At 67.5% G+C, this 111,618-nt stretch carries 114 protein-coding genes, 3 tRNA genes, 3 pseudogenes and 2 riboswitches (1 of these 122 only partly in view); of the genes and pseudogenes, 54 read left to right on the forward strand and 66 right to left on the reverse strand.

Annotated features, from left to right (window positions below):
* The first annotated feature begins 94 nt into the window (after positions 1-94).
* The gene (locus TBIF_RS00140; RefSeq protein WP_024792863.1) at positions 95-550 is read left to right on the forward strand and encodes a nitroreductase family deazaflavin-dependent oxidoreductase; all 456 of its coding nucleotides are present in this window, start codon (positions 95-97) and stop codon (positions 548-550) included.
* An 18-nt stretch (positions 551-568) separates the two neighbouring features.
* Positions 569-1,153: a maleylpyruvate isomerase family mycothiol-dependent enzyme gene (locus TBIF_RS00145; protein ID WP_024792864.1), complete on the forward strand. Its 585-nt coding sequence runs from the start codon at positions 569-571 to the stop codon at positions 1,151-1,153.
* A 202-nt stretch (positions 1,154-1,355) separates the two neighbouring features.
* Here TBIF_RS00145 and TBIF_RS00155 read toward each other — a convergent pair whose 3' ends face one another.
* The 3 genes from TBIF_RS00155 to TBIF_RS00165 are packed head-to-tail and all read right to left on the reverse strand — an operon-like array spanning position 1,356 to position 4,220.
* Positions 1,356-2,150, reverse strand: coding sequence for an ABC transporter ATP-binding protein (locus TBIF_RS00155; protein WP_024792865.1), 795 nt, complete (start codon positions 2,148-2,150; stop codon positions 1,356-1,358).
* On the reverse strand, positions 2,150-3,229 hold the full coding sequence (locus TBIF_RS00160; protein WP_024792866.1) for a FecCD family ABC transporter permease: 1,080 nt from the start codon (positions 3,227-3,229) through the stop codon (positions 2,150-2,152). Before TBIF_RS00160 ends, TBIF_RS00155 begins: the two co-directional genes overlap by 1 nt.
* A gap of 10 nt (positions 3,230-3,239) precedes the next feature.
* On the reverse strand, positions 3,240-4,220 hold the full coding sequence (locus tag TBIF_RS00165) for an ABC transporter substrate-binding protein (RefSeq protein ID WP_024792867.1): 981 nt from the start codon (positions 4,218-4,220) through the stop codon (positions 3,240-3,242).
* A gap of 31 nt (positions 4,221-4,251) precedes the next feature.
* A riboswitch (cobalamin riboswitch) is annotated at positions 4,252-4,422 on the reverse strand.
* Between the two features lie 155 nt (positions 4,423-4,577).
* Here TBIF_RS00165 and TBIF_RS00170 point away from each other — a divergent pair.
* The gene (locus TBIF_RS00170) at positions 4,578-5,357 is read left to right on the forward strand and encodes an IclR family transcriptional regulator (RefSeq protein ID WP_024792868.1); all 780 of its coding nucleotides are present in this window, start codon (positions 4,578-4,580) and stop codon (positions 5,355-5,357) included.
* 35 nt (positions 5,358-5,392) lie between these two features.
* Here TBIF_RS00170 and TBIF_RS00175 read toward each other — a convergent pair whose 3' ends face one another.
* The 3 genes from TBIF_RS00175 to TBIF_RS00185 all read right to left on the reverse strand — a co-directional run bounded on the left by TBIF_RS00175 (position 5,393) and on the right by TBIF_RS00185 (position 8,690).
* Positions 5,393-6,562, reverse strand: coding sequence for a 3-ketosteroid-9-alpha-monooxygenase, oxygenase component (locus TBIF_RS00175; protein WP_024792869.1), 1,170 nt, complete (start codon positions 6,560-6,562; stop codon positions 5,393-5,395).
* 57 nt (positions 6,563-6,619) lie between these two features.
* Positions 6,620-7,807: an NADH:flavin oxidoreductase gene (locus TBIF_RS00180; RefSeq protein ID WP_024792870.1), complete on the reverse strand. Its 1,188-nt coding sequence runs from the start codon at positions 7,805-7,807 to the stop codon at positions 6,620-6,622.
* Positions 7,808-7,934: 127 nt separating this feature from the next.
* The gene (locus TBIF_RS00185; protein ID WP_024792871.1) at positions 7,935-8,690 is read right to left on the reverse strand and encodes an SDR family NAD(P)-dependent oxidoreductase; all 756 of its coding nucleotides are present in this window, start codon (positions 8,688-8,690) and stop codon (positions 7,935-7,937) included.
* A 187-nt stretch (positions 8,691-8,877) separates the two neighbouring features.
* On the opposite strand from TBIF_RS00185, the gene TBIF_RS00190 reads away from it, so the two are divergent.
* Positions 8,878-9,462: a TetR/AcrR family transcriptional regulator gene (locus TBIF_RS00190; protein ID WP_024792872.1), complete on the forward strand. Its 585-nt coding sequence runs from the start codon at positions 8,878-8,880 to the stop codon at positions 9,460-9,462.
* 370 nt (positions 9,463-9,832) lie between these two features.
* Here TBIF_RS00190 and TBIF_RS24260 read toward each other — a convergent pair whose 3' ends face one another.
* On the reverse strand, positions 9,833-10,390 hold the full coding sequence (locus TBIF_RS24260) for a RelA/SpoT-related domain-containing protein (protein WP_084611455.1): 558 nt from the start codon (positions 10,388-10,390) through the stop codon (positions 9,833-9,835).
* Between the two features lie 68 nt (positions 10,391-10,458).
* Here TBIF_RS24260 and TBIF_RS00210 point away from each other — a divergent pair, with 68 nt between their 5' ends.
* Positions 10,459-10,950, forward strand: a complete 492-nt coding sequence (locus TBIF_RS00210) for a pyridoxamine 5'-phosphate oxidase family protein (RefSeq protein ID WP_024792874.1) — start codon at positions 10,459-10,461, stop codon at positions 10,948-10,950.
* 16 nt (positions 10,951-10,966) lie between these two features.
* Here the strand turns inward: TBIF_RS00210 and TBIF_RS25935 are convergent.
* From TBIF_RS25935 to TBIF_RS00255, 9 genes and pseudogenes are all read right to left on the reverse strand, one after another.
* Positions 10,967-11,281, reverse strand: a pseudogene (locus TBIF_RS25935) (DUF4389 domain-containing protein); the annotation flags it as partial.
* 380 nt (positions 11,282-11,661) lie between these two features.
* On the reverse strand, positions 11,662-12,492 hold the full coding sequence (locus TBIF_RS00220) for an HpcH/HpaI aldolase/citrate lyase family protein (protein WP_024792876.1): 831 nt from the start codon (positions 12,490-12,492) through the stop codon (positions 11,662-11,664).
* Positions 12,489-13,733 (reverse strand): NAD(P)/FAD-dependent oxidoreductase, encoded by a 1,245-nt coding sequence (locus TBIF_RS00225; RefSeq protein WP_024792877.1) that lies wholly within the window; start codon positions 13,731-13,733, stop codon positions 12,489-12,491. The genes TBIF_RS00220 and TBIF_RS00225 overlap by 4 nt, the downstream gene beginning before the upstream one ends.
* A 51-nt stretch (positions 13,734-13,784) precedes the next feature.
* The gene (locus TBIF_RS00230) at positions 13,785-14,507 is read right to left on the reverse strand and encodes a maleylpyruvate isomerase family mycothiol-dependent enzyme (RefSeq protein ID WP_051461281.1); all 723 of its coding nucleotides are present in this window, start codon (positions 14,505-14,507) and stop codon (positions 13,785-13,787) included.
* Between the two features lie 18 nt (positions 14,508-14,525).
* Positions 14,526-15,128 carry a TetR/AcrR family transcriptional regulator gene (locus tag TBIF_RS00235; RefSeq protein WP_038169230.1) on the reverse strand — a complete coding sequence of 201 codons (603 nt, stop codon included), beginning with the start codon at positions 15,126-15,128 and terminating at the stop codon, positions 14,526-14,528.
* 42 nt (positions 15,129-15,170) lie between these two features.
* A complete protein-coding gene (locus tag TBIF_RS25185) occupies positions 15,171-15,506 on the reverse strand; it encodes a hypothetical protein (protein WP_148302107.1) in 336 nt (111 codons plus the stop codon).
* A gap of 37 nt (positions 15,507-15,543) precedes the next feature.
* Complete coding sequence (locus TBIF_RS00245) at positions 15,544-16,731, reverse strand: acid phosphatase (RefSeq protein WP_084611456.1); 1,188 nt, start codon at positions 16,729-16,731, stop codon at positions 15,544-15,546.
* A 42-nt stretch (positions 16,732-16,773) separates the two neighbouring features.
* Positions 16,774-18,435, reverse strand: a complete 1,662-nt coding sequence (locus TBIF_RS22475; RefSeq protein ID WP_051461282.1) for an alkaline phosphatase D family protein — start codon at positions 18,433-18,435, stop codon at positions 16,774-16,776.
* Positions 18,436-18,645: 210 nt separating this feature from the next.
* Positions 18,646-19,164 (reverse strand): LpqN/LpqT family lipoprotein, encoded by a 519-nt coding sequence (locus tag TBIF_RS00255; RefSeq protein ID WP_024792882.1) that lies wholly within the window; start codon positions 19,162-19,164, stop codon positions 18,646-18,648.
* Between the two features lie 217 nt (positions 19,165-19,381).
* On the opposite strand from TBIF_RS00255, the gene TBIF_RS24265 reads away from it, so the two are divergent.
* Positions 19,382-21,100 carry an exonuclease domain-containing protein gene (locus TBIF_RS24265; RefSeq protein WP_158506295.1) on the forward strand — a complete coding sequence of 573 codons (1,719 nt, stop codon included), beginning with the start codon at positions 19,382-19,384 and terminating at the stop codon, positions 21,098-21,100.
* A 37-nt stretch (positions 21,101-21,137) separates the two neighbouring features.
* On the opposite strand, the gene TBIF_RS00265 is transcribed toward TBIF_RS24265, so the two are convergent.
* The 3 genes from TBIF_RS00265 to TBIF_RS00275 form a co-directional block, all read right to left on the reverse strand.
* Complete coding sequence (locus TBIF_RS00265; protein WP_024792884.1) at positions 21,138-21,710, reverse strand: HhH-GPD-type base excision DNA repair protein; 573 nt, start codon at positions 21,708-21,710, stop codon at positions 21,138-21,140.
* Between the two features lie 166 nt (positions 21,711-21,876).
* On the reverse strand, positions 21,877-22,716 hold the full coding sequence (locus tag TBIF_RS00270) for a cytochrome c biogenesis CcdA family protein (RefSeq protein WP_024792885.1): 840 nt from the start codon (positions 22,714-22,716) through the stop codon (positions 21,877-21,879).
* Positions 22,716-23,405: a DsbA family protein gene (locus tag TBIF_RS00275; protein WP_024792886.1), complete on the reverse strand. Its 690-nt coding sequence runs from the start codon at positions 23,403-23,405 to the stop codon at positions 22,716-22,718. The genes TBIF_RS00270 and TBIF_RS00275 overlap by 1 nt, the downstream gene beginning before the upstream one ends.
* 176 nt (positions 23,406-23,581) lie before the next feature.
* Here TBIF_RS00275 and TBIF_RS00280 point away from each other — a divergent pair, with 176 nt between their 5' ends.
* Positions 23,582-24,085: a hypothetical protein gene (locus TBIF_RS00280; protein ID WP_024792887.1), complete on the forward strand. Its 504-nt coding sequence runs from the start codon at positions 23,582-23,584 to the stop codon at positions 24,083-24,085.
* Here TBIF_RS00280 and TBIF_RS00285 read toward each other — a convergent pair.
* The 6 genes from TBIF_RS00285 to TBIF_RS00310 all read right to left on the reverse strand — a co-directional run bounded on the left by TBIF_RS00285 (position 24,036) and on the right by TBIF_RS00310 (position 27,959).
* Positions 24,036-24,998 (reverse strand): M56 family metallopeptidase, encoded by a 963-nt coding sequence (locus TBIF_RS00285; protein WP_024792888.1) that lies wholly within the window; start codon positions 24,996-24,998, stop codon positions 24,036-24,038. The two genes, TBIF_RS00280 and TBIF_RS00285, sit on opposite strands and share 50 nt — an antisense overlap.
* Entirely contained in the window at positions 24,995-25,351 is a 357-nt protein-coding gene (locus TBIF_RS00290; protein ID WP_024792889.1) for a BlaI/MecI/CopY family transcriptional regulator, read from the reverse strand. The genes TBIF_RS00285 and TBIF_RS00290 overlap by 4 nt, the downstream gene beginning before the upstream one ends.
* Positions 25,352-25,442: 91 nt before the next feature.
* The gene (locus TBIF_RS25190) at positions 25,443-25,955 is read right to left on the reverse strand and encodes a hypothetical protein (RefSeq protein WP_024792890.1); all 513 of its coding nucleotides are present in this window, start codon (positions 25,953-25,955) and stop codon (positions 25,443-25,445) included.
* 73 nt (positions 25,956-26,028) lie between these two features.
* Positions 26,029-26,220 (reverse strand): hypothetical protein, encoded by a 192-nt coding sequence (locus TBIF_RS00300; protein ID WP_024792891.1) that lies wholly within the window; start codon positions 26,218-26,220, stop codon positions 26,029-26,031.
* A gap of 21 nt (positions 26,221-26,241) precedes the next feature.
* Entirely contained in the window at positions 26,242-27,006 is a 765-nt protein-coding gene (locus TBIF_RS00305) for an ABC transporter permease (RefSeq protein ID WP_024792892.1), read from the reverse strand.
* On the reverse strand, positions 27,003-27,959 hold the full coding sequence (locus TBIF_RS00310; RefSeq protein WP_024792893.1) for an ATP-binding cassette domain-containing protein: 957 nt from the start codon (positions 27,957-27,959) through the stop codon (positions 27,003-27,005). Before TBIF_RS00310 ends, TBIF_RS00305 begins: the two co-directional genes overlap by 4 nt.
* 84 nt (positions 27,960-28,043) lie before the next feature.
* On the opposite strand from TBIF_RS00310, the gene TBIF_RS00315 reads away from it, so the two are divergent.
* The gene (locus TBIF_RS00315) at positions 28,044-28,775 is read left to right on the forward strand and encodes a TetR/AcrR family transcriptional regulator C-terminal domain-containing protein (RefSeq protein WP_024792894.1); all 732 of its coding nucleotides are present in this window, start codon (positions 28,044-28,046) and stop codon (positions 28,773-28,775) included.
* A 9-nt stretch (positions 28,776-28,784) separates the two neighbouring features.
* Here TBIF_RS00315 and TBIF_RS00320 read toward each other — a convergent pair whose 3' ends face one another.
* Positions 28,785-29,603 (reverse strand): amidohydrolase family protein, encoded by an 819-nt coding sequence (locus tag TBIF_RS00320; RefSeq protein ID WP_024792895.1) that lies wholly within the window; start codon positions 29,601-29,603, stop codon positions 28,785-28,787.
* 117 nt (positions 29,604-29,720) lie between these two features.
* Between TBIF_RS00320 and TBIF_RS25195 the strand changes: the two are divergent.
* Positions 29,721-29,831, forward strand: a pseudogene (locus TBIF_RS25195) (DNA-binding response regulator); the annotation flags it as partial.
* An 84-nt stretch (positions 29,832-29,915) separates the two neighbouring features.
* Here TBIF_RS25195 and TBIF_RS22485 read toward each other — a convergent pair.
* From TBIF_RS22485 to TBIF_RS26400, 3 genes are all read right to left on the reverse strand, one after another.
* Positions 29,916-30,275, reverse strand: a complete 360-nt coding sequence (locus TBIF_RS22485) for a helix-turn-helix domain-containing protein (protein ID WP_024792897.1) — start codon at positions 30,273-30,275, stop codon at positions 29,916-29,918.
* A 122-nt stretch (positions 30,276-30,397) separates the two neighbouring features.
* Entirely contained in the window at positions 30,398-30,829 is a 432-nt protein-coding gene (locus TBIF_RS00335; RefSeq protein WP_439654205.1) for a DUF7373 family lipoprotein, read from the reverse strand.
* A gap of 9 nt (positions 30,830-30,838) precedes the next feature.
* A complete protein-coding gene (locus tag TBIF_RS26400) occupies positions 30,839-30,970 on the reverse strand; it encodes a hypothetical protein (RefSeq protein WP_268746886.1) in 132 nt (43 codons plus the stop codon).
* 117 nt (positions 30,971-31,087) lie between these two features.
* On the opposite strand from TBIF_RS26400, the gene TBIF_RS00345 reads away from it, so the two are divergent.
* Together TBIF_RS00345 and TBIF_RS00350 are read left to right on the forward strand one after the other, a co-directional pair.
* Positions 31,088-31,846 (forward strand): DUF427 domain-containing protein, encoded by a 759-nt coding sequence (locus tag TBIF_RS00345; RefSeq protein ID WP_038169237.1) that lies wholly within the window; start codon positions 31,088-31,090, stop codon positions 31,844-31,846.
* Positions 31,843-32,115, forward strand: coding sequence for a hypothetical protein (locus TBIF_RS00350; protein ID WP_024792900.1), 273 nt, complete (start codon positions 31,843-31,845; stop codon positions 32,113-32,115). Before TBIF_RS00345 ends, TBIF_RS00350 begins: the two co-directional genes overlap by 4 nt.
* On the opposite strand, the gene TBIF_RS00355 is transcribed toward TBIF_RS00350, so the two are convergent.
* A complete protein-coding gene (locus TBIF_RS00355) occupies positions 32,112-32,810 on the reverse strand; it encodes a sulfite exporter TauE/SafE family protein (protein WP_207165458.1) in 699 nt (232 codons plus the stop codon). The genes TBIF_RS00350 and TBIF_RS00355 overlap by 4 nt on opposite strands.
* Before the next feature lie 132 nt (positions 32,811-32,942).
* On the opposite strand from TBIF_RS00355, the gene TBIF_RS00360 reads away from it, so the two are divergent.
* Entirely contained in the window at positions 32,943-33,995 is a 1,053-nt protein-coding gene (locus TBIF_RS00360; protein ID WP_024792902.1) for a pirin family protein, read from the forward strand.
* On the opposite strand, the gene TBIF_RS00365 is transcribed toward TBIF_RS00360, so the two are convergent.
* From TBIF_RS00365 to TBIF_RS00375, 3 genes are all read right to left on the reverse strand, one after another.
* Positions 33,992-35,110, reverse strand: a complete 1,119-nt coding sequence (locus TBIF_RS00365) for an NDMA-dependent alcohol dehydrogenase (protein ID WP_024792903.1) — start codon at positions 35,108-35,110, stop codon at positions 33,992-33,994. The two genes, TBIF_RS00360 and TBIF_RS00365, sit on opposite strands and share 4 nt — an antisense overlap.
* 37 nt (positions 35,111-35,147) lie before the next feature.
* Positions 35,148-36,578, reverse strand: a complete 1,431-nt coding sequence (locus TBIF_RS00370) for an aldehyde dehydrogenase family protein (protein ID WP_024792904.1) — start codon at positions 36,576-36,578, stop codon at positions 35,148-35,150.
* Between the two features lie 91 nt (positions 36,579-36,669).
* On the reverse strand, positions 36,670-37,620 hold the full coding sequence (locus TBIF_RS00375) for a TauD/TfdA family dioxygenase (RefSeq protein WP_024792905.1): 951 nt from the start codon (positions 37,618-37,620) through the stop codon (positions 36,670-36,672).
* Positions 37,621-37,764: 144 nt separating this feature from the next.
* On the opposite strand from TBIF_RS00375, the gene TBIF_RS00380 reads away from it, so the two are divergent.
* Complete coding sequence (locus tag TBIF_RS00380; protein ID WP_024792906.1) at positions 37,765-39,189, forward strand: MFS transporter; 1,425 nt, start codon at positions 37,765-37,767, stop codon at positions 39,187-39,189.
* Positions 39,190-39,264: 75 nt separating this feature from the next.
* On the forward strand, positions 39,265-40,014 hold the full coding sequence (locus TBIF_RS00385) for an enoyl-CoA hydratase-related protein (protein ID WP_024792907.1): 750 nt from the start codon (positions 39,265-39,267) through the stop codon (positions 40,012-40,014).
* 141 nt (positions 40,015-40,155) lie between these two features.
* On the opposite strand, the gene TBIF_RS00390 is transcribed toward TBIF_RS00385, so the two are convergent.
* Positions 40,156-40,662 (reverse strand): DinB family protein, encoded by a 507-nt coding sequence (locus tag TBIF_RS00390; protein ID WP_024792908.1) that lies wholly within the window; start codon positions 40,660-40,662, stop codon positions 40,156-40,158.
* Between the two features lie 48 nt (positions 40,663-40,710).
* Between TBIF_RS00390 and TBIF_RS00395 the strand changes: the two genes are divergently transcribed.
* Entirely contained in the window at positions 40,711-41,775 is a 1,065-nt protein-coding gene (locus TBIF_RS00395) for an isocitrate/isopropylmalate dehydrogenase family protein (protein WP_024792909.1), read from the forward strand.
* A 5-nt stretch (positions 41,776-41,780) separates the two neighbouring features.
* On the opposite strand, the gene TBIF_RS22490 is transcribed toward TBIF_RS00395, so the two are convergent.
* Positions 41,781-42,224, reverse strand: coding sequence for a MarR family winged helix-turn-helix transcriptional regulator (locus TBIF_RS22490; protein WP_024792910.1), 444 nt, complete (start codon positions 42,222-42,224; stop codon positions 41,781-41,783).
* On the reverse strand, positions 42,221-43,906 hold the full coding sequence (locus TBIF_RS00405) for an MDR family MFS transporter (RefSeq protein ID WP_024792911.1): 1,686 nt from the start codon (positions 43,904-43,906) through the stop codon (positions 42,221-42,223). Before TBIF_RS00405 ends, TBIF_RS22490 begins: the two co-directional genes overlap by 4 nt.
* Positions 43,907-44,080: 174 nt before the next feature.
* On the opposite strand from TBIF_RS00405, the gene TBIF_RS00410 reads away from it, so the two are divergent.
* On the forward strand, positions 44,081-45,352 hold the full coding sequence (locus TBIF_RS00410) for an NAD(P)/FAD-dependent oxidoreductase (protein WP_200182800.1): 1,272 nt from the start codon (positions 44,081-44,083) through the stop codon (positions 45,350-45,352).
* Between the two features lie 76 nt (positions 45,353-45,428).
* Positions 45,429-45,526, forward strand: a riboswitch (TPP riboswitch).
* Positions 45,519-46,283: a 3-oxoacyl-ACP reductase gene (locus TBIF_RS00415; protein ID WP_024792913.1), complete on the forward strand. Its 765-nt coding sequence runs from the start codon at positions 45,519-45,521 to the stop codon at positions 46,281-46,283. It overlaps the preceding riboswitch by 8 nt.
* 75 nt (positions 46,284-46,358) lie before the next feature.
* Here the strand turns inward: TBIF_RS00415 and TBIF_RS25550 are convergent, their stop codons facing one another.
* Together TBIF_RS25550 and TBIF_RS25555 are read right to left on the reverse strand one after the other, a co-directional pair.
* Entirely contained in the window at positions 46,359-46,961 is a 603-nt protein-coding gene (locus TBIF_RS25550) for a hypothetical protein (RefSeq protein WP_024792914.1), read from the reverse strand.
* Positions 46,962-47,185: 224 nt separating this feature from the next.
* Positions 47,186-49,174: a hypothetical protein gene (locus TBIF_RS25555; RefSeq protein ID WP_038169240.1), complete on the reverse strand. Its 1,989-nt coding sequence runs from the start codon at positions 49,172-49,174 to the stop codon at positions 47,186-47,188.
* 447 nt (positions 49,175-49,621) lie between these two features.
* Here TBIF_RS25555 and TBIF_RS00430 point away from each other — a divergent pair, with 447 nt between their 5' ends.
* Positions 49,622-51,226 (forward strand): ABC transporter substrate-binding protein, encoded by a 1,605-nt coding sequence (locus tag TBIF_RS00430; RefSeq protein WP_024792916.1) that lies wholly within the window; start codon positions 49,622-49,624, stop codon positions 51,224-51,226.
* Positions 51,227-51,246: 20 nt separating this feature from the next.
* On the opposite strand, the gene TBIF_RS22495 is transcribed toward TBIF_RS00430, so the two are convergent.
* Positions 51,247-52,212: an adenosine deaminase gene (locus TBIF_RS22495; RefSeq protein ID WP_038169242.1), complete on the reverse strand. Its 966-nt coding sequence runs from the start codon at positions 52,210-52,212 to the stop codon at positions 51,247-51,249.
* A gap of 166 nt (positions 52,213-52,378) precedes the next feature.
* A tRNA-Leu gene (locus TBIF_RS00440) sits at positions 52,379-52,461 on the reverse strand.
* A 194-nt stretch (positions 52,462-52,655) separates the two neighbouring features.
* Between TBIF_RS00440 and TBIF_RS26405 the strand changes: the two genes are divergently transcribed.
* The 7 genes from TBIF_RS26405 to pknB all read left to right on the forward strand — a co-directional run bounded on the left by TBIF_RS26405 (position 52,656) and on the right by pknB (position 62,379).
* Positions 52,656-54,011: an FHA domain-containing protein gene (locus TBIF_RS26405; RefSeq protein WP_024792917.1), complete on the forward strand. Its 1,356-nt coding sequence runs from the start codon at positions 52,656-52,658 to the stop codon at positions 54,009-54,011.
* A gap of 151 nt (positions 54,012-54,162) precedes the next feature.
* Positions 54,163-54,627 carry an FHA domain-containing protein FhaB/FipA gene (locus tag TBIF_RS00450; protein ID WP_024792918.1) on the forward strand — a complete coding sequence of 155 codons (465 nt, stop codon included), beginning with the start codon at positions 54,163-54,165 and terminating at the stop codon, positions 54,625-54,627.
* Positions 54,624-56,060, forward strand: a complete 1,437-nt coding sequence (locus TBIF_RS00455) for a PP2C family protein-serine/threonine phosphatase (protein ID WP_024792919.1) — start codon at positions 54,624-54,626, stop codon at positions 56,058-56,060. The genes TBIF_RS00450 and TBIF_RS00455 overlap by 4 nt, the downstream gene beginning before the upstream one ends.
* The gene (locus TBIF_RS00460) at positions 56,060-57,544 is read left to right on the forward strand and encodes an FtsW/RodA/SpoVE family cell cycle protein (protein WP_024792920.1); all 1,485 of its coding nucleotides are present in this window, start codon (positions 56,060-56,062) and stop codon (positions 57,542-57,544) included. Before TBIF_RS00455 ends, TBIF_RS00460 begins: the two co-directional genes overlap by 1 nt.
* Entirely contained in the window at positions 57,541-59,019 is a 1,479-nt protein-coding gene (locus tag TBIF_RS00465; RefSeq protein ID WP_024792921.1) for a peptidoglycan D,D-transpeptidase FtsI family protein, read from the forward strand. Before TBIF_RS00460 ends, TBIF_RS00465 begins: the two co-directional genes overlap by 4 nt.
* A gap of 1 nt (position 59,020) precedes the next feature.
* Positions 59,021-60,475, forward strand: a complete 1,455-nt coding sequence (locus tag TBIF_RS00470) for a serine/threonine-protein kinase (RefSeq protein ID WP_024792922.1) — start codon at positions 59,021-59,023, stop codon at positions 60,473-60,475.
* Positions 60,476-60,477: 2 nt separating this feature from the next.
* Positions 60,478-62,379, forward strand: coding sequence for a Stk1 family PASTA domain-containing Ser/Thr kinase (pknB, locus tag TBIF_RS00475; RefSeq protein WP_024792923.1), 1,902 nt, complete (start codon positions 60,478-60,480; stop codon positions 62,377-62,379).
* Between the two features lie 128 nt (positions 62,380-62,507).
* Here the strand turns inward: pknB and TBIF_RS00480 are convergent, their stop codons facing one another.
* Together TBIF_RS00480 and TBIF_RS00485 are read right to left on the reverse strand one after the other, a co-directional pair.
* Entirely contained in the window at positions 62,508-63,161 is a 654-nt protein-coding gene (locus TBIF_RS00480) for an aminodeoxychorismate/anthranilate synthase component II (protein WP_024792924.1), read from the reverse strand.
* Between the two features lie 50 nt (positions 63,162-63,211).
* The gene (locus TBIF_RS00485) at positions 63,212-63,895 is read right to left on the reverse strand and encodes a DUF881 domain-containing protein (RefSeq protein ID WP_084611461.1); all 684 of its coding nucleotides are present in this window, start codon (positions 63,893-63,895) and stop codon (positions 63,212-63,214) included.
* A 230-nt stretch (positions 63,896-64,125) separates the two neighbouring features.
* Between TBIF_RS00485 and crgA the strand changes: the two genes are divergently transcribed.
* From crgA to TBIF_RS00515, 6 genes are all read left to right on the forward strand, one after another.
* Positions 64,126-64,398, forward strand: coding sequence for a cell division protein CrgA (gene crgA, locus TBIF_RS00490; protein WP_024792926.1), 273 nt, complete (start codon positions 64,126-64,128; stop codon positions 64,396-64,398).
* A gap of 105 nt (positions 64,399-64,503) precedes the next feature.
* Positions 64,504-64,971, forward strand: coding sequence for a PH domain-containing protein (locus TBIF_RS00495; RefSeq protein WP_024792927.1), 468 nt, complete (start codon positions 64,504-64,506; stop codon positions 64,969-64,971).
* Between the two features lie 282 nt (positions 64,972-65,253).
* Complete coding sequence (locus tag TBIF_RS00500) at positions 65,254-66,411, forward strand: TRAP transporter substrate-binding protein (protein ID WP_024792928.1); 1,158 nt, start codon at positions 65,254-65,256, stop codon at positions 66,409-66,411.
* Positions 66,408-67,040, forward strand: coding sequence for a TRAP transporter small permease (locus TBIF_RS00505; RefSeq protein WP_024792929.1), 633 nt, complete (start codon positions 66,408-66,410; stop codon positions 67,038-67,040). Before TBIF_RS00500 ends, TBIF_RS00505 begins: the two co-directional genes overlap by 4 nt.
* 1 nt (position 67,041) lies before the next feature.
* Entirely contained in the window at positions 67,042-68,325 is a 1,284-nt protein-coding gene (locus tag TBIF_RS00510; RefSeq protein WP_024792930.1) for a TRAP transporter large permease, read from the forward strand.
* Positions 68,326-68,388: 63 nt separating this feature from the next.
* The gene (locus TBIF_RS00515) at positions 68,389-69,195 is read left to right on the forward strand and encodes a crotonase/enoyl-CoA hydratase family protein (protein ID WP_024792931.1); all 807 of its coding nucleotides are present in this window, start codon (positions 68,389-68,391) and stop codon (positions 69,193-69,195) included.
* Between the two features lie 57 nt (positions 69,196-69,252).
* Here TBIF_RS00515 and TBIF_RS00520 read toward each other — a convergent pair whose 3' ends face one another.
* On the reverse strand, positions 69,253-69,951 hold the full coding sequence (locus TBIF_RS00520) for an IclR family transcriptional regulator domain-containing protein (protein ID WP_024792932.1): 699 nt from the start codon (positions 69,949-69,951) through the stop codon (positions 69,253-69,255).
* 235 nt (positions 69,952-70,186) lie between these two features.
* Between TBIF_RS00520 and TBIF_RS00525 the strand changes: the two genes are divergently transcribed.
* The 4 genes from TBIF_RS00525 (at position 70,187) to TBIF_RS00540 (ending at position 74,971) form a co-directional block, all read left to right on the forward strand.
* Positions 70,187-71,356, forward strand: a complete 1,170-nt coding sequence (locus TBIF_RS00525) for an acyl-CoA dehydrogenase family protein (RefSeq protein ID WP_024792933.1) — start codon at positions 70,187-70,189, stop codon at positions 71,354-71,356.
* On the forward strand, positions 71,356-72,438 hold the full coding sequence (locus tag TBIF_RS00530; protein ID WP_024792934.1) for an acyl-CoA dehydrogenase family protein: 1,083 nt from the start codon (positions 71,356-71,358) through the stop codon (positions 72,436-72,438). The genes TBIF_RS00525 and TBIF_RS00530 overlap by 1 nt, the downstream gene beginning before the upstream one ends.
* A 37-nt stretch (positions 72,439-72,475) precedes the next feature.
* Positions 72,476-73,681, forward strand: a complete 1,206-nt coding sequence (locus tag TBIF_RS00535; RefSeq protein WP_024792935.1) for an MFS transporter — start codon at positions 72,476-72,478, stop codon at positions 73,679-73,681.
* Between the two features lie 63 nt (positions 73,682-73,744).
* Positions 73,745-74,971, forward strand: a complete 1,227-nt coding sequence (locus TBIF_RS00540) for a CaiB/BaiF CoA transferase family protein (RefSeq protein WP_024792936.1) — start codon at positions 73,745-73,747, stop codon at positions 74,969-74,971.
* A gap of 15 nt (positions 74,972-74,986) precedes the next feature.
* Here the strand turns inward: TBIF_RS00540 and TBIF_RS22500 are convergent, their stop codons facing one another.
* Together TBIF_RS22500 and TBIF_RS00550 are read right to left on the reverse strand one after the other, a co-directional pair.
* On the reverse strand, positions 74,987-75,943 hold the full coding sequence (locus tag TBIF_RS22500) for a rhomboid family intramembrane serine protease (RefSeq protein ID WP_038169245.1): 957 nt from the start codon (positions 75,941-75,943) through the stop codon (positions 74,987-74,989).
* Between the two features lie 3 nt (positions 75,944-75,946).
* Positions 75,947-76,480 carry a peptidylprolyl isomerase gene (locus TBIF_RS00550; protein WP_024792938.1) on the reverse strand — a complete coding sequence of 178 codons (534 nt, stop codon included), beginning with the start codon at positions 76,478-76,480 and terminating at the stop codon, positions 75,947-75,949.
* Positions 76,481-76,553: 73 nt separating this feature from the next.
* On the opposite strand from TBIF_RS00550, the gene TBIF_RS25560 reads away from it, so the two are divergent.
* Together TBIF_RS25560 and TBIF_RS00560 are read left to right on the forward strand one after the other, a co-directional pair.
* Positions 76,554-76,730 (forward strand): hypothetical protein, encoded by a 177-nt coding sequence (locus TBIF_RS25560; protein WP_158506298.1) that lies wholly within the window; start codon positions 76,554-76,556, stop codon positions 76,728-76,730.
* A gap of 44 nt (positions 76,731-76,774) precedes the next feature.
* Positions 76,775-76,975 carry a hypothetical protein gene (locus TBIF_RS00560; protein ID WP_024792939.1) on the forward strand — a complete coding sequence of 67 codons (201 nt, stop codon included), beginning with the start codon at positions 76,775-76,777 and terminating at the stop codon, positions 76,973-76,975.
* A 69-nt stretch (positions 76,976-77,044) separates the two neighbouring features.
* Here the strand turns inward: TBIF_RS00560 and TBIF_RS00565 are convergent, their stop codons facing one another.
* The 4 genes from TBIF_RS00565 to TBIF_RS00580 form a co-directional block, all read right to left on the reverse strand.
* On the reverse strand, positions 77,045-77,467 hold the full coding sequence (locus tag TBIF_RS00565; RefSeq protein WP_024792940.1) for a large conductance mechanosensitive channel protein MscL: 423 nt from the start codon (positions 77,465-77,467) through the stop codon (positions 77,045-77,047).
* Between the two features lie 65 nt (positions 77,468-77,532).
* The gene (locus tag TBIF_RS00570) at positions 77,533-78,309 is read right to left on the reverse strand and encodes an ABC transporter permease (protein WP_024792941.1); all 777 of its coding nucleotides are present in this window, start codon (positions 78,307-78,309) and stop codon (positions 77,533-77,535) included.
* Positions 78,309-79,298: a daunorubicin resistance protein DrrA family ABC transporter ATP-binding protein gene (locus TBIF_RS00575; protein ID WP_024792942.1), complete on the reverse strand. Its 990-nt coding sequence runs from the start codon at positions 79,296-79,298 to the stop codon at positions 78,309-78,311. Before TBIF_RS00575 ends, TBIF_RS00570 begins: the two co-directional genes overlap by 1 nt.
* Positions 79,299-79,309: 11 nt before the next feature.
* The gene (locus TBIF_RS00580) at positions 79,310-80,071 is read right to left on the reverse strand and encodes an acetoacetate decarboxylase family protein (protein ID WP_024792943.1); all 762 of its coding nucleotides are present in this window, start codon (positions 80,069-80,071) and stop codon (positions 79,310-79,312) included.
* A 170-nt stretch (positions 80,072-80,241) separates the two neighbouring features.
* On the opposite strand from TBIF_RS00580, the gene TBIF_RS00585 reads away from it, so the two are divergent.
* The 10 genes from TBIF_RS00585 (at position 80,242) to TBIF_RS00630 (ending at position 87,548) form a co-directional block, all read left to right on the forward strand.
* Positions 80,242-80,973, forward strand: coding sequence for a DUF2189 domain-containing protein (locus TBIF_RS00585; RefSeq protein WP_024792944.1), 732 nt, complete (start codon positions 80,242-80,244; stop codon positions 80,971-80,973).
* A gap of 130 nt (positions 80,974-81,103) precedes the next feature.
* Positions 81,104-81,547: a hypothetical protein gene (locus TBIF_RS00590; protein WP_024792945.1), complete on the forward strand. Its 444-nt coding sequence runs from the start codon at positions 81,104-81,106 to the stop codon at positions 81,545-81,547.
* Between the two features lie 20 nt (positions 81,548-81,567).
* Complete coding sequence (locus tag TBIF_RS00595; RefSeq protein ID WP_235174405.1) at positions 81,568-82,044, forward strand: methylated-DNA--[protein]-cysteine S-methyltransferase; 477 nt, start codon at positions 81,568-81,570, stop codon at positions 82,042-82,044.
* Between the two features lie 64 nt (positions 82,045-82,108).
* Complete coding sequence (locus TBIF_RS00600) at positions 82,109-82,645, forward strand: RNA polymerase sigma factor (RefSeq protein WP_024792947.1); 537 nt, start codon at positions 82,109-82,111, stop codon at positions 82,643-82,645.
* The gene (locus tag TBIF_RS00605; RefSeq protein ID WP_024792948.1) at positions 82,642-83,283 is read left to right on the forward strand and encodes a methylated-DNA--[protein]-cysteine S-methyltransferase; all 642 of its coding nucleotides are present in this window, start codon (positions 82,642-82,644) and stop codon (positions 83,281-83,283) included. Before TBIF_RS00600 ends, TBIF_RS00605 begins: the two co-directional genes overlap by 4 nt.
* A complete protein-coding gene (locus TBIF_RS22505) occupies positions 83,276-83,875 on the forward strand; it encodes a DNA-3-methyladenine glycosylase I (RefSeq protein WP_038169248.1) in 600 nt (199 codons plus the stop codon). Before TBIF_RS00605 ends, TBIF_RS22505 begins: the two co-directional genes overlap by 8 nt.
* A gap of 78 nt (positions 83,876-83,953) precedes the next feature.
* Positions 83,954-85,498 carry a phytoene desaturase family protein gene (locus TBIF_RS00615; protein WP_024792949.1) on the forward strand — a complete coding sequence of 515 codons (1,545 nt, stop codon included), beginning with the start codon at positions 83,954-83,956 and terminating at the stop codon, positions 85,496-85,498.
* Positions 85,499-85,990: a DUF6328 family protein gene (locus TBIF_RS00620; protein WP_024792950.1), complete on the forward strand. Its 492-nt coding sequence runs from the start codon at positions 85,499-85,501 to the stop codon at positions 85,988-85,990.
* 101 nt (positions 85,991-86,091) lie between these two features.
* Positions 86,092-86,637 carry a hypothetical protein gene (locus TBIF_RS00625; RefSeq protein WP_024792951.1) on the forward strand — a complete coding sequence of 182 codons (546 nt, stop codon included), beginning with the start codon at positions 86,092-86,094 and terminating at the stop codon, positions 86,635-86,637.
* 128 nt (positions 86,638-86,765) lie between these two features.
* Complete coding sequence (locus tag TBIF_RS00630) at positions 86,766-87,548, forward strand: ArsR/SmtB family transcription factor (RefSeq protein WP_200182804.1); 783 nt, start codon at positions 86,766-86,768, stop codon at positions 87,546-87,548.
* 8 nt (positions 87,549-87,556) lie between these two features.
* On the opposite strand, the gene bluB is transcribed toward TBIF_RS00630, so the two are convergent.
* The 12 genes from bluB to boxC form a co-directional block, all read right to left on the reverse strand.
* On the reverse strand, positions 87,557-88,180 hold the full coding sequence (gene bluB, locus TBIF_RS00635; RefSeq protein WP_024792953.1) for a 5,6-dimethylbenzimidazole synthase: 624 nt from the start codon (positions 88,178-88,180) through the stop codon (positions 87,557-87,559).
* Positions 88,181-88,352: 172 nt separating this feature from the next.
* Positions 88,353-88,425, reverse strand: a tRNA-Ala gene (locus tag TBIF_RS00640).
* 143 nt (positions 88,426-88,568) lie between these two features.
* A tRNA-Ile gene (locus tag TBIF_RS00645) sits at positions 88,569-88,642 on the reverse strand.
* 87 nt (positions 88,643-88,729) lie between these two features.
* Positions 88,730-89,656 carry a DUF3566 domain-containing protein gene (locus TBIF_RS24700; RefSeq protein ID WP_148302110.1) on the reverse strand — a complete coding sequence of 309 codons (927 nt, stop codon included), beginning with the start codon at positions 89,654-89,656 and terminating at the stop codon, positions 88,730-88,732.
* Positions 89,656-93,450: an intein-containing DNA gyrase subunit A gene (gyrA, locus tag TBIF_RS00655; RefSeq protein WP_024792955.1), complete on the reverse strand. Its 3,795-nt coding sequence runs from the start codon at positions 93,448-93,450 to the stop codon at positions 89,656-89,658. Before gyrA ends, TBIF_RS24700 begins: the two co-directional genes overlap by 1 nt.
* Before the next feature lie 188 nt (positions 93,451-93,638).
* Positions 93,639-94,427 carry a VOC family protein gene (locus TBIF_RS00660; protein WP_024792956.1) on the reverse strand — a complete coding sequence of 263 codons (789 nt, stop codon included), beginning with the start codon at positions 94,425-94,427 and terminating at the stop codon, positions 93,639-93,641.
* A gap of 184 nt (positions 94,428-94,611) precedes the next feature.
* A complete protein-coding gene (locus TBIF_RS00665; RefSeq protein ID WP_024792957.1) occupies positions 94,612-95,226 on the reverse strand; it encodes an acetate uptake transporter family protein in 615 nt (204 codons plus the stop codon).
* Positions 95,227-95,403: 177 nt separating this feature from the next.
* The gene (locus TBIF_RS25940) at positions 95,404-95,934 is read right to left on the reverse strand and encodes a DUF6158 family protein (protein WP_024792958.1); all 531 of its coding nucleotides are present in this window, start codon (positions 95,932-95,934) and stop codon (positions 95,404-95,406) included.
* Complete coding sequence (gene fdxA, locus TBIF_RS00675; protein ID WP_024792959.1) at positions 95,931-96,260, reverse strand: ferredoxin; 330 nt, start codon at positions 96,258-96,260, stop codon at positions 95,931-95,933. The genes TBIF_RS25940 and fdxA overlap by 4 nt, the downstream gene beginning before the upstream one ends.
* Before the next feature lie 14 nt (positions 96,261-96,274).
* Entirely contained in the window at positions 96,275-97,303 is a 1,029-nt protein-coding gene (locus TBIF_RS00680) for an NAD(P)/FAD-dependent oxidoreductase (protein WP_024792960.1), read from the reverse strand.
* Positions 97,300-98,889, reverse strand: a complete 1,590-nt coding sequence (locus TBIF_RS00685; protein WP_024792961.1) for a benzoate-CoA ligase family protein — start codon at positions 98,887-98,889, stop codon at positions 97,300-97,302. The genes TBIF_RS00680 and TBIF_RS00685 overlap by 4 nt, the downstream gene beginning before the upstream one ends.
* Before the next feature lie 4 nt (positions 98,890-98,893).
* Positions 98,894-100,585, reverse strand: a complete 1,692-nt coding sequence (boxC, locus tag TBIF_RS00690) for a 2,3-epoxybenzoyl-CoA dihydrolase (protein WP_024792962.1) — start codon at positions 100,583-100,585, stop codon at positions 98,894-98,896.
* Between the two features lie 194 nt (positions 100,586-100,779).
* On the opposite strand from boxC, the gene TBIF_RS00695 reads away from it, so the two are divergent.
* Positions 100,780-101,655, forward strand: a complete 876-nt coding sequence (locus TBIF_RS00695) for a PaaX family transcriptional regulator (RefSeq protein WP_200182801.1) — start codon at positions 100,780-100,782, stop codon at positions 101,653-101,655.
* Between the two features lie 44 nt (positions 101,656-101,699).
* Here TBIF_RS00695 and TBIF_RS00700 read toward each other — a convergent pair whose 3' ends face one another.
* Positions 101,700-102,809 (reverse strand): NDMA-dependent alcohol dehydrogenase, encoded by a 1,110-nt coding sequence (locus tag TBIF_RS00700; RefSeq protein WP_024792964.1) that lies wholly within the window; start codon positions 102,807-102,809, stop codon positions 101,700-101,702.
* 422 nt (positions 102,810-103,231) lie between these two features.
* Here TBIF_RS00700 and TBIF_RS00705 point away from each other — a divergent pair, with 422 nt between their 5' ends.
* The 5 genes and pseudogenes from TBIF_RS00705 to TBIF_RS00725 all read left to right on the forward strand — a co-directional run bounded on the left by TBIF_RS00705 (position 103,232) and on the right by TBIF_RS00725 (position 107,244).
* Positions 103,232-104,317, forward strand: a complete 1,086-nt coding sequence (locus tag TBIF_RS00705) for a Zn-dependent alcohol dehydrogenase (protein ID WP_024792965.1) — start codon at positions 103,232-103,234, stop codon at positions 104,315-104,317.
* Positions 104,298-106,001 carry a PHA/PHB synthase family protein gene (locus TBIF_RS00710; RefSeq protein ID WP_158506299.1) on the forward strand — a complete coding sequence of 568 codons (1,704 nt, stop codon included), beginning with the start codon at positions 104,298-104,300 and terminating at the stop codon, positions 105,999-106,001. Before TBIF_RS00705 ends, TBIF_RS00710 begins: the two co-directional genes overlap by 20 nt.
* A 108-nt stretch (positions 106,002-106,109) precedes the next feature.
* Positions 106,110-106,496, forward strand: coding sequence for a helix-turn-helix domain-containing protein (locus TBIF_RS00715; protein WP_024792967.1), 387 nt, complete (start codon positions 106,110-106,112; stop codon positions 106,494-106,496).
* Positions 106,497-106,714: 218 nt separating this feature from the next.
* Positions 106,715-107,056, forward strand: a pseudogene (locus TBIF_RS26545) (prevent-host-death protein).
* Positions 107,057-107,058: 2 nt separating this feature from the next.
* A complete protein-coding gene (locus TBIF_RS00725; protein ID WP_024792968.1) occupies positions 107,059-107,244 on the forward strand; it encodes a hypothetical protein in 186 nt (61 codons plus the stop codon).
* 293 nt (positions 107,245-107,537) lie between these two features.
* Here TBIF_RS00725 and TBIF_RS00730 read toward each other — a convergent pair whose 3' ends face one another.
* The 4 genes from TBIF_RS00730 to boxB form a co-directional block, all read right to left on the reverse strand.
* Complete coding sequence (locus TBIF_RS00730) at positions 107,538-107,810, reverse strand: hypothetical protein (protein ID WP_024792969.1); 273 nt, start codon at positions 107,808-107,810, stop codon at positions 107,538-107,540.
* 80 nt (positions 107,811-107,890) lie between these two features.
* Entirely contained in the window at positions 107,891-108,805 is a 915-nt protein-coding gene (locus tag TBIF_RS00735) for an LLM class F420-dependent oxidoreductase (RefSeq protein WP_024792970.1), read from the reverse strand.
* 159 nt (positions 108,806-108,964) lie between these two features.
* A complete protein-coding gene (locus TBIF_RS00740) occupies positions 108,965-109,495 on the reverse strand; it encodes a GNAT family N-acetyltransferase (protein WP_024792971.1) in 531 nt (176 codons plus the stop codon).
* Positions 109,496-109,530: 35 nt separating this feature from the next.
* Entirely contained in the window at positions 109,531-111,009 is a 1,479-nt protein-coding gene (gene boxB / locus TBIF_RS00745) for a benzoyl-CoA 2,3-epoxidase subunit BoxB (RefSeq protein WP_024792972.1), read from the reverse strand.
* Positions 111,010-111,466: 457 nt separating this feature from the next.
* On the opposite strand from boxB, the gene TBIF_RS25565 reads away from it, so the two are divergent.
* A protein-coding gene (locus tag TBIF_RS25565) for a cupin domain-containing protein (RefSeq protein ID WP_024792973.1) crosses the window boundary here: on the forward strand, positions 111,467-111,618 show its 5' end (the start). 163 nt of this gene lie beyond the right edge of the window; only the first 152 of its 315 coding nucleotides appear in the window; its start codon is at positions 111,467-111,469; the stop codon falls past the right edge of the window.

Raw genomic sequence — 111,618 nt, forward strand, 5'->3', positions numbered from 1 at the left:
CTGACATGGAAACATCCTTCCAGCAGGACCTATGATCCCGCTATCTCGATGTCCACCAACCCTGGGGAACCTCACCTCGCACTATTGTGGATCTATGTCCGCTAAAAAGCCGCCCCTCGTCGTGTCTGCGCTGGTCCCACGCATGCTCCGCATGGTGTCTCAGGCCAACGTGCAGCTGTTCCAGGCCACCGGCGGACGCCTGGGCGGGAAGATCGGGGGACGCGAGCTCTGCCTGCTCACGACCACCGGCCGCAAGAGCGGCCTCGAGCGAACGCTCCCGCTGCTGTTCATGCGGGATGGGGAGGACGTCGTGCTCGTCGGCGCGCAGGGCGGGCTGCCCCAGCATCCCGCCTGGTACTGGAATATCCGCGCGAACCCGCGCGTGCACGTGCGGACCGCGGGCCGAACGGTCGAGATGATCGCGCGGATCGCCGGCGACGAGGAGCGCACCGCGCTGTGGCCCCGGCTGATCGCGACCTATCCAGGTTGGGCCAAATACCAATCCTGGACCGACCGCGTCATTCCCGTGATCGTGTGCGAGCCCGCCTAAGCACACTAGGTTGAGGGGATGCGATTCCCCCACGAGGACGACCTGCGTCGCGAACGCTCCCGGTTTATGGACACTGTCGAGACGCTGACCGACGACGAGTTCGCCCACGGCCGGACTCTCTGCGAGGGGTGGACGCCCCGCGACGTCCTGGCGCACCTGATCGGCATCGACGACACCGCAGGCTATTTCGGCCTCAACGCGCTGACGATCAACCGCGGCAACGCGCGGGCCGTCAAGACCGCCCGCGCGCTCAGCCGCGAGGAGCTCACCGCCCGCGGCCAGGCGACGGCTGAGAACCCCGTCGCCGCCTCTCGAGCCTGCAGCTGGCTGTTCGCCGGCGATGTCGCGGTGCACCACCTCGATGTGCTGCGCGGTCTGGGCCGGATGGACAACCTGCCGGAGAACTCCGCCCGCCTGGCCTTTCGGGAGGGCACGGTCTGGAGTTGGCGGTGGGGCGCGAAGCTGCTGAGCCACCGCGTCGTCCCCACCACGCCCGGCGGCAAGGAGCGTGGACGGGGACGCGTCGTGCGCGGCTCCACCGAGAATCTGGCGTTATGGCTCGCGGGCCGCGAATCCATCGCGAGCGAGCTGGAGTTCAGCTGACGCTATGCCGTCAGGGGCGGTAGGCCAGTTCCGTCGCGAGCTGTACGGCGACGTCCTCGGGGACGCCCTGGCTGAGCAAGAACTGGTAGACAACGTGCGACATAGTGCTCCATTCATCGGAATTCTCGGTCTCACCACACGTACCGAAGAACCCCGTCGCGCACCACCGTCCCTGGTGAGGACCGCGCGAGGCCGCGGCGCGTCAGGCCGAGCCCACGCTCGGCCCGCACAGAATCACCAGCGGACGGCCGGTGCGCGGATGGGCCTGAACGAGGGCCTCGACGCCGTACACCCGGTCCAACAGCTCCGGGGTGAGCACGTCCACCGGCGCGCCCTCAGCCTCCACCCGACCACGGCGCAGCACCACCAGATGGTCGCAGTACATCGCGGCCAGCTGCAGATCATGCATCGCGGCCACCGTCGTGCGGCCCAACTCCCGGGCCAGCGCCATCAGCTCGAGCCCGGCGGCCACGTCGAGGTGGTTGGTGGGCTCGTCGAGCAGGAGCACGGCCGGCTGCTGCGCCAGCGAGCGCGCCAGCTGCGTCTTCTGCTTCTCCCCACCCGAGAGCGTCTGCCACACACGCTCCCGCAGCCCGGTGATGCCGGCCATCTCCAGGCACCAATCGACCAGCTCCTGCTCGACCGAGGCCAACGAGCGCGCCCAGCCGCCCTGCCGCGGGATCGCGCCCAGCTCCACGATCTGCGCCACCGTCAGCTCCAACTCCGTCACCGAGTGCTGCTCCACCACCGCGACGGCCTGGGCGAACGCGCGCCGCGGCACCGACGAGACCGGCATGGAGCCAAGCAGCGCCTGGCCCGCGTCGGGACGCTCGAGCCGCGCGAGCATCGACAGCAGTGAGGTCTTCCCGGAGCCATTCGGCCCGATCAGCCCGGTCAGCTTCCCGGCGGGGGCAGTGCAGGAGACGGCGTCGAGGATCGTCCGTCCGCCACGCGTCCACGTGATCCGATCGGCCCGCACCTCCGGCGCCTGCCCCATCACCCCTGCCCGCCCTGTCTGCGCAGCAACCAGACAAAGGCCGGCACGCCAACGATGGCGGTGACCAGGCCCAGCGGCAGCTCCCGGCCGGCCAGCATGCTGCGGGCGGCGATGTCGGCCCACACCAGCAGCACCGCGCCGACGAGCGCGACCACCGGCAGGAGCCGCGCGTGCAGCGGGCCCACCAGCATCCGCACCGCGTGCGGCACCACCAGTCCGACGAAGCCGACGACCCCTACCTGCGCGACCAGCACCGCGGTGCACAGTGAGACCGTCGAATAGAGCACCCACCGGGACCTGGTGACGCCCACGCCCAGGCTCGCCGCCGCCCGCTCCCCAAACGCGAACGCGTCCAGGATCCGGGCATGGGCCAGGACCACCACGACGGTCCCGCCCACCACGACGGCGATCACCGCCAGCCCGTCCCAGCGCACCCCGGCGACGGAGCCCAGCGTCCACTGCAGCACCCGCCGAGCGGCGTCGCGGTCGCCGAAGTACACGAGCGCCGACGTCAGCGCCGACGCCAACTGCGCGATGGCGACGCCGGCGAGGATCAGCCGGCCCGGCAGCAGCGCCCCGGAGCGGGACGTCGCGATGACGAAGACCGCCAGCAGGGTGATCATCGCCCCGGCGAACGCCGCCGCGGACACGGCGCTGAACGCGAGCACGCTGACCATCCCGATCCCGGAGGTCAGCGCCAGCACGGCGCCGAGCGACGCGCCGCTGGCCATGCCCAGGATGTAGGGGTCCGCCAAGGTGTTGCCGGTCAGCGATTGCAGGACCGCGCCGCCCAGGGCCAACCCCGCCCCCACCGCCGCGGCCCCGAGCACCCGCGGTAGGCGCAGGTCCACGACGATGTGGGTGGTGAGCACGTCCGTGCCCGCGCCAATTCCCAGCCGCCCCGCGACCGAGCTCAGGACCGTGCCTATCGACAGGTCCGCCGCGCCAATCACGACCCCCGCGGCGAGGCTGGCCAGCAGTAGAACGCCCAGGCCGAGGACCCAGCCGGCAAGCGGCAACGCCGTGGCCCGGGTCGCCAGCGGGACCGTGGCTGGCCTCTCCGCCACGCCGATCGACATCGCGCGGCCTCTAGTTCAGCTGCTCGGCGGCCATGATCGCGCCCTCTATCGTGCGCGGGCCGGGGGTGGTGGTGGAGAACGGCAGGATCACGAACGCATCGCCGCGCACCGCCTTCAGGTCGCGCAGTGCCGGGTCGTTCTGGAGGTAGGCCTTCTTCTCGTCGGCCGTGGACCAGGAGGCGTCGGCGAGCACAATCACGTCCGGGTCGGCCACCAGCACGGGCTCCCAGTTCATCGTGTCCCAGGCGCCGGTGCTGTCAGCGAAGATATTCACGCCGCCGAGCGCGTCGATGATGAGCTGCGGGCCGCCGCCGCCAGCGCCGACGAAGGGCTCGTCGGTGCCGCTGTCGTACCAGAGGATTGTCTTGCCTTGGGCGGGCGCGGCGGCACTGACCTGCTCTAGTGTCGCCCGCATCTGGGTATTGACCTCCTCGCTGACGGCGGTCTGGCCGAAGAGCGTGCCGTAGTCGGCGATCTCGGACGCGATCGAATCCCAGGAGGCGGGTAGGCGCTTGGCCTTGTCCTCGCACGAGAACGGCGAGACGTAGGTCGCGATTCCCAACTCGCTCAGGGAGTCACGCATGCCGACCCCCTCCTTGTCATCGAATGCCGTGGAATAGGAGGCGAGCACCAGATCGGGCTTGAGCTCGAGCAGCGTCTCCCGGCTGGGGTACGCCGCGGGGGCGAGCACGGGGATCTGCGCGTAGGCGGCGGCCCACTGCGGGGCGATCTCGTCGTCGAGATATGCGGTGCCGATCATCTGGTCCTGTGCGCCGACGGACAAGGCGGACTCCGTCGCCCCCTGGTTCATCGTCACCGCCCGCGATGGCGGCGCGTCCAGGGTGATCTGCTCGCCGCAATTCTCGAGAGTGATCCGCGGCGCGGCGTTGCTCGTCGAATTATCCGAGCTGGCGCAGGCGGACAGGGCGAGCGCAGCGGCAATCGACACAGCCGCGACGGAGAGGGACCGGGTGTTAAGTGGGGTGCGCAAAGCGACCCGCCTTCCATGACTCGTGGAAAACTTCGGTTACGTGTCACGGCCGGTCTCCTGGCTTCGCAGGGATAGCCGTCAACCGCGCCTTCCCAGACCCGAGTCCAGTGGCGTGCATGCGATTGACGTACCTGCTCACAGTGGCGAGTACCGCGCCGGTTTCACACCGGACTTCCCGAACACCGTGACAACGCCTCGAAGGATAGACCAGCGCCGTGCCCGACGGCCCCCACGGGACAGTCTCGAGTCCAACGAGCGGAAGGAACCCGGCACCCGGTTGTGACCCCTGCTACAGTCTGGGCTTGATTGATTGAGCGCTTGATCAATTATTTCGGGCGCACAACTGGAGGTCAATTTATGACGGACACCGACACGCCGATCGCAGTCATCACCCGGGTAAACACCCTGCTCGACGCGTTCCGAGGCGGTGAGCGATTCACCCTGTCCACGCTGGCCAGACGCACTGGACTCCCCCGATCCTCGACGCACCGTCTGCTCGGCCAGCTCGTCGACGCCGAGTGGCTGCAGCGCAACGGCAACCACTACGAGCTGGGGATGAAGCTTTTCGAGCTCGGCTCCGTGGCGCAGCACCGCAACCAGGTACACCGCTCCGCGCTGCCGGTGATGCACGAGCTCGCGCGGGCCACCGGGCTCGTGGTGCACCTCGCGGTGCTCGACGGCCCCGACGTCGTCTACCTGGAGAAGCTCGGCGGCAGCTTCAGCCTGTCCTTGCCCTCCCGGGTCGGCGGGCGGCAGCCGGCCCACCGCACGGCCGTCGGGAAGGCTCTGCTCGCGCACACCCGCGTGGAGGTCTCGAGCCGCGCCGACCGCCGTTCCCCCGGCACGCCGAACGCCATCGACGACCCGGCCCGCCTGCGCCAGGAGTTGGCCCGCATCCGCGAGCAGAGCGTGGCGCTGGACCGGGAGGAGACCGCCCTCGGGGTGGCCTGCGTCGCCGCCGCGATCGGCGACGGGTACCGCACCGTCGGCGCGATCTCGGTCTGCGGCCCCACCAACCTCATCACGGGGACCGCGCTCGCGGGACCCGTGCAGATGGCCGCGCTCAACGCGTGGCGCAGGGTTTCGGGCGCGCGCGGCGTCGACCCCGCCTTCGGCCTCCCCCAGCTGATCGCCTGACGGGCGCCGAGCGGTGCTCGGCGCCCGCCCCCTGCCTACGGCTGGGTGGCCGCCGCGGCGGCCGCCGCGATGTTCGCCTCGACCTCGGCCTGCCAGCTCACCAGCGCCTTGGTGGTGTCCACCTCGAACTCGAAGCGGGCGGTCATGTCGGGCGTGACATCCTCGACGTCCACAAAGAACTGCTCGTACCAGCGGCGCAGCTGGTAGACGGGGCCGTCCTCCTCGGTCAGCAGCGGGTTCTGGATGCGGGTCTTGTGCCGCCAGATCGCCACGTCCTGCTTGAACTGCGTCTCGACGCCCTCGGTGAACATCTCGGCCATCTCCGCGGCGGTCTCCGCCGTGACGCCGTCGATCGTCTGCACAATGGTGCCGAACTGCAGGACGAAGGAGTCCTGGGTGATCGGGTAGTGGCAGTTGACCAGCTTGGTCTCGATGGTGGTGTCGCCGGCGACCGTGTAGACGGTGTCCAGCATGAAGGACGGGCCGTAGTACATCGCGTCGGAGATGGTCTCCGAGTCCGGGAGGTCAAGCTGCACACCGGTTTTGATGTCGTCGCGGCCGGTCGAGCGCATGTGCTGCGCGGCGACGTGACCCTCGAAGACATTCTTGAAGTACTGCGGCATCTGGTAGTGCACGTAGAAGAAGTGCGCCATGTCGACGACGTTGTCGACGATCTCGCGGCAGTTCGAGCCCTCCACCAGGAAGGTGTTCCAGGTCCACTCGCTCCAGCGGTCCGTGCCGTAGCCGGGGACCTCGGGGATCGTCACGTCGGGCGGCGGCGGGTTCCCCTGCGAGTCATGCCAGACGAACAGCAATCCGTTGCGCTCCAACGTCTCCCACGCCTGCGTCCGCGCCCGCATCGGCACCCGCTTCGCGTACGGGATGTCCTTGCACTTGCCGTCGCCGCCCCAGCGCCAGTCATGGAACGGGCACGCGATCTCATCGCCCTTGACGGTGCCCTGCGACAGGTCCCCGCCCATGTGCCGGCAGTACGAGTCCAGCGCGTTGAGCTTGCCCGTCGAGTCCTGCCAAATCACAATCTTGCCGTCGAACACCTCGATAGAGTGCGGCATGCCGTCGCGGAAGGTCTTCGCCAGACCCAGGCAGTGCCAGCCACGGGCGAATCGCGTCGGGTTGCTGCCCTTCTCGATCTGGCGAACCTCGTCGTCGGCCTCGGTCAGATCCGTGCCCAAATCAGTAGTCATTGCTCTCTCCTGTTGATGCGGGAAATCGGGGTGTCGCGCCGGGTTCGGCGCTGGTAGTCACGGGGTGGTCAGCACGCAGCGAGTGCCGGTGTAGACCGTCGGCATGCAGCGGTTGCAGTGCACGCACAGCGAGCGTTTGCCGGGGTTTGCGGCGATCTGGTTGATCAGGTCGGGCTCGCGCAGCAGGGCGCGGCCGATGGCGACGAAGCCGAAGCCCTCGGCCATCGCGGTGTCCATGCCGGCCCGATCGGTGACCCCGCCCAGCAGGATCAGCGGCGTCTTGACCACCGGCAGGAACTGGCGCGCCTGCTCCAGGAGGTAGAGGTCCCGGTAGGGGTACTCCTTGAGGGCGAGCTTGCCGAACATCTGCACGCCGAGCTTGACCGGCTGCGGCATGACTGCGGCGAAGTCGGCGACCGGCGCCTCGCCCTTGAACAGGTACATCGGGTTGTAGAGCGAGCTGCCGACGGTCATCTCCAGCGCGTCGAGGCTGCCGTCCTGGTCGAGCCACTGCGCGGTCTGCAGTGCCTCGTCGAGCCAGGTGCCGCCCGGGACGCCGTCGTCCATGCTGAGCTTGGCGATGATCGCGGCCTTGTCCTGCACGGCATCTCGCACCCGGCGGGCCACGTCGCGGGCCACCCGGGCGCGGTTCTCGAGCGCGCCGCCGAAACCGTCGGTCCGCTTGTTGAGCTTGGGACTCAGGAATGAGCTGACGAAGTAGTTGTGGCCCATGTGCAGCTCGACGACATCGAACCCGGACTCGACCGCCAGCAGCGCCGCGTCGACGAAGTTCTGCGTCACCCGCTCGATGTCGGCCGCCGTGGCCGGGCGGCTGTTGCGCAGGCTGATGAGGCTGAACAACTTGCCGGGGGCGATCGCCGGCAGGCCGTTGGCACGCACGTCCGCGACTGGCCCGGCGTGGTTGATCTGCACCGACGCCGCGGCGCCCTCCGCGTGCACGGCGTCCGTCAGCCGGCGCAGCCCGGGCACAGCCTCGCGGCGCAGGACGATCTGGCCGGTGGCGCTGGGCGCGTCCGGGGCGACGGCGCAGCCCGCGAGGGTCGTCACGCCGATGCCGCCCTGGGCCAGCCGGCGGTGGAAGTCGATCAGCTCGTCGGTGACGAGGCCGTCGGGAGTCATCCCCTCCGCCGTGGCGGCCTTGATAATACGGTTGCGCACCGTCACCGGGCCCAGCCGCGCGGGGGCCAGGATGTCGGCGGCCGGGACACGCTCAGCGGTCGTCATTGGTCGATGCCTGCCTTCTTGATCGTCGCGTGCTCGCCGTCACAGCGCAGCCTAGAAAGCGGACTGGGCCCTGCCTGGCCTGTTTCCGTTGTGCGGTAACGCGATTCCAACGCGTGGGGTCCGGGTGTCATCGCATGAGCGCCTGGCCGCCGTCCACCGGCAGCGAGTGGCCGGTGATGTAGCGCGAGGCCTCCCCGCACAGGAACACCACCGCCGGCCCGATGTCCGCCTCCGTGTCCCCATAGCGCCCCAGCGGCACAGTCGCGAGATACTCGCCCGCCTCCACCGGGCTCAACCGCGCCCACTCCTCCAGCGCAGGCGAGTCGGCAAGGGGCAGAATCGCGTTGACGCGGATGCCGTCCGCCGCCCACTCGCAGGCCGCGGTCCGCGTGAGCACCCGGATCGCCTCCTTGGCCGCCGCGTAGCCGCCGTAGCCCGACGGGTCCCAGCGCACGCCCGCCGCCGAGCCGAGGTTCACGATCGCCCCGCCGCCGGCGAGGTGCGGGTGGCACGCGCGCATCAACCGCCATGTCGCCAGCGGGCCGGACTCCATGCCGCGCAGGTAGTCCTCCTCGGGCAGGTCCAGCAGGCGGCCGTGCACCGTGGTCTGCGCATTGTTGACCAGGATCGACACCGAGCCGAAGTGCCGCACGACGTCCGCGACTACGCTCTCAACCTGTGCCGGGTCTATGACATCGCACAGGAAGGCGTGCGCGTCGCCACCCCGGTCGCGGATCTCCTGGGCCACGTCCGAGACTTTCTGCAAGGTCCGGCCAACCACGGCGATCCGGGCGCCCTCCGCCGCCAGCGCGCAGGCGATCCCGCGGCCGACGCCCTGCCCGGCCCCCGTCACCAACGCCACCTTGCCCTCAAGCACGCCCATATCCATTCCCTTCATTCAACGACCCTGCCGAGCACAGTGTGACTGTGATCACCGTTTTGAGCAAGCGCTCAATCATAAACTTGGAAATGTATTGCCGTCGGACCATAAATGTGGCCGCGGGTAACATGATTCGCTGCGCGCCGACCGCGCTGCCCTGGGAATTTCCGGCATCGCAAGGGGAGAAGGCATGAATCCGAAGGACCGCCGCAGGCAGATTCTCGACTGCTCGGCGGAGCTGTTCGCGCACAAGGGGATTGGAGCCACCACGGTTCGCGAGATCGCCGTCGCGGTAGGCGTGCACTCCGGCGCGCTCTACCACTACTTCCCGTCCAAAGAAGCCATCGTCACCGAGTTGATCCGGGAGTACGTCGTGGACCTGACCTCCCGCGGCCGCGCCGTGATGGCCCAGGGCCTCGCGCCGGTTCCCCGCCTGGAGGCGCTGATCCTGGCCGCCCTGACTTGCTCGGCGGACTACAGGGCGGCGACGACCGTCTGGCAGCGCGAGGCCACCTACATGCGCGAGCGTGTCGTCGAGGCCAGCCTCGACGCCACCGCCGACGAGCTCGAGGAGGACTTCCGCGCCACCATTGCCGAGGCCCTGGCCGACGGATCGCTGCGCACGGACATCAGCGCCGACCTGTTCTACCGGCTGCTGCGCGATGCCATCTGGCTGGCCCCAAACTGGCACCAGGACTCGCCGGGCTACTCGACGGAATCCCTCGCGCGGGACATCGTCGGGGTCTTCGTCGACGGCTTCCGCACCCGCGGCTGAGCACCCGGGGTGCCGGAACCCGGCCTAGTGCCCGACCGGAACTAGGCCGAAGTCAGTTCTCTGCCGGTGAAATACCTCGAATGCGTGCGGCCAAGCGTCTCGAGGGACTTGCTGATCAACATTACAATCTCGACATCAGTGTCCACGCGCTCGGCCTCAAGCCGAAGCCGACACTCCATGGCCTCGCGATGGCCGTGGAACTCCTGCACTCGGCGCTCTCGCGTCCGCCGATTGAACTCGATGACGTAACTAGGCATCTTCAGTCACGCTCCATTTCATCCAATTCGCGTTCAAGCTCCAGCAGCATCCCAACGTACCCCTCGCGGTGCCCCATCAGCCGCACCCTCGCCACTTCGAGATCCGACTCTGCCTACTCACGTTCCCGGTTCAGCCTTTCATCGTGCCTGTTCAATTCGAATTGCGGCACCTGGCTTAGGACCGCCACCGCGTTGGCGATCTCCTGATGCAGATGCTCCACTTCGGCTAGATTCGTCGAGATCCTGTGCAGCAAGTCCACGAGATCTTGCACCTCTGAAACCTCATGGGCTTGTCCGTACCTGATCCCCCGGCCCACGCGGTCACCGAGACGCTCATACGCGTTAGCCCATGCGCTCTGGCCCGTGGTCCTCACCTGAATCTCGGCACGGCCTGCAGGCACTCTGACCCAGACGTGCACCGCACGATACCCACTATGCGGCAACTCGCGGATGTCCCTAATCTTCGATGCCGTCCCGAAGTACGCACCGATCTCTTCAGCGAGGGCAAGTTGTTGATCCAAAGTCATGTCCGCGTCGATCCGGATACCGGCGATGTCCTGCACTTGGTCGAGCGTGAGTTCCGGCCCGCTTCGCCTCAGCTCTGAACCAAGGTATCCAGGGTTTTTGGCCGCGCCGCCAAATCGAACAGTTCGTTGTCCACCGACGACCAATCCTCCACCGCAACAATCGCCGCGACCTCAGCCGCTAAGTCAGCGTGCCAAACGGTAGCCTCGAACCCATGGCCACCTGGACGCAATTCACCGCCGACGCCCCCCGGATCGCCGAGATCTTCACGCGCCGCCATGCCGCCACGGGCAAGCTCTGCATGCTTGCCACCCTGCGCGCCGACGGCTTTCCCCGCATCAGTCCGATGGAGCCGCAGATCTTCGCCGGCCGGCTGCTGCTGATCGGCATGCCCGGCACCCGCAAGTTCGAGGACCTGCGGCGCGACCCGCGGCTGAGCCTGCACACCGCCACGGTCGACACCCAAGTCGCTGACGGCGACGCGAAGCTCTGGGGCGAGGCCCGCGACGTGCCGGACCCCGCACTGTTCGAGCAGTTCGCCGAGTCCCTGTTCGTGGAGAGCGGTATGGACCTGCGCGGGCAGGCATTCGACCACTTCTACGAGGTCGACATCTTCGGCGCATCATCCGTCGAGGTGATCGGCGAGCGCCTCGACGTCACTGTCTGGAAGCCCGGAGCCTCGGAGCGGGTCATCGAAAAGCACTGACCGCGGGTCAAGCCGCGAGACTGAACGGCGGGTACCGGTCGGTGACCAGGACAAGGGCGTAGGCGATCACGCGGTTGTGCCAGCGCATGACCCCCTGCACGAAGTCGAAGGCACCGCGCGGGTAGCGGCCGGTGAAAAGGACCGCGAACCAGGCCACGATCACCACCACGATCACCGCGATGTCCAGGAAGAACAGCACGACATAGTGCGGGATGGCCAGGAACCACTTCACCAGCGGGAGCCACCGATTCAGGTCGCGCTCCACGTCCGGGTAGGGATAGTCGAGGTGCACCGATTGGTGCTCGTCGGTGGACGGGTACCGATCGTCCATCAACATCAGGTAGACGCCGACGCGGTTGGCGAAGCGCTGCAGCTCGAGGTTCCAATCGAACCACCACCGGGGGTACTTCCGGCGAAACAGAATCATCAGTAGCGGCGCCAGAAACAGGATGCCGCCGGCCCCTGCGACCACCGTCATGGTGCTGCCGTCCGAGTCCCACTGCATCGTCCCCGCCGAGACCGCGCCCAGCACGATTGCTATGGGGATCACGACCACGATGCGAAACGCGGTGGTCAACCGATTCAGCTCGCGATCCGGGAAATCGACGGAGAACTGGACGGGGTGGGTCGTCGTCGGGTCCATGGCTGCCCTTCTGAAACGCTAGAAGCCCCAGCGTACTGCGACTTTTCTGGCGAGCCCACCACCACGAGTCAGTCCGGCAGCTCCACCCCGAAGTCCTTCGCGTGCTTGAGCAGGAGCTTGGCCCGCGCCAGCTGCGGCAGGTCGCTGCCGTCGGTGACCCGGCTGCCGTCCTCTCCGAGGCGGTCGACGGTGGCCCGCGCCCAGCGCAGGTCGGTGACGCCCGGGCTGAGCTGGGCGTTGATCACCGCCGCCTGATCGGTTTGCAGGCACAGCTTGCCGGCCATGCCCATGTCGGCGGTGACGGCAGTCGCAGCGCGCAGCACGTCATCGTCCGTGGTGAGGGTCGGACCGTCGATGGGGGCGGCGATCCCGGCCGCTCGGCTGGCGATCACCAGGTGCGAGCGCGCGTAGGCCAGGGCTAGCGGGCTGTCGCCAATCCCGGTGTCGCGGCGGAAATCACCCACGCCGAACGCAATCCGCAGCACCCCGGCGGCCGCCGCGATCGAATCCGCAGCCTGCATGCCCAGTGCCGACTCCACCAATGCGATCAGGGCCGTCCCGCGCGGCAGTTGCGCGGCGGTGTCCGCGATCTGATGGGCAGTCTCGCTCTTGGCCAGCATCACGCCAAGCAGGCCGGGAGCCTCGCGCAGGGCGCGGACGTCCTCGAGCCAGTGCATGGTGGACACGTCGTTGATGCGCACCCAGCCCTGGTGCTCCTGCAGCCACTCGACGGCGACCGCGCGGGCCTGCGCTTTCTCGCCGGCGGGCACCCCGTCCTCGAGGTCGAGGATGATGGCGTCCACGCTCGACGCCTCGGCGGCGGCCAGCGCGTCATGGGTGAGCGCGGGCACCAGCAGCCAGGAGCGGGCCAGGGTCGGGTCGATGCGCCTGCCAGTCATCGGAGGCTTCGCCGCGAGCGCTGGCGGCTGCCGTAGTCGACTATCCAGCTGCCGACCGCGCCGATCTTCTGGGTGGTCCCCGACAGCAGCGCGACGTGTACGACGAGCCATGCCAGGAAGGCGGCGGGTCCCTCGATCTGACGCCGCTTGGGTCCGATCTCGGCGACAGCAGCGCCCCGGCCGACCATCGCCATGATGCCCTTGTCGAGGTAACTGAACGGCTTTCGCGTGCCGCCCGTCAGGTCCGAGTGGATGTTGTGCGCAGCGCAGTTGCCGGACTGCTGGGCCACGGAGCCCAGTTGGGGCAGCGAGCCACCCTTGCCGTCGGGGATGTTCGCCGCGTCGCCCAGCACGTACACGCCCTCGAATCCGGGCACGGCTAGGTTCGCCGCCACGTCCACCCGGCCGCCGCGCCCGACAGTCAGGCCGGAGTCCGCGAGCAGGTTCGAGCCCTTGAGCCCGCCCGCCCAGACGACGATCTCGGCGCGGATCTTAGAGCCGTCGTCCAGCGTCACACCGTCCTCGGTGATCTCCGCGACGCCCGCGCCCAGCTGCACCTGGACCCCCATGCGCTCAAGCTGAGTCTTCGCGTAGGCGTGGGTCTTCGCCGAGAACGGGTTGAGCAGCGCCGTCCCGCGATCCACGAGGCGCACTGTGGTCCCCTTTGCGATCTCCCCCTCATAGGTGGCCGCGACAACGGTGCGCAGATTCTCGGCCACCGCGCCCGCGAGCTCGACGCCCGTGGGTCCGCCGCCGATCACGACGAGGCCCAGCGGCTCCTTCATGCCGGCCGGCGAGTCGACGCGGTCCAGCTCGTGGATCATCTTCGCGCTCAAGCGCTTCGCGTCCGCGATGGTGTACATCGGGAACGTGTGCTCCTCGGCGCCGGGCGTGTTGAAGAAGTTCGCCTCCGCGCCGAGCGCGAGCACCAGGACCCGCGAGGTGACCACCGTGCCGTCGGCGAGCGTCACCGTCTTGGCCGCCGCGTCGATCGCGGTGACCTCGGCGACCGCGACATGGGCGCTCGCGTGACGCTGAAAAATCTCGCGGAGCGGGCGCGCAACCTCGGAGACCCCCAGTTGGGCGGTCGCCACCTGATAGTTGAGCGGCTTGAACTGGTGGTAGTTGTTCTTGTCGATCACCAAAACCTCGATGCCCTTGCGGGCCAACCGCTGGGCCACTGCGACGCCGGCGAAGCCGCCACCGACCACTACGACATCTCGAAACACAGTTTTCGCCATGCCCGCCACGCTAGCCGAACCGCTCCCGGCCATGGGCCATACGGTGCGCAACTAGAATGCGACCTGGGTGGCAAGCAGCCCCGTACCCGACGCTCGGCCCGCCACCGTGCGGGCGAACTCCACCGCGTCCAAGGACAGCGCCGGACCACCAGAGGCTCCCGAGAACTGTCCACCCGCAGGCCCGGTCAACTCCAGCGAGTACGGATTGCCGTGCCGGCGAGCCCATTCCGCGACCATGTCGGCAATCAGCGCCCCGTCGTGCTCGGCGTCCGGGGTGAAGTCCCGGCCGGTGGCCCGGCTCAGGTCCACCCGGTGCATCCAGGTGTCACGCGTGAAGATCGTGCCCATCAGGAAGCCGAGCGTCCAGCGCTCCACACCGGCGGGGGTGTCGGTGGACAGTCTCACCAACCGACCGATTGGCGAGGGAATCCCGAAGCGGCCGCGCACGGCACGTGGCCACGTATCGCGCAGCGTAGCAACGATTTCTGGGTGTGTGAGCGACGCGTTGTCGGCAATCTGTGTCGCGGTCAGCCCGTCTATCACCGGACGGCCACGCTCCTTCGACCATCGCTTTGCCGCCCGCATCTGCCGCGCCATCACCCGCATCGACGCGGGCCCCTGCATGTTGCCGAGCAGGTGCCGGGCCATATCCTCGACGACCCACTCGTCGCAGTCCGTCTGCCGGGACCAGTCGACCGGGTCGAAGGCCTCCACCAACTCCACCAGCCGCCCATACTCGGTCTCCGCGAGCCGCTTGGCCACCGTGGTATCCATCGCGATCAACTCCTCTGACTACTGGGTCCTCTGCCGTGGGTCCCCCGTACGCAAGACCATCTCCACCGCGTCGTCGAGCAACCGCGCCCACCGGTCACCGCCGGGTTCGTTCGCGAGTTGCTGGGCCGCCAGCCCGGCGATCACCGCTGTCATCAAATCCAGCACGCGGCCGTCCAGCCCCAGCCCCGCGAGGTGGGCGGCGAGCAGCCTCAACAGCTCCTGCGCTGGCGCATAGGCCACGGGCGAGGGCGCAAATCCCGGGATGGTCCGCTGGTACAGCAGCTGGTACCGCACCGGGTCCTCGACGCAGAACTCGAAATACGTGCGAATCCCCTGGTGCAGCTGCGATTCTGGCCCCTCCCCGCTGGCCACGGCGACGCGCGCCAGCACGTCCCGGTTGGCGGCGGCGAACATCGCGTCATAGATCTCGTTCTTGGAGGCGAAATACGAGTACAGGGATTGGGCCGTCATGCCAACCCGGCCGCCGAGCCCGCGCATGGTGAGACCCGCCAGCCCCAGCTCACGGCTGAGCTCCCACGCGGCGTCCAGAATCTCCTGGCGGGTCGCCTCCTGACGCCTCGCCCGGCGGTCTTGCGCCGCGCTCGTCAATCTGCCTGACATAGTTAAAACTATAGAACGTTGTCAGGCAGATTTAAAGGGCCGTCAGGCCGGGGCTGCCGCGAGCGCCGCCCCGCCGTGCAGAAGGATGCCGTCGAGCTCGCCGCGCCTGGTCGAAGACCAGCACGTCGACGCGACAGGTGTTGGTGGCGCGCCACCACAGGTCCGTCGCCGTCGCCACCAGCGCGGGCTCCTCGCCCAGGACCCGCCGCAGCAGGTGCAGAACAGGCCCGCGATCCTCGCCCGGGGCTGCGGGCGGCCCGCGTGCACCACGAGGACGCTCGCGAGCGCGACAGCACGGGACGAGCGCGCCCGGACGATGTTGGTCGCGCCGTCGGAGATCGCTTGCTCTCCCAATAGGGAGATATCCAGTATCACCACGTGGCTTCCTGCTCCCAGGGTAACCACGTCCAGCCGCTTACCCGCGGATCGTGACTGTCCCATCCCCCGACACCGCGACGTCCGCTGCCAGCGCGCGGGCCAGGTTGATGCGCTGCCATGAGCCTGTCTCGCCCTGGTCGTCCAGCGGATATCCGGACTCGAGCGCCGTTTGCCGCAGCACCTCGGCACGCTGGTCGTCTGTCAGCTCCGGGAACTGCGCCGCGAGCAGGGCGACGGCGCGGGTCGGCACCACCATCGGGGCGTCGGTCGCGGCCACTGTCGGGAAGCCGTAGGTCATCCGCGCCGTGAACACGTCGACGGCGTCCTCCGTGGACAGATACGGGGTGTCGTTCGCGATGCACACGGAGAGCTCTGCGCCGCAGCGCCATTCGAGTTCCGCACGCAACTCGTCGCCGGCCTCGAGGATGAGCTGGCGGAAGAGCGGGTCGTGCCACCGGTCGGCGGCCGCGGCGTCGCCGGTCATGCGCCCGCCGATCACATCGAGGGGGTAGTGCACGCCCATGACCAGGCGGTTTTGCCCGGCCTCGCTGCCACGGGCCACCAGCTGCGGCCCTAGCTCGGGCACCATCATGGCCAGCAGGTCGGCCTTCCAGGTCGCCTGGTTGGTGTGCCCGGACGGGAAGGCGGGTGTGGTGCCGTAGCCATCCTCGCCAGCGCGCTCATAGCGGGTGATGCGCTCGGGCGCGACGACGAACGGGCGATCGTAGCCGAAGAGGTACTTCTCGATGAATGTCGAGTTCGCGAGGCCGCCGCCGCGGGCGAAGGTTCCGGCCAGCAGCTGGGAGGTTTTCGGCAGCCGGCCCTCCGCGAGCGCCGCGCGGAAGTGCGCGCCGAGCTCCGCGCCGAGGCCGTCGGACATCGTGACCAGCACATCGTCATGCGCATCGTCCAGGGCTCGGGCCTGCAGCGCCGGGTCCTCCACCGCCGACTGGTTGAACGCGACGGTGAGGTCGAGGTTCTCCGCCATGATGTCCGGCCGCTCCGCCCGCAGCGCGGTGAACGAGTCCACCACGTGCAGGTAGGCGCGTCCCGTCTCGGAGTTGTCGGACTCGTAGATCCGCAGTAGGCGGTCCAGCCCGAACGGCTCCGAGCTGGGCTGGGCGTTCGGCTGGGCGGGCGCGGCCAGCGCGGACGGCGCCGCCAGCGGAAGCGCGACGGCCGCCAGTGCGAGGGCGGCGACGATGGTCCGGCGGGTGCGAGTCACTTGCTGCCTCTTCTCGAGATCAATGGTGGGTTAGACGGTAGTTCAGGAGGGCAGCACGATGGGGCGGTCCGCCGGAGTCCGAAACCGCAGACCAGGCACCAGGCCGGACGCAGGCGCCGTCTTGTCGCCGACGAACCAGTAGTCGGCCCGCACCGCGTCGGGCGTGATCTCGAAGACCAGGTAGCCGTGCCGGTCGAGGTCGACCGCCTTGATGTGCGGATTGGCCAGCTTGAGCGCCTCCTCCGCCGCGCGCGAGACCGGGTTGCCCTCCGGCAGGTCCAGCATGTCGTCGATGTTCGAGGACGTGATCGACGGCGCCACGTACTCCGTGCCCACCACCGCCCCGCCCGGGCGCCCCGGCTCCACCGGCACCTCGCAGGCCCAGCTGGAGTGGATGTCGCCGGTGAGGAACACGACGTTGTCGATCCCCGCGCCGGTCAACGCGTCGAACAGCCGCCGCCGCTCCGCGGGGTAGCCGTCCCACTGGTCGGTGTTGTACGGGATGCCGCCGCGGGGCAGGCCCGCCATCTTCGTCAGCGCCTCGGTGGCCTGCGGGTCCAGCGGCGGGATCAGCACCGGGGTGATCATCACGGAGGTGCCGACGATCTTCCAGCGTGCGGCGGAGGTGGTCAGCCCGCCGACGAGCCAGTCGAACTGCGCGGCGCCGGTCATCGTGCGGTCCGGATCGTCCACCTGGCCCAGGCCCGACGGCTGCTTGTCCCGGTAGGTGCGCAGGTCCAGCATGCTCAGCTCGGCGAGGTTGCCGAAGCGCAGCGCCCGGTACAGATGCCCGCCGCCGTCGAGGGATTGCGGCCGGGTGGGCATCCACTCGAAGTAGGCCTGCGCCGACGCGGCCCGGCGCACCTGCCAGTCCCCCTCCGCCGGCTGGTGGTTCTCGGCGCCGTCGCGGGAGGCGTCGTTCGCAGACTCGTGGTCGTCCCAGGTGACGATGAACGGCACGCCCGCCCGCAGTTCCGCCAGGTCCGGGTCGGTGGCGTACTGGCCCATCCGGATCCGATAGTCCGCGAGCGTCACGATCTCGTGCGCCGGCTCGTGGTCGCGGATCGCCCCGGACTTGCCGGTGTAGCCGCCGCGCTCGTACTCGTAGATGAAGTCCCCGAGGTGCACCACCGCGTCCAGGTCCCCGCGTGCAGCCATGTGCCGGTAGGCCTCGAAGTACCCGGCCTCCCAGTTGCTGCAGGAGCACACCCCGAAGCGCAGCAGGTCCACGTCGGCGTTCGCGGCCGGGGCCGTGCGCGTGCGCCCGACGCGCGAGACCGCCCCCACCGCCGGCCCATCCAGCACCCGGAAGCGGAAGAAGTAACCCGTCGCAGACTGCAGCCCGCGCACGTCGGCCTTCACGGTGTGATCACGCGCGGGCGAGGCGCGGACAGTCCCCTGGGCCACCAGTTTCCTAAAGTCGTTGTCCGACGCCATCTCCCATGCCACGGTGCACGACGGCCCAATGCCGCTGCCGGGCGTCGCGTCCGGGCTGGGGGTGATGCGGGTCCACAGCACGACGCCGTCGGGTAGCGGGTCGCCGGAGCCGACGGAGTGCCGGAAGACCTCGACGTTCCCCGCCTCGATCCCAGTCGCGAATGCAGACCCTGCTCCGACGGCGCTGGTGAGCGTCACCGCGCCCGCGGCAACGGCGGAGGATTGGAGGAGTCGACGACGGCTGAAAGCTCGAGCTCTGGTGGTCACTAGTCCATTTCAACCTGCCGTCGCCCGATTCACGGCCCCGGATTCACGACTTTGCCGAGGTTTCTGCGAGAGTTCACCTGCGGCTCGCCTGGCGGTCAGGCCACGGCCACGCGCCTGCCACCCCGCCATTGCCAGCCCACCTTTCCCAGCCCTGCGCGAGAGTGCACATCTGCAGGAGCACGTCGTGTGCATCCTCGAGGCTGGGCGCTGTCAGGCGGTGACAGTGAGCCCGTCGATGATCGCGTCGACGCCGTCGAGCATGTCGTGCGCATCCTGCTTGATCGTCACGGTGAGCTGCGCCAAGTGGTGGTTCTCACCATGCGTGCTCACCAGCAGCGTCGTGGTCACCCGCACCGCGAGGCCCTCCGCCTCATACGCGCCGCGCACGATCGCGCGCTGCCCATCGGCGCCCTCGTCGACGCGGGCCAGGTCCTCCTGCCAGCCGGGCAGACGACGGGCGTCAGTGATGAAGGACTGCAGCAGCCCGTCGACGTCCAACGGGCCGGCGACGGTGCTGTCGAACAGAACCGCGTTGGGCGACCAGCCACCCGACGCGCGATCGACCGCTGCCAACACCTGGCGGGCTCCGGGCACGACGCCGTCGCCCAGATCTGTCCAGCCCTCCGGCACAGGAATCGACGCGGCAGGCAGGCCCTCGCCCTCGGTCACCGGCGTGACGCCGGACTGCTGCAAGAACTCCTGGATGCCCGGCTCGTTGCTCTCGCTCATGACTCTCCCTCTCTGCGGTGTGCGGGGTCCAGTATCGCCGACGAGCGCCCGTGCGCGCCCCAGGACCCCACTAGCCTGGGCCCCTCTCGACATCGGCGAACGGGCCGATTCCAATTCGGCATTGGCTATCGTCGACATGCCGCGATTCATCAGGCACGGCTCGAAAACAAATGGGGGCGCAGCAGCAGTGTCGGTATTCAAGGCTTATGGCGCCACGGTGACGATCACCAGCCAGCATCTCGTGATCGACCGCAATATGGTGGCCGCGCTGACGGCTGGTCGCCAGCAGTCCATCGGGCTGGGCGACATCGTGGGCTACCACGTCCAGGAGCCCGGCCGGCTCACAAATGGCTCGATCCAGCTCTCCGTCGGGGCACTCCGCCCGGCGCTGTCCGGGAATGCCGCAGCCGGGGACCCCCACTCCATGCTGTTCACCCGCAACCAGTCCGAGCAGATGCGGGCCCTGGCCGAGTACCTGCACCGCCTCGTCACGCACAACCGCCAACATCGGGCCCGCGCCAGCGAGCAGCCGCGGGCTCTCGCTCCTGTGCGCCAGATCGGCTCCGGCCCAAGCTTTGTCGGCTTCGACGTGGAGACCGCGAACCGTGCCCGGGGGAGTATCTGCGCCATCGGGCTCACCGTCGTCGAGAACGGCACCGCCACCGCCACCCACTCGTGGCTGTGCCAGCCGCCCGCCGGGCTGGACGGATTCGAGGCCCGCAACACCGGGGTCCACGGCATCACGGCCCGCGACGTGATCGCGCAGCCCACGTTCCGCTCGCGGCTCGGCGACATGCTCAGCGTCGTCGGCGACCTGCCGTTGATCGCGCACAACGCGTCCTTCGACATCGGTGCGCTGCGCGAGGCGTCCGCCGCCGAGTACCAGTCCTGGCGCCCGCTCGCTTACGACTGCACCCTGCGCTGGTCCCGCCGCGACCTCCCCGAGCTGCCCAATCACAAGCTGCCGACGGTGGCCGGGGCCCTCGGCGTCGACCTGCGCCAACACCATGACGCGGCCGCCGACGCCACCGCTGCGGCCGAGGTCGCATTGCGGCTGATGCAGCGCCAGGGCGCGGTGAGCGTCAACGACTACCTCGCAAAGCACCGGAGCGCCCTCGGCAGCGCCACCGTCGACGCGTCCACGCCGCCGCGAGACGCCCGTCCGCGAGCGGCACGCGCCGCCGCGGCTCCCGCGGCCCAAGCCAGAGCCCCTCGGGCGCTGACGGGCGCGGACCCTAGCCACTCGCTCTTCGGACACACCGTCGTCCTCACCGGAGCCGTCGGCAACATGGGCCGGGACGAGCTGTGGGCGCGAATCGCCGAGCGGGGCGCGACGCCCGCCAAGTCCGTCACCAAGACGACCAGCGTGCTCGTCGTCGGCTCCTGGCTCGACGCGGACGGCCAGCCGATCACGACGGGGAAGCTCGCCAAGGCGCGCGGCCTGATCGAGGCCGGCCAACCTCTGGCCATTCTCGACGCGGCGCAGTTCGCGGCGGTGCTCGCCGGCGACCGCCAGATCCCCCTCCCGAAGCTCCGCACCGCGCCCATCGACACCGCCATGACCCTCGCCAACCCCCGCCGAGTCAGCGCCGAGGACCGGGAGAATCCCCGGAAAATGGTGCGCAGCAAGCACATCGACGCGTGGGTTCCCGTGATCGACCAGCTCAAGCGCGACGGAAACCTCGAGGAGGCGCTGACGCTGCTCTTGGAGTGCGTCATCGTGGCCGAACGGGCCGAGAACTGCGTCGGCGGCGAGCCTGAGCCGGAGTGGACCCTGCAGGCGGGCATCGTCTACCGCAAGCAGCGGGACCACCGCGGGGAGGTCTCCGTGCTCCAGCGCTGGATCCGGCAAGCCCGGCGCAATGGCCTCACCGCGTCGCCAACCCATCCCGTGGTGGTGCGGCTGACCAAGGCGGAGGAGCTGCTAGGCCGCTAGCTGGCGGAGGGCTTCGCGTAGGGCACGGCCTGGACGGCTACTTCCGCGCCGCCGCCTTCGCGGCCTTCTTGAACTCTCGCACCTCGCGCAGCGACTGCTGGTCGACGACGTCCGCGATCGAGCGGTGCGAGCCCGCCTCGCCATAGTCCCCGGCCGCCGCGCGCCAGCCGTCGGGCTCCACGCCGAGTTGCTTGCCGAGCAGCGCCAGGAAGATGCGGGCCTTCTGGTCTCCGTAGCCGGGCAGCGCCTTGAGCCTCTTGAGGACCTCGCGCCCGTCCGGGTCCCCGTCCGTCCAGACGCCCTCGGCCCGGCCCTCGTAGTGCTCCACGAGGTGTAGGCACAGACCTTGGATCCGTTTGGCCATCGAGCCAGGGAAGCGGTGCACGGCTGGGGTCGTCGCGCACATCGCGGCGAACGGCTCGGGGTCCGCGGCGGCGATCGCCCGCACGTCGAACCCGCCCATCCGGTCCGCGATCTTCTTCGGGCCGCTGAACGCGTTCTCCATCGGCACCTGCTGGTCCAGCAGCATGCCGGTGAGCAGTGCGGCCGGGTTGTCCGCCAGGAGCGCGTCCGCCGCGGGGTCCTGGGCCAGGCACAGATTGTGGGTCATCGCGGGCTCCTCGTTTAGTACGGCATGCGAGTGGCACTGGCGATCGGCCACTCGGGGGCGTAGTCGCATTGTCCTCCCCGAACCCGGCCAGGCGAAGAAATCCTCCACTCTTGACCCCTGGATTGCCGATTATCGGCAATCCTGCCGGTGAGAGTGGAGGATTTTTTCACATCTCCCGGCGGCTCTCGGCCCGCCGGCGGCGCATGGCGTTCGCCGCGACGGCCAGCGCGGCGAGGAGCAGCGCCCCGATGATCAGCGCGGCGTCCGGGACCGTGTCCGCGATGCCGCCCAGCCACACCTGTAATGAGAACTGCTCGTCGACGCCCATCGCGCCGCCGAGGTTCGCCGTGCCGTCGGTGAGCAGAAACAGCAGGCCGATGCCGATGAACAGCAGCCCCGAGACCAGCGAGGTCGTGTGCGTGGTGAACCGGCCGATCGTGATCTCGCGACCCCGTAGCCAGCGCTTATTGCCCAGGTCGAAGCGCTCCCACAGCAGGGCCAGCACGAACAGCGGCAGCGCCATGCCGAACGCGTAGACCGCCATAAGCAGCCCGCCATAGCTGGCCTGGCCACCGGCGATCGCGACGGTGAGCACGCTGCCGAGCAGCGGACCGGAGCAAAAGCCCGCGAGGCCGTAGACCGCGCCGAGCGCAAACACCGACGCCGTGCCGGAGACCTTGATCGCGCCCGAGGCCCGCTGGGCGGGGGCGAACGCGAAGCCCTTGCCGAGGATCGACATCGCGCCCAGGCCGATCAGCACCACTCCGCCGACGGTGGTGGCAATGCCCCGGTACTGCGTGAGCACCGAGCCGATCGCGCCCACGCCCGCGCCCAGCGGCACCAGCACCACGGCGAGGCCGAGCCAGAACACCGCGGTGCGGGCGAGCAGCCGGCCCACATTGTCGAAGGCGTACGCGAAGAACGACGGCAGCAGCAGCGCGGAGCACGGGCTGACCAGCGACAAGATGCCGCCGAAAAGCGCGCCGAGCAGGCCGATGTCCGTCATCAGTCCTGTGCCTTCAGGAGATCATCAATCACCTGGGTGAACAGCGTCGTCGGCTGCGCACCGATCATCGGGTGCCCGTTCAAGGAGAACGACGGCGTGCTGACCACCCCCATCGCCTGCGCCGCCGCGGCATCGCTCCAGATCGCGTCGTCGAATTTCTCGCTCGCCGCGTCGCGGTCGAACTGGTCCAGGTCGGGGATGCCCACCTGCTCGGCGAACCCGCGCAGCGCGGCCGGGTTCAGATCCGCATGCCCCGAGGCGGGCGCGGCGGCGAAGACCGCGGTGTTGAACTCCCAGAACATGCCCTGCTCGGCGGCGGCGCGCCCGGCGCGGGCCGCGACGAGCGACTGCTCGCCGAAGATCGGCATGTCCCGCCACTCGATGCGCAGCGTGCCCTCGTCGACATACTTCTGGACCAACTCCGGCTCGGTGTCCCGGCTGAACTTGGCGCAGAACGGGCACCGGTAGTCCGAGTACTCCACCAGCGTCAAGGGAGCGTCGACGGCTCCGATCGCGAGGGGGTCGCCGTCGACCCGGTGGGCGAGGTCTCCCAGCGGCCCCATCGCGGCGAGCGGACTCTCCTCGACGATCACCGCCGGGTTCGCGGATTCGGGCTCGTCGCCGGAGTCCACTGCCAGGTAGATGCCGAATCCCGCCGCGATCGCCACCAGCACGGCCACGATGATCATTTCCACGCGGAATCGTTTCGATGCCGGCTGCCGTTGTTCTGGCGCTGAGCTCACCTGAGTCTCCGATCCTGGTCTGTGAAGGCGCAAAAGGCATCGTTCCGCGCAGCGCGGCCGCCCATCAACTACTATGCAGCATAGTAGTAAATTCTCCGAAACGTTGAGGTGAGGGCATCACGATGGCGACCAGATTCCCATTTTCCTGGGGCCGAGCACTCTTTGCCGCCGCGGTCACGGCCCTGGCCATCGGTATCCCGACCGACATCATCGCCAACCCCCTGTTCGGCAGGGAGATCCCCGTGCGCTGGTGGGAGTACCCGGTGTTCGGGGTGACGGTCCTGCTGACCGCAGCGTGGTTCGGCATCCAGACCCGGCCGTCGGTCAAGAACTCCGGCGCGGTCCCCACCACCGGCGCGGTGCTCGCGTTCCTGGCGGTGGGCTGTCCGGTGTGCAACAAGCTGGTGCTCCTGGCGATCGGCACCTCTGGCGCGATGGGCTTCTGGGCACCGCTGCAGCCGGTGGTCGCAGCCGCCTCAGTGGTGCTGATGGCGGGGGCAGTGGCCTACCGGTGGCGCCGGCGGGACTGCGGGGACGCCTGCGCGGGCGACACCTGCTCGGTCAGCCGCCCAAATCTCAACCGCCCAGCCACACGCACAGCAAAGTCGCGCCCAACGCCATCGTGAGCACGGAGACCAGCACCGGGGCCAGCGAGACCGTGATCGCCAGCGGGTAGTCCGCGGCGGCCAGCAGCCGCTGGCGGCGCGTCGGCCCCGTCGTGAGCCAGCACAGCCGAGCGTTCACGGCATCCCGGGACATCGCCAGCGCCGACTGCGGCGCCCCGGCGGCGGGGCTGGCCGACTGCAGCGCCAACAGGGCGGAGCCCACCGCGTCGGCGCCCCAGCGGTCGGCCGCCCGGTGGTCGGCGGCGAACTCGACGAGGGTGCGCAGCGCGTCGGGCGCCTGCCGGCACAACGGGACGAACGGCAGTGCCGCGGCGAGAGACTCCGCGACCACGACGATCAGGTGGTGCCGGCCTCGCAGGTGCGCCTCCTCATGGTCCAGGACGGCCTGCAGTTGCCGGTGGTCCAAGAGGCCGATGTCGCCGCTGGCCACGATCGTGCCGCAGTGCGCACCCCCGACGCTGTAGAAGACGGCGTCCGGCGCGCCCAGCCGCAGCACCTCGATGCCCCGGTGCGCCCCCGCCGGCTCGCCGAGCAGGCGCAGCATCCGCAGGTGCTCTGCGCTCCACGCGCGGTGGCGGCGCAGCCTGCGCGCGACCACCACGAGGACGTGGACCAGCACCGCGGCGAGCACCAGCGTGAGCACCACCTGGACGCTCTCGAGCCAGGGCAGGGCGCGATCCTCCTGGATCCGGCCCACGCACGCGCTCGCCGCAGTGAGGAAGTTCCGGCCAGGCCGCAGGAACAGCGCGGCGGGGACTGCGACCAGCGCGGCGAGGAAGGCCCCGATAGAGCCGAGCCAAGCCGCCATCGCGAGCCGCGGGTTCAGCCCGGGCGCCACGGTGACCTGGAGGTATCGAGGTGCCCCATAGCCGATGACGACGACGGCCAGCAGTAGGCCGGCGGCCAGGATCATCGCTGGGCCTTGCGGGCCGCGCGGCGCAGAAACTGCGACTCCTCGGGAGTCGCCGATTGCGCAAAGTGCAGCAGCACCCGCTCCGGGTCACCGCTGGTGTTGAGGACCTCGCGCAGCAGCTCCGCACCCAGCTCTGAGCGGGACTTCGCCGCCCGGTAGGCGTAAGCACGGCCGTCGCGGTCGCGATCGGCGAGGCCCTTGGTGTGGAGGTTGTCGAGGACGGTCATCACCGTCGTGTAGGCGAGCGGACGGGCCGGGTCGATCCGGCCCATCACCTCGCGCACCCGCAGCGGCGCGGCCGCAGACCACAAGACGTCCATCACCGCGGCCTCGAGGTCACCGAGTCTGAGCATGGGGCGGCCTTTCGGATCGACGGGTCGCGCCCATCGTATCCGGTGCCGGCTCCGGACCAAGAGGCCGTGAATGCGGCCGGTGGATTAAAGGTCAGGCCCAGAACGCCCAGTAGCCCGCGATCAGCGCGTCCGAGGGTGGCGGCGATCCATACATGTTGTGGTGCGTGACGGTGGCCACGATCGGACCTGTGCCCGTCTCAGCTGCGGCCGAGGTCGGCAGCGTCGACGGATACGTCACGCCGGTCGTGTCAGGGTTGCCCTGCCAATACCGCAGATCCACGTGGCCGCTGGCCCCGGTCGCCAGGTTCTGCCAATGGATGGCGATGAACCGATAGTTGTAGAGGAAGTAATACGGCTTGAGATCGGGGACCGCGAACGTCGTCACCCCAGGCGTCTCCCCTGTCACCGCGACCGGAGAAATCAATTGAAACATCCCGGAGGGCGTGGACGTCGGGCCGAAGTCCGGTCCCGAGACCACCGGACTCTGGAAGATCGTGATCGGCCCTGCCTGGGCCACGGCCGCCGTCCCCACGGTGCTGGCGCCCACTGCGAGCGCTATCCCCAGCACCGCCGCCCCCACTGCTGATCGGATTGTCCTGCGCATCTGAGCCACCTCCGAGATGTACGTGACCCATGACACTAACAATTCCGGCGGGAATGTGCGGCGCGAGCAGGTCCTAGCTCGGGACGCCCACCACATCCGGCTCGCCCGAGCTGGCCGGGATGCCGCGGTCCCGGACGGCGCTGCTCTCGATATCGAAGTTGAGCACTGCCTTGTCGAGCCACTTCGGCAGCCCCCACGCGCGGTCGCCCAGCAGCGAGATCGCCGCGGGCACCACGGTCATCCGGATGATGCCCACGACCACCACGAGGCGGCTGTTCTCCCACCGTCAGCCCGTGGTGCGGCGCCGGAAAAGCCAGGCCGCGACCAGGTAGGAGACCAGGCCGATGCCGGCGCACCAGCCGAGCGCCCACCAGGCCTGGCCGCCGATCTCGGTGCCCATCCACAGGCCGCGGATCGTCTCGATCACCGGGGTGACGGGCTGGTGTTGGGCGAACCCGCGCAGCACCGTCGGCAGCGAGTCCGTGGGGACGAAGGCGCTGCTGACATAGGGGATGAACATGAGCACAAACGTGAAGGCGTTGGCGGCCTCCGCGGACTTGGCCACCAGTCCCGCCGCGGCCGCCAGCCAGGAGATCGCGGTGATGAACAGCGTGATCATCCCGGCCGCGGCCAGCCATTCAAGGGGCGTGGCCGTCGGCCGCCAGCCGACGGCGAACCCCACCCCGATGACGATCGCCGTGGCGACGAGGTTGCGGGCCACGCTCGCCGTGACGTGCCCGGTGAGGACGGCGGAGCTGCCGATGGGCATCGAGCGGAACCGGTCGACGATGCCGTTCTCCATGTCGTTCGCGACCGCGATCGCGGTGCTGCCCGCGCCGAAGCCCGCGCACAGCAGCACGATCCCCGGCACCACGTAGTCGACGTAGTCGGTGCCGGTCTGCATGACGCCGCCGAAGACGTAGACGAACATGAGCATCAGGACCACGGGCAGCATGATCGCCGTCAGCATGGTCTCGATATTGCGCGTGCTGTGCCGGAGGCTCCGGCCGATCATCACTCCCGCGTCCGACGCGGCGTAGGCGAGGCTCATGCGACTGACTCCATCTTCTGGTTGTGGCTGGCGCCGGTGAGGGCGAGGAACACGTCGTCGAGGCTCGGGCGGTGCAATGAGATCGATGCCGCCGCCGCGCCTGCTGCGGACAGGTCCGCGAGCAGGACCCGGACGCGCTCCGCTGTCCCGTCGGTGGCGACCTCGAGGGTCCGGCGGGACTCGTCCGGCGCACCCGAGACCCGGGCCCCGAGGACGCGGCGGGCCCGCTCGAACGTGGCGCTGGCGTCGAACTCCAGCCGGACGATCTCCCCGGCCAGGCTCGACTTGAGCTCGTCCGCGGTGCCCTCCACGACGATGCGGCCGCCGTCGAGCATCGCGATGCGATCGGCCAGCCGGTCTGCCTCCTCGAGGTACTGGGTGGTGAGGAAGACGGTCGTGCCGGCGGCGACGAGTCCGCGCGCGGTTGCCCAGACCTGCTCGCGGCTGCGGGGGTCGAGACCCGTCGTCGGCTCGTCGAGGAAGACCAGCGTCGGGCGGTTGACCAGGCTCACGGCCAGGTCCAGGCGCCGCCGCAGGCCGCCGGAGAAGGCCTTCACCCGTCGGCCGGCGTGCTCGGCCAGGTCGAACTCGACCAGCAGCTCCGCGGCCCGCGCCCGCGCCTTGGCCCGCGGGTACCGGTGCAGCCGCGCCATCATCACGAGGTTCTCCTCCGCCGTGAGGAGCTCGTCGACGGCGGCGTACTGGCCGGTGAGGCTGATCGAGCGGCGCACGCCGACGGGGTCCGCCAGCAGCTCGTGTCCGGCGACGGTCGCCTGTCCCGCGTCCGGCCGCGCCAGCGTGGCCAGGATGTTGACCATCGTGGTCTTCCCCGCCCCGTTCGGCCCCAGCAGCGCGAAGATGGTCCCCGTCTCCACCGTTAGGTCGACACCATCGAGGACAACACGGTCCCCATAGGCCTTGCGTATCCCCGTAGCCCTAATTGCGTATGTCATACACATCAAAGTATATGGCATACACTGATTTGCCAAGGGGTAATTTTGGAGAGATTTCCGAACAGCGAGAGAGAGGCGATCGGCATGACCGACCACGAGGTGGCCGCCCTCCCGCCCGGGCTGGACCTGCTGTGGGGCCGGCGCGAACGCGGCAGGCAGGGCCGCAAGGCGGACCTGAGCCTGGACGCGATCATCGCGGCCGCCATCGCCGTCGCCGACGCCGAGGGCCTGGCCGCAGTCTCCATGGCGCGCGTTGCCAAGGATCTCGGGTTCTCCACGATGTCGCTATACCGACACGTGCAGAACAAAGACGAGTTGCTCCAGCTGATGTGGAACGCCAGCGCGATCGACGCGCCCGTTATCACTGGCGACGATTGGCGCGCGAGGCTCCGGAGCTGGGCCGTCGGGCAGTGGAACATGCTCAAGGTCCGCCGATGGGTCCTCGAGATGCCCATGATCGCGCCGCCGGCCGGGCCAAACTCGCTGGCCTGGGTCGAACAGGCGATGCAGGCGCTGGCGGACACCCCGCTCTCGGAAGCCGAGAAGCTCGGCTGCGTCGGGCTGCTGAGCTCGTTCACCCTCGGCGAGGCACGGATGTCCCACGAGGAGACGAAGGCCGCCGGGACGGCGAAGCCGATGGACTACGGCGCGGTGCTGCGCGCCGTAGCGGACGAGCGCGGGTACCCGGCGCTGCACCATGCGGCGTGGTCGGGCGAGCTCGAAGGCGCTGGCGACACCGACCCTGACGCCGGCTTCCAATTCGGACTCGAGCGGATCCTCGACGGTGTCGAGGCGCTCGTCCGCCGGGCAGGCTGAGCCAGCTCCTCAGCCGTCGAGCCTGAACACCCGCGCCGCGTTGCCTCGCAGGAATAGGGTCTGCGCCTCCTGGTCCAGCCCCAACTCCGCGATCCGCTCGAGGCATCGCGCGGGCGAGATCATCGGCCAGTTGGAGCCGAACAGCACCCGGGTCCGCCCGCGACCACGCAGGTATTCCACGAGCGGCCGCGGCAGCCTGTGGACCGCGTACGCCGACGTGTCGATGTGAAAATTGGGGTACTTGGTGGCAAGCGAGATGACCTCGTCGATCCACGGGTAGCCGACGTGCCCGCCGATAACGACCAGTTCGGGGAACTCGAGCAGCACCGTGTCCAAGTACGGGATGGGCCGGCCGGGCTCCGAGGGGCACAGCGGCCCGGTGTGGCCGACCTGCGTGCAGAACGGGATCCCGAGCTCCACGCACGCGGCGTAGAGCGGGTAGTAGCGGCGATCGTCCGGCGGCAGGTTCCACAGCCAGGGCACGATCCGCAGGGCGACCGCCCCCAACTCGGTGACGGCCCGCCGCAGCTCGGCGACCGCCGCGACGGGATAGCGCAGGTCCGCGGCCGCGACCATGGCGAATCGATCCGGGTGCGCCGTGACGGCGGCCGCCACCTCGTCGTTGCTGATCAGCATGCCGTACGGCCCGGACCACGCGCACAGCAGTGAGCGCTCGACCCCGGCCTCGTCCATGGCCCGGAGGGTGGCGGACAGCGGCAGCGGCCCCAGGTCCTCCTGGCCGGTCCAACGCAGGATCGAGCCCAGCCATGGTTGGGACATGAATAGCTCGTTGGGGTGCTGGGACCACGCGTCGATGATGGTGTCCATAACCCACGCTAAATCCCGCCGCCCGCGATGTCACCCCATGGTGGGGTTGGCGCCACCGCCGCCTGCGGCCATGACCCACACTACGAGCGTGACCGCGGGCCTGCTGACGGTCACGCTCGGGCCATCGACAAGCACATCGGGAACATCTTCGCCAAGCTGGACCTGCCGCCCTCGGACGCGCACCACCGGCGGGTCCTCGCCGTGCTGGCGCGGCTGCAGGAGCCCTGAGCAAAGCCGCTCTCAGCACCGCGGACGGTTCGGCGCCGGCCCACCCGGAGTCGGCAGCTCCAGGACCCGCGAGTGCTCGAGCCGTCAGGCCAGGAAGGCCATCCCGAGCCGGGCCTTGCCGTACCCGTCGATGGGGTCGAAGCCGACCGCCCCGGCCAACGTCTCGACCCGCGTTTGCATCGTGGAATGGTGGACCCCGAGGCTGCGGGCCGCCTGGCGGAGGGTGCTCGAGTCGAGCAGCGCGCCGACGGTGGCGGCCGCCCCGCGCTGGCCCATCGCCGCGCCCGGCCGGATCGCGTCGGGGTTCGCCGCTCCCAGCGGGGACTCCGCGAGGACCCGGATAAGGCCGCCGTGGACGTCCGCGTTTACGCTCTGCTGCTCGGGCAGCTCGCAGAGGCGGACCGCGACCAGCGCGGTGCGCATCACATCGCCGGGCCAGCTCACGCGCTCGGACCAGTCCGCCCCGACGCCAGGAGGCCAAGGCGCCCGGCAGCCTCCTGGCGGGCGCCGAGTTCGGACCCTCAGCTAAGACTGTCGATGTGGACGCTACGGCATGGGCCGCGCCGTCAGCGTGCCGAAAGCGCCCGGTACGGGACCATGGGCTCGCCGTACTCGACCGGCCTGAGGCTGTCGTCCGACATGTCCTTCGCGGCCCGCTTGGCGGCCTCGGCATCGGGGAATCGGTAGACGGCGTGCACGACGCTGTTCTCGGAGTCCCGGTCCTCATAGGTTCGGGAGGTGGAGAAGCCCATGAGCATGCCCTCCCGCTCCGCGATCGCGGGCGCGTCGCCCGAGAGCAGGATCGACAGGGCGGACGGGCCCTTCAGCACCTGCGTCGACATCGACACCGATCGGGTCATGAGCGGGTCCAGCTCGGTGGGCAGCACGATGTACTCGGCCATCCGCTGGCCCTCCACGTAGCGGCCCGCCGCCGCGCTCGAGACCGTCGAGAACTCCGGCTGCGGCGTCGTCAGGAACGATCCGGTGTCCAGGTTCAGCTCCCCGGTCTACTTCGCGACCGCCGTGTCCGACGCGCCCGCCACGCTCGCGCCGCCCTCGGTGCTGGAGCTGCAACTGGTGATCAGCAGCATCCCTGCCGCCGCGGCGGCCACCATCGGGGCCAGCATTCGAGTGCGCATGGAAATCCGTCTCTCGGGTCTGGCCGGGTGCTCGTCGAAGATCAGATGCGGCGATGACGATAAATGTTCCCATCCCACGTCGCGCTTCCCAACGGGGAAGATCTCAATGGGGGGACAATGGCCACCAGAGCGTCGAACGAGGTGGACATCATGCGAGTAGAGCCGAGCGATCGCTGGGTGCGGGGATTTGTGGGCGAGACGGCCGTGGTCGACAGCCACACCCCGCTGTTGTTCTGGGAGGAGTCCTTCCCGGTGCCCTCGTACGCCTTCGCCCGCGTGGACGTGCGCACCGACCTGCTCGGACCCGGCTCGCCGCCAGCGGAGCGGCACCCCTTCTTCGGGCCGCGGGGCCCGGTAGGCCAATGGTTCGACCTGCACCTGGACGGCCACACCCGCCAGCGCGCCGCGTGGGTGCGCGCCGACCCGGCGCTGGCCGGCCGCATCGTGTTCTCGTGGCAGCCGGGCGTGCTCGACCGCTGGCTCGAGGAGGACGAGAAGGTCTCCGGCCACCCCCGCGACCCGCACAAGCGGGTCGACGCGCTGCCCAGCTCCCGGCACGTCCGCATCGCGCGCGGCGGCGACGTGCTCGCCGAGTCCTCGCGTCCGGTGCTGCTGTTCGAGACGGGCCTGCCCACCCGCTATTACCTGCCGCGGGAGGACGTCGACCTGGGCAAGCTCACCGCCCGGCGCCGGCGCACCCACTGCCCGTACAAGGGCGACGCGGAGGAGTACTGGGACACGCCGGGCGCGGAGTCCGTCGCCTGGTCCTACCCGCGCCCCTTCCCGGCGGTCGGCGCGATCGCCGGCCGCATCGCGTTCTACAACGGGCTCGTCGACATCACCGTCGACGGCAAACCCCTGGAGGCATCCCCATGAGAACCCATCAGCACGCATGCCGACGCCCGGAGTCCCAGATCGTCGGGCCCCAGATCGTCGGGCCGCGGCTCCTCGCACCGACCGCGATGGCCCCCGTCGCCATCGCCGCGTGTGCGATCGGCGCGGTCGCTATCGGCACTGTCGCGATCGGCCGACTAGTCATCGCAAACGCCGTGATCCGCAAGCTGAAGGCCGAGGAGATCGAGATCCGGTCACTGCGGGTCGAGCGGTTGGAGGTGGCGGGCCAGAGCTGGCCGCCGGCGCCCTAAGCAGTCACGATCGTGAGAATCCCCGCCGCCAGCACCAGCGCGATCACGCCCCACCGGAAGGTCCCGACGGACAGCCGCTGCGCGATCGCGATGCCGACACGGTTGCCGATCAACCCCACGACGAGACAGCCCACGAGCATGGGCCAGATCGCCGCCAGGCCCACGTCGGAGTAGATCCACAGCAGCGCCAGCGACAGCGTGTTGGTGATGACGAAGAAGCCTGCGAGGTCGGCGATAAAGCTCATCGGCGGGAGCTTGGCCCGGCCCAGCAACAGCACCACGGGCGGCCCGTTCAGCGAGGTGGTGGTGCCGAAATAGCCGCTGACGAATCCCGCCACGGACAGGGCCGGGCGCGACGGCGGCCGCGGGCCGCCGGACGGCTGAATCGCCAGCGCCAGCCCGCACAGCACCGTCAACGCCCCGACTGCGGGCTTGAGATAGGCGACGGGCAGCAGCGCCACAGTCAGCACCCCCAGCCAGGCGCCCGGCAGGCTCGCGCCGCCCAGCCACCCGACGCGGCGCCATTCGACATGTGCCCGCAACTGGATGACGGCCGCGATCCTCGTCGCCAGCCCCACCACCAGGTTGACGATCACGACGTCGGTCACGTCGATGCCGGCCAGCAACATCAGCGGAGTCGCGATCAGCGCGGTGCCGAAGCCTGTGGCGCCGCCGATGATCGATGCGAAACTCATGCAGAGTATTGCCAGCAGGAGGGTGGACACCCGCAGAGCTTATCGGCGCGGCCGACCGCTGGAATAGTTGCGGGAGCAAGTAGGTTATGCGGACTATCGCCCCTTGGCGGAACTACCAGGATGGAGCACCACATGGAGACATCGAACGAGCGTGGCCAGGTCTTCCGGCTCGGCCAGCCCTGGCAGGGCATTCCGCCCTTCCTGTTCGCGAACTGGCACGTGGACCATTACCCGGCCGGCAACGAGGACATGGCCCCGGCCGAGGGCTCCGGGGGCCGCGAACTGGGCGCAGACTTCGGGCACCCGTCCGGCTGGAGCATGTACCACGGCCAGACCGTGCCGGGCTTCCCCGCGCACCCGCACCGCGGCTTCGAGACCATCACCATCGTCGAGCGCGGCTACATCGACCATGCGGACTCCCTGGGCGCGGTCGCCCGCTTCGGTGCCGGCGACGTGCAGTGGCTGACGGCCGGGCGCGGCATCTCGCACTCGGAGATGTTCCCGCTACTCAACACCGATGAGGACAACCCCTCCGAGCTGTTCCAGATCTGGCTGAACCTGCCCGCCGCGTCGAAGCTGGTGGACCCCGAGTTCCGGATGTTGTGGGGCGAGGACATCCCGGTGGTGCGCTCCGTGGGGCCCAACGGCGGCGCGGCCAGCGTCAAGGTGATCGCCGGACGCTATGAGACCCGCCGGGACACCGGCGTCGGCATCGACCCCCTCGCCCCGCCCGTCGGCTCCTGGGCCGCGGACCCGGCCTCCGACGTCGCCGTCTGGCTGATCGAGCTGGAGCCGCACGCCGAGGTCGAGTTGCCCGCCCAGGCCGCAGACCGCGCCCAGCGGGTCCTCTACGTCTACGGCGAGGACTCCCACGCCACCATCGAGGGCCTCGAGGTGGCGGGCGGATTCGGCTTCGCCCAAAACGGGCGCGACACCACGCTCATCGAGACCGGCGAGTCCGGCGCGAAACTCCTGCTGCTGCAGGGCGTCCCGATCGACGAGCCCGTCGCCCAGCACGGCCCGTTCGTGATGAACACCCGCGAGGAGCTCGTCGAGTCCTTCGAGGAGTACCAGCGCACCCAGTTCGGCGGCTGGCCGTGGGACCGCGACGACGTGGTGCACCCCCGCGAGGAGGGCCGCTTCGCCCGGCACGTCGATGGCCGAGTGGAGCGGCCCAGCGTCTAGAACACGATGACGCCGCGCAGGTTCACCCCCGCGTGCATGTCCTCGAAGCCCTTGGCGACCTCGTCGAGCGTGTAGTTGCGCGTGACCAGGCCGTCGAGCTCGAGCTTGCCGGCGGTGTAGAGGTCGATCAGCCACGGGATGTCCGCGCTGGGGGCCGACGCGCCGAAAAGTGAGCCCTGCAAACGCTTTTGGTAGAGCGTCAGCTCCATCGGGCTGATGGGGATGCCGACGTCGGTCATCTTTCCGAGGCCGGTCACCACGCACACGCCGGCCTTGCGGATCGCGGAGAAGCCCTGCGCGATGTGCTCGCCGGTGGTGACGCCGACGGTGATGATGGCCGCGTCGGCACCCTGCCCGTTGGTCAGCGACCGGGCCACCTCGGCGGCCTCCGCCATGCTCGAGAACGCCTGCGTGGCACCGAACTTCAGCGCGCTCTCGCGCTTGAACGCCACCGGGTCGACGGCCAGGATGTGGGCGGCCCCGGCGTGCGCGGCACCCTGGACAGCGTTGATGCCGATGCCGCCGACACCCATCACAATCACCGTCTGGCCCGGGTACACCTGCGCCGAGTTCACGGCCGCGCCCCAGCCCGTGCCGACACCGCAGCCCAGCAGGCACAGCGTCTCCAGCGGCAGGGACTTGTCGAGGACCTTGACCGCGGAGTCGGTGCTGACGGTCGTGTACTCGCTGAATGTGGACAGCCCGCAGGTCTGCGCGACGGGCGCACCGTCCAGGCTCAACCGGAAGCTGGTCGGATCGTCCGGGCGGCTGCCAGCCATGATCGCGGCGCCCTTGTCACACAGGTTCTGCATCCCCTTCGCGCACCAGCGGCAGCGCCCACAGCCGGCGACGAAGGAGAACAGCACGTGGTCGCCCTCGGCGAATCCCGTTGTCTCCGGGCCGACTTCGACGACGACGCCCGCGCCCTCGTGTCCGCCGCAGATGGGGTAGACGCCCACAGCGTGGTCGCCCAGCGCGATGTGGTCGTCGGAGTGGCACAGGCCGGACGCCACCATCTTGACGGTGATCTCACCGCGCCGGGGCGCGTCGAGGTCGAGGTCCACAACCTCGTAGATGCCGGGGGTGCTGCGGATGATCGCGCCGCGGGTCTTCACAGAATGCTCCTTGGGTGAGTGCGGGAATCTAGACGGTTCACGGGGTGACCTGGGCGGCCATTTGGGCCTCGAAGCCGTCGTGGAACGGCGGCAGCATGCCCCACTCACGGCGCGGGTCGGCGGCGGCGGCCTCGAAGACCGCGCGGGTGTGGCTGAACTCCGCGAAGCCCTCGCGGCCGTTGTAGTGGCCCATGCCGGAGGCGCCGACGCCGCCGAACGGGGCGTCCTGCAGGCCGGGGTGCATCATGACCTCGTTGACGGTGACGCCGCCGGAGAGCGTGTGGTCCAACACGTGGGCCTGCTCGGCCGCATCGGTCCCGAAGTAGTACAGGGCGAGGGGGCGGGGGCTGGCGTTGATCTCGGCGATGACGTCGTCGAGCTCGTCGTACCCGAGCACGACCATGGCGGAGCCGAAGATCTCCTCGGCGCGGATGGCGGCGTCGGCGGGCGGGTCCACGACCAAGCGCAGCGGGCGACGTCGGCCGGTGGTGGGCGGCGGGCCGGTCGGCGCGGTCTCCACGCGGGCGCCGCGGGCGATCGCGTCGTCAATATAGCCGTCGACGCGGGCCACGTGCCTGTCGTTGACCACTGCGACGGCGTCGAGATTGCCCTCGGTAGTTGGCAGCAGCTCCGCATAGGCCTTTTGCACGGCCGCGATGAACGCCTCGAGCAGCTCACGTGGAACGAAGGCGGTATCCGGGCTGACACAGATCTGGCCGCCGTTGGTGGCCTTGCCGACGGCGATCCGGAAGGCCGCGGTCTCCAGGTCCGCGCTGCGCCCGATGATCGTCGGGGACTTGCCGCCCAGCTCGAGGGTGACCGGGACCAGGTTCTTCGCCGCGTTCGCCATCACCAGCTTGCCGACGGCGGTGCTGCCGGTGAACACGAGGTGGTCGAACGGCAGCGAGGTCAATGCGTCGGCGACGTCGGGGCCGCCGGTGACGATCGCGACCACCTCCGGGTCGAGCGAGGCCGTGACGATCTCGGCGAGCAGCGCGGCGGTGCGGGGCACCACCTCGGACGGCTTGAGCACCGCCCGGTTGCCTGCGGCGAGGACGCCCGCGAGGGGGCTCAGCAGCGTGAATAGCGGCGCGTTCCAGGTGCCGATGATGCCGACGGAGCCCTTCGGCTGGTACCGCACGTGGGCGCCGGCGCCGAGCTGGTCGTAGGGCGCGAACGCCGCGCGATCCTGCGGGGCCATCCAGGCGTCGAGGTTCTCGCGCGCGTCCTTGAGCGTGGTGATCGATCCGAGCACGTCGTTCATCAGCGAGTAGCCCCGCGGCCGCCCGCCGAAGTCGGCGTCGATCGCCGCCACCAGGTCCTCATGGTGTGCCACGAGCATGTCGATCACCGCCTGGATGCGCTGGCGGCGCTGCTCGGCCGTGGGCTGCCCCTCGGCCCTGAAGGCCGTGTGCTGGCGGTCGAGGAGATCGGCGATGCGCGTTTCCGCGGTGCTGTTCGGGTCCATCTGGTGGACGCTAGGAGGTGGCGTCGGTCACCCCCGGCGGAAGTCCTGCTGACCGGAATGCAGGACCGACTGGAATACCCTGGGGCTCAGGTCAGCTCATGCCGATCACGACGTCGCAACGCGGGATCACGCCCGGCCGCGGCATCAGCCGGCGCGCCCACTGCGGCATCGAGTGCACGGTGTGGAACCGGCGCAGCCAACCGTCCGAGCCGTCGTACCGAGGCGTGAACGCCGTCCGTCCGTGGGCCGCGGCGTGGTTGTCGATCAGCACCATGTCTCCGGGTGCCAGCACGATGGTCCGAGCGCTCTCCGCGATGATCCCGCGGAACTCCACGATGGCCTCGGTGGCGGCCCTGTCGAGCCCAATCGTGTTGCGCCCATTGAATCGAAGGTAGGCGCCAGCGCTGTGCCGGAACAGGACCGGGTGGGCCGTCGTCGCCCCGCGCCCCAGGCCGTCGCTCGAGGGACTGCCGCTCAGGAACCGCGGCTCCGACAGGGTCTGCGCCACCTGGTCCCCCAGCTTGCCGATCGCGTCGTGCACCGACGCGACGCGCATCGCCCCGACGCCGTCGCGGTCCCGCCGCAGGCAGTACAGGCCGAGGATGTCCGGACGCAGCGGATGGTGGACGTTCTCAGTGCGGAAGTCGACGGGTCCGCTCTCCCCACCGCGCGTCGGGTACACGTCGCGCAGGAGCGTCCCCTCCAGCTCGTCCTCGTAGCCGACAAGCGTGCCGCAGCTCCGTGCCACCGCCCGCAGCAGCCGGGAGGACGGGTGCTGGTCCGACATGCGGTAGCCAGCCTCCGTGGGGGTCGACGGCGTGTCCCGCCACTCGTGGGGCAGGCCGTGGATGATGAGATAGCCGGCGCTATTGCCGTGCTCGGCAAAGGATTTCGCGGAGAAGTGCACGATCGACGACGCGACCGCCGTGGCCGCCGCCGCCGACGACGACGTCGCTGCGTATTCCAGGTCCGAGCGGTCGCCCTCGGACAGGAACACCTCTGACTGAATGATCTTCCGTGGCCTTGACTTCACGTTGCCCATGCGCCCATCCTGACGTCCATCGAGGTCCCGCGGAACCGAAAAGGCGCTGGCCCGCCAAGATTTGTCCAACATTTCATCAGCGGTTGAGATGCCCGACGCGAGCGGTTCGCCGCGGCGGGCGGCGCACCTAGACTGAGCAGCGCCATGGACCACACCCCCGCCCCCGAGCCCACCCCCCACACGCCGGGCACCTGGTCCGAGCTCTTCGGCCCCCGGCACCGCGCGATCACGACCGTCCTCGCGGGCGGCGTCGCCGTCTACGCCACCAACATCTTCGTCACCACCAGCCTGCTGCCGAACGCCGTCGCGGACATCGGCGGCCAGCGGTACTACGCCTGGACCATGACGGTGTTCCTACTCGCCTCCGTCATCTCGTCGATGCTGGTCGGTCTCGCGCTGCGCACGCACGGCCCGCGGCGCAGCTACCTGGCCGGGTTCGGGGTCTTCGCCGTCGGGTCCGCCGCCGCGGCGCTCGCGCCCACGATGGAGCTGCTGCTCGTCGGGCGCGCCGTCCAGGGCCTCGGCGGCGGGCTGCTCACCGGCCTGGCGTTCGGGGTGCTGCGCTCGGCGCTGCCGGATCGGCTGTGGCCGCGGGCGATCGCCTTGATCTCCGCGATGTGGGCCGTCGGCAACATCCTGGGACCCATCCTGGGCGGGCTGTTCGCCCAACTCGGAATTTGGCGCGGCGCGTTCTGGCTGCTCGCGGCCGCCGCACTGGCCCTCTGTCTCATGTCCCAGCGTGCCCTCCCGCGCACGAGGCCCCACCGGGCCGGACGCGGCGGCCTCGGCGTGCCCTATCAGGGGCTGGTGCTGCTCACCGTCGTCGCCGGCGCCATCTCGGTGGCGAGCGTCGTCGCCGGGACCGGCCTGCGCGTGGGGCTGATCGCGGCCGCGGCCGTCGCGCTCGGGCTATTCATAGTGAGCGAGCGCCGCGTGCGCAACCCCGTCCTGCCCCGCTTCACCTACACGCGCACCTCGCCGCTGCCGTGGGTGTACCTCGGCATCCTCTTCCTCGCCATCGGCGGCACCGTCGAGATGTTCGTCCCGCTCTTCGGCCAGGAGCTGGGCGGGATGACGCCGCTCATGGCCGGGCTGCTCGGCGCCGCGTTGTCGTGGGGCTGGTCGGCCGCCTCGATCACCGCCACCTACGCCACCGCTCCCCGCACCATCGCGGCCATCAAGATCTCCGGCCCCGCGGTGCTGGCGGTGGGACTGCTGGCCTACGGGTTCCTGCAGCGCGTCGATCCCGGGCCGTGGGTCATCACCGGCTGGTTCGCGGCGCTGGTGGTCACCGGCGCGGGCATCGGCATGGCGTTCGCGCACCTGATCACGGCGGCGCTCTCGAGCACCGACGACGAGGACGACGCGGCCAAGGCGTCCGCCGGCGTGAATACCGTGCAGCTGATCGCCAACACCCTGGGCTCGGCGCTGGCGGGGCTGCTGGTCGCCGTCGGCGGTCCGGGGCTGGTGGGCTCGGCGCGGTATCTGACCGTCGGCTTCGCGGTGATCGCGGTGCTGGGCGTGCTGGTGGCGGTGCGGGGGACGCGAGGCCAGCGCGCGCCCCTGTGATGCGGGTCGCGCATGACTGGCTATCGTCCGTGGTTAGACAGCTCGCCGCCCCGGAGATCCACCGAGAGGACACCCATGCAGGTACGGCAAGAGGTACACGGCAAGGTCCTCGTCATCCACCTCGAGCGCCCGGACAAGCGCAACGCCATCAACGAGGCCATGGCCGCGGGCATCGACGCCGCGCTCAACCGGCTCGATGACGATCCGGACCTCTGGGTCGGCGTCCTGACCGGCACCCCGGCGGTGTTCTGCGCGGGCACCGACATCAAGGAAGGCTCCGGGCCGCTCACCGAGCGCGGCGGCGAGTACGGAATCATCCGGCGCACACGCGACACCCCGCTAATCGCCGCAGTGGAGGGGATGGCGCTCGGCGGCGGGTTCGAGATCGCCCTGGCGTGCGATCTGATCGTCGCGGCCCGCGACGCCACCTTCGGGCTGCCCGAATCTCTACGCGGGCTCGTCGCCACCTCCGGCGCGCTGTTCCGGGCCCCACGGGCGCTGCCGGTCAATGTGGCGCGGGAGCTGCTGATCACCGGCAACAGGCTCACCGCTGACCGGGCCTTCACGCTCGGCGTGGTCAACGAGGTGGCGGAGCCCGGCGACGCCCTGGCCGCCGCCCTCCGGATGGCCGAGCAGATCTGCCTGTCCTCGCCGGTCTCGGTGCGCGAGAGCCTCCGCGCGGTGCACGCGCTCACCGCCGACGACGACGTGGCGGGCTGGGAGATCACGGAGCGCGCCAAGCAGGTCATCCTGGCCTCGGCCGACAAGCGCGAGGGCATCGACGCGTTCTTCGAGAAGCGGCCGCCGCGCTGGACGGGACGCTAGTCGTCTCAGTCGCGGTCGGGGCTGGTGGACTCAACGCACCACCGACCCTGGGCGTCGAAGGCACTCCGGATTTGTTTCACGTGGAACAGCGGTGAAAGTCTCCAGAACGGCTGACCCCCGCGGCTTAAATCCCCCCGCAGCCTAAATCCCCGCAGCCCCGTCGATCCGCTCGCGGATGAGGTCGGCATGCCCGCAGTGCCGGGCGTACTCCGCGATCATATGGCTGAAGATCCACCGCAGCGAGACCTCCCCGCCGCCATAGGGACTCGTCGCCCCCAGGTCCCGGCCGGCGCTGTTCGCGCGGCTCGCCGCGACTTCGGCCCGCCACGTGGCCAGGGCCTCCCCGAAGCCGGCGCCGTCGGCCACGGTGAATCCGTCGTCGCGTCCGTTATCTGAAGTCGACGGGTAGATCGCGTCGACCCGCTCCCTCGCCAGGACCCGCCGGAACCAGTTCCGCTCCACCTCGGCCAGGTGCTGGACCAGTCCGAACAGGCTGAGCGGCGACGGCGCGCACGAGGCCGTGCGCAGCTGATCGTCTGTCAGCCCCTCACACTTCGACTCCAGCGTGGCGCGGTAGAAGTCGAGCCAGCCGTCGAGCGTCGCCCGCTCGTCGGCGGTCATCGGGGGCGGATTTCGCTGTACGGCCATGGCCGCCAGAGTACCAAGCACTACGGGTTCCTGGAGTACCGTCGGGCGATGGGACTGACTGATATTGAGCTCGGGGTGTTGGACGGTGACGGCATCGGCCCCGAGGTGGTTTCCGCCGCCGCTCAGGTCGCGGAGGCCGCCCTCGAGGCGCGCGGGATCGCCGTGCGGTGGCGGCGGTTGCCGATCGGGCACGCGGCCATCGCGGAGTGCGGAGACCCGCTGCCGGAGTCCACCCTGGAGGCTCTCGCCGGCCTCGACGGCTGGCTGCTCGGCCCGCACGACAACGTCTCCTACCCAACACAATTCGCGGGCCGGGTCGCGCCCGGCGGGCTGATCCGCAAGCGATTCGACCTGTTCGCGAACATTCGCCCCGCCCGCTCGCTGGGACCCGCGACGGACCGGGCACTGGACCTGGTGATCGTCCGCGAGAACACCGAGGGCTTCTACGCGGACCGCAATATGTTCGCCGGCTCCGGAGAGTTCATGCCCACCCCGGACGTCGCGATGGCCGTCGGCGTGTTCACCCGGCCGGCGATCGAGCGCATCGCGCATGAGGCGTTCCGGACAGCCCGCGACCGCGGCGGCCGCGTCACCATCGCGCACAAGGCCAATGTGCTCGCCATGACCACGGGGTTGTTCAAGCGGGTGTGCGAGGAGGTCGGCGCGCAATACCCGGACGTGCCCGTCGACGGCGAGCACATTGACGCGCTGGCCGCGCTGCTCGTGCGCCGCGGGCATACCTTCGATGTGATCGTCGCGGAGAACATGTTCGGCGACATCCTCTCCGACCTCGCGGGCGAGCTGGCCGGGTCCATCGGCGCGGCGCCGTCCCTCAACGCGTCAGGCACCCAGGCCATGGCGCAGGCCGTGCACGGGGCGGCCCCCGACATCGCCGGGCAGGGGCTGGCGAACCCCACCGCGATGATCTTGTCGACTGCACTGCTGCTGCGCTGGCTCGGCGAGCGGCGCGGGCCACCGGCGTTGACCCGCGCGGCCGACGACATCGATTCGGCCGTGCATGCCACACTCCAGAATGGAACGCGGACAAGGGACCTCGGCGGCGAGGCGTCCACCGAAAAATTCACACGGGCGGTGGTGGCCACGCTCAGGTGAGGCCCTCACCGGGCCATATCCGCGTTGAACCGGGCGAGCTGCTCGGTGAAGTGCCCCAGCTCCCCCTCGGACCAGCCCTGCAGGCGATGCCCGAGTTCTGCGCGACGACGCTCGGTCGCCGCGCCGATCTGCTCCTTGCCGACAGAGGTCAGCGAGAGCACCTGTGCCCGGCGGTCCAGCGGATCGCAGTCCCGCTCGATGAACCCGAGTTCCTGCAGCGTGGTCACATGCCGGCTGATCGCGCCCTTGTCCATGTTGAGGCAGTCGGCGATCGCCCAGGCCCGCGTGGGCTGGTTCTCGGCCACAAACAGCAGCACCTGGTACGTCGACGCCTGCAGTTCCGGGTGAATCAGCCGTGCCCGGTGCTCCGCGGACTGGCGGATGTTGCGCATCAGCACCCGAATCTCCCGCTCGAACATCCGCACAGATTCAAGCTTCTGGAATGTCATCGCGGATCAGCCACCACCCGTTCCCCTGCGGTCAATTCCGGCGCGTCGGATTCCAGCGCGACCTCACCACGCGCGTCGGCCCGCATCGTCTCCAACTCGTCCTCGCGCTCGATGGTCTCGCGCAACGGGACCTCCTTGATGAAGAGGATCGCGATCAGCGCGATGATGGCAAACGGCGTGGCCAAGAGGAAGACCCGGGCCGTGCCGTCCGCGAAGGCCATCTCGTAGGCGGGGCGCAAGATCCCGGACAGTGTGTGCACCTCCGGGATCTGTTCGCTGTTCACGCCCATGAGCTCTGCGCCCACCTGCGGGTCGCTTTCCGCGGCGCCGGCCAGGCTGGATGCGACCTTATGGCTAAGGACGGTGCCCAGCGCGGATACGCCGATCGAGCCGCCCATCGTGCGCATAAAGGCGACCAACGAGCTCGCCGCCCCGATGTCAGCCTGCGCCGCATTGTTCTGCACCGCGAGGACGAGGTTCTGATTGACCGCGCCAACGCCGAGGCCGAGGATCGCCATGTAGGCGCCCACCTGAACCAGGCTCATATCCGAGGTGACGGTGCTGAGCAGCGCGATGCCGATCACCATCATGGTGCCGCCGCCGACCAGGTAGCGCTTCCACTTGCCCTTCGACGCGATGAGACGGCCCGAGACGATGGATGACACCAGCACGCCGGCGACCATCGCGAGGCTCATCAGGCCGGCCCTCGTCGGGCTCATGCCGCGGGAGAGCTGGAAGTACTGCACCAGGAACACCGTGGAGCCGAACATCGCGACGCCGACCATCACCGACGCGAAAACCGAGAGGCTCGTGGTGCGGTCCTTGAACAGCCGCATCGGGATGATCGGCTCCTTGACCTTGGTCTCCGCGAAGACGAACGCGACCAGCAGCAGGATGCCGACCGCCACCATCCAGATGGACGTTGACGAAGCCCACTCGAACTGGCTGCCGCCCAGCGAGACCCAGATCAGCAGCACGGATACGCCGGCCGTGATCAACAGGGCTCCGATGTAGTCGATCGCGACCTCGCGCTTGATCGTGGGCAGGTGCAGGGTCTTCTGCAGGACGAACAGCGCGATCACCGCGAAGGGGATGCCGACGTAGAAGCACCAGCGCCAGGCGTCGCCGTTCATGAAGCCGGGGAGGATGGTGCCCAGCACGTTCGCGTCCACGAGCAGGCCGCCGAGGAGGGGGCCGCTGACCGTCGCGACGGCGAACACAGCGCCGAGGTAGCCGAAGTACTTTCCGCGGTCGCGGGCAGTGACCATGCTGGCGATGACGATCTGCACGAGGGCGGAGAGGCCACCCATGCCGACGCCCTGGATCAGCCGCGCGAAGATGAGCATTCCCATGTTGTCCGACAGCCCGGCGATCGCCGAGCCGACGACGAAGATCATGAGCGCGAGCTGGGTGAGCGCCTTCTTGCTGAACAGGTCGGCGAATTTACCCCAGATGGGCGTGGTCGCGGTCATCGCCAGCAGCGTCGCGACGACCACCCACGTGTAGCCGGCCTCGGTCCCACCCAGGTCGGCGACGATACGCGGGAGCGCGGTAGACACGACGGTCGATGACAGCATGGCCACGAACATCGCCATCATCAGGCCGGACAGCGCTACGAGGACCTGCCGGTGGGTCATCGGGGCCGTTCCGACGGCGTCGTTCTCTTGGGTCTCGGTACTCATCCAGTGAATTCCTCAGGGCGCGGAGATAGTTGCTTTCGTCAACCATACAAGTTCGTTGCCATCTACAACTACTTTTGGCGTTGTGAGGGCTGTCATGGCTCCATCGCGCTCCCAGGCAGCGTTCAAGGAGCGAACCATCAGGTGGCGAGCGACGTTTCCGCTAGCGTGGCCTCTATGCCCACGATGATTTCCAAAGACGTGATCGTTCTCGGCGGCGGCTTCGCCGGGGTCGCCGCCGCGCAACACCTTGCAGGCAAGGGCGCAGAGGTGCTGTTAATCGACAAGAACAACTATCACCAGTTCCAGCCCCTGCACTATCAGGTCGCCACCTCCCAGATCGGGGTGTCGGAAGTGGCCCGCCCGCTGCGGGAAATGTTCCGGCGCCACGCCGACGTGCGGGTGCTCGTCTCCGAGGTCTCCGCCATCGATCCGGTGGCCAAAACCGTGACGCTCGCGGACGGCCGGGTCTGCCAGGCGAAGACCTTGGTGGTGGCCGTCGGCGCAGAGGCGAACTACTTCGGCATCCCCGGCGCGGAGGAGCACACGTACCCGATGTACACGCTCGATGACGCGCTTCGGCTGGGCGCCCAAATGGTCTCCGAGCTCGACCACGCCGACACGGCCAACGACGCGAGCCGATCGCTGGACCTAGTCGTGGTGGGCGGCGGCGCCACCGGCGTGGAGCTTGCCGGCGCGGTCGCGGACAACCTGCGCTCCGTCGTGCCGACGCTATTCTCGCCAGACTTCGCCCGGGCCACCACGGTGCACCTGGTGGACATGGTGCCCACCGTGCTCGGGCCGTTCTCGGAGAAATCCCAGAAGTACGCGCGCGCGCACCTGGGCGAGCTCGGAGTCGAGCTGCGGCTGGGCGTCGGCGTCACCGAGGTGAAGCCCGACGGGGTCACTCTCGCCGACGGGTCGACCATCCCCGCCACGATCATTGTGTGGGCGGGAGGGCTCAAGGCGTCGCGGCTGATCGCCGAGTCCGGCATGCCCCAAGGCAGGGGCGGGCGCGTCGACGTGAACACCGAACTGACCGTCCCCGGCTTCCCCGGCGTGTACGTCCTCGGGGACTCGGCCAACATCACCGACAGCAAGGGGCGGGCGCTGCCCCAACTCGGCTCGGTGGCCCAGCAATCGGGCAAGTGGGCGGCGCGCAACATCCACGCAGACCTGACGGGCGGTCACCGCGAGCCGTTCCGCTACCGCGACAAGGGCATTATGGCGATGATCGGGCGCGGCGCCGCGGTGGCCGAGGTGGGTCCGGGCCGCCGCCAGATACAGGGCCCGCTCGCCTTCCTCGCGTGGCTCGGGGTCCACGCCGCGCTGCTGTCCGGGGTGTGGCAGCGCGTCGGCGCCTTCGCCTCCTGGGGCGCCGCCTACCTCACCCACAACCGCCCGCAGGTGGTTCTTGCCAGCGACACCGGCAAGCCGCGGCCCCAATAAACTGCACCGGGTGGCGCCGGCCCGGCTCGCGCGCCCCGCAGATCTGCTCGATGGCAATCTCAATGGCTATGGTGGGCCTTGTGACACGGGGTGCCGCCCGACCGGGCAGCTGAGAACACACCCGTCGAACCTGATCTAGGTAAAACTAGCGAAGGGATGTCCTCCAATGAATCTCGATCAGCAAGTTGTCCTGGTGACCGGAGGCGCGCGCGGCCTCGGCGCATCGATCACCAGGGCCTTCGCGAGCCAGGGCGCCAAGGTCGTCGTGAACTACCACCGCAGCGCTGTGGCCGCCCAGGATCTGGTGGCAGAGATCGGCGGCGAGAGGGCCGTCGCGATCCAGGCGGATGTCACCGATGAGGACGCCGTCGCGCAGCTGTTCCTCCAGGCGCACAAGCACTTCCGCACGGCGGTGACCACAGTCGTCAACAACGCCCTGCCGGAATTCTCGTTCAACGGCGACGCCCGACCCAAGCCGGACACCATCACGTGGGACAACTTCGCCGCGCAACTGCGCGGCACCGTGAAGGCGACAATCCACACCACCCAGGCGGCCCTGCCTGGCATGCGCGCGGCAGGGTTCGGCCGCATCATCAACATTGGCACCAACCTGTTCCAGAACCCGGTGGTGCCATACCACGACTACACCGCTGCCAAGGCCGCCGGTTTGTCGCTAACCCGCACTCTGGCAACAGATCTCGGGCCAGACAACATCACCGTCAACATGGTCTCCGGTGGATTGCTGCGCACCACCGACGCCAGCGCGGCGACGCCCGACGAAGTCTTCGACCTGATCGCCGCCAGTACTCCCCTGCAGCGGGTGACCACCCCGGCCGAGTTCGCCGACGCGATCTTGTTCTTCGCCTCCCCGTGGGCACGCGCGATCACGGGCCAGAACCTGGTGGTCGACGGCGGCCTGGTCAAGGGCTGATGGGGATCGGCTGAACTAAAAGGGCCTGGACCTCGCTCAGTCCAGCGAAGTCCAGGCCCTCTCGATACTGCGCGGCTACTTGAACGTCACCGGGGTCTTGGTGTCCTGGGTGCGGTCCGGGTTGCCGTGGGCGGACAGGGTGTAGATCGAGCACGCGTTCACGGTGCAGTCCGATTCGTTCGCCTCGTTGGCGGCCACGACGTCGAGCTCGACGCTCCAGGAACCGTCCACAATGCTGGGCGCCTTGACCCACTGGGTGGAGAGAAACTTGCTGGCGTCGGTGGCGGAGTACTGATCGTCCTGGGCCAGGCCGACGTAGATGCCGAAGTTCGCGCCGGAGAAGCCCGTGCCCGAGACAGTGATCTTGTCGCCATCCACCAGGCACGTCAGCTTTGTCGCGTCGACCGCCAAGCCCTCCCCGGCCTCCGGCGTGCCGAGATCGATCGAGCACGCCTCGGGTGCCGGCTCCTCAGGCTCCGGATCCACCGGGCCGGGGTCCACGGGGCCGGGATCCACGGGGCCGGGATCCACGGGCGTGGGGAATAGGTTGCTGAGGCTGCCCAGCGAACCCGCGCCGAGACCTTCAAACGGCGACGCCGCGCCGGCAACACTTGCGGAGCCCGCGAAGGCAATGGTGACGGCTGCCGCCGCGATGGCGACCTTGTTGAACGCGCGCATTGTCCTGCTTTCGTTTGTGGCGCACCAGGGTGGCGCGTCCTGTGAGAGTTGAAACTTAGGCAAGGCTAGCCTTATTACTCAGGGTTTGTCTAGTGGCTCGACTAGCGAGATTCAGCCGACATTTCGACGTGCTGACCTGGTCTTACATGGATTCTGGGCAGCCGTCATCGATCGGGTGCGCTGCTGGTAACTGCGCGGCGTCGCACCCGATCGGCGACCGTTGACTACGCCTTGCGGCGGCTCGCGAAGATCGTGCCCACTGTGACGCTCGCCCCGAGGATCGCGCCGAGCATCAGGACCAGCCAGGTCGAGCCCTGGGAGAACGTGCTGGCCAAGTTTCGGACCTCCGCGGCGCCGCCCGCCGAGCCGACCGTGCCATTGCTCGCGGCGGCGGCAACGGGGGTGACCACGCCATCGCCGAACGCCACCGGCGTCTGGCTGTCCTGGGTCCGATCACTGGAGCCGTGCGCGGCGACGGTGTAGATGGAGCAGGCGTTCTTGGTGCAGTCCGAATCCCCCATCACGGCCTTCACCTCGACTTCGCGAGTCCAGGCGCCGTCCTTCATATCCGCGGCCTTAACGAACTCAGTAACTATCCAGGCCCCGGCGTCCGTCACGGAGAACTTGTCGTCCTGGATCAGACCGACGTAGATGCCCGCCCCCTCGCCCGAGAAGCCGCTGCCCTTGACGGTGATGGTCTCGCCGTTGACATCCAGGCCCTCAGCCTTCGACACCTCGACCACCACGGAGTTGCCCTCGCCGACCTTGCCGGCGAGTGCCGCGTTCGCGCCGCCTGGCGCGCCCGACCCGCCCGCTGGCGCGCCGGACGCGTTGTCGGGCGCGACGCCGCCGAGGAAGCCCACTGGAGTCCGGGAGTCCTGGCTGCGATCGGAGGAGCCGTGCGCCGCGACGGTGTAGATGGAGCAGGTGCTGACCATGCAGTCGGAGCCGTTCATGATCGCGGCGAGCTCCATCGTGGTGGACCAGGACCCGCCCGAGATCGCGTCGGGCTTGAGGAATGCCGTCGTCATCCACACATCCGCGTTGGTCGAGGAGAACTTGCTGTCCTGCACCATCCCGACGTAAAGGCCCGGCGCGGCGCCGGAGAAGCCGGAGCCGGAGATGGTGACCATGTCGCCGCCGGGGTTGAGCCCGGTCGACTTCGAAAGCGACACCGTCAGAGCGCTATTGGACGCAAAGGTCCCGCCGCCGGCTGCCTCGGCGCCACCACCGGTGCCGCCGCCGGACGTGCCCGTTCCGCCACCGCCGCCGGTGCCACCGTCGGGAGTGCCGCTACCGGGCCGAGGGGGCGTGCCGACGAAGCTGACGTCGACGGAAGTGTCCTGGCTGCGATCCGAAGAGCCGTGCGCCGCAAGGGTATAGATGGCGCAGGCGTTGGTGAGGCAGTCGCCGTTGGGAACCGCGGAGTTGACGTTGAGCGTTGTCGACCAGGAGCCGCCCGACATGTCTGCCGATTTGATGAACTTCGCGTCCTGGAACACCGCGGCGTCAGTGTGGGAGAACTGGTTCTTCTGCGCGAGACCGACATAGATCCCGTACCCGCCGCCCGAGAAGCCAGTGCCGCGCACGGTGATCGACTCGCCACTCGCGTTGAGGCCGCTGCCCTTGCTCAAAGTCACGTTCGGCCCATTGCCCGCCGGCGGCTTGGTGGTGGGCGGGTTCGTGGTGGGCGGCTTGGTCGTCGGCGGCTTAGTCGTGGGAGGTGTCGTGACGGGCGGCTCGGTCGGCGGCGGCGTCGTCGTGGGTGGCGTCGTCGTGGCCGCCTCGAAGGCGACGCGGGTAACGGTGTCCTGTGAGCGGTCCGCCGAGCCATGGGCGGCGACAGTGTAGATAGAGCACTTGTTAGTGATGCAGTCCGAATCGCCCACCACAGCCTTCGCGTCCACCGTGGCGGACCACGACCCCGCGGTCATGCTCGCCGACCTGATGAACTCCTGGGTCAGCCACACATCTGCGTTGGTCGCGGAGAACTTATTGTCCTGAACGAGGCCGACGTAGATGCCCGCGCCCGCACCGGAGAAGCCGGAGCCGGAGACCGTGATCTTCTCGCCATCAGGATCCAGGCCTGCCGCCTTAGATAACGTCACAGCTGGAGTGTCGGCAGCCGAGGCGGTGGTGGCTATGCCCACAGGCGTCGCCAACACCACCGCGGCCGCCATCGTCGCGAGAGCAACCCTGCTAAGCACGCGCATTCGTCCTCTTCCTGTTCACCGCTGCATCGAGGCCGCAAACGGCCAGAATCCGACAGCTTAGGTAAGCCTTGCTTAAGCAAGGTGAGCCTAAGCTACCTCATGGTGTCCAGTTCGGGAAGCTTGCGCCCCAAGTGCGCTACGCCACGTCGAGCGAACCGGGGTCAGGACGACAGCGCCGCCGCGACCACGCTGCTCGCGAACCTCGATACCGCAGCCATTCTGGTTCTCCCGTCCCATTGTCCGTCGCGGGTAATTTCTCTGAAACTTATTGTGTCCCAATTACTTTCCACTTCTTCCGAATTTTCCTCACGACAGCACTTCGCAAAACCATGACCGGGATGCGCCATATGTGTTGTGCTTGGGGCAATTTCCCAGCGCCCCCCGGGCAGTCGCGGGCAGGCGCGGTCATGCCTGCTGCACGGCGATGCTCGCCGAGAAAGAAGCGAAATGCGTAGACCACCACTCGCTCGCACCTACCAACTCCTGGCTGCGCTCACCGCTGCCGGGCTACTCATCGCGGGCTGCTCCAGCAGCGGCTCGGACGCGAAGCCCAACGCCGAGAGCGTCACCAACGGGGTCATCGGCGTTCCGGATGGCGACGGCGACCCACGCTCCGGCGGCACCATCGCGTACGCCGGCTATTCCTCGGTGAACACCCTCGACCCGGCCGACCGCCAGGACGGCGGCTCCACCGGCGGCACAGAGATGGCTGCCATCTACGACCTGCTCGTCCGCTACGACCAGGACACACACGAGTATGTTCCGCAGCTGGCCAAGTCCCTGACAGCCAACGGCGACAACTCCGTGTGGACGCTCACGCTCCGCGACGGCGCCACCTTCAGCGACGGCACCAGCGTCGACGCGGACGCCGTCATCTGGAGCATCGAGCGCTACCTGCAGAAGAAGGGGACCCACGCCCAGGTGTGGGCGGTCTCGGTGGACTCGATGTCGTCGACCGGACCCTCAACGGTGCAGTTCACACTCAAGCGCCCCTGGGCCCAGTTCCCGGCGCTGTTCACCAGCGGCCCCGGGATGATCGTGGCACCCTCGGCCATGGCGAGCGGGGAGTTCCAACCCGTCGGCGCCGGCCCCTTCACGCTGCAGAAGCACACACCGCAGGAGGAGCTGTCGCTGACGGCTCGCAAGGACTACTGGGGCGGCACGCCCTACCTGGACACACTGACCTTCCCCGCCATCGTCAGCGAGCAGACGCGACTGGACTCGCTGCATTCCGGCAACATCCAGGCCGCCTATATCCGCAACCCCAAGAACGTGCGGGCCGCCGAGAACGCCGGCGACCCGGGTGCGGTCTACACCGTCAATATTGGCGGGACGATGATCATCAACAACCGCGAGGGCCGACCCGGCGAGGACGAGCGCGTCCGCCAGGCCCTGGTCGCGGCGTTCGACCCCGAGGCGTTCAACCAGCGGGTCCAGGGCGGCGACGGGCTGCCGAGCAGCTACCTGTTCGGACCGGAGTCGCGGTGGCACGACGACCAGGTGGCGGCCGCGGGATATGACCCGGAGAAAGCGAAGAGCCTGCTCGAGGCGGCGAAAGCCGATGGGTTCGACGGCAAGCTCAACTACGTCGGCATGAACGACCCGGAGACCAAGGACAGCGCCCTCGCCGTCCAGGCCATGCTCAACTCCGTCGGGTTCGATGTCCAGATCACCTACACCACCAGCATTGCCGACCTGGTCAAGACGCTGTACGCGCAGCACGACTACGACATCTCGTACTCGGGGTTCAACGTGCTCGACGACTCGCCATTCGTCCGCCTGTACGGCAACCTGCACAGCCAGTCGGGCTCCAACGTCCTCGGCTACAGCAACCCCGCGATGGACGCGCTGTTGGAGCAGGTCCAGACCGCGACCGACGATGACAACCTGCGCACGGTGCTCGCCGACATTCAGACGCTGGTCGACGAGACCGCGCCCATGGCCGTCTCCGCGCCGTACCGGTTCATCATGCCGTTCACCGAGAATGTGCGCGGGGTGCAATTGAGCTCCGACGGCATCCTGCTATTCGACAAGGCGTGGACCACCGAATAAGCCACGCGAAGCCCTGCGAGTCAGCTGCCCCGGACATCTCCCCTGAAGCTCGCGTCCAGCGAGTTGCGGGCGAGTTGTTCGAGGGTCGCGGTGTCGAGATCGAATGCACGCTGAAGCGCGACATAATTGTCGACGACGTAACCGCCGAAATACGCGGGATCATCGGAGTTCACGGTGACCACAACGCCTGCATCCAGCAATGCCGGCAGTGGATGATCCGATAGGTTCTCGACACATTTCAATCGCACGTTCGAGAGCGGGCACACGGTCAGCGGAATCTTGTCGACTGCGAGGCGCCGCAGCAGGGCCGGGTCCTCAGCGGCTCGGATGCCGTGATCGACTCTCTCGACTCCGAGGACGTCGAGAGCCTGCCAAATGTAGTCGGGAGGCCCTTCCTCGCCCGCATGGGCGACACGATGCAGCCCCATCTCGCCGGCCGCGGCGAAGACCTCCGCGAAGTCGCTCGGCGGGTGGCCCAGCTCGGCCGAATCCAGTCCCACGCCATGGATCGCATCCCGGTGCTCCGCCAGCGCCTCCAGGGTGGACATCGCCTCCGTGGCCGGACGGTCGCGCAGGAAGCAGGCGATCAGCAGGACCGAGATTCCATAGCGTTCTCGCGCTGCCGATGCGGCGCTGCTCAGCCCCTCGATAACGACGCGCAGCGGGATTCCGCGGTTCACATGGGCCTGCGGGTCGAAGAACATCTCGACGTGTTGGACTCCGTCGGCCGCCGCCCGCTGCAGGTACGCACTGGCGAGATCCGCGAAGTCCTCGGAACGACGAAGGACGTCCATGCACGCGTAGTACAAATTAAGGAACGACTGCAGGTCGCTGAAGTTATATGCCTGGGTGAGCGCTTCGACGTTCGCATACGGCAAGGCGACGCCGTTGCGTTTCGCCAGATCGAAGGCCATCTGCGGTTCGAGGGTCCCCTCGATGTGCAGGTGCAGCTCTGCTTTGGGCAGACCGCGAATAAATTCGATCATCTCTCGACTTCCAATTCTGTATGTCCGCTAAGCCTTCGACGGCATCTGTTGTGCACCTACTCGGCTATTGAGCGCGATTCCTCTGCTCAACTGCACAACAGATGCCGTCGAGCCCGGCTAACGACAAAGGCCACGAACCCGTGAGAGTTCGTGGCCTTTATTCAGGTGGGCGAAGGGGGACTTGAACCCCCACGTCCCTAAGGACACTGGCACCTGAAGCCAGCGCGTCTGCCATTCCGCCACTCGCCCGAGCAACGATGAATAGGCTAACACGCGCACTGGATCACACCAAAATCGGCGATCAAACTAGTGTCGACCTGCGGTAATGCTGAACACGCAGCGGCCTGGCGCCAGTGCTGCCGGGCCTGATCAGACGTGCAGCGCCCCTGTTCAACCCCGCACCAGTATTGTTTGTGGGATAGGTGGCTGAAGGGAGGCAAGTCATGGGTTTCATGCAACGGTTCGAACGCAAGCTGGAAGACGCGGTGGGCAACACCTTCGCCCGTGTCTTCGGCGGCAAGATTGTGCCGGCGGAGGTCGAGGACGCGCTGCACCGCGAGGCTGCGCGCGGCCTGCAGAACCTGAGCGGGCACGGGCTGGCGCCCAACCAGTACGTGCTCACCGTCAGCGAGTCCGACGAGGAGAACCTCACATCAGACACCGAGCTGACGCTGAATGCCTTCGCCAAGCACCTGACGGGCTATATCGGAGAGCAGGGATGGGAGACGTACGGAGCGGTCTCGGTCGAGCTCGAGTCCTCCCCTGATCTGCACACCGGGCAGTTCCGGGCCCGCAGCATCATCGCTCCCGACGCCGACGCCCACGCGGCTCAGCCTGGCCCTCAAGCGCCGGCCCCCACCGCCTTTTCCCCCTCACAACCAGGAGCTACGCCGATGCCTTCGGAGCCGCAGGACGCACCGCAGCCTCGCTATCAGCCGCAGCCAGGCCCTCAGCAGCACCAGCCCCCGCACTACCCACCGCAGGCCTATAGCGCCGGCCAGTACCAAAACACCCCATATGAGGCGCCGCAGCAGCCGGAGCAGCCCTATGGCCAGCCTCCGGCCGAGGCATACTCCCAGCACCCCCAGTACGGCCAGCCGCAGTATGAGGAGCCCCAGTACCGGGAGCCTGAGTACCGGGAGCCCCAGCCCCCGGAGCCGAACTACCAGGAGCCTCCCGCGCAGGCCTACTCGGAGCGCCCGCAGCCCGGCCAGAACTTTCCCCACCAGCAGCGTTACAGCAGCGAGCAGTATGCGGACCCGCGCTTCCAGCCGCCGGCGCACCTCTATCCGCCGCAGCAGCCGCAAGGCCGCCAGCCCGCGCCTCAGCAGCCAGACCAGAACCAGCAGCCGGACCAGAACCAGCAGCCGGGCCAGTACCCGCAGCCCGGCTACGGCTATCAGGACCAAGCGTATGTGGGCCAGGAGTATCCGCTGCGCGATTCCGCGGCGGGCTATTACGCCGACGAGCGGTACGCGCCGCCCGCCCCGCCCCAGCAGCAGTGGGCCCCGGCTCTGGCGGTCTCACTCGAGTTGAGCGATGGCAGCGGCCGAAATCTGGAATTGCGGCACGGCTCGAACGTCATCGGACGCGGTCAGGACGCGCACTTCCGCATCCCGGACACCGGAGTCTCCCGCCAGCACGCGGACATCCAGTGGGACGGCACAGTCGCACTGATCGTGGATATGCAGTCCACCAACGGCACCGTCGTCAACGACGTGCCCGTCAATGAGTGGCAGCTCGCGGACGGCGACGTGATCCGCATCGGCCACTCCAACATCACAGTCCGCTTCCACTAGGGACTTCAAGGAACAACACTTGACAGCCCGTTCCGGCCAAACAGCCGCGGTCGGGCTGCGAGTCTCGTATCGACCAGTACGATGATCACGGCAGTGTCCAGTTCGATGTCGGCGATATCGCCGACATCTCGAGTCGAGGAGGGGTTCGCGGGTGCAAGGGCTCGTATTGCAATTGACCCGGGGCGGATTCCTGCTGCTCCTATGGCTGTTCATCTGGGCGGTGCTGCGCGTGCTGCGCACCGACGTCTATGCGGCGGCGGGCTCGCGGATCGGCGCGAATCGCTATCCCGTCAAGCCGGCGCGCATCGGCGGCCGTCGGGCAAAGGTCGCGAAATTCCTCGTGGTGACGGAGGGCACGCTGGCCGGCACCCGCATCAGCCTGGGCACCCAGCCCGTGCTGATCGGCCGCGCGGACGATTCCACGCTGGTCCTGTCTGACGACTACTCCTCCACCCGCCATGCGCGGCTCTCCCCCCGGGGCGCCGAGTGGTACGTGGAGGATTTGGGCTCCACCAATGGCACCTACCTGGACCGGGTCAAAGTCACCACCGCCGTACCCGTCCCCCTCGGCACGCCGGTTCGCATCGGCAAGACAGTGATTGAGCTGCGCCCGTGACATTAGTTTTGAAGTACGCCGCGCGCAGCGACCGCGGCCTGGTCCGCGGCAACAACGAGGACTCCGTCTACGCAGGCGCCCGGCTGTTGGCGCTGGCCGACGGCATGGGCGGGCACGCCGCCGGCGAGGTCGCCTCCCAGCTGATGATCGCCGCGCTGGCCCCCCTCGACGAGGACGATCCGGGCGATGACCTCTTGGGCAAGCTCGACGCGGCCACGCGGGCCGGCAACGCGTCCATCGCGGACCATGTCGAGGAGGAGCCCGAGCTCGAGGGGATGGGCACCACGCTGACCGCGATCTTGTTCGCCGGCCGCCGCCTAGGGCTGATCCACATCGGCGACTCCCGCGCGTACCTGCTGCGCAATGGCGAGCTGGCGCAGATCACGCGGGATGACACCTTCGTGCAATCGCTCGTCGACCAGGGCCGGATCACCCGGGAGCAGGCGAAGACGCATCCGCAGCGCTCGCTGATCATGCGCGCGCTCACCGGCAACGACATCGAGCCGACGCTGACTATCCGCGAGGCCCGCGCCGGCGACCGCTACCTGCTGTGCTCGGACGGACTCTCCGATGTCGTCTCCGAGGAGACCATCGGCGAGACCATGGCCGAGGGCGGCCAGCGCGAGTGCGCCGACCGGCTCATCGAGCTGGCCCTGCGCAGCGGCGGGCCGGACAACATCACCGTGATCATCGCGGATGTGATCGACCTCGACTATGGCCAGTCCGCCCCCATCGTCGGCGGCGCCGCGTCCGACGAGGAGGAGGACTACACCCCTCCCCCGAACACCGCCGCCGGCCGCGCCGCGGCGATCCGCCCACCCGTCGCCAAGCCCCGCCGGGTCACCCCGGCCCCCGTCCCCGAGCCGCCGAAGCGTCACCGCAAGGCGTTGACGATCGGGCTCTCGCTGCTGGTGGTGGTACTGCTGGGCGTCGGCGTGGTGGTCGCGAACATGTGGATTCGCAGCAACTACTACGTCGGCGAGGACGACGGCAACGTCGTCGTCTTCCGCGGCGTCCCCGGCTCCGTTCTGGGTTATTCGCTCCATGAGGTCCGCGAAGTCGGCTGCCTGAACAGTGCTGGGAACCTACAGCTCGTCGCGCCAGACGCCACCTCCTCGAATTGCTCCGTGCTCGGCGTGGCCGAACTGCGGCCGTCGGCCCGTGAGCAGGTCCGCTCCGGGTTGCCCAGCGGATCCCTCGAGGACGCGCAGAAGCAGATCGGCCAGCTCGCCGTGTCCGACCTCCTGCCGATGTGCGTCGCGGCCGAGCCGGCCCCACCGCCGGAGACGCCGGCGCCCGAGAGTCCCGCGCCTGCGAACCCAGTCCCCGAGACTCCCGCTCCCGCAACTCCTGCGCCGACCAGTGGGGCGCCTGCTCCAGGACCGTATGCCGACGGCCAGGTGCCGGGGCATAATTGCCGGGTAGTTGCCTAATGAGCACCCCCAACCCGAACCCCGGCAACACTCCGGCCGAGGCAGGCTCGCAGTTCAACAGTCCCCCCGGCGGGTTCGCGCCCGCACCGCCCCGCAAGAGCGGGCGCCGTGCCGAGCTGGTGCTGATGACCTTCGCGATGGCCGTGGTGCTCGCGTCCCTGGTGCTGGTCGAGGCCGCGATGGAGCAGCGGGTCACGTGGGAGCTGGGCAAGTACGCGCTGGGCTTCGGCGTGCTGATGCTTGTCGCACACCTCGTCATCCGCCGGCTCGCACCGTATGCGGACCCGGTGATCCTGCCGATTGTGGCGCTGCTCAACGGGCTCGGGCTCGTGATGATCCACCGCCTGGACCTCTCAGACCAGCAGACCGCCGAGCTGCTGGGCCAGGAGCTGCCGAACCTCGACGCGAACCAGCAGGTCATCTGGACCGCGATCTCGATTGCGGCCTTCACCGCGGTGCTGTATTTCCTGCGCGATCATCGCGTGCTATCGAGCTTCGCCTACACGCTGGGCCTCGTCGGCCTGGTCCTGCTGATCATCCCGTCCCTGCTGCCCGCCAAGTACTCCGAGATCAACGGCGGCCGCAACTGGATCCGCTTCAGCGGCTTCTCTATCCAGCCCGGTGAGTTCGCCAAGATCCTGCTCATCGTGTTCGCCGCGTCGTTCCTGGTGTCCAAGCGCGATCTCTTCACCACCGCCGGCCGGCAGATGCTCGGCCTCGACGTGCCCCGCGCCCGCGACCTCGCGCCGCTGCTCGTGGCCGTCATCCTGGCGATCGGCGTCGCGGTGGCCAACAAGGACCTCGGCTTCGCCCTCCTGATCTTCGGCACCATCCTCGTGATGATCTACGTCGCCACCGACCGCGGCAGCTGGCTGCTGATCGGTGTCGCCCTGTTCCTCGCGGGCGCCGTCGCCGCCTACTTCGTGTTCTCGCACTTCCGGGTGCGAGTGGATATCTGGCTGGACCCCTTCGCCACCTACAACACATCGGGCTACCAGATCGCGCAGTCGCTGTTCGGCCTGGCGACGGGCGGGCTCGCGGGCACGGGGCTCGGCAGTGGCCAGCCGAACACGGTGCCGTTCGCGAAGACCGACTTCGTGATGTCCGCTATCGGCGAGGAGCTGGGCCTGATCGGCGTCGCCGCCGTGCTGCTGCTGTTCACGGTGCTGGTGGTCCGCGGCATCCGCACCGCGGTCGCCGTACGCGATAGCTTCGGCAAGCTACTGGCGCTGGGCCTGTCCTTCACCATCGCGTTCCAGCTGTTCGTGGTGGTCGGCGGCGTGACGAAGCTGATTCCGCTGACGGGCCTGACCACGCCGTTCATCTCCTATGGCGGCTCCTCGCTACTCGCGAACTACATCCTGCTGGCCATCCTCGTCCGCATCTCCGACGAGGCCCGACGCCCGCCGGAGGCCGTGACTCGGAAGGCGCCCCCCACCCCACTGGCCGACGCCTCAACCGAGATGGTGAAGAAGATCCGTTGAACACCCCACTGCGCCGCGTCGCGCTTGCCGTGATGGCGATGATCGTCGCCCTCCTCGCGAACGCCACCTACGTCCAGGTGTTCAAGGCTGATTCCCTCCGCGCCGATCCCCGCAACCAGCGCGTGCTCGTCGACGAGTACTCCCGCCAGCGCGGCCTGATCTCCGCCGACGGCCAGGTGCTGGCGTTCTCCGAGACCATCGCGGACCGCTTCAAGTACCTGCGCGCCTACCCGAACGACAACACGCAGGCCCTCGCGAACGCGCCCGTCACCGGCTACTACTCGATGCAGTACTCCAGCACGGGCCTCGAGCGGGCCGAGGACCCGATCCTCAACGGCTCCGACAACAGGCTGTTCGGCGCGCGCCTGTTCGACCTGGTCTCCGGGCGGGACCCCCGCGGCGGCAACGTGCTGACCACTATCAACCCCGTGCTCCAGCAGGTCGCCTACGACGAGTTGTCCGCCCGCAACCTGACCGGGTCCGTCGTCGCGCTCGATCCCAAGTCCGGTGCGATCCTCGCGATGGTGAGCACCCCCAGTTATGACCCGAACCCCCTGGCCAGCCATGACGGCACCGTGCGCACCGAGGCCTGGAACGCACTGGTCGACGACCCCGCCAACCCCATGCTCAACCGGGCGATCTCGGCGACGTACCCGCCCGGGTCCACGTTCAAGGTGGTCACCAGCGCGACGGCCCTCTCCCACGGCGGGACGGTCGACGAGCAGCTGACCGCGGCCGCCGGGCTGACCCTGCCGGACACGAACACGGTGCTCAATAATTTCGGCGACGCCCCCTGCGGGTCCGGCCCGACCGTCTCGCTGATGACCGCGTTCAAGCTCTCCTGCAACGCCGCGTTCGCCGAGCTGGGCATCAAGTACGGCGCCGACGACCTCAAGGCACAGGCAGCCGCGTTCGGCATTGGCCCCGACTCGCCAGCCATCCCGCTCGCCGTCGCCGACTCCACCGTCGGCACCATCCCCGACCCGGCGGCGCTCGGCCAGTCCAGTATCGGCCAACGCGACGTCGCGATGACCCCGCTGCAGAACGCGGTGGTCGCCGCGACCGTCGCCAACGGGGGCGTGCGCATGGAGCCGTACCTGGTCAAGCAGCTGCAGGGCCCAGATCTTTCAACGCTGTCCACGACGCAGCCCAAGTCGCTGGGCCAGTCCGTCTCCCCTGAGATCGCCGCCACCCTGACGGAGATGATGGTGGAGTCGGAGAAGAACACCTCCGGCTTCGGCAGCATCCCCGGCCTCGAGATCGCCTCCAAGACGGGCACCGCCGAGCACGGCTCCACACCCAAGGAGACCCCGCCGCACGCCTGGTACATCGGCTTCGCGCCCGCCAACAACCCGACCATCGCCATCGCAGTCCTCGTCGAGGACGGCGGTGACCGGGGGTTGGCGGCCACCGGCGGCTCCGTCGCATCCCCGATCGGTCGCGCCGTGATGGCCGCCGCGACGCAGGGAGGCTGACATGGCACTGCAAAGTGGCGCGACTATCGCGGACCGCTACCGCCTGCAGCGGCACATCGCCACTGGCGGCATGGGCGCCGTGTGGGAATCGATGGACCTGCGGCTGGACCGGGCCGTCGCCGTCAAGGTCCTCAAACCCGAGTACTCCGACGACCCCGAGTTCCTCGAGCGCTTCCGCGCGGAGGCCCGCACCACCGCCAAACTGAACCACCCCGGCATCGCCAACGTCTACGACTACGGCGAGACCACCGACCCCAACGGCTCCTCCATTCCCTACCTCGTGATGGAGCTGGTCCGCGGCGAGGCGCTCAACGCGGTGATCCGACGCATGGGCGTGATCCCCGTCGACCTCGCGCTGGACATGCTCGAGCAGTCCGGCCGGGCTCTGCACGTTGCCCACCAGGCCGGCCTGGTGCACCGCGACGTCAAGCCCGGGAACATCCTCGTCACGCCGACAGGCCAGGTGAAGATCACCGACTTCGGCATCGCGAAGGCCGTCGACGCCGCGCCAGTGACCCGCACCGGCATGGTGATGGGGACCGCGCAGTACATCGCGCCCGAGCAGGCCATGGGCCAGGAGGCGACTGCCGCGTCGGACGTGTACTCGCTCGGCATCGTCGGCTACGAGGTGCTCGGCGGACGCCGCCCGTTCCAGGCGGACAGCACGTTCGCGATCGCCCAGGCCCACATCAACGACACCCCGGCGCCGCTGCCGAACACGATCCCGGCGAATGTGCGCGAGCTGATCGACTACACCCTGACCAAGGACCCGGCGCAGCGCTATCCCGACGGCGGGGCGTTCGCCGACGCCGTTGCGGCCGTGCGCGCGGGCCGCCGGCCACCACCTCCGGTCGGCGCCTCCATGGTTGCCGCCAGGGCCGCGGACGCCCCGGCGACCGCGATGATCAGCTCGGCGCAGATGCGCGCCGACCAATACCGCCCGCCCGTCGACACGGGCTACCCCGACGACGCGCCGTCGGGCATGTCCAAGGGCCAGAAGAACCTCGCCATCACCGCGGGCATCCTGCTGTTGCTCGCCGCGATGATCGCTGGCGGCATCGTCCTGGCGAACCTGCCCCAGTCCGCCACCGTGGACAAGACGCCCGCGACCCCAACGCGCACGACCACCTCGGCCGTGCCCACCACAACGCGGACGACGCCGCCGCCCAGGACCACCAGTCAGGCTCCGACCACGACGTCCAGCCCGACCAGCACCGAGCCGACGACCACACGCGAGACCCCGACAACTACCCGCTCGACGACAACCACAACGCAGCCGACGACCACCGAGCCGTCCACCACCTCCACGTCGACGAGCCCCTCGTCGAGCGCCTCGTCGAGCAGTGCCACGGGGGCGATGTTCAACATTCAAGGTGCGCAGGCACCACGCGGCGCGACCGGATACTCTGATGAAATGCCAGCCGGTCACACCCCGGCCTACGACGGGGAGCAATAGGAATGACGACACCGCAGGAGCTCTCCGGCCGGTATCTGCTGGGCGAGACCATCGGGTTCGGCGGCATGTCCGAGGTGCACCTGGCCCGGGATCAGCGCCTCGATCGCGACGTCGCGATCAAGGTGCTGCGCGCCGATCTCGCCCGTGATCCATCCTTCTACCTGCGGTTTCGCCGCGAGGCGCAGAACGCGGCCTCGCTGAACCACCCGTCCATCGTCGCGGTCTACGACACCGGCGAGGCGGACACTGACGAGGGCCCGCTGCCGTACATCGTCATGGAGTACGTCCAGGGCGACACACTTCGGGACCTCGTGCGCAACGACGGCCCCTTCGACCCGCGCCGCGCGTCCGCCGTCATCGCGGACGTGTGTGCGGCCCTGGACTTCAGCCACAAGAACGGCATCGTCCACCGGGACATAAAGCCGGCGAACATCATGATCAACCTCGCCGGCGAGGTGAAGGTCATGGACTTCGGCATCGCCCGCGCGATGTCCGACGCGACCAGCACCATGACGCAGACCGCGGCCGTGATCGGCACCGCGCAGTACCTCTCGCCGGAGCAGGCCCGCGGCGAGCGTGTCGACGCCCGCTCCGACATTTACTCCATGGGCTGTGTGCTGTTCGAGATCCTCGCCGGCGAGCCCCCGTTCACCGGCGACTCTCCCGTGGCCGTCGCATATCAGCACGTCAGCGAGGAGCCCCCGGCGCCGTCGTCGATAAACCCGGACATTTCTCCGGAGCTGGACTCCATCGTCCTCAAGGCGATGAGCAAGAACCCGGCGAACCGCTACCAGAATGCCGCCGAGATGCGCGGGGACCTGGTAAGCGTGCTCTCCGGGCAGCGCCCGTCCGCGCCGATGGTGATGACGGACGAGGAGCGCACCACCATCTTCGGCGCCGTGCAGCCCGGCCCGCAGCGCGCCGCCGCCCCCATCCCGGCGGCCGTCGCGCGGGAGGACGTCGACGAGCACAAGCCGGGCAACAAGGGTCTGCGCTGGATCGCCGCCGCCCTCGCCGTCGTCTTGATCGCGGGCTTGGGGCTGTTTTTCGCCTTCCGGGGTCCCGACTCCGCCATCCAGGTCGCCATCCCCGATGTGTCCGGGCAGGCGATCAGCGATGCGCAGGCCAAGCTGCAGCAGGACGGCTTCAAGACGTCCGTGCAGACCAAGCCGGATCCGCAGGTGGCAGAGGGGATCGTGATCAACACCTCGCCCGCGTCGGGCATCTTGGTCGACAAGGGCGAGATCATCACCCTGAACCTCTCCTCCGGGCCGGAGAAGGTCGCGGTGCCCACGCTCGTCGGGCTGACCCAGGACCAGGCGCACCAGGCCCTGACCGCCGCCGGCCTGCTGGTCGGCGAAGAAATCGAGCACAAGGCCTCCACCGAGGAAGATTTGGACAAGGTGGTCGGCCAGAATCCGTCCGCCGCCGCCAACGTCAGCAAGGGCTCCGCCGTCACCCTGATCGTCGGCAGCGGCCCTGAGCAGGTCCGCATCCCCGATGTGAAGGGCCAGACCCAGACACAGGCCGTCGGCAATATCGAGGGCGCCGGGTTCAAGACCAGCACCACGCAGGCCGACTCGGCCGAGCCCGAAGGCACCGTCCTGAGCACCAGCCCCGCTGGCGGCGCGAAGGCCGACAGCGGCTCGATCGTCACCATCACCGTGTCAAAGGGCAACCAGATCTCCATGCCCAGCCTGGACGGGCAGACCATCTCGCGGGCCGTCGACACGCTGCGCGCGGCAGGCTGGACCGGCACCGAGGCCAATATTGTGCAGCGCCCCATCCAGACTCTGGACCCGGGAGCCGTTGGCAAGATCCGAGGCCAGCAGCCCGCCTCCGGTGGGCCGGTGGCCAAAACCGCGAACGTGACCGTGGAGGTCGGAGTCCTCGGGATCCCCTGATCCTGCGCCGGCCTCGCCCGAGACCAATACGCCGCGATTCCGTTGAGCCGCCGCACTTGCAAGTGCGGCCGATCGATGGAATCGCGGCGTTCTCGTCGGTGGGGCGGGAGCGGAGGCGGGGGGCGGGCCTAGCGCAGGGTGGACTGCACCGTCGCGGCCATCTCCGCCTCGAGCCGATCCACCAGGACCGGGTTGATGACGGTCCCGCAGGTGGCCAGCCAGTTCGCCAGCATCCGGTGCCCGCCCTCGGTGAGGACCGACTCCGGGTGGAACTGCACGCCCTGGATTGGCAGCTCGGCATGGCGCATGGCCATCACGACGCCGGTGTCAGTGTGGGCGGTCACCAGCAGCTCGGCCGGGATCGTGTCCTCCCGGACCGTCAGCGAGTGATAGCGCGTGGCCGTGAACGGGTTGGACAGCCCGGCGAGTACGCCGGTGCCGTCGTGGGTGACGGGGCTGGTCTTGCCGTGCCGCAACTCCGGGGCCCGCTCGACGACGGCGCCGAACACCGCGCCGATCGCCTGATGGCCCAGGCACACGCCCAGCAGCGGCTTCGATAGCTCCGCGCACAGGCGGATCAGGTCCATGCTGGCGCCGGCGCGATCTGGGGTGCCGGGACCGGGGCTGATCAACACGCCGTCGAAGTCCGCGATCGCCGCCGGCAGATCCTGCAGCCGCTCGTCGTCATTGCGCCACACCTGCGCGTCGACCCCAAGCTGGCCCAAGTACTGGACCAGGTTGAACACGAAGCTGTCGTAGTTGTCGATCACGAGGATGCGCATGCCGGCAACTTTACCCAGCGCCGCAGGCAGACCCTTGGCCAGCGCCATCGTCAGCTGTGGGGGACAGTCGCGAACTGCAGCCGCGGGGACGCGGTGCTCGCGGCCACGGTCAGGTTCTGCGCGGCCTCCACCTGGTAGCCGAGCCCGTAGCGCGCCGCGTATTGCCGGTAGACCTGCACGCCCGGCTGCGCCTCGAGCGCGGCCTTCATCTCGTCGATCGGACCGATTGCGCGCATCGTATAAGGCGGGCTATAGGTCCGGCCGCCGAGCAGCAGGGTGTTGCCGATGCAGCGCGGTGCCGTCATCGCGTCGATCCGCTGGTCCTGCATTTGGATAGCCGTCGCCCCGCCTGCCCACAGCGCGTTGAGCACGGCCTGCACGTCCTGCTGGTGCACCACAAGATCGTTCGGGGTGGCCCCGGCCGGGTAGTCGCCGAAGTCGTCGCGGACGGCGTCGGTGAGGGTGACGGTGAGCCCCGGCCCGGAGACCTCGGTCAGTGTCCCCGCCACCTGGTATCCGCCAGCCTGCGACAGCAGCCCGGCGACGCCCGCGTCCGCTCCGGCGGCCTGCTGCTGCGCGCCGTCGATATCGCCCCGCAGCCCGTCTAGCGTGCTCTCCGCCTGCTCGACCCCGAGTTGGGCCTGCCGAACCAGGTCGGAGAGCCGCGCGGAGTCCGCGGTGCGCAACTCGCGCCCCTGCGAGGTCGCATACGTCACCGACAACAGCAAACCCATCGCCAGGAAGATGACGGGAACAGCCCACCGCCAATTCGGTCGCGGCGGTCGCTTCCTGGGGCCATCTGCGTTCGCGATCGCGGACCCCTCTCTACGCGCGGGAAAGCTGGCCGAAGATGTCTGGCTGGCCACAGTTAGGTTAGCGTGTGTGTAGGAGTGTCTGCTTTTCCACTCATCAACACCGCGCGGCGGCGATCGACCCCGCAACCACATGAGCCAGTGAGGATGTCATGCCAAAGTCCAAGGTCCGCAAGAAGAAGACGGCCGCCGCGGCCACCGCGAACAATCGGACTCCGGTGAAGGTCTCCGGCGGCCCCTCGAGCACCCTCTATGTCTCGATCATGCTCGGACTGATGATATTCGGCCTGTTGTGGCTCGTCGTGATGTATCTGGCGGGTTCCGCGAGCTGGCTCACATGGATGGACAACATCGGTGCCTGGAACTACCTGATCGGGTTCGGATTCATGGTCTCCGGCCTGCTTATGACCATGAATTGGCGCTAGGTGTGTGTCCACAGGGAGCGAAATTACATGGGTGTAACTTATGCACAGTGTGCATAACCCCTGTGCATAACTCCCCAAAGTCTGTGGACAGGTTGTGGAACTGCGGTGGATAACTCCCCAAACTCCCCAAACTCCACCGAATGGGCGCCGAAGATGGCGAGCGTGGTCGCCGCCGGAGTGGGCGCCGTCGTCATGGCGATCGCCACGGTCGGCGTCGGCAACGACCCCATCGGGTGGTTCCTGCTAGGCCTCGCGGCAGTCATCCTCGCGGTGATCGCCGTGACGGGCTTCATTGTCCGGCCCCGGCTGGCGCTCCTGCCCGGCGCGCGGCCGCGTATCGCTGTCCGCACGCTATTCAGCAGCCACGAGTACGACGCGAGCCAGATATACCGATTGCGCGTCGTGAAGTACCCGCGCATGGGCCGCCGCGTGCCGATCCTCGAGATCGACGTCCGCGAGCCCGAGGAGAAGCTCCTCCTGCTCACCCGCTGGGATCTGGGGATGAACCCCGACCGCGTCTTCACCGTGCTGGCTGAGGCCGGCATGGTGCCGCCGGCCCCCAAAGCCCTCTAGCCTCGGCCCGCTCGCAACGCCGTGCCACGATCGCGGCGCGGCGTTGCCCCACTGCTCCCTGCGGTGTTCTCCAAGGATCCGCATCCTCGGCCGATGGACCCCAAGCAAGGCCCGCGTGGCACGACTATGCCTCGGACACGCACAGCGGCGCGTTCCGGCCAAAGCCCCTACCGGCGGCTTTCTGCTTTCCTGCACGCACACATTGACGTGACTCCGATCACTTAGTACTGTCATTCCTCAGTTCCGCATATGCGTATACTCTTCCCTAGTTAAGGATTCGAGATGACCGATACGCCCTCCGAGAGTGGCGACTCCCCACCACACGCCAGCGTCCGGGGTCGCAACCGCTCTCGCGTTCGTCCCCGCGGGAAGCTACTGAAGGCCGGGGTCTCCGCCCTCCTCGTCGGATCGGTCACGGCAATCGCAGGCTGTACCGCCACAACAACTAACGCCGATGGCGACACCGTCCTCAAGGTCGCCGACAGCTTCGCCGCAACCCACCCCATCGGTCGCAGTGGCACAAAAGTCTTCCTGGACATCCTCGAGACAGAGGGCCCCGTAGCCAACCTTCAGATTGAGCACTTCGCATCCGGCCAACTCGGAAAGCAACGCGACATGCCCGCGCTCCTCCGCACGGGCGTCGCGCAAATCGCCGCAGTCTCGCCCGCGTATGTCGGAACCCAGCTGCCGCTGTCCAATGTCGGCGATCTCCCCGGCTTCACCCAGGATTCATGCGCTGGGGCCGATGCGGTCCGCGAGATCATGCAACCCGGCAGCACACTCTTCGAGGCAGAACTCCTGCGCCAGGACATTCACCCCCTGTGGGTCGCATTCATCCCCGGCTACGAGGCGATGAGCGGCGACTTCCCCATCGAGTCCGTCGCAGACCTCCACGGCAAGATCATGCGCTCGACCGGTGGCGCAGCCGACCGCGTGGTCGATGTGGCTGGCGCCGCAGGCGTATCGATGCCCCTCGGCGACCTGTACGAGTCGATCTCCCGAGGCACTGTCGAAGGAACCCTTGCCAGCCCCCTCAGCGTCACTCCCTACAAACTCGAGGAGGTGTTGCGGTACTCCACAGACGGTGCCCAGTTGGGTTCATTTACCGCCACCTACTCCATGTCCCACTCCGAGTGGCTAAGCATGACTGACGGGCAACGGGCATTGATGACAAAAGCGTCCGATGCCGCCCAGAGCGCAGTCTGCGTCGAAATCAACCAGGCGATGGAGACATCAAAGGTGGCGATGCGCGAGGCCGGAGTGCAGATGTCTGAGGTGAAGGACACGGACCGTGCGGCCTGGGCCGCGATCTACGGGACGGTGCAGCAGGAGTGGACCCGGGACCTGGAGAGCATGGGGCTACCCGCCCAGCAGGTTCTCGACGAATTCTCCGACGCACTCGCACGTGCAGAGGACCAGCACGGAGGGATGGACCAGTGAGCACGCAAGTCCTCGAGACAATCGTCCACGCCGAGGGGCGCGGAGCGGGCCAGCGAACCACCTTCGGATACCTAACCCCGGATCACCCACGGCTCGACCGATTCCAAAACGGAATATCCGCGTTCTGCGCGGCGATCTCCGGCATCGCCGTGGTTCTGATCGCCTTGCTGACTGTCGCAGAGGTTGTGGCCCGCGTGCTCTTCAGCACTCCGCTCGGCTGGAACGTCGGCTTCGTAGAGCAATACTTGATGATGGCCATTGCGTTCTTCGGCACAGTGACCGCGTACCGTTCTGGCGCTCACGTCGCGGTCACATCCATCTTCGAGAAGACCCCGGTTATTGCGCGCAAGATGTTATTGATCGTGGCGTACATCGTCATTATCCTGGGGCTCGTATTCTTCATCTACTCCGGAACCCGCGCAGCCAATTTCTCATTCATCACCGATGAAGCTCCGCCGCCCGGCATGGCAGATCTGTCATGGCCCACATGGTGGTGGAAATCGATCATCCCCGTAGCGGCAATCCTTGGACTCATCGTGGTCGCAATCGACCTCTTTCGCGAGCTCACAGCTCCGCTGAAGGACGTCGTCACCGACTACGAAGCCGGCGAAATCCCGGAGGGACACTGACATGCTCGCACTCGGAATTGTCGCACTACTTCTCCTCCTCATCCTTATCCGCGTTCCCGTATCGTTCGCCATCATCGGGGCTGGCATTGTAGGGCTCTTCCTCATCGGCGGTCTGCCAATTGTGGATGGCGTCATGCAGACTGCGCCGGCGACCTCAATTATGAGTTACTCTCTCTCCGCCGTGCCGCTATTCATCCTGATGGCGCAGTTACTCATGCTGTCGGGACTGCTGGACTCATTGTTCGGCGCCGCCAGGGCCATGGTCGGCCGGGTCCGAGGGGGCACCGCCGTCGCTTCGGTGGCGGCTGGCACCGCATTTGCCGCCGTCTCAGGATCGTCGACAGCGTCAGCTGCCACCTTGGCCCAGACCACCACTGTCAAAATGATCGACGAGGGCTATAGCCCCAAGACCGCGAGCGGCATGGTCGCCGTCGTCGGCACGCTCGCCGCCATGATCCCGCCATCCATCATCCTGGTGTTCTATGCCATCACCGCTGAGGTAAGCGTGGGGGACCAGCTCATCGCCGGCTTCCTTCCCGGCATCATTATCGCCGCCGCACTCATCGTGACGCTGTATGTGACGATGGCCCGCAACCCGCAATCAGTGCCGGTGGGCATGCGGGCGTCGTGGCAGGAAAAGGGCCACGCGGTGATGACCGCCTCGCCCCTCATCTTGGTGTTCGTCGCGGTCGTCGGATCCATCTACATCGGGGTTGCCACGCCCACCGAGGCCGCAGCGCTGGGCTGCCTATCCGCACTGCTCCTCGTCGTCGCCAAGCGTCGGTTCACTCTGGTCGCCGTCGGAAGAGTTCTTGTGGAGACGGTGAAAACAACGGCGATGATCTTCGCGATCATCGTGGGCGCCCACATCTTTGGACACTTCCTCACTGAGACTCGAGTTACGGTGTCGATTGTGAGTTGGGTTGGCTCATTGGCTGTCCCGGCCTTCGTGGTCATGTTGGCGATTGCCCTGATCTATGTGGTTCTGGGGTTCTTTATGGACCAAATCGCCATCATCGCCCTCACGGTGCCCGTGGTGCTCCCCTTGGTTCTGGACCTTGGCTATGACCCAATCTGGTTCGGGATCTTCGTCGTCCTCCTGGCCGAAGTGGGCATGGTCACTCCCCCCATGGGACTTAATGTCTTCGTTGTCGCCAAGGCGGCGGGCCAACGTGTCGAGGAAGTGTTCCGCGGCGCCGCCCCCTATGTCGTGACGATGCTCCTCGTTGCACTGACCTTCCTTATATTCCCCGAGATCGTGCTGTGGATTCCCGGAACGGCGTAGCTAGTTCACCCAGCTTCTCGTGCCCTATCCAACGTCCCGACAACCATGAACAGGAACTGCGCAATGAATGACTCCGCCCCCCTCCTCGTCCACCGCGATAACCACGTGGAGACGTGGACGCTGAACCTTCCGGACACCCGCAATCCCATCTCCGACGCAGCCATGATCGAGGCGCTGTGCGAACAGATCGCGATTGTCAACGCTGACCCGGATGTCCGTGCGGTCGTCCTCACCGGATCCGGCAAGGCCTTCTCTGCCGGTGGGAACGTCAAACATATGGTCGACAGGGAAGGCATGTTCGGCGGTACGCCGTACCAGTTGCGGGATGGCTACCGTCACGGCATCCAGCGAATTCCCCGCGCGCTGTACCACTGCGAGGTGCCCGTGGTCGCCGCAGTGAACGGCCCCGCGGTCGGCGCCGGCTGCGATCTGGCATTGATGTGCGATATGAGGGTGGCGTCGACGAAGGCGTTCTTCGCCGAGAGCTTTGTGCAACTTGGCATCGTCCCCGGCGACGGTGGCGCTTGGCTGCTGACGAAGGCGATCGGACCAGCGCGGGCGGCCGAAATGGCGCTGACCGGCGACCGGGTGTCCGCGGAGAGCGCCCTCGAATGGGGCCTGGTGAATCAGGTTGTCGAGCCGGAGGAACTGCTCGACGCCGCGACGGCGCTTGCCGCGCGCGTGGCAAAGAACCCGCCGCACGCCGTGCGGATGTCGAAGAAGCTGCTGCGGGAGTCGCAGCAACAGTCGCTGGAGTCGGTGCTCGAATTGTCCGCCGCGATGCAATCCCTCGCCCATCACACAGAGGACCACCGGGAGGCGCTCGCCGCTTTCAGTGAGAAGAGAGCCGGCAACTACATCGGGCGGTAAGCCGGACGGCGGGGCTTGGCGCGACATCGCCAAGCCCTGGTGCCCATTCCGGCCGTGTCAGCGGAATCCCCACGCTTGGGCGTGCCGAATGCATATCTCGGTGAGCTCATCACGGCGTTCGCTGATCACACCTGCCCAACCGATGACACCAACGGTGGCGATGGTTCGCCCTCGTTCACGTAGCGCCACGGAGACTCCATCACCGCTATCCACAGCGACCGTCGGGGCGACGCAAACGCCGGTCTCGCGGAGTTCATCCAGCGATCGGAGGAACTGCTCGGCAAACTCCGCGTCCTCGGCGGGGCGAGAGTTGAGATAGGACCAGATATCGCGGCGTTCGCGGTCCGCGAGCAGGAGCCATCCCGCCGATGTCCGGAGCAGGGACCGTCGTAGCCGGTTCTCGGCAAGGTATGCGAAATGCGGGTCAGAGGAGACGTGATCAATATAGAAGAGGTTGTCTCCCACCGCGGTGGACAGCGCGGTTGTCAACCCGGTCTCGGTGTGGACCTGCTCCAGCTGCTCGTGACTGATCGAAGTCACCGGCGGGCGTCCCGCAAGCACATTAAGCAGGTAGGGCGCGGTGCCGAGCGTGTAGATGAGGTCGCGCTCGTCGAGGTATCCCACTGCCACCAGTCCATTGAGCAGGCCCTGGACCGAGCTGACTGGCGCATTCAGCGACTTGGCGATCGACGTCAAGGTGAGCCCAGTGCCGGAACGGGCGACGAGCTCCATCATGGCGGCAACGCGATCGACCATCCGATGGCGCGGACGCTCAGCGACCTTCTCTGCGGGGGCTATGCCAGTGCCTTTGCCGTTCGGAGGGCCGGCTCCGTGATCTATCGCGTCTGTCATGCGATCAGGTTAGCAAGACCCCTACCTACCTATGTAGGTAATAGGTTCCGGTATTGCGTAATCATAAGTGATCGGGAATAGTCGATCAGAGCCCCGGATTTACCCATCTACTTCCCATCCGCCTTCACCAGGAGCACCCATGAGTTCCACCCTCGCGCCACGGACCACAGTGGCGACCGACGAGATGAACGCGTTGCGCGCCAAGGTTCGCGCCTTCCTTGCCGACGAGATCGCCACCGGCCACCTCACCCCGTGGATCGATACGTGGCTCACTCGCTGGGATGAAGAGTTCACACGCCGACTCGCGGAGCGCGGCTGGGTCGGCATCACCATCCCCACCAAGTACGGCGGAGGCGGCGGCACGCACCTCGAGCGCTTCGTCGTCACTGAGGAACTGCTGTCGGTGGGCGCACCCGTCGCCGCCCAGTGGGTTGCCGACAGGCAGATCGCGCCATCGCTCCTGAGCTACGGCACGGAGGAGCAAAAGGAGAAGTACCTGCCCCGCATTGCGGCGGGCGAATGCTGCTTTGGCATCGGAATGAGCGAACCGGACTCTGGCTCCGACCTCGCCAGTGTCCGGACCAAGGGCATCAAGGTGGACAGCGGCTGGCGTGTGACCGGCACCAAGGTCTGGACCTCCGGGGCCCAACACGCGGAGGCGTTCATCGCACTCGCGCGGACAGAGCCGCTCGACCCATCCCACAGACACGCCGGGCTGAGCCAGTTCATCGTCGATCTCCGCGGCGAGGGCGTCACAATCCGGCCCATCATCTCTCTGTCCGGAGACCATCACTTCAATGAAGTGGTCCTCGAGAGCGTCTTCGTCCCGGACGAGATGGTTTTCGGTCAGCTTGGAAACGGTTGGGAGCAAGTCAACTCCGAGCTTGCCTTTGAGCGCAGCGGCCCGGAGCGGTTCCTCTCATCGTTCCGCCTATTCGCCGCCGAGATCGCCGCAATCTCCGCCGGGACCCTGCCGGAACGCTCAGACCTTGGCCGCTCCGTCGCCAGAATGGCCAGCCTGCACAACCTGAGCCAGAACGTCGCCGGCGCGCTGCAGCGGGGCGAGCCAGCCGACACGGCCGCCGCGCTAGTGAAATTGCTCGGCACAACCACGGAGGGCGACCTCGTGGACGCTGTGTCAACACAACTCGGCGACAACGTGCGGCCGGCAGCCGGCGGATCCGCCTCGCTATCGGAGATCAAGGGCCTGCTCCGCGCCGGCCTCCACCAGCGCCCGGGCTTCACGCTCCGTGGCGGCACCAACGAAATTCTGCGCGGCGTGATCGCGCGGGGACTGGGGATGCGCTGATGACCACCGCGACCAATACGGCCGACCTCACGGTCGATGCCGACCTCCAGCAGATGATGACGCAAGTCCTGGCCGTGTTCTCCGGCCCCACCGCCGACCCCGCCCCCAATGCGGTGTGGTCAGCGCTCACAGAGGTGGGACTCGCCCGGCTCACTGCCTCTGAACTGTCCGGGGGCAGCGGGGCAGGCTGGGCCGAGGCCGCGGCACTGCTGCGCACCGCGGCCGCTGCCGGTGTCGCCGTCCCCTATGCGGAGACGGACCTGCTCGCCGGGCCGCTCCGCCGGGCGGCCGGTGTGGATGACTCGTCGGATTCCACCGCCACCGTCGCGCTGCTCGATAGCGATGGCACCGCGTTCGAGGTCCCATGGGCCGGCAGCACCACGACCATCACGTGCGTGCGGAAGGCTGGACAAGGCTACGAACTCGCTGACATCAAGACCGAGGACCTCAGCATCGTGCCCGGCGAGGGCCTCTCCGCCGTGCCAATCGGCACGGTGAGCGTTGCCAAGGACGTCGAATGGACACCCGTGGACGCCGACGCGGTCAACGCTCATGTCCTGCGCGGTGCCCTTGTTCGCGCTCTGCAGTGCGTGGGTGCGATGGAGGGGATGCTGGCCTCGGCGATCGAGCACAGCGTCGCCCGCAATCAGTTCGGCCGAGCGCTCGCAAAATTCCAATCGGTTCAGAACCTGGTGGTCGACGTCGCCGCCGAGTCCGTTCTCGCGCGCGCCGCCGTCGACACCGCGCTGGCGGGAGCCATCGCCAACGACCTCACCGGGGAACTCTCCGAGTTCCAGATAGCCGTGGCCCGCAGTGTCGTGTCCCAAGCCATCGCGGTTGCCGTCCGAAACACCCACCAGGTGCATGGCGCGATCGGCACCACGCATGAACACACCCTGCACCGACTCACACTGCCCGTGTTGCAGTGGCGCGGCGAGTTCGGATCGGCCGCATTCTGGGAATCGTTCCTCACGCACACTGCCGTGGCCAACGGCATGGACGGCGCATGGCGAATGGTCGTGGAAGGAACCCCCATCGACAATGCCGCCGCCGCCTATCTCAAGGCCGTAGCCACAGTCTGAGTCCGCCAGCCTCCCGCCGGAAGTAGAGAACCGCCTTATGGTCCCGCCGCTCGCCCGGCTATTCATCGCCGCCGTGCTCATCAACGGCGCGTATGACGCTGTGCGGTTGGCGGTCTCGTACCGGGTGCTTGCGCTAGGCGGCGACGGTGTCTCCGTCGGCGTAGTGACCGCGATGTTCTCTGTGTTGCCGATGCTCCTTGCGCTCTACTTCGGCCGGCTGGTGGACCGAAAGGGCAGCTGGGGAGTCCTTGCCGCCGGCACAATTTTGTCGATGGCCGCCGTCGGCCTCGCAACTCTGTCCACAACGATCGCCATCCTCGCTATCGCGAACACGGCCCTTGGACTGGGCCAGGTCCTGACGATGATTGGCGCTCAGGGCTTCATCATGGAGCTCACAGAGCCTGGCCGGCACGTCAATGGGTTTGCGATGTTCACGCTTGCCGTGTCCGTCGGCCAGTCGGTGGGCACTCCGGCCATGGGCGCTCTTCTACAGGCCGGGCGCGATGGCGACATCGTCAACACCAACGTCGCGCTTTTCGTCATGGGAGTTGCGATCGCGCTCGCTATCCCCCTCGTACTCTCACTACCGCGTTCCAACGCTTCCCTTCGACAGTCCGGCCGGCCAGATGTGGCGACGATGCCCGCCCTGTTACGACGTTCTGGCATGGTCCCCGCCATCTTCGCGGCCCTCATTGTCATCACCGGGATCGACCTGATCACCGCGTATCTTCCTGTCATCGGCGAGGCCGCCGGCCTGAGCCCGATGGTCATCGCGCTTCTGGTGGCGCTTCGATCGGTGTTCTCCATGATCTCCCGAGCCACCATGCCCTGGGCCCTTCGCCGCTGGTCGCAAACTGCGATCCTGATCGCCTCGCCGGCGATCACCGCGCCGGCGGTCCTGCTCGTCGGTATCTCCCAGAATGTCTACGTGATGGGCTTCTGCCTGGCACTCGTCGGCTACTTCTGGGGGATGAACCAGCCCGTCACCATGAACTGGGTAATCACCGCCGCGCCTGCCGCCGACCGGGCCGCAGCCTTGTCCCTTCGACTCACCGGAAACCGGGCCGCCCAGGTGGTGATCCCGCTCGGCACAGGCGCCGTCGCGGGGTTCGCCGGGGCAGGGAGCGTCTTTCTAGTATCCGGCGCACTCACCGCAGCATCCGCTGTGTCGACCACTCTTTCACTGCGGCGAAAACCTGTCGCAGAACTGGGGAAGGTTGCAGCTCGCGCTGCCAGCCGATAGCTCCTCGGCTCCCCGCCGACCATGACCGCAGAATCACTCCGAACACGAACAGAAAGTGCAGCCATGACCACCTCCGCGTCCGAATCATCAACCGCGCAAGCATTGCCACCACGCTCCGGGGCGCTCACCGACCTCAGGATTGTCGATCTGTCGCGCGTGCTCGCCGGGCCGCTGTGCGCACAGATGTTGTCGGATCACGGCGCGGACGTCATCAAGGTCGAGCCGCCCGCCGGTGATGAGACCCGGGAGTGGGGCCCACCGTTTGTCAAGCCCGGACACAGCGCCTACTTCGACGGCCTCAACCGGAACAAGCGGAACATCAGCATCGACCTGCGTATGGAAGCCGGCCAGAAGCTACTTCGCACCATGCTGGCAGAGGCCGACGTGCTCGTTGAGAACTTCAAGGCTGGCACGCTCGAGAGGTGGGGCCTGAGCGACGAGGTGATCGCCACGGAGTTCCCCCGCCTTATCCACTGCCGGATCACCGGCTACGGGGTCACCGGCCCGCTTGGCGGCGCGCCCGGCTACGACGCCATCATGCAGGCCATGTCAGGCCTGATGAGCATCAATGGCGAGGCCGACGGCCAGGCCATGCGCATCGGAATCCCCTTGGTGGACATCATCACCAGCCTCAATGCGATGAATGGCATCCTCATGGCGGTGCATGTTCGCGAAAAGACGGGGCGTGGCCAACTCGTAGATCTCGCATTGCTCGACAACGCCGTGTCGATCTTGCATCCGCACGCCGGGAAATGGTTCGCCACCGGTATGCCTCCAGAGCGAACTGGGGTGGCGCACCCCACCATTTGCCCGTACGAGACCTTCTACTGCGCCGACGGGCCGTTTTTCATCGGCACTGGCAATGACCGCCAGTTCCGCTCTCTCGTCGCCGCCCTCGATGCGGATGATCTTCTCGACGATGGCCGGTTCATCACCAACTCAGACCGATTGGCGCACTCCGCCGAGTTGCGCAAGATCCTCGGTGACCTCGTCTCGCGCTGGCAACGTGATGATCTCGCCGATGCCCTGCGAGCGGCCGGAGTGCCCTCGGGCGCCGTCAACGATGTCGGGGAGGCATTGAATATGCCGCAGGTGCGGCACCGCGACATGGTCGTGGAGCTAGATGGCTACCGGGGTGTTGGCATCCCCGTGAAGTTGTCCGAATCGCCGGGATCCGTCCGCTTCGGCCCCCGCGCGCGGGGCGCCGACACCGAGGCACTGCTCGCAGAGTTCCAGGTTGACGACGACGTGGCCGCACAACTCTGGGATACAGGGGTGCTCACGAAGTAGCCGGCAGACCCTGCGCTAGAAGTGCAGGGTCGCCAGCACCGGCCCGTACTGCTCACGGAGGCCGACTACTCGTAGCGCGATCAGCGCCACCTCCACCACCAGGACGGCGGCGAGGATGCCGAAGCCCAATTGGGCGATGTGCGCGACGGTGGGGCGTTTGCGGCCGATGAGCTGCATGAGCTGGGGCGCGTAGATGATGCCCGCGACGGCGACGCTGCCCGCGACGAGGCCGCCGGCGTGGCCCAGCCACGAGATGCCGGGCACGGTGACCGAGATGATCACGTTGAGCACGATCACGCCAATGATCATGTTGGCGTTGCGTTTGAGGCGCAGCAGAATGATCAGGATCGCGCCGAACAGGCCGAACACCGCACCCGAGGCGCCGGCGGTCTGCGAGTTGACCGCGCCGAACATCACGGCCGCCGAGCCGCCGAGCAGCGCCAGGAGATACACGGCGCTGTATCGGATCCGGCCGAGCGCGTTCTCGCAGGCAATGCCCACGACATAGAGCGCGTACATGTTCACGGCCAGATGGATGAGGCCGTAGTGGAGGAAGCCGCTGCCGATCAACCGGATCACATCGCCGTTGGCGACCATGCCCGGGACCAGGACCAGACGGTTGAAGAAGTCTGAGCCGCGATGGTTGTCGAGGATGCTGGAGGACTGCGCCGCGGTGACCACATAGGCCAGCACGTTCAGCACGATCAGCGTGTAGGTGACGATGGGGATGCCCGCGAAGGGCGTCTTGGCGGCCGTCCGCTGCGGCACACCGGCCGCGGTCACCGCCTGCGCGTGGCCGCGCTGGTCCTGGGCGACGCAGTCGACGCAGTGGAAGCCGACGGGCGCCGGGCGCAGGCAGTCCGGGCAGGCAGGCCGCCCGCACCGCGCGCAGGACAGGCCCGTGGGTCTATCAGGGTGGCGAACGCATCCCGGCTGGGGATGCTGTTGATGTCCCCAGCCGGGAGCGTTCACGTACTAGACCTGCTCGATGGTGATGGAGTTGATCTTGACCTCGTCGGTCGGACGGTCCTGGCGGTCCACCGCGGTGGTGCCGATGGCGTCGACGATGGTGCGCGAGTCCGCGTCCAGCACCTCACCGAAGATGGTGTGCTTGCGGTTCAGGTGCGGCGTCTTGGCCGTGGTGATGAAGAACTGCGAGCCGTTGGTGCCCGGGCCGGCGTTGGCCATGGCCAGCAGGTACTCACGGTCGAACTGCAGCTCCGGGTGGAACTCGTCCTTGAAGTTGTAGCCGGGGCCGCCGCGGCCGGTGCCGGTGGGGTCACCGCCCTGGATCATGAAGTTGGCGATGATGCGGTGGAAAACGGCGCCATCGTAGAACGGGCCGGACTCGGAGCCCGACGCGTTCTTGGTGCTGTAGTCCTTGGAGCCGTCGGCGAGGCCGATGAAGTTGGCCACCGTCTCGGGCGCATGATTGCCGAAGAGGGCGATCTTGATGTCGCCACGGTTGGTGTGCAGGGTCGCGGTTGCTGTCGCAATTGAGGAAGTCACGCCACCATGGTGCCATTAGCGGCCTTCTCTGTGTTGCGACACCGCCACCTAGATGTGGTTAGGCTCGGATTCCATGACCACATCTGCCCACGAGGCCCTATCGGCCGGCCGCCCACATCGCGCGCGCACCGTCGCCCTCCTTGTCGGCGCAGCCGCCGTCATCGGCGCCGGCGTCTACTTCCAGCGCCACCGCGAGGAACTCGCCACCCTGGGCGGGCAACACGGGGTGCCGGCATACCCGCAGACCTGACGGGCTCGGTGGCCGCACGTCGGGCCCTGTGCCACGCTGGAAGCATGAAATTCACCCTCTGCCCCTCCCAGCGCGCCCGATGCCGCACATCTGACCGCGGGTGCAAGGCCGCCAAGATCACCTCCGCGGTCCTGCTGTCCGCCCTGGTTGCCAGCGCGGCCGCGGCCGTGATCGCCATGCGTCGCCGCCCTGAGCCACCGGAGCCCGCGGAGGCACCGCCGCGGGTGGATGATCCCCTGCGCTAGGCCGACAAAAGCTGGCAAGACAGCACTGAAGGCGGGCCCAAACTAGGGCCCGCCTTCAGTCCTTCTCGATCAAGCTACGGCGACAGCCGATCCGCAGTGCATGCACTTGGTGGCGCCCATAGGCAGGTCGCTGGAGAGGCAGTCCGGGCAGGCCTTGGTGGGGGCCGGATCGCCGAAGACCTCGTTGCCACGGCGCGCCTCGAAGGCGCGATACGGCACGATCAGCACGAAGTAGATGACCGCCATGAAGATGATGAAGTAGATGATGGCGGAGATGAACGTGCCGAAGTCGATGAACGTCGACGGGTCTTCGTCCCGCAGCTGCACACCCAGACCCGGGCTGTCCGCCCCGCCGGCCGCCGCGATGATCGGATTGATCACCGAGTCCGTGAACGCCTTGACCAGCGTGCTGAACGCGGTCGCGACGACCAGGCCGACGGCGATGATGATGACCTCGCCCTGCATCAGAAAACCCTTAAAGCCTTTAAGCATTCCGTTGTCCTCTCATCGACGTGCCTGATCTGAAAATCCCAGCTCTCACTTTAGAACGTGCTCGGCTATCCCGCCTCCTTTTTGAATCGCCGCGCGCCGAACCAGGCGGCCAGCACCGCCATCGCGATGGTCAGCCCGACACCCCACCAGGCGGCCGCCGAGGTGTACTCGCCGTTGAAGAAGGCGCGGACGCCGTCGACCACGTGCTTGAGCGGGTTGATATCACTCACCCACTGCAGCCATCTCGGTGCCAGCGTCATCGGCAGCAGGATCCCGGAGAGCAGCAGCGCGGGGATCACGAAGGCATTGAGCAGCGGCGCGAACGCATCCTCGCTCTTGAGCGTGAGCGCCAGCCCATAGGAGATCGCGGCGAACGTGAAGCCCAGCAGCGCGACGATGATGATCGTGAGGATCACCCCCAGCACCGGTGCCCGTAGCCCGAGCGGGATCGCGACAAGCGTGAGCACGATCGCCTGCACCACCAGCACCACCACGTCGCGCAAGACGCGGCCTAGCAGCAGCGCCAGCCGGGGGGCCGGCGTCACCCGCTGTGACTCGATGACCCCCGCGCGGTACTCGGCGATCAGCCCGAAGCCCACGAACAGCGCGCCGAACATGGCCAGCTGCACCAGGATCCCCGGGACGAAGAGCTGATAGGCGTTGCCGGTGCCGAGCTGGCTGGCAAGGGGCTTGAGCAGCGGGCCGAACAGCAGCACGTAGAGCACCGGCTGCGAGAGCCCGATCACCACCCAGGCCGGGTTGCGCACGGACAGGCGCATCGAGCGGCGGAAGACCGTCAACGTGTCGCGGACCAGGGTGTTGGTGGTCTGGATGTGCTCCATCACCGCGCTCCGTTCTCGTGTGCCCCGCCGTTGTGTGTGTTGTCGTCGCGCAGCGAACGTCCGGTCAGCGTGAGGAAGACGTCGTCGAGGCTGGGCCGGCGCGATTGGATGCCGACCGGGGTGATCGCCGCGGCGTCGAGCCCGCGGACCAGCTCCATCATCGCGGTGCCAGAGTTGGGGACTCGGCCGCGCGCGTGCCGCCCGTCCGCCTCGGTGAGCTCGGCGCCGGCAATGCCCTCGATCATCGAGCGGACCTGGGCCGCGGTGGCCTCATCCGCGAGCTCCACCTCGATCACGTCGCCGCCCACGCCCGCCTTCAACGCGTCGGGCGTCCCCTCGGCGACGATGCGGCCGTGGTCGATCACGAGGATCCGGTCGCACAGCGCGTCCGCCTCGTCCAGATAGTGCGTGGTGAGGAACACCGTCGTGTCACGTTCGGTGCGCAGCGCGGAGATGTGCTCCCATAGGTTCGCGCGGGCCTGCGGGTCCAGGCCCGTCGTCGGCTCGTCGAGGAAGACCAGCTCGGGGCGGTGGATCAGGCCCATCGCGATATCGAGGCGCCGTCGTTGCCCGCCGGACATCGATTTCGGCTGACGCTTCCACATCCCCTCCAGGTCGAGGGTCTCGAACAGCTCGCGCCCGTGGCTGATCGCCGCCGCCTTGTCCATCCCGTACATCAGCGCGTGGTCGACGATCTCCTCACCTGCCCGCGCCTCCTGGTACGTCGAACCCGATTGCGGCACATAGCCGATGCGCCTGCGCACACCGATGGGGTCGGCCCGCAGATCGCAGCCGGCCACCGTCGCGGTGCCCTCGCTCGGCTCGATCAGGGTGGTCAGCATCCGCAGGGTCGTCGTCTTGCCCGCGCCATTGGGCCCGAGGAATCCGACGATCTCGCCGCGCGCCACGTCCAGGTCCACGCCGTCCACCGCCCGGACCTCTTGCTTGCGCTTGCGGAATGTGCGAGCGAGCCCCCGTGCGTGGATCATCTGGGCGGCGCTCATCCGGCTCCCGCCGCCACGATCGCAGCCTCCTCGAACGTCATCCGCATGTGACCGATGCTGCTGCTGAACATCGCCGAATGCGGTAGCCCCAAGTGCCGCAACTCGTCCGTCCACGGATGCGAGCCCAGCATCAGGTGCGCCCCGCCGGGCCGCAACCGGGTGTCAGAGGCGTTGAGCTGCCAGGGAATTCGCCGCGTGACCCCGTCAAGATGGGAGTAGGTGTCCAGCGCGGAGGAGATTCCCGCGCCGGGCACCTTCACCCCGTGCGCGACGCGCAAATCCGCGACCAGCTGCCCGTCGAGGTGCACGATGCCGCGTGTGGACGCAGCGGATCGCTGAATCTTGATGTCCCCCAGTCGCTTCGGAAAGCCCCAAATAGTGCGGCCGGCCTCCAAGGTGAACTCCTCGGTGACGGGCAGCCGATGCACGAACACGCCGGTGTTGCCCGTCAGCAGGCGTCGGGCATCCCCCAGGGCGCCAGAGCCGACAGCACCCGACTGTTCGGACCCGGGCGGCCGGATCATGAACCCGACGGCGAACTCCAAGTACTGCTTAAGATCCCCGTCCTTGTACTCGATGAACATCAGCGCGCAGACCGCGCGGCCCGGCCGAATCGCGAGGATGTCCAAGCCCGAATAGTCGATCACGGACTGGGCCTTGGCGATTGGCACCGAGAACATCGCCATGTGCGTCTCCGCGTCCCGAACCTGCACGGGGAGGCGCACCTGCTCGCCCTGGATTAGGAACTCTTGGGTCATCTACATCCACTCTCCGTCGACGGCTCGCACATTCCCACCCATGATACAAGTCACATTCCCATGAAAATTGTGGTCCACACGGCCCGGATCTCCGCTCAATCGCGCAATTCCACCGCTAAGGTGAATCTGCCATCACTTCACTCTGGAAGTGCATAACTACCGAGGACACGATGACTCAACCCCCGTTTGGCAATTACCCGCCCCCGCCCGCTGGCGGGTTCGGCGACTACCCCGCTGCCGGCCCGACGTTGAACGTCGGCGACGCCCTCGGCTTCGGCTGGTCGCGGTTCAAGGACAACGCCCTCCCCTGGATCGGCATCGTCCTCCTCACCGCCGTGGTCTCCGGTGTGCTGTCCCTGCTCGGCGGCGGCAGCTTCTCCACCACGAGCTTCTCCGATGGCACCACCGAGATCAATACGAGCTTCGGCGCCCGTTACGTCCTCTTCATGCTGCTCACCCTCATTGTCGGCTGGATCTTCCAGGCCGCAATGGTCCGCGGCGCCCTGGATGAGGTCGACGGCCGGAAGCCCGGCTTCGGAGCCTTCTTCCAGCTCCCCAATATCGGCATGATCCTGCTGACCGGACTGATTGTGGGAGTGCTGACCACGATCGGTTTTGCGCTGCTCTTCATCCCCGGCGTCATCGTGTTGTTCCTGTCGTATTTCGCGATGCAGTTCGTGGTGGACAAGAAGCTCCCCGCGATTGACGCCGTCAAGAGCAGTTGGAGCGTGATCTCCAAGAACGTCGGGCCGCTGCTGCTGCTGGCGCTCGCCGTCATCGGCATCAACATCATCGGCATTCTCGTCTGCTTCGTCGGCCTGCTGGTCACCCTCCCGATCACGGGAATCGCCGTCTCGTACGCCTACCGCGCCCTCTCCGGCGCCCCCGCGCACACCAAGTAGCTCCCGGAAAGGTCCGGGCTCCGTTGATAGTTCGGGGCCCGGACCTTTTTTGCCGGCGGGGTCACTCGGGCTGCGATTTGATAACGAATCGGTTACGGTGAGGAGACCTGTTTTCAACGAGTGGACATTTATGCGCAAGGCCACAGCAATACGAATCATCCGGATCGCGGTGCCCACCCTCATCGGGGTCACGGCGTCCCTCACCGCGACGACCGGGGTGGCCCAGGCCAGCCCCACCACCGCCCCACAACCCAGCCCCGCCGCCAGTTGCCCGGCCCAGCAGTCCGACCTGCCACCCGACGCACTCGAGCAGGCCATGGGCTCCGCGGTCTCCCAGTCGGCCGAGGCATTCCCGGATCGGGACACCGCAGGCGGCTACGCCGTCGGTGCGACGCGATCTGACTCCGGCGAAATGGCCCAGCAGATCATCCGGGACTGCGGCGTCGACGTGCAGCGCCGCACCGTGGTGGTGGACCTCGTGCTTCCGGCCATGCTGCCGGACTCGTCGCACACCTTCGGCGCCGTCGCCGTATCCGCTGTCGATGGCGGCTACCAGGTGTGGCGCGCGAGTTAGTGCCCTCCCAGCATCGGTTGGTGGCCTCGCCAATCGGTCAGTTGACCCTGATCAGCACGGACGGCGTGCTCAGCGGGCTCTACCTGCCCCAGCACTCCCACCCGCCGGCCGCAGCCGCGTTGGGTCCTCGCGTGGAGACGGGGCTCGACGCCGCCATCACCCAACTCGCCGAGTATTTTGCCGGCGAGCGGACCGCCTTCACGGTGCCAGTCATCTTGCGCGGCACGGAGTTCCAACGCCAGGTTTGGGAGCTGTTGAGATTGATTCCCTTCGGCCAGACCCGCAGCTATGCGCAGTTGTCCGCGGACTTGGGCAACCCCGCCGCGATCCGTGCCGTCGCCGCCGCGAATGGGCGCAACCCGGTGAGCATTATGGTGCCGTGCCATCGGGTAATCGGTAGCGACGGCGCCCTGGTCGGCTACGCCGGTGGCCTCGAGCGCAAGCGCCGCCTACTCGAGCTCGAGGGCGCGCTCCCCGCGGCGAACATGCTGTTCTAGCCGCCGCGCGCGACGAGTTTGCGTGGGCGCCTCACATTTGGGCCCGCCAGCACGTCTACTTAGTGTGATCATGCATCCATTCCAGGCCGTCGCCACCGCACACGGGGCCACCGTGCTGCGGGTCTGCCGCGCCCTCGTCGGCCCGGTAGATGCGGAGGACGCCTGGTCGGAGACGTTTCTCGCGGCGCTGCGCGCCTATCCGGACCTGCCGCCAGGCAGCAATGTGGAGGCCTGGCTGGTCACCATCGCCCAGCGCAAGGCCATCGACATCCTGCGCCGGCGGACCCGGGACCCGGTCCCCATTGCCAGCGACGAGTTTCCGGACGCCCCGAGCCCCTTCGGCATCCCCGGCCGCGGCGACACCCATGCCGAGCTGTGGTCCGCGCTCGGGAAGCTGACCATGATCCAGCGTCAGGCCGTGGTGTGGCACCACCTGATCGGCCTGCCCTATGCGGAGGTGGCCGAGAAGATCGGGAACTCCCCCGCCGCCGCCCGCCGCGCCGGCTCGGACGGCATCGCCGCCCTCCGACATACCCTCACCACCGACCCCGCCATCCTCGACCAAGTAGCCCGCGACACCGCGAAAGGGGTGGCTCGATGACTGGCTCCACCAACCACACCGACCCCGGAGAAGTACTGTCCCAGCTTCGCTCCGCCGGGCCCGACACCGCCGAGGCCTCCACCGTGGAACGACTGCTCGAGCGGCTGCTCGCCACCGCGGAGTCCCATCAGCTGACCGATGCCACCTACCGCATCCTCGACTCCCCCCTGGGGCCGCTGCTGCTCGCGGGCACCGAGCGCGGGCTGATCCGGCTCGCCTTCCAGGCCCAAGACCACGAGCGGGTGCTCGACGAGCTGGCGGCCGCCGTCGGCTCCCGGATCCTGCGCTCTAACAAGGGTTACGACGACGCCGCCCGGCAGATCGACGAGTACTTCTCCCACACGCGGGACCACTTCGCCCTGCCCCTGGACCTGCGGCTGGCCCACGGCTTCCGCCGCACCGTGCTCGACCACCTGCGCGAGATCCCCTATGGACAGACCGCGACGTACACGCAGGTGGCCGCCGCCGCGGGCAGCGAGCGGGCCGTGCGCGCGGTGGGCACCGCGTGCGCCAAGAATCCCGTGCCGATCCTGATCCCGTGCCACCGGGTACTCCGCAGCGACGGCTCCACGGGCGGCTATGCGGGCGGCGCCGATGCCAAGCGGCTGCTCCTGGACTTGGAGGCGCGCGATGGTTAGCCCAACAATCGCCTCTGCCACGGCGGGCGCGGTGCGGTGCGAGGACGGGGTGCTGCGCTGTTCCTGGGCTGTGGCCGACCCTCTGCTCCGCGCGTACCACGACACCGAGTGGGGCCGGTCCGTACACGGCGAGCAGGCGCTGCTCGAGCGGATCTGCCTCGAGGGCTTCCAGGCGGGGTTGTCCTGGCTGACCGTGCTGCGCAAACGCCCCGCCTTCCGCGCCGCGTTCGCCGACTTCGACCCCGACACCGTCGCGGCGCTGACCGACGACGAGATCGAGGCCCTCGCGCAGCTGCCCGCGATCATCCGCAACCGCGCCAAGATCAACGCGGCCCGCGGCAATGCCCGGGCGGTGCTCGGCCTACGCCCGCACGGCGGCCTGGACGCGCTGCTCTGGTCCTACGCCGATCCCGGCGCATTCCACCCTCGCACCGCCCTAGATGTCCCGGCGCAGACCCCGTCGTCCGTGCGGATGGCGCAAGAGCTGAAGGCGCTCGGCTTCCGGTTTGTCGGCCCCACGACATGTTTCGCGTTGATGGAGGCCACTGGCATGGTCAATACCCATCTCATGGGATGTCACCGCCGCGGCTAGGCCTTCCGCCCCGCACCCGATCGGCATACGCTTGACCTGCACTGGCTAGCTCGGACGCACTGGGATCAGAGGTTCTAGATGCCGCACTATGACGCGATCGTGGTGGGCGCGGGGCACAACGGCCTAGCCTGCGCGTGTTACCTGGCCCGGGCGGGCCTGCAGGTGCTCGTGGTCGAGGCCGCGGCCGCGATCGGCGGGATGACCAGCACCCGCGAGCTGGTCCTCCCCGGATTCCATACGGATGTCCACGCCAGCGGCTATCAACTCGCCAATCTCTCCTCCGCGACCGACGAGCTCGACCTGGCCGGGTTCGGCCTCGAGCTCATTCGACCCGACGTATCGCTCAGCAAGGTCTTCTCGGACAACCGCTCCCTGAGCATCCGGACATCCCTAGACCACACCTGCGCCGGCATCGCGAAGTTCTCACCCCGCGACGCCAACACCTGGCGATCGCTCTACGGCGAATACCTCTCCGAGAGAGATCGACTGCGCCGGGAGTTAGAGAGCCCGCCGCGCCCACCCGAGGCCATCTCCGCGGAGCTGGCACAGGATCCACGCGGCTTCCAGCGCACCCGTTTCGGATATCAATCGGTGCGCTCCTGGGCTGGGGAGACTTTTGATTCTGAGGAGATGCGCGATCTAATGGCGGATTTCGCGGGCCACGCCGGCTTCGCACCCGATGATGCCGGCGGCGCGTCCTTCGCCCTCCTGTTCCTGTCGATAATCCAGGACGCCGGCAACCGCGCGGTGAAGGGCGGCATGGGCGGCTTGCCGACAGCCCTGGCTGCCAGCCTCGCGGCCGCTGGCGGACAGGTGCGCACCGGCGCCGTGGTGACGCGGATCCTGGCCCCGGACGGGGTCGCGACCGGGGTGGAGCTCGCCGACGGAGCGATCCTTCGCGCCGGCACCATTGTGTCCAGCATCCATCCGCGTCATCTGATCCTGAATCTATTGCGGGAGGCCAACCTCGATCATTCGATCGTCGAAGACATCAAGAGGTACGAGATCGGCGCATCGCAGTTCGGCATCTATCTCGCTCTCTCCGGCCCCGTGGCATATGCCGCGGGCTCCGAGGCCGGGTCGGCCACGCAGACCCACCTGATGCCCTCGACCACGGACGGCCTCGCCGAGGCATTCCGGGCGGTGCGGGCCGGCCAGCTGCCCGCGGTGCCGTCGGCCTTCGTGGTCAACGAGGCGGCCGTTGATCCCAGTCGCGTGCCGAAGGGCAAGTCCGCCCTGAAGGTGATCCTCACCACGGTGCCGTACACGGCAGATTGGCCCGCGCAGCGCATCCCGTACGCACAAGAGGTCATCGAACAGATCTGTCGGCAACACGTTCCCGACCTCAAGGAGAAGATCATCGGGATGACTGTCATGTCGCCGCTCGACTTCGCCGCCGATCTGGCCTCCGCGCTGCACGGGACGGTCACCCACGGAGCGATGACGCTCTACCAGCAAGGATCGCTGCGTCCGACTCTGAGCCTGGGGCAGTACCGGGGCCCGGCACGAGGGCTTTATCTGTGCGGCGCCGGCAGCCACCCCGGGCCGGGAGTCTCGATGATGCCCGGACGCAACGCGGCGAACGTCATTCTGGCCGACCTCGACCAGTCCCGGCGCCACTAGATGACATCAAGCCACGCAGAGCCGCACGACGATTGGAGCGACCGCGTCCGCGACGAGACCCCCGCGCAGCACCTGGATCGCAACTGGTCGAGCCTGCTGCAAGAGCTACGAGTGGTCCAGACCGGCGTGCAACTGCTCACCGGGTTCCTGCTCACCCTGCCCTTTCAGGCCCGGTTCGCGGAACTCTCCGACTATCTACGCGGCGTCTACCTGGTCACGGTGCTGTCATCGATTACGGCGACCATTCTGCTCGTCGCCCCGATCTCCATGCACAGGTTGCTGTTCCGGCGGCGACTCCTTGCCCGCGTGGTGCATGCGGCCCATTGGTGCACCCTGATCGGGCTGCTATACCTCGGTGTCGCCTTGACGGGCTCGGTGATCCTGGTGGTGACGCTGGTCGTCGGCAACTCCGCCGGCAATATCGCCGGTGTGTGCACCGCGGCGCTATTTATTGCTTTGTGGTTCTTGTTCCCATGGCGATACCGCCGATAGGCGATATGCACTGCGGCGCCACTTCCTGCTCGATGGTCGCAGTTCCGTCCCCATCGTCCTAGGCTTTGGGATTACGAGAAATTAGCCAGAAGGGAAGTCCCATGAATTCACCACATGCACGACTCCACGGAATCGCCAGCGGGAGGGCCCGGCGGGTCGCCGTCGCGGCAGCGATTCCGCTGTTCGCGGCAACCGCCGCCATCGCCACCTCCACCACCGCGGCCGCGGCGAGCCCGGATTCCCTCTCCATCGATGGCAGCCTGCAGCCAGTGCCCGGTTTCAGCGTGCTCCACATCGTGGCCGACGGCCAGAAGGCGGCCAATGGCGACACGACCGGAACCTATAACGCGAACGTGGAATTGGGCGGTCTCGCGCTGCCCATCGAGGTCGCGGGGCCCATCACCTGCCTTAGCTTCGACGGCGACACCGCATCGCTGATCTATCCGATCGCCAGCACCGTGCCCCCGGTGGTCACCGGCTCCCTCAGCGGGGCGCTGGCGGTGCAGATCACGGTCACCCGCGGGATCGACGGCCAGCCGAGCCATGTCGGGCTGATGGGGCCGATGCCCACCTCGTCGTTCGAGGGTTGCGAGCCCGGACCCACGCCGTTCGTCTTCGACGGCACTATCGAGATCGGCGGCGGATAGCGGCGCGTCAGCCCTCCCCATAGCCGCCGGCATCTCACCGCCCGCGCGGTCAGCAGAATCAACCCTCGACATAGGCAGGCAAATGACTGCATAATGGAGGGGTGAACCCCGAATCGACCGCGATGGACCTGGTTTTCAAGGCGCTGGCCGACCCGACCCGCCGACTCTTGCTGGACCGTCTACGCGAGCACAACGGCCAGACGCTGCGCGAGCTGTGCGCGCGACTGGACATGACCCGCCAGTCCGCAACCCAGCATCTCGACCTCCTCGGGGAGGCCAACCTCGTGACCGTGCTCCGTCGCGGCCGAGAGCGGCTGCACTATCTCAACCCGATGCCCATCCATGACATCGAGGAGCGCTGGATCTCGGGGTTCGATATGCCCCGCCTACACACGATCAGTGCCATCCGGCACCACGCAGAGGAGTCCGCCATGTCCAACGACCAGCAGTCCATCCCGACCTACGTCTACGTCACCTACATCCAGGCCAGCGCCGAGCAGGTCTGGCAGGCCCTGACCGACGCCGACCTGACCGCGCGATACTGGGGACACGCAAACATCTCGGACTGGCAGCCCGGCTCACCGTGGGAGCACCGCCGCGTCGATGGCTCCGGCGCCGTAGACGTCGTCGGCAGCGTGCTCGAGGCCGAGCCGCCCACTCGCCTGGTCATCACGTTCGATGACAGCCCCGAGTCCAGCACGCCCGGGGGCCCGTCGGTGGTGACCTTCCTCGTGGAACCGCATCTCGACATCATCCGACTCACCGTGACCCACGAGAACCTCCCCAATTCCGAGATGCTCAGCGGAATCTCGCAGGGCTGGCCGGCGGTCTTGGCGAACCTGAAGTCGCTGCTCGAGACGGGCGAGGTGCTGCCGCAGGCGCCATGGGAAATGGTCCAGCCGCACGGGTGAGCCGCCGGTCAGGCGCGGTAAGTCTCGAAATGTACCGCGTCGGACAGCGAGCGCCGCTGACGCCAGCCGAAGCGCTCGAGGTCCGGGACCTGTTGGAAGGCCGTCACCTTCCCCACACACAGCCACGCGATGGGCCGCACCGTCGAGGGGAGGCCGACCAGCTCGGTCAGGTAGTCCTCGTCGTAGAAGGACACCCAGCCGACGCCCACTTCCTCGGCTACGGCCGCCAGCCACAGGTTCTGGATGGCGAGCACTGCGGAGAAGAGGCCGGTGTCGTCGACGGTGTGGCGGCCGAGAATGTTGGGCCCGCCACGGCTGCCGTCATAGGTGACGACAATGCCCATGCCGCTCTCCCTGATCCCGTCGATCTTGATGGGGTTGAACGTGTCCAGTCGATCCGCCGGCAGCGACTCGGCGAAGTCGCGGCGCGCCGTCGCCACGTGCTCTGCGAACGTGTCGAGGGTGCCGGTGTCCCGGACGACGACGAAGTCCCAGGGTTGGGTGTTTCCCACACTGGGGGCGTGGTGGGCGGCCTCGAGGATTCGCAGGAGCACGTCGTCCGCGACCGGCTCGCCGGAGAATTCTGCGCGCACATCACGACGGCGGCGGATCGCCTCGTAGACGGAGACCATGGACTCGCTCTTTGACCCGGGGGCGTTCACGGCCCCAGCCTATGGCACCGACCTCGGCCGCCCGCTCGGAGCCTGGACGGGGGCGGATGCCCCGCAAACAAAAACGCGGCCCAGGCACCTGTGGGCCGGACCGCGTCACGCTAGGAATATCCCAGAATCGAACTGCTAGCTGTGGAGCCAAGGGGAATCGAACCCCTAACCCCTGCCTTGCAAAGGCAGTGCTCTGCCAATTGAGCTATGGCCCCGAACCGCTTGTCAGCGATCGGCGTTCTGGTGCCATACCTCGCCGCGCGAACGCGCCTTAAGAATGACTGCCAGAATTGCAGCCGCAGCACCGGCTAGAAGAAGAAACCGCACGACCGGTGTTCCCTTCGTCGGCGCTGTGGAGTGGGCCCAGGAGGACTTGAACCTCCGACCTCATCGTTATCAGCGATGCGCTCTAACCACCTGAGCTATGGGCCCTCGAACAAGTTGAGACATTACCGTACGAATCGCGGCCGACCCAAATCGCCTGGTCAAAAGGCTATTGGGGGCCGCGATCCGCTGCGGCTAGTCCCGATCCGCGAGCGTCACTTCAACGCCGCCGACCGCGTCCGCCGACATGTTGTAGACGAACGCGCCGATGGTCGCCATCGCGGTGAACAGCACGACGTTGATGATTCCGATGATCGCGGCCACGCCGAAGACCTGCCCGGGGCCGATCAGCGTCGGAGCACTGTCCGAGCTCTGCATGATATCGGTCACGCCGGTGTTCAACCGATCCCAGACGCCCATGCCGTCGAGCACCAAATAGATGATGCCCACCGCGACAAGCCACACGAAGAACAGCGCCACCGACAACAGCAGTGAGATCTTCAGCGTCGACCACGGGTCGATCGAGCGCAGTTGCATCGATGCCCGGAGCGGCCCACGGCCTCGCCTGCTGCCCACTGAGACCGCTGGCCGGGGCCGGCCCTCGGAATGGTCCCTGCCGGCCTCTGCGGACGCGGTAGAGGGGTGTTGGACTGCCGAGAGGTCCTGCATCCCGGTCGTCGGCACCTTACTCCGCGAGATATGACTCGTCGGCGCATCCACCGCATCCGCGGTCTCCGCCGCGGTGGGGCCGGGGCCACCGCCCGCCTGCGGGCTCGTCGGCAACGGCCCCTGCTGGCCGCGCGGCGCCGCGGTCCCGGTGATCACTGGACGCACGGGACGCTGCGCAGGACGCTGCGGCGCGACGGGTCCCTGGGGTGCGGCCGCGGCAGGCGGCCGCTGGACCGTCGGGCGCGCCTTGGTGACGGCCTCTGAGGCCGCCTCCTGCTGGCTCACCCTTTCCCGCATGGTACGAGCCTGCTCGGCCAGGGCCGCGTCCGCAGACCTGCCGGCCACCTCGCCGCCAGAGGGGTTGGGGCCGTTCGCCTTACCCCTGTTCTCGCTGCGCTCGGTTGCGGGGGGACCCGACGCCGGGCCTTCGCCCGGCGTTCCTGGAGTGCTCACTAGGACTCCTTAGATGCGTCGTTCTCGGTGGCGATCTCTTCTAGGTCTTCCGGCTCGTCAACATTGCGCGCGATCGCCAGCAACGTGTCACCCTCGGCCAGGTTCATCAGGCGGACGCCCTTGGTCTGGCGCCCAGCCCTGCGGACCTGCTTGGCCGTCGTGCGGATGACGCCGCCACTGGAGGTGATGGCGTACAGCTCGTCCTCGTCGGTGACCATGACGGCGCCAACGAGGCTGCCGCGGCGCGGGTCGTACTGAATCGTCAGCACGCCCTTGCCGCCGCGGCCCTGGGGCGCGTAGTCGTCCAGCGAGGTGCGCTTGGCGTAGCCGCCGGACGTGGCCACCAGCAGGTAGTCCCCGCGGCTGACGACGCTCATCGACAGCAGCGCGTCCTCCCCGTTGAACCGCATGCCCTGCACACCGGAGGTGGCGCGGCCCATGGGCCGCAGCGCCTCGTCGGTGGCCGCGAAGCGGATGGACTGGCCCTTCTGGGAGACCAGCATGAGGTCGTCCTCGGCGCTGCACAGGCGGGCGCCGACAACCTCGTCGTCCTCGCGCAGGTTGATGGCGACAAGGCCGCCGGTGCGGTTGGAGTCGAAGTCCTCGAGCTTGGACTTCTTGACCAGGCCAGCCTTGGTGGCGAGCACCAGGTAGGGGGCGTCCTCGTAGGTCTTGATCTGGATGACCTGCGCGATCTTCTCCTCCGGCTGGAAGGACAGCAGGTTCGCCACGTGCTGGCCGCGGGCGGTGCGGCTCGTCTCGGGCAGCTCGTAGGCCTTGAGACGGTAGACGCGGCCCTTCGTGGTGAAGAACAGAATCCAGTCATGCGTGGAGCAGACGAAGAAGTGGTTGACGATGTCGTCCTGCTTCAGCTCCGCCCCGCGCACGCCCTTGCCGCCGCGCTTCTGGCTGCGGTAGAGGTCCGTCTTGGTCCGCTTCGCGTAGCCGGTCTCGGTGATCGTGACGACCACGTCCTCGCGGGCGATGAGGTCCTCCGCGGAGACGTCGCCGTCGGCCGGGACAATCCGCGAGCGGCGGTCATCGCCATACTTGTCGACGATCTGCCCCAGCTCCTCCTTGATGATGAGGCGCTGACGCTCGGGCTTGGCGAGGATGTCCTCGAGGTCCGCGATCTCGATCTCGATCTCGGCGAGCTCGTCGACAATCTTCTGGCGCTCCAGCGCGGCCAGGCGACGCAGCTGCATCGCCAGGATCGCGTCCGCCTGGATATCGTCGATCGTGAGGAGCTCGATCAGGCCGGCGCGCGCGATATCGACAGTCTGCGACGCCCGGATCAGCGCGATGACCTCGTCCAGCGCATCCAGGGCCTTGACCAGGCCGCGCAGGATATGCGCGCGCTCCTCGGCCTTGCGCAGCCGGTAGCGGGTGCGCCGGACGATGACGTCCATCTGGTGCGTGACGTACAGCCGGATCATCTGATCCAGGCGCAGGGTGCGCGGCACACCGTCGACGATGGACAGCATGTTCGCGCCGAAGCTGGTCTGCAGCTGGCTGTGCTTGTACAGGTTGTTCAGCACCACGCGGGCGACAGCATCGCGCTTGACCGTGACGGCGATGCGCATGCCGACGCGCTCGGAGGACTGGTCCTCGATCTTCGAGATCCCGGCGATCTTGCCGTCGCGCACCTGGTCCGCGATGGACTGGATCAGGTTGTCCGGGTTGACCTGGTACGGCAGCTCGGTGATGACGATCTGGGTGGAGCCCTTGGACTCCTCCTCGATCTCGACCACACCGCGCATGCGGACGGAGCCGCGGCCGGTGGTGTACGCGTCGTGGATGCCCTGCGTGCCGACGATCAGGCCGTGCGTCGGGAAGTCGGGGCCCTTGACGAGCTCCATGAGCGCGGCGAGGGTGGTCTCCTCGTCCGCCTCGACGTTGTCGAGGCACCAGAACACGGCCGCCCCGAGCTCGCGCAGGTTGTGCGGCGGGATGTTGGTGGCCATGCCGACCGCGATGCCGCCGGACCCGTTCGCCAGCAGGTTGGGGAACCGGCTGGGGAGCACCACCGGCTCTTGCGTCTTGCCGTCGTAGTTGGGGATGAAATCGACGGTGTCCTCGTCGATCTCGCGCAGCATCTCCATCGCGAGATGGGTCAGGCGGGCCTCGGTGTTGTGGCTGACGAACCCGTTCGTGATGAAAGCGTGGTCCTCGGAGTCGATCCGCAGGCTGTACACCGGGCGCACCGCGCCCTGCTCGACGGCGGCGACCTCCGCGTAGTAATACCGGCCGTCGGTCAGCTCGCGGGCGATCTCGCGCGCGTCGGGCTCGCTGATGTGCGCGAGGATCTCCGCGCTGCGGTGCTCCCAGCGCTCGATGCGGTCGATGTTGTGGCGCTGGAGCCAACGCCGGTCGGCGTCGTCGGTGGCGCCGTGCTCGCGCAGGAACTCCGCGAGTCCGGGCACAGAGTCGGCGCTCATCGCGCGCGAGGCGGCCCGCGGGCTCGACTGCTCCGCGGCGGCGAGGATGCCCTCGAGCTTGACCTGCTTGTCGCCGCCGAAGCCGATACGGTCCGCGAACAGGTACGCGTCGCGGCGGTTGGTGACGGCCACCTTGTGCTCGCCGGTGGCGTGCAGGTAGCGCTTGCTGACCACACCGAACTCCAGCAACAGCTGCTGGACGTCCTTTGCGAGCTGCTCGCTGCGCGTGGAATAGGAGATCTGAACCGTGTTGCGCGGTAGTGCCGAGCAGGAACCGTCGCCGGTGAACAATGCCTGGAGGAAGGCCTTCTTGGTCGCGGACGCGGACTGCCAGATCATCTCCGGCACACGCTTGGCGGCGCTGCGCACTCCGATCATCTCGCGGAGGATGCTGCTCTTCAGCGCCGTGAGGTTGTGGATGTCCAACTCGTGCAGCAGCGAGCCCGACGCGATAGTGCGGCTCGAGGTGTAGCGCGGTCCGCCGACGACGGTGTCGTAGGCGGCGACGACCATGTTGAAGAAGTCGCGGTCCAGGTTGTTGAACCCGGCCCGATTCTCCGAGACGAAGCCCTCGCTGACGAAGGCGCCCGCCAGCAGCGCGGTCGCGATCTCGCCCCACTCGCCGGCCCCGTACTCCTGGGCCGGGGTGCGCTGTAGCGCGACGCGGTCGCTTGGCCGGATCTCCGACATCAGCTTCCACAGCAGGGTGGGCACGCCCAGGACGTCCACCAAGCACAGCACCGGGTGGTTGCCGGTGCCGCTGAGCTCGTAGCCCTCGACCGTCGACAGGTCGAACGTGGCGTGATCGCCGGAGTGGAACAGCATCTCGGCCATGACGGGGTTACCGTGGCGGTCGAGGACCTTGAGGTCGATCGCGTTGTCGCTGTTAGCGCGCGCGCCGGGCACGATGTCGGCGATCTTGACCGACTGGCCCGTCGCAACGCGGACACGGGCGTCGCCGGTGACGCAATAACGCATCGCTGCGGCGGGGTCGTTGCCCGGGGAGCCGAAGTTGCCCTGGCCGTCGACCAGCGGATAGCGCAGCGACCATGGCTGCGCCATGCGGACGAGGGTGTCGTAGATAGATGTGTCGCCGTGCGGGTGGTAGTTGCCCATGGTCTCGGCGACCGAGCGGGCCGACTTCGTATAGCCGCGGTCGGGTCGGAATCCGGAGTCGTACATCGCGTACAGGACGCGGCGGTGCACGGGCTTGAGACCGTCGCGGACCGCCGGCAACGCGCGCCCGACGATGACACTCATCGCGTAGTCGATGTAGCTGCGCTGCATCTCCTGCTGAATGTCGACCGGCTCTACCCGGTCATGCGATCCCTCCGGGGGCAACGTGGTGTCGGTCATGGGCTCCTCTTCTTACCTGGCCTGACGCTCACGAACTGGTCGTGAACCTAACGCAACTGCCCAAGTCTATAGGCGAACCCCCATAAGAACAGGTGACGGGCCGCAACTGCGTGAAATTTCCGCGTCCGCGGCGGTGATATGAGCCCGGACCGCGCGAATGTTCCACGTGAAACATCGCCGACCCCGGCCTACCTCGCCGGCATCTGATCGTTGGGCGCCACCAATTTGAACTCCGCCCCGGTGGGGTCCGCCGCGGTCGCCAAGCGGCCGTACGGGGTGTCCTCGGCCTCCAGGACGACCGCTCCCCCAAGCTCGGCAGCCTTGGCAAGCGCCACGTCCGCGTCCCCCACGCCGAAGTAGATCGACCACTTGGCCGGCGCGCCCGCCGGCAGGAAGGAACTGGCGTCCATGACACCCGCGAGCTGCTCCTCGCCGTCCATCAGGACCGTGTATCGGAACTCTGGCGTGTCGCTCACCGCCTGGGTCGTCCAGCCGAACACCTCCCGATAGAACTCGAGGGCCGGCTCATAGTTACGGGTGTGCAGCTCGAACCAGCTGGGCGCGCCCTCCGCATAGACACTCGCGAGGCCGCGATGCTCCTTCCGCTGCCAGAGGCCGAAACCTGCGCCGCCCGGGTCCACGAGCACCGCCATCGTGCCGAGGTCCCCCACGTCCATCGCCTCGGCGACCACCGTGGCACCGCGGGCGGCAGCCGCTGCCGCGGACTTGCGGGCGTCCTCTACAGCCAGGTACACGGACCACACATCCGGGCCGGGCACCTCCGCCGGGGTCGTCATACAACCCGCAATCTCCCCGCCGTCCCGGAGGAAGCTGAAGTAGCCGCCGTACTCCGGATTCGGCTCCTGCGCCTCCCAGCCGAACAGGCTGCCGTAAAACTGCCGCGCCCCCGCGGTATCGGAGGTCATCAAATCGATCCAGCACGGCGCCCCGATCGGCGCCTCCGCTCGCTTGGTCATCGCTGCTCCTTACAGAAGGTTTCGCAGTCAGGGGGACAGACCCGGCGCCGACGCGAAACTTATCGAGCGCCGCCCTCCATGGTCCTCCTCGTTGGGGCTGCGACAACACCCTCCTTCCATGGAAAATCCGACGGGCCCGGCCACCGAGAACTCTCGGCAGACGGACCCATCAGGCATCGCGGAGTTAGCCGGCGTGCCCCCGGCTCTCGACCGCGTCGAACTCTGCGACGGCTGGCGCATGGGCAGGCTCGACGGCCTTCATCAGGCGCTCGTAGGCCAGGAAGTAGATCGGGAACGCGGAGGCGAAGGCGCTCCAGCCCACCGCCTTGGGCAGCCAGCCGACGCCTGTGTTCAGTAGCGCCAAGCCCAGGAACACCTCAAGGGTGATCAGGAAGATGAACGCCAGGATGATCGGCACGGAGCGCTCACGGATTGCCGGCACCATCAGGAACAGCGACGGGATGACCAGCGCGAATGACCACCAGGCCCGCGAGTTGGTGTTGCCGAGCTCCTCGCTGACGGACAGCAGGTGGAAGCCGATCAGCCAGATGCCGTACGTGAGCAGGAGGTTCCCCAGGTAGTTGTCCCTGCGGATGATGGCGATGATGCCACCGAGTGTCTGGCCGATACCGCCGACAAGCAGTCCGAAGACCAGGGCGCCAGCTGCGCTGTGATCGATGACCTCCGCGACCCAGACCCAACTCAGGGCCAGGCCGAAGGTGAATAGGGCGGCCGCACCGGGGTCGCCTATCTGCGCGGCGATGCCGCCGGGCTTCGCTACGACTGTTGTTTCACTCATGACTGCCTCCAGTGGTTTCCATTGCTCTACATTAGCTTTGCGGTTCGTATTTGAATTGTAGACTATTATCCCAGTGGTGTACATCACGAATTTTCCGGCCCGGAAAAGCAGAAAAGTCGTTGGCGCAGTCCGAATAATGGACTGCGCCAACGACTTTCAACGGAAGACGCGTAGGAGTTACTGACCGATGCGGGCCTTGCCTGCAGCGGTGATCACGCGGTCACCCTTCTCCGTCGCCAACAACCGCGGATCGCCGGTGTACAGTGTCGCCAGCGTTTCGCGGCTGATGCCCAGCTCACGGGCGAACTGGTGCACCTCGAGCTTGTTCATACGCCCGCCCGGCTTGGCGGCCACTTCTTTCAACAGCTCGTTGATCGGCTCGGACGGGGTCCCCTCCACGTGCGGGGCCACCGGGGTCTCATGTGCCAGCGCCTGCAATTGCACGATCACGCCCAGCAATGCAGTCTTGACCTGCTCCAAGGCGTCGCCTGGCGCGGTCGGTGCGCCGCCGGAGCCCTGCCAGGTCCGCTTCGGATACCGGCGCACATACTCCTGCTCGAGCTCGAGCATCCGCGCGGTGTGGGTCGCGAACTGCGCGGCAGTGCCGTGCAAGAACACCCAGTTCCGGGTCTCATGGGCCTGTTTTCCCTGGTGCTCAAGCTCCTCGTCGGACAGCTCGCGGGCCGGCCGGCCCAGCGGGGCCGTCACAGCCCCGCCACCATCGGCGTGTCGACGCCCACTGGGCCCAGCTTGTGGGCACCGCCCGGCGCGCCCAGCGGCGCGTCGTGGTCCGGCAGCACCGATTCGAAGAACCCCCGGTTGTCGGCCACGTGCGCACCCTCCTCCTCCGGCACTCGCCGGTCCTGGCTGATCGCCTCCACGGGACACACCGGCTCGCAGGCGCCGCAGTCGATGCATTCCTTCGGGTTGATATACAGCTTGCGGTCGCCCTCGTAGATACAGTCCACAGGGCACTCTTCGGTACACGATTTATCCATCACGTCCACGCAGGGACCGGCAATAACATAGGGCATGTGAGTATTCCTTCCTAACCGGCCGGCTGGGCCAACGCCGGTTCTGGGGCGGGCTGCTCGTCGGTGGAGTGCCCAGGGAACAACTGCTCGTCCGGATTCATCAGTACAAAGGCGTTGTTCACGGCGGTGGCGACCTCGCCGAAACCCACCGCGATCAGCCGGACTTTGCCGTCGTACTCCGTGATATCTCCTGCCGCAAAGATACCCCTGCGGGCCGTGCGCATGGCCGAATCGACCACAATGTGCCGGTTGTCGTGCAGCTCCATGCCCCACTCTCGCAGCGGTCCGATATTGGCCATGAAGCCCAGTGCGGCCACCACGTTCTGGCAGTCCACGATCTCGGCGCCGTCCGTCCCCTTCACCGTGATGTGGGCCTTCTGCAGGGTGCTATCGCCGCGCAGCTCGCTGACCTCCGCGTCCACGATCATCCGGACCCGGGAGGCCTCGACCTGGGCGACGGTGGCCTGATGCGCGCGGAACACCTTGCGCCGGTGCACCACGGTGACGCTCGCGGCGAGGGGCTCGAGCATCAGCGCCCAGTCCAGCGCGGAGTCGCCGCCGCCCACAATCACGACGTCGGTGTCCTGATACGGGGTGGGGTCCGGCACGAAGTACTCCAGGCCGCGGCCCAGGAACTCCTCGCCGGCGGGCAGCTTGCGGGGGGTGAACGTGCCGATGCCGGCGGTCACGACGATGCCGCCGCACTCGACGACGTCGCCGGAGCTGGTCTGCACGGAAAAACGTGGCGGGCCCTCCCCCTCGATCTCCTGTACCTCCTGCGCCTCCTGGCCTAGCAGGTACACCGGATCCGCGCTGGCCGCCTGGGCCGCGAGGGCCGTCACCAACTCCCGGCCCTTCACACGGGGGTAGCCCGCGATATCGAAGATCAGCTTCTCCGGATACAGCGCGCTGACCTGCCCGCCCACCTCGGAGAGCGAGTCGATCACTGCGACCTTCATGCCGCGTACTCCCGCGTAGTACACGCCGTAGAGCCCGACGGGCCCGGCGCCGACGATCAACAGATCGACTTTATGTGTGGTCATTGCCGCTCACCCACGCCTTCCGTAACGGTGTTCGCATCGTTGGCTTCTTTCTCCACAAGTGCCTGCTTAACGCGGAAGCGCTGTAGTTTCCCAGTGGCGGTCTTGGGAAGATCGTCCACGAAATGGACCTGCCGTGGGCTCTTGAAGTGCGCGAGACCATCCCGGCACCAGGTGATCAGGTCCCTCTCGGTCACATGCTCGTGTCCGGACCGCAGCACCACAGCGGCCACCGGTTTGACCAATCCCGCCTCATCCTCCATGCCGACGACCGCGGCCTCTTGGACGGCGTCGTGGCGCAGGAGTCGGTCTTCGACCTCGCCGGGCGAGACCCAGATTCCGCCAGCCTTGAGCAGGTCACTGGAGCGGCCCAGGCACCGGTAGATTCCCTCCTCGTCGACGGAGTAGGTGTCGCCGGTGCGCATCCACTCCCCAAGAAACACGGTGCGCTGCGCCTCTGTGCGCCGCCAGTAGCCGATCGCGAGGGACTCGCCGCGAATGAACAGTTGGCCGGGCTCGCCCACTGGGGTGAGACCGTCCTCCTCGTCCCGAATCTCCATGTCATAGCCGGGCACCGGCCGGCCCGTGGTCCCGGGCCTGATGTCGCCGGGCACATTCGACAGGAAGATGTGCAGTGCCTCCGTGGATCCGATTCCGTCGAGGATCTCGAAGCCGAACCGGTCGAGCACCTTCTGCTGCAGTGCCACCGGCAGAACCTCGCCGGCCGAGATGCCCATCCGCACCGAGGCGAACGTGTCGTCCGGCAGGTCCGAGTTGACTAGGACGTTGTAGAACGTCGGCACGCCGAAGAACAGCGTCGGCTGATGGGTCTGCGTCCGGGCGGCCATGCTCTCTGCCGTGGGCTTGCCCCGCTCCAAAATGGTGGTGGCACCGGCGGCCAGCGGGAAGAACAGAGAGTTGCCAATGCCGTAGGCGAAGAACATCTTCGCCACCGACAGGCAGCGATCTGCCGAGGTGATGCCGAGCACCTGCTTGCCGTACGTCTCGAAGACGTGCCGGATATTCGCGTGCCGGTGCATCGCGCCCTTCGGCTTGCCCGTCGTCCCCGAGGTGTACAGCCACAGCGCCCAGGCGTCCGCGTTGGTGTCCGCCACCGCGAGCGGCTCTGACTCGAGCAGGCTGTTCCAGCTCCGCACGGTCACCCGGTCCGGGACCTCCAATTCGAAATCCCCGGCGACGATCAGGTTCTCCACCTCCGGCGCCGCTGACACCGCCTCCGCGGCGGCCTGGGTGAACTCCGGGGTGGCCACGACCACCCGCGCACCCGAGTCCTCAACGATCTCCGCGAGCTCGTGGCCCACATACATTGTCGAGATGGGGACTGCGACCAGGCCGGCGTGGAAGGCGGCGAGGATGGTTACCGCCAACTCCACATCGTCGCCCATCACGCACAGGACCCGGTCGTCATTGTGCAGTCCGAGCTGGCGCAATCCCGCGGCCGCGCGCGCCACCTCGTCAGACAACTCCGCATACGTCCGTGTGCGGGTGCCAATCACCGCCACCTTGTCCGCGTGCTCGCCGCGTGCCTGGCGGTGCACCAGGTACTCGGCCGCGTTGAATTGCGCCATGGTCCTAGACCCTCTTCATGTCGTAGTTGGCGCGCTCACCGGAACCGAAGCGGCCCAGAGCGCCCTCTGGTCCGGAAGCGTTGGGACGGATGAAGATCCAGTTCTGCCAGGCGGTGAGACGGCCGAAGATCTTCGTCTCCATCGTCTCCGGGCCGACGAACCGGTGGTTGGCCTCCATGCCGGTCAGCGAGTCGGGCGAGAGCGCGGCGCGCTCCTCGAGGACGATGCGCAGCTCATCCTCGAAGTCGATGTCGTCGAGCGCCATGGTGACGAGCCCGAGCCGATCTGCGTCCTGGGATGCGAGCGCGAGGCCCTTCTCCGCGCGCACCGCGGCCTGCAGATCCTCGTGGCCGTAGAACCGCGACTGCAGGCGGGTGAGATCGTTGCCCATGGGAAATGCCCCGTAGTTGGATTCCGTCACTGTGACGCTTGCGGGTGTGGCGTCCGCATCCACGTCCTCATAGACACCCTCGAGCATGTACTGGCGATCTCCGGCCAGCGCGATCTCGAAAAGGAAGCCGTCGAACGCGCTGCCCGGCTCGATTACGGCGAAGATGCTGCGGCTCGTGACGTCGAGCCGCTTGAAGGTCCGCTTGAGGTAATGGTTGACCTCGTTGATGAACCAATTCTCGCCCTGCTCACGGAGCTGCTCGTCATAGGCCAGCGCGTTGCCGTGCTCGCCCAACACGCGGAACACCCAGGTGCCGATCTCGGCCTCATTCGTGCGCAGGCGCAGGATCAGGTCATCGAGCTCCCTGGCCAGCGTGAGGGGCCAGTAGCCGGCGCCCTGCTCGATGGCCGCTGCGGCGTCAGCCGGCGGGGCGTCATTGGTGACGTTGATCGTGATGTCCGCGCGGCGCTCGTCGCGGTTGATCGCCGCATTGAGCGTGGTGTAGGAGATCTCTGTGTCAGTCTCGGTGCGATTGAGGGGGGTAAGCACAACACCGGTGCCGCTGTCCGGCCGGCTCGAGGTCTTCGCGGCGGCGGCGGCGCGGGTGGCGACAGCCTCCTGGAATACGGTGGCCTTGACCGTCTCGTCGATCAAGCCCCAGTCCACCGCTGTCTGCCCGCGCACACCCTCCGAGCGGGTCGCGAAGATGTCGGCGCGGTCCTTACGGACCATGCGCTTGTCCACTACGCGAGTCAGGCCGCCGGTGCCTGGGAGCACACCGAGCAGCGGGACCTCGGGTAGCGAGACCGCAGAGGAGCCGTCGTCGATGAGCACAATCTGGTCGCATGCGACGGCCAGTTCGTAGCCGCCGCCGGCAGCGGTGCCGTTGACGGCCGCGATGTAGGTCTGGCCGGAGTTGGCGGTGGCATCCTCGATGCCGTTGCGGGTCTCGTTGGTGAACTTACAGAAGTTCACCTTCCAGGCGTGGGGCGAGGCGGCCAGCATCCGAATGTTGGCGCCTGCGCAGAACATCCGCTCCAGCCCGCCGGTGAGCACCACCGACTTGACCTCCGGGTGCTCGAAACGCAGCCGCTGGACCGCGTCGTAGAGCTCGATATCGACGCCCAGATCATAGGAGTTCATCTTCAGCTCGTAGCCCGGAACGAGGCCGCCCTGCGGGTCGACCTCAAGGATGAGCGTTGCGACGGGACCGTCGAACTTGAGCTTCCAGTGCTTATAGCGCGAGGGCTCCGTATCGAAATTTACGACGGGCGTCTTCGTCTCGCTGTGGTCTAGAACTGTCATTGGACTGCCTCTCAGGATCATGTACCGGGGATCGTCGGCCGCTGCAACTAAGAGTTCGTTGCGATGCAGATCACTCTACACTCATATCGTGATTCGTCAATAGTTTGTAGACAATCAGCGCGCCGGAGCTACTATGGTGTGGGGCTGGTGTTACGATCGTCCAGCAGTTATACGGAGATTGGGGACGGTGCAACGTGACGGCTACAGACGCAGCGGCGGCGATGGCGGCGGCGACTACTCAGAGCCGGCGCCGCGATCTCGGCACCGCGAGCGCTCGCTCGCTCCTGCTCACGGTGCTCGGCGAATTCGTCTATCCGCGTGGGTCCCATTTTTGGACGTCGACGCTGCTCAACGCGCTGGGAACGCTCCACATCGAGGAGAAATCTGCCCGCCAGGCAATCTCGAGGGCGTCCTCTGAAGGCCTCATCGACTCCGCTCGCAGCGGCCGCAGGGTCCGCTGGAGCTTGACCCCCGCCGGCGAGGAACTCCTGCGCGGCGGCTCCGCGCGCATCTACAGCTTCCTCGCCAACGAACATGAGTGGGATGGGCAGTGGCTGTTGGTCTCGGTCGCGGTCCCGGAGTCCCAACGCAAACTCAGGCACCGGCTGCGCACCCAACTGACGTGGCTCGGCATGGGCTCCCCCTCGCCTGGCCTGTGGGTCATCCCCGCCGCGGAGAAGGCCGATGAGGTCAGCACGGTACTGGCGTCGCTCGGCCTTCGGAAAAGCGCATTCGTGTGGTCTGGGACCTGGCTCGACATCGGTGAGCGCGAGGACCTGATCGCCGCCGCCTGGGATCTCGACGCGGTGGCGGAGAAGTACGCCGAGTTCCTCCACGCCTTCGAGCCGACGGATGGCCTGCCGCCCGCCGATGCGTTCGCCGCCCAGGTGCATCTGGTGCAGGCCTGGCGCCGATTCCCCTTCCTCGACCCCGACCTGCCGGCGAGCCTCCTGCCGTCGAACTGGAACGGACAGGAAGCCGCCGACATCTTCCGCAGCTGCCATGCCACGTGGCATGAGGCCGCCCAAACAGCATGGGATCAGTGGGAGGACGAAGGGGCTCGAGGCTGAGCCCACGGAGTTCAATCGCATGATGGCTCCTCAGGCAATGATCACTAATCGAAGATGATCATCCCGCGAATCAGCTTACCGTCGCGCATGTCCTGAAATCCCTGGTTTACCTCTTCCAGCGAATATCTGGTCGTGATCAGTTCATCCAGCTTGAGCTGCCCGGCGTCATAGAGCCGTAGCAGCCGCACGATGTCGTACTGCGGGTTCGCCGAGCCGAACAGCGTGCCCTTGATGGTCTTCTCATAGAGCGTCAGAATCCCGGCGGACAGCTGGATCGTCGTCTTTCGGGCGTCGACGATGCTGGTGATGACCATCGTGCCGCCCTTGCCGATCACCTGGAATGCGGCCTTGACGACGTCCTCATCCACCACGCCAACGGTGATCAGCGCCTGGTCGGCACCCTTTCCCCAGGTCAGCTCGTCGACCTTGACCGCGGCCTCCTTCGCCGTCGCGAACGCGTGGGTGGCGCCGAACCTCATCGCCTCGTCGCGTTTGAACTGCACCGGGTCCACCACGACGACATCCTTTGCCCCGGCGTGCCGGGCGCCCTGGACCGCATTGATCCCAACGCCGCCGATGCCGTAGATAACCACCGAGTCGCCGGCGCGCACCCCGCCTGCGTAATTCGCCGTCGCCCACCCCGTGGGGACGCCGCAGCCCACTAGCGCCGCGGAGTCGAGGGGCAGCCAGTCATCGATCTTGACCACGGAGTACTCGGAGACCGTCGCCCGCTCCGAGAACACGCCGAGCATGCACATGCCGCCGATGTCCGTCTTACCGTGGTGAAAGCGGAAGGTCCCATCCGGTAGATTGCCCTGCAGAATCGTCGCTCCCATCTCGCATAGGTTCTGACGCCCCGTCGAGCAGTACCGGCAGCGCCCACAGCTGGGGATGAACGAGCACACGATGTGGTCGCCCGGCTTGACGCGCGTGACCCCGGGTCCCACCTCCTCCACGACGCCGGACCCCTCGTGTCCGCCCACAATCGGGAAGCGCGGCGTCATGTCGCCGTCGACCAGGTGGAGGTCCGAGTGGCACAGGCCGGCAGCGGCGAACTTCACCAGCACCTCGCCAGCCTTCGGGGGATCCAAGTCCAGTTCCATAATCTCGAATGGCTGATGGGGCCCGTGCAGCACAGCAGCTTTAGTCTTCATTTTGTCCTCCGGGATCTCTACACCGCGAGCTTCTAGTTGTCCTGTCTCGGCGATGCCCGATATGGACTTTTGGGCATCGCTCTCCTCGACTCGGCAGCACCCGATGGCATGTGTCAGCTATGACGGGCGTCGCTACCAAGCTCGATGTTTAACACAGTAGCACCGGCTAGCTAACACCTGTCTCAGGATTGCGAATTTCCGGCTCTTCGACGCTTCGGCGACGGGCGATTAATTGCACGTTAGTCCACTTCACCTGCATCTTTGGCTTGTTACAACCTCGATCATCAAACACTATTGATCTGCCGTTAAATGCGCTCAGACGGGTTGACACCGCCCGCAAACGCTGTTTCACTAGCTAACACCATCACCAGCATCGACACATCGATTCGCGGGAACCACGCGGGCCGAGGGACGGCGGAATCGTGAAAGCTGCAGTACTCCGAAACACACCTGGCAAAGTCACCATCGAAGATGTCTCCATCGACAAGCCCCAACAGCGTGAGGTCCTGATCCGCACTTCCGCGGCAGGCGTCTGTCACAGCGATCTGCATTACGCGGAGGGTCATTTCCCCACGCGGCTGCCCACTGTCCTCGGACACGAGTCGGCCGGCATCGTCGAGGAAGTGGGCCCCGGGGTCACCCACGTCAAGCCCGGCGATCATGTGGTCAGCTGCTTGTCCGTCTACTGCGGAACCTGCGAATATTGCCTGTCCGGCCGCCTCGTGCTGTGCCGCAAACGGGGACTGCGCAGAGGCAGGGGCGGCCCACAGCGCCTGTCCGACGGCGACGGCGGAGCCATGTGGCAGTTCCTCGACCTATCGTCGTTCGGTGAGCAAATGCTGGTTCATGAGAACGCGTTGGCCGTCGTTAATCCGGAGATGCCGCTCGATCGCGCGTCGCTGCTCGGCTGCGCGGTAACCACCGGCCTCGGTGCCGTATTCCACACTGCCGCAGTATCTCCCGGCGAATCTGTCGCGATCATCGGCTGCGGTGGCGTCGGGCTCAACGCGGTGCAAGGTGCCAGCATCGCCGGTGCCGCACGCATCATCGCCGTCGATCCCATCCCCTCCAAACGGGAGATGGCACTGCTTTTCGGCGCCACCGATGTGGTTGATCCGGCCGATGGAGACCCCGTCGCGCAGATCCAGGAACTCACCGGCGGCGGCGTCGACCACGCCATCGAGGCCATTGGTTTGAAGCCGACCACCGAGCAGGCTTTTGCCATGCTGCGGATCGGCGGCACCGCCACGATCGTCGGCATGATTCCGATGGGAGTCAAGATCGAGGTGCCCGGGATCGATTTCATGTCCGAGAAGCGGATCCAAGGCAGCCTGATGGGATCGAATCGCTTCCAGGTCGATATTCCCCGCTACGTCGACCTCTATCTCAAAGGCCGGCTGAAGCTCGACGAGCTGGTCTCAGGCACGATCCGCCTAGACCAGATCAATGACGCATTCGACCAGATTCGCCGAGGCGAGGTGGCGCGGAATGTCGTCGTATTCGACTGATGATGACCCCGCCAAGATAACAAACTGGTCGGCGCGCGACGCCGCCGCGGGAGCCTTGTCCGCGGTCGGCGGCGGCAATGTCCTCGCGCGGATGAGCGCCGTCCAGCTCATCGGCTCGGCCATTGGGGTCACTGCCCGCCGGCCCCAAAACCTCGGTCTCGCCGCAGAGTTCCTGCGCGAGTTGGGCGGCATTGCCACCGGGGTTTCCGGTATCGAAGCCGACCCAAAGGATGCTCGGTTCCAAGATCCGACCTGGCAGGGAAATCCCGCGTACCACAGGATCATGCAGGCCTATCTCGCCTGGTCAGAGCTTATGAATGAGATGGTCGACGCCCCCGACGTGCCCTGGCGCGAGAGGGCACGCGCACGCTTCGGCATGGAGCTCGTGACCTCGGCACTATCCCCGGCCAACTTCTTCCCAGGGAATCCGTCGGCCATCAAGCGCGCCTTCGAGACGGGTGGGGCGAGCGTGCTCCGCGGGACCCAGAACTTCGTCCACGACGCGCTGACCAATCACGGTGCCCCCACCCAAGTTGATCCGGAGAAGTATGTGGTGGGCCGCGATCTGGCCGCCACTCCGGGCACCATCGTTGATCACACCGCCTTGTACGAGTTGCTCCAGTACTCCCCGACCACAGAGCAGGTGCGGGAGATACCCATCGTCGTCCTCCCCCCGGTGGTGAATCGCCACTACTTCGTGGACATGGCGCCCGACATGAGCTTCGTCGAGTACCTTGTCAGCGCCGGCTTCACCGTCTTCCTCCCCGTCTGGCACAACCCCGTGCGCGGCGAGGGTGGATACACCCTGGATGACTATGTGACTGCCGTCCTCGACGTGCTGGCAACGGCGGCGGACATCTGCGTCACCAGCCAGGTCAACGTCTTCGCATCCTGCACCGCGGGGAACATCTTATTGCCCGCCGCCGCGGTCTCGGCCGATCGGAATGACGACCTGATCAAGACCATCGGGCTGGGCGTGACGATGGTCGGCTACGACGAGCCGTCCTCCGTGGGAATGCTGGCCGGGGAGAAGACCGTCGCCGACCTCCGCCGGGACGCGACGCATGGCTCAATTGTCGAGGCCCGCGACATCGAGCGCGGCTTCGGGTTCCTGAAACCAGACCAGTTGGTGTGGAGCTTCGCCCGAAGCAGGTGGCTAATGGGCGAGGAGCCTGTCGGCAACGAGGTGCTGGCGTGGAGCAGTTCTCCGACTGCCATCGCTTCCGGACTGGCCGCGGACCTGATCGAGATCTCCCTCCACGACAGCTTCCGGCACCCGGATCGACTGCATTCGCTGGGCTCACCCGTCGACCTAGGCGCTCTCAAGCAGGACAACTACGTGGTCGGTGGTCGCGGCGACCATATCTCCCCGTGGCGGTCTTGCCACGCCGCCACCGAGCTGCTGGCGGGGAACAGCCGCTTCATCCTGGGCGCAGGTGGTCACCTGCCCACGCAGGTGAGCCCGCTGAACTCGGCCAAGGCCAAGTACTTCACCAGCACCACCGACGGCGATGCCGACACCTGGCTCGCCAGCGCCACGGAGGTTCGCGGATCCTGGTGGACCGACTATTCCGATTGGCTAGGACAACGTTCCGGGGAGCTCATCTCTGCGCCCACTGAACCAGGGTCTGCGACACACCCGTCGCTGGGTCCTGCCCCCGGCGAATACGCGAAGGAGGGCTAAGCGGTCCCGACCGACAACGGGCCCCCGAACAGCCATGTCATGGCCGACAACCTCTCATGGCGGACGGTGGATGAGCACGTCGTGTCGACCTACCGCTAACCTCACATCATGTCCGAACGCTCGAACGATACACCCACCCTCGGTGAACTGATCCGTCTTCAGCGCGAGATGTCTGAACTTCCGATGCGCCAACTTGCGACGATGGTAGGCATCTCCGGCCCATATCTGTCGCAAATCGAGCGAAACCTTCGGGAGCCCAGCGACCGAGTCCTCCACTCCATCGCGGAACAGTTGCAGATATCCGCCGATACCCTGCTGTCCCAATCACGCCGCGCCACGGCCGACGGAGTCCCCGAGACCGTGGCGGCAATCCGTCGCGACAAGGATCTGTCTCCCGCCCAGCGCAAGGCCCTGGAAGAGATGTATCAAACATTCCAGGCGGTCACGATGGAAAAGAAGCGCGTCGACAGGTCGAACTCGAAGGACAGTCGGTGAGGTAGAGAGCTTCCACATCGGAGAATTGACAGACTGTAACGGTCGTTGCCACACACTGAATTTGAGTGTGTGGCAACGACCGTTTCTTCCCCTCCCCAGGTTCCGTCGGAGCGACGGCGTCAACCACGCCCGCTGTTGCCGACATCGCCTATTCGAGGGTGTCAACGGCGAGGCGGGATGAGATCACCGTCGACCGTGATCCATGTGGATGACCTGACCTGAGCAAGCACTCCGTCGAGGTCTTCGCCGAGGCCGAGGACCGCTCGCGGCTGCTGAACTTCGCCGCGCAGCTCATCACCGTCACCCTCGACGACAGCGGCTCGCTCGCCGAGCGCATGGCCTAGGCCTTACCGTGGATGCTCGCCCTGTCGCCCGTGGACCGGGAGTCCTGTGCGCAGGGCCTCGTGGACGCGGCGCGTGCCTCGTTCTCCACCGACCAGCCGCACCTGGCGCTTGCTGAGCTGACGTCCTGGAAGGAGACGGCCACGGCCGTCGCCGCAGGGCTCGGCAGCGCCGACCTCGAGTGGCTCGACGAAGATGAGACCGTGGCGCGTCCGTAGTCGTGGCGGCCGCCAAGAAGGGGTGGCGGGACCTCGTGGCGACGATCCGCAACCCGATGACGGAGACGTGGGACTTCCTCACGCGGACGCCCCTGGCCACGACGCCGACGAACTACCGGCTCAAGGGCGAGCTCGGCACGGTCTTCCTGGAGCCGGTCCACACCATCCACCCGAACGAGACCAAGTAGCCGGGGCATCCCGTGCGTCCACATCGCCGCTATCGCGGTAGATTGCGACGTATTCGTTCCACAGCAGTAGCAGTGTCCCCGACGGGCTGGCCGGCTCACGGTGCACGTACTCGAAATCTGATGTGGCCCAGTCTGGGCATGGCGCTCACGCGCACGACAGGCGAACCCCAGCAGCACGAACAGTCCGTGAGATCGTGTCGCCGAGATGGGAGATCACGCAAACGCTCGGTTGGGATATCCCAACCGAGCGTTTGCGTGATCTCCTGGCAGCCAGCTAATAGCTGCGGCAGTCTCTACTTGAGGTAGGTGCGAGCGGTTCCCGTCACGGTGTCGGTAAGCGTCTTGACCAGCTTCTGGTTCGACTCCGCCACATCGGTGAACCATGCGACGTTGGTCGACTTGGCCAGCTCCCCCTGGAGCTCGAGGACGTTGTCGACGGCCTTGTCGAACACGTCCACCGACAGGGTGGCGGACTGCTTGGCGTAGCCGCTAAACTTCTCGGTGAAGACATCGAAGCCCTCGATCGCGTCGATCATGTCCTGGCCCAGCTTGGTGTTGGTCGTCATTTCTGTTCTCCTTGTGTGTCGGTGTCGAAGTGCTGTTAGCAGGTTAGCACGATTCTAGCTAACAGTGAGGGTGAGGCTCGTCACCAGCTCTGGAGGTCGGGGAGCACGGCCTGGACGAACAGGTCCACAATCTCCTTGCGTCGCTCATCCTCACCGACCGGCGAGAACACCACCGTCTCAGCGCCCGCGTCCCGGTACTCCGCGAGCCGGGCAAGAACCTGATCCGGGTTGCCGTGCAGAAGGTATCGATCGGCAATCCGCTCGAAGTCCTGCTGATAAGTTCCACCGACACCCTCCACCACCTCGCGCCTCGACTCCGCCGCATCCTCACCGACTCCGCCCCAGCAGAAGATGGCCCCGCGGACCGCAGCCGGGTCTCTACCGGCCTTCTCCGCCTCCGTGCGGACCTGGGCGAGCGAGTCTGCCAATTGCTCAGGGCTGTACATGTAGGGCAGCCACACGTCGGCATGGCGTCCTGCCCGCGTGATCGCCGCAGGCCGGCGCCCGCCCAGCCAGACGGGTGGGCCGCCCTGCTGCACAGGCTGCGGCTCTAGGGCCAGTCCGGGTATGCGGGCGAAGTCACCGTCGAAGTCCACCTGCTTGCCCGTCCACAGCTCACGCAGGACGGCCAGCGACTCGTCCATGCGCTTGCCCCGCGTGCGAACGTCGACGCCTGCCGCGGTGAATTCCGCCGGGAACTCCCCGCCCACCCCCACCCCGAAGTCGAACCGGCCACCTGAGACCTGGTCGAGCGTGGTGGCGAGTTTGGCTGCGAGCGCCGCGGGGTACAGGGGCAAGATCACCACCGAGGACAGCAGCCGCACACGGCTGGTGGCGCCAGCCGCGGCCGCCATTGTGATGAATGAGTTCGGGGTGGCACCGTGGAAGAAGAGATGCTCACCCCACGACACCCCGTCGAACCCGGCATCTTCCGCGTGGCGGGCATCTGCCGCGACCGATTGCTGATCAGGGCCCAGGCTGATGTAGACCTGCATCTCACGTCTCCTTACTACCGGTTGCCACATCCCGGGCCGGCTCGCCGCAGCGCTGCCAGCCCTGTCAGGGCGCCATTAGGACGCCTGTGTGCCCCATCAGCGTTCGCCGATAGGGCACACAGGTCATTGCTTATTCACCAACCGCGATGGAATCGCGAGTCAGTACTTTTGATCCTCGGGATCGACGTACCCGCCCTCCGACTCTCGACCTGGCGCCATATCGACGGCGGAATCAAAAGTCGGGCTAGGCCCTCGAGGTGGCTCGGATGCGTCGCGCCCCACCCTCTTCCGGAGCGATTCGTCCGCTGCACTGCCCCGAAAACCGTGGGAGTCGAGCCAGTTGTGCAGTTCAGCCTTGTTGGGGTGCCCCGCATGGATCGTGTTGTACACGTAGTTGACTCCCCGGGAACTGGCTTCACGCTCAAGGTTGTCAAGCGTGAAGCTGCCAACGCCCTTGCCCTGCGTGTCGGGGTCGGTGGCGAGGAGTATCTCCGCGTCACCCCAGGAGTTGTCGAGCCAGCCGTACCCGACGACGCTGCCGCCATCGGTGACAGACCACCACTCCCCGGGGAGCCCTTGCCCGTCCTTGTAGTTCAGATCGAATGCTCCCGCGGGGGCGCCTCCGATCACTCGGCGCTTATCCGCGTCCCACACGGGATCGGATTCCTTGTTCCACGTGAAACCAACCATTGCCTTACACCCCTGCTCGTTACGGGGCCGGCCGCTTAGGCCAGGCCCTCTTCGGCCAGACGGACGTAGTCGAACTCCACCGGCTGGTCGTTGATCCCCGTCTGGGGCGGGGCGATCCAGCCAGCGAACTTGCCCAGCTCATACTCCGGCACCATCAGCGCCGCCACCTTCGCGCGCGTCTCCTCCGACGGCAGCCACTTATCGGCCCGCGCGTTCCACTCGTCCGCGCTGAGGATCTCGCCCTCCGGGCTCACATGGTGTGCGGAGTAGTTGCCAACCCTGCGGTTGAACGCCTCATGCGGCAAGCTCAGCCGCTGCTCTAGGCCGGCATCCTCGAGCGCCTGGTTCCAGCGCCGCACGCCATTCTCGCAGTCGGCAACGTACTCATCGCGCAGATCCAGGTTCAAGGCCGTCAGATAGGGCACCGGCTCCTCGACGAACTTGCCGTCCCTGATCGTGCGGATGGTGTACTCCGCCTCCTTGAGCTCATGGTCGTCCTTGCGGCGAGTCTCCTGCCAGCGGCCCTTGAGCCCGCCGGTGTAGTACGCGGCCACGTTGGTGGACTGCTCGGAGCCGAACAGGTCCATGGACACGGAGTACTGGAAGTTGAGGTACTGCTGGATCACCTCGAGCGGGATGCCGCCGTGCTCAAAGACATCGTCGGTGCCATGCTCGTTCATCAGCTCCGCGGTGCGCTCGACAACGCGCTGCACGCCGGTGGTGCCCACGAACATGTGGTGCGCCTCCTCCTTGAGCATGAACTCGCAGGTGCGGGCAAGTGGATCGAACGCCGACTCCTTGAGCGTGCCCAGCTGGTATTTGCCGTCGCGGTCCGTGAAGTAGGTGAACATGAAGAACTGGAGCCAGTCGGTGGTCTCCTCATTGAACGCGCCAAGGATGCGAGGCGCGTCGATGTCACCGGAGTTACGCTTGAGCAGCTGCTCGGCCTCCTCACGGCCTTCGCGGCCGAAGTAGGCGTGGAGCAGGTAGACCATCGCCCACAGGTGCCGGCCTTCCTCCACATTGACCTGGAAGAGGTTGCGCAGGTCGTAGATGCTGGGCGCGGTCCCGCCCAGCACACGCTGCTGCTCGACCGATGCAGGCTCGGTGTCGCCCTGCACGGTGATCAGGCGCATCAGCTCTGAGCGATACTCGCCCGGGACTTCCTGCCACGCGGGCTCGCCCTTGTGCTTGCCGAAGTTCACGACACGGTCCGGATCGGCCTCGGCCAGGAAGATGCCCCAGCGGTACTGCTCCATCGGCACGTGGTCGAAGTGCGCCCAGCCGTCACGGCCGACCGCGATCGCGGTGCGCAGATACACGTCCTGGGTGGGGAGCTGTGGGCCCAGGTCCCGCCACCACTCGAGGAACTTCGGCTGCCAGCCCTCCAGTGCGCGCTGCAGCCGCCGGTCGCTCGCCAGATCGACATTGTTGGGAATGCGCTCGCTGTAATCGATTGTGCTGACTGGGCCGGTCGGCTTCGGTGCCGCGCCCATTCGATCCTGTACTGACATCGTGATCTCCTCGTCGTCTGCGCCGCCATGTGTGCCGTCTTACTGGACCGGCCATGATTGTTATTCTACAGATCTTTGGTGACACGTCTAGTCTTTTGTAGACTATCAAGTCATAATGCCAGTTCAAGGCCGAATAATCACGGGCACTGGGCGTCTCAATCTGGCATCAGGGGTAGGAATCACCCCGAATTCCGGGCTCGCGAATCATGGCGACACGATCACTTCCGGCCTCCCGGCACGAGGCGAACCCCGACGCGGCGGTGGATGCGGAGGGTGCCGGCAGCGGCTCGATGCACGCCCCAAACATTTGATCAGCCATCACAAAATCCCATCGCGTGTGCTCCATCTCAGCGTAGGTCGACCATTCCGACCATGTGCTGGTATCTCAAAATCGACCGTGCCAACCCCCAAATCGGGCTATTGTGACGAGACTCACAAGATAGCGAAGGGGGCTGAGATGGCCGCACCGATTCGGCTGGACGAGGTCGACTGGATCATTGTGGGCAGTGGTGTGTATCTCGCACCGCTGCACGAGATCAAGGACGGCGCGGGCACCGCATTCCTACGTTTTGATGCCGGGGGCGTCAGCCACAAACACAGGCATCCATC

It is taken from the genome of Tomitella biformata AHU 1821 (assembly GCF_000524475.1).
GTDB classification, from domain to species: Bacteria; Actinomycetota; Actinomycetes; order Mycobacteriales; family Mycobacteriaceae; genus Tomitella; species Tomitella biformata.

Coding starts and splice junctions, on each gene's coding strand:
- TBIF_RS00140 (WP_024792863.1), top strand. CDS start 95: ATGTCCGCTAAAAAGCCGCCCCTCGTCGTGTCTGCGCTGGTCCCACGC.
- TBIF_RS00145 (WP_024792864.1), top strand. CDS start 569: ATGCGATTCCCCCACGAGGACGACCTGCGTCGCGAACGCTCCCGGTTT.
- TBIF_RS00155 (WP_024792865.1), bottom strand. CDS start 2,150: ATGGGGCAGGCGCCGGAGGTGCGGGCCGATCGGATCACGTGGACGCGT.
- TBIF_RS00160 (WP_024792866.1), bottom strand. CDS start 3,229: ATGTCGATCGGCGTGGCGGAGAGGCCAGCCACGGTCCCGCTGGCGACC.
- TBIF_RS00170 (WP_024792868.1), top strand. CDS start 4,578: ATGACGGACACCGACACGCCGATCGCAGTCATCACCCGGGTAAACACC.
- TBIF_RS00175 (WP_024792869.1), bottom strand. CDS start 6,562: ATGACTACTGATTTGGGCACGGATCTGACCGAGGCCGACGACGAGGTT.
- TBIF_RS00180 (WP_024792870.1), bottom strand. CDS start 7,807: ATGACGACCGCTGAGCGTGTCCCGGCCGCCGACATCCTGGCCCCCGCG.
- TBIF_RS00185 (WP_024792871.1), bottom strand. CDS start 8,690: ATGGGCGTGCTTGAGGGCAAGGTGGCGTTGGTGACGGGGGCCGGGCAG.
- TBIF_RS00190 (WP_024792872.1), top strand. CDS start 8,878: ATGAATCCGAAGGACCGCCGCAGGCAGATTCTCGACTGCTCGGCGGAG.
- TBIF_RS00210 (WP_024792874.1), top strand. CDS start 10,459: ATGGCCACCTGGACGCAATTCACCGCCGACGCCCCCCGGATCGCCGAG.
- TBIF_RS00220 (WP_024792876.1), bottom strand. CDS start 12,492: ATGACTGGCAGGCGCATCGACCCGACCCTGGCCCGCTCCTGGCTGCTG.
- TBIF_RS00225 (WP_024792877.1), bottom strand. CDS start 13,733: ATGGCGAAAACTGTGTTTCGAGATGTCGTAGTGGTCGGTGGCGGCTTC.
- TBIF_RS00230 (WP_051461281.1), bottom strand. CDS start 14,507: ATGGATACCACGGTGGCCAAGCGGCTCGCGGAGACCGAGTATGGGCGG.
- TBIF_RS00235 (WP_038169230.1), bottom strand. CDS start 15,128: ATGTCAGGCAGATTGACGAGCGCGGCGCAAGACCGCCGGGCGAGGCGT.
- TBIF_RS00255 (WP_024792882.1), bottom strand. CDS start 19,164: ATGAGCGAGAGCAACGAGCCGGGCATCCAGGAGTTCTTGCAGCAGTCC.
- TBIF_RS00265 (WP_024792884.1), bottom strand. CDS start 21,710: ATGACCCACAATCTGTGCCTGGCCCAGGACCCCGCGGCGGACGCGCTC.
- TBIF_RS00270 (WP_024792885.1), bottom strand. CDS start 22,716: ATGACGGACATCGGCCTGCTCGGCGCGCTTTTCGGCGGCATCTTGTCG.
- TBIF_RS00275 (WP_024792886.1), bottom strand. CDS start 23,405: ATGATCATCGTGGCCGTGCTGGTGGCGATCGCGGCGGGATTCGGCATC.
- TBIF_RS00280 (WP_024792887.1), top strand. CDS start 23,582: ATGGCGACCAGATTCCCATTTTCCTGGGGCCGAGCACTCTTTGCCGCC.
- TBIF_RS00285 (WP_024792888.1), bottom strand. CDS start 24,998: ATGATCCTGGCCGCCGGCCTACTGCTGGCCGTCGTCGTCATCGGCTAT.
- TBIF_RS00290 (WP_024792889.1), bottom strand. CDS start 25,351: ATGCTCAGACTCGGTGACCTCGAGGCCGCGGTGATGGACGTCTTGTGG.
- TBIF_RS25190 (WP_024792890.1), bottom strand. CDS start 25,955: ATGCGCAGGACAATCCGATCAGCAGTGGGGGCGGCGGTGCTGGGGATA.
- TBIF_RS00305 (WP_024792892.1), bottom strand. CDS start 27,006: ATGAGCCTCGCCTACGCCGCGTCGGACGCGGGAGTGATGATCGGCCGG.
- TBIF_RS00310 (WP_024792893.1), bottom strand. CDS start 27,959: ATGACATACGCAATTAGGGCTACGGGGATACGCAAGGCCTATGGGGAC.
- TBIF_RS00315 (WP_024792894.1), top strand. CDS start 28,044: ATGACCGACCACGAGGTGGCCGCCCTCCCGCCCGGGCTGGACCTGCTG.
- TBIF_RS00320 (WP_024792895.1), bottom strand. CDS start 29,603: ATGGACACCATCATCGACGCGTGGTCCCAGCACCCCAACGAGCTATTC.
- TBIF_RS26400 (WP_268746886.1), bottom strand. CDS start 30,970: ATGCGCACTCGAATGCTGGCCCCGATGGTGGCCGCCGCGGCGGCAGGG.
- TBIF_RS00345 (WP_038169237.1), top strand. CDS start 31,088: ATGGCCACCAGAGCGTCGAACGAGGTGGACATCATGCGAGTAGAGCCG.
- TBIF_RS00350 (WP_024792900.1), top strand. CDS start 31,843: ATGAGAACCCATCAGCACGCATGCCGACGCCCGGAGTCCCAGATCGTC.
- TBIF_RS00355 (WP_207165458.1), bottom strand. CDS start 32,810: ATGAGTTTCGCATCGATCATCGGCGGCGCCACAGGCTTCGGCACCGCG.
- TBIF_RS00360 (WP_024792902.1), top strand. CDS start 32,943: ATGGAGACATCGAACGAGCGTGGCCAGGTCTTCCGGCTCGGCCAGCCC.
- TBIF_RS00370 (WP_024792904.1), bottom strand. CDS start 36,578: ATGGACCCGAACAGCACCGCGGAAACGCGCATCGCCGATCTCCTCGAC.
- TBIF_RS00375 (WP_024792905.1), bottom strand. CDS start 37,620: ATGGGCAACGTGAAGTCAAGGCCACGGAAGATCATTCAGTCAGAGGTG.
- TBIF_RS00380 (WP_024792906.1), top strand. CDS start 37,765: ATGGACCACACCCCCGCCCCCGAGCCCACCCCCCACACGCCGGGCACC.
- TBIF_RS00385 (WP_024792907.1), top strand. CDS start 39,265: ATGCAGGTACGGCAAGAGGTACACGGCAAGGTCCTCGTCATCCACCTC.
- TBIF_RS00390 (WP_024792908.1), bottom strand. CDS start 40,662: ATGGCCGTACAGCGAAATCCGCCCCCGATGACCGCCGACGAGCGGGCG.
- TBIF_RS00395 (WP_024792909.1), top strand. CDS start 40,711: ATGGGACTGACTGATATTGAGCTCGGGGTGTTGGACGGTGACGGCATC.
- TBIF_RS22490 (WP_024792910.1), bottom strand. CDS start 42,224: ATGACATTCCAGAAGCTTGAATCTGTGCGGATGTTCGAGCGGGAGATT.
- TBIF_RS00405 (WP_024792911.1), bottom strand. CDS start 43,906: ATGAGTACCGAGACCCAAGAGAACGACGCCGTCGGAACGGCCCCGATG.
- TBIF_RS00410 (WP_200182800.1), top strand. CDS start 44,081: ATGCCCACGATGATTTCCAAAGACGTGATCGTTCTCGGCGGCGGCTTC.
- TBIF_RS00415 (WP_024792913.1), top strand. CDS start 45,519: ATGAATCTCGATCAGCAAGTTGTCCTGGTGACCGGAGGCGCGCGCGGC.
- TBIF_RS25550 (WP_024792914.1), bottom strand. CDS start 46,961: ATGCGCGCGTTCAACAAGGTCGCCATCGCGGCGGCAGCCGTCACCATT.
- TBIF_RS25555 (WP_038169240.1), bottom strand. CDS start 49,174: ATGCGCGTGCTTAGCAGGGTTGCTCTCGCGACGATGGCGGCCGCGGTG.
- TBIF_RS00430 (WP_024792916.1), top strand. CDS start 49,622: ATGCGTAGACCACCACTCGCTCGCACCTACCAACTCCTGGCTGCGCTC.
- TBIF_RS22495 (WP_038169242.1), bottom strand. CDS start 52,212: ATGATCGAATTTATTCGCGGTCTGCCCAAAGCAGAGCTGCACCTGCAC.
- TBIF_RS26405 (WP_024792917.1), top strand. CDS start 52,656: ATGGGTTTCATGCAACGGTTCGAACGCAAGCTGGAAGACGCGGTGGGC.
- TBIF_RS00460 (WP_024792920.1), top strand. CDS start 56,060: ATGAGCACCCCCAACCCGAACCCCGGCAACACTCCGGCCGAGGCAGGC.
- TBIF_RS00470 (WP_024792922.1), top strand. CDS start 59,021: ATGGCACTGCAAAGTGGCGCGACTATCGCGGACCGCTACCGCCTGCAG.
- pknB (WP_024792923.1), top strand. CDS start 60,478: ATGACGACACCGCAGGAGCTCTCCGGCCGGTATCTGCTGGGCGAGACC.
- TBIF_RS00480 (WP_024792924.1), bottom strand. CDS start 63,161: ATGCGCATCCTCGTGATCGACAACTACGACAGCTTCGTGTTCAACCTG.
- TBIF_RS00485 (WP_084611461.1), bottom strand. CDS start 63,895: ATGGGTTTGCTGTTGTCGGTGACGTATGCGACCTCGCAGGGGCGCGAG.
- crgA (WP_024792926.1), top strand. CDS start 64,126: ATGCCAAAGTCCAAGGTCCGCAAGAAGAAGACGGCCGCCGCGGCCACC.
- TBIF_RS00500 (WP_024792928.1), top strand. CDS start 65,254: ATGACCGATACGCCCTCCGAGAGTGGCGACTCCCCACCACACGCCAGC.
- TBIF_RS00510 (WP_024792930.1), top strand. CDS start 67,042: ATGCTCGCACTCGGAATTGTCGCACTACTTCTCCTCCTCATCCTTATC.
- TBIF_RS00515 (WP_024792931.1), top strand. CDS start 68,389: ATGAATGACTCCGCCCCCCTCCTCGTCCACCGCGATAACCACGTGGAG.
- TBIF_RS00520 (WP_024792932.1), bottom strand. CDS start 69,951: ATGGTCGATCGCGTTGCCGCCATGATGGAGCTCGTCGCCCGTTCCGGC.
- TBIF_RS00525 (WP_024792933.1), top strand. CDS start 70,187: ATGAGTTCCACCCTCGCGCCACGGACCACAGTGGCGACCGACGAGATG.
- TBIF_RS00530 (WP_024792934.1), top strand. CDS start 71,356: ATGACCACCGCGACCAATACGGCCGACCTCACGGTCGATGCCGACCTC.
- TBIF_RS00535 (WP_024792935.1), top strand. CDS start 72,476: ATGGTCCCGCCGCTCGCCCGGCTATTCATCGCCGCCGTGCTCATCAAC.
- TBIF_RS00540 (WP_024792936.1), top strand. CDS start 73,745: ATGACCACCTCCGCGTCCGAATCATCAACCGCGCAAGCATTGCCACCA.
- TBIF_RS25560 (WP_158506298.1), top strand. CDS start 76,554: ATGACCACATCTGCCCACGAGGCCCTATCGGCCGGCCGCCCACATCGC.
- TBIF_RS00560 (WP_024792939.1), top strand. CDS start 76,775: ATGAAATTCACCCTCTGCCCCTCCCAGCGCGCCCGATGCCGCACATCT.
- TBIF_RS00565 (WP_024792940.1), bottom strand. CDS start 77,467: ATGCTTAAAGGCTTTAAGGGTTTTCTGATGCAGGGCGAGGTCATCATC.
- TBIF_RS00570 (WP_024792941.1), bottom strand. CDS start 78,309: ATGGAGCACATCCAGACCACCAACACCCTGGTCCGCGACACGTTGACG.
- TBIF_RS00575 (WP_024792942.1), bottom strand. CDS start 79,298: ATGATCCACGCACGGGGGCTCGCTCGCACATTCCGCAAGCGCAAGCAA.
- TBIF_RS00580 (WP_024792943.1), bottom strand. CDS start 80,071: ATGACCCAAGAGTTCCTAATCCAGGGCGAGCAGGTGCGCCTCCCCGTG.
- TBIF_RS00585 (WP_024792944.1), top strand. CDS start 80,242: ATGACTCAACCCCCGTTTGGCAATTACCCGCCCCCGCCCGCTGGCGGG.
- TBIF_RS00590 (WP_024792945.1), top strand. CDS start 81,104: ATGCGCAAGGCCACAGCAATACGAATCATCCGGATCGCGGTGCCCACC.
- TBIF_RS00605 (WP_024792948.1), top strand. CDS start 82,642: ATGACTGGCTCCACCAACCACACCGACCCCGGAGAAGTACTGTCCCAG.
- TBIF_RS22505 (WP_038169248.1), top strand. CDS start 83,276: ATGGTTAGCCCAACAATCGCCTCTGCCACGGCGGGCGCGGTGCGGTGC.
- TBIF_RS00615 (WP_024792949.1), top strand. CDS start 83,954: ATGCCGCACTATGACGCGATCGTGGTGGGCGCGGGGCACAACGGCCTA.
- TBIF_RS00620 (WP_024792950.1), top strand. CDS start 85,499: ATGACATCAAGCCACGCAGAGCCGCACGACGATTGGAGCGACCGCGTC.
- TBIF_RS00625 (WP_024792951.1), top strand. CDS start 86,092: ATGAATTCACCACATGCACGACTCCACGGAATCGCCAGCGGGAGGGCC.
- bluB (WP_024792953.1), bottom strand. CDS start 88,180: ATGGTCTCCGTCTACGAGGCGATCCGCCGCCGTCGTGATGTGCGCGCA.
- gyrA (WP_024792955.1), bottom strand. CDS start 93,450: ATGACCGACACCACGTTGCCCCCGGAGGGATCGCATGACCGGGTAGAG.
- TBIF_RS00660 (WP_024792956.1), bottom strand. CDS start 94,427: ATGACCAAGCGAGCGGAGGCGCCGATCGGGGCGCCGTGCTGGATCGAT.
- TBIF_RS00665 (WP_024792957.1), bottom strand. CDS start 95,226: ATGAGTGAAACAACAGTCGTAGCGAAGCCCGGCGGCATCGCCGCGCAG.
- fdxA (WP_024792959.1), bottom strand. CDS start 96,260: ATGCCCTATGTTATTGCCGGTCCCTGCGTGGACGTGATGGATAAATCG.
- TBIF_RS00680 (WP_024792960.1), bottom strand. CDS start 97,303: ATGACCACACATAAAGTCGATCTGTTGATCGTCGGCGCCGGGCCCGTC.
- TBIF_RS00685 (WP_024792961.1), bottom strand. CDS start 98,889: ATGGCGCAATTCAACGCGGCCGAGTACCTGGTGCACCGCCAGGCACGC.
- boxC (WP_024792962.1), bottom strand. CDS start 100,585: ATGACAGTTCTAGACCACAGCGAGACGAAGACGCCCGTCGTAAATTTC.
- TBIF_RS00700 (WP_024792964.1), bottom strand. CDS start 102,809: ATGAAGACTAAAGCTGCTGTGCTGCACGGGCCCCATCAGCCATTCGAG.
- TBIF_RS00710 (WP_158506299.1), top strand. CDS start 104,298: ATGTCGTCGTATTCGACTGATGATGACCCCGCCAAGATAACAAACTGG.
- TBIF_RS00715 (WP_024792967.1), top strand. CDS start 106,110: ATGTCCGAACGCTCGAACGATACACCCACCCTCGGTGAACTGATCCGT.
- TBIF_RS00730 (WP_024792969.1), bottom strand. CDS start 107,810: ATGACGACCAACACCAAGCTGGGCCAGGACATGATCGACGCGATCGAG.
- TBIF_RS00735 (WP_024792970.1), bottom strand. CDS start 108,805: ATGCAGGTCTACATCAGCCTGGGCCCTGATCAGCAATCGGTCGCGGCA.
- TBIF_RS00740 (WP_024792971.1), bottom strand. CDS start 109,495: ATGGTTGGTTTCACGTGGAACAAGGAATCCGATCCCGTGTGGGACGCG.
- boxB (WP_024792972.1), bottom strand. CDS start 111,009: ATGTCAGTACAGGATCGAATGGGCGCGGCACCGAAGCCGACCGGCCCA.